General features: G+C 69.0%; 106 protein-coding genes, 1 tRNA gene and 1 pseudogene (1 of these 108 cut by a window edge). 45 read left to right on the forward strand and 63 right to left on the reverse strand.

The genetic code is table 11. From position 1 onward, the window contains the following. The 5 genes and pseudogenes from ACZ6DL_RS00005 to ACZ6DL_RS00025 all read right to left on the reverse strand — a co-directional run. A pseudogene (locus ACZ6DL_RS00005) lies at positions 1-401 on the reverse strand (DNA-directed RNA polymerase subunit beta); the annotation flags it as partial. A 331-nt stretch (positions 402-732) separates the two neighbouring features. Continuing rightward, the gene (locus tag ACZ6DL_RS00010) at positions 733-1,938 is read right to left on the reverse strand and encodes a Cmx/CmrA family chloramphenicol efflux MFS transporter (RefSeq protein ID WP_466047844.1); all 1,206 of its coding nucleotides are present in this window, start codon (positions 1,936-1,938) and stop codon (positions 733-735) included. A 296-nt stretch (positions 1,939-2,234) separates the two neighbouring features. Beyond that, the gene (locus ACZ6DL_RS00015; protein WP_466047846.1) at positions 2,235-2,777 is read right to left on the reverse strand and encodes a hypothetical protein; all 543 of its coding nucleotides are present in this window, start codon (positions 2,775-2,777) and stop codon (positions 2,235-2,237) included. Between the two features lie 134 nt (positions 2,778-2,911). Then, positions 2,912-3,253 carry a hypothetical protein gene (locus tag ACZ6DL_RS00020; RefSeq protein ID WP_466047848.1) on the reverse strand — a complete coding sequence of 114 codons (342 nt, stop codon included), beginning with the start codon at positions 3,251-3,253 and terminating at the stop codon, positions 2,912-2,914. Next, the gene (locus tag ACZ6DL_RS00025; protein ID WP_466047850.1) at positions 3,250-3,693 is read right to left on the reverse strand and encodes a hypothetical protein; all 444 of its coding nucleotides are present in this window, start codon (positions 3,691-3,693) and stop codon (positions 3,250-3,252) included. The genes ACZ6DL_RS00020 and ACZ6DL_RS00025 overlap by 4 nt, the downstream gene beginning before the upstream one ends. Before the next feature lie 161 nt (positions 3,694-3,854). Between ACZ6DL_RS00025 and ACZ6DL_RS00030 the strand changes: the two genes are divergently transcribed. Both ACZ6DL_RS00030 and ACZ6DL_RS00035 read left to right on the forward strand, forming a co-directional pair. Next, entirely contained in the window at positions 3,855-4,727 is an 873-nt protein-coding gene (locus ACZ6DL_RS00030; protein ID WP_466047852.1) for a helix-turn-helix domain-containing protein, read from the forward strand. Continuing rightward, positions 4,724-4,939: a DUF397 domain-containing protein gene (locus tag ACZ6DL_RS00035; RefSeq protein WP_466047854.1), complete on the forward strand. Its 216-nt coding sequence runs from the start codon at positions 4,724-4,726 to the stop codon at positions 4,937-4,939. Before ACZ6DL_RS00030 ends, ACZ6DL_RS00035 begins: the two co-directional genes overlap by 4 nt. Positions 4,940-5,043: 104 nt before the next feature. On the opposite strand, the gene ACZ6DL_RS00040 is transcribed toward ACZ6DL_RS00035, so the two are convergent. After that, complete coding sequence (locus tag ACZ6DL_RS00040) at positions 5,044-5,463, reverse strand: hypothetical protein (RefSeq protein WP_466047856.1); 420 nt, start codon at positions 5,461-5,463, stop codon at positions 5,044-5,046. Positions 5,464-5,599: 136 nt separating this feature from the next. Between ACZ6DL_RS00040 and ACZ6DL_RS00045 the strand changes: the two genes are divergently transcribed. The 5 genes from ACZ6DL_RS00045 to ACZ6DL_RS00065 all read left to right on the forward strand — a co-directional run bounded on the left by ACZ6DL_RS00045 (position 5,600) and on the right by ACZ6DL_RS00065 (position 9,631). Next, positions 5,600-6,262 (forward strand): DUF3558 domain-containing protein, encoded by a 663-nt coding sequence (locus ACZ6DL_RS00045; RefSeq protein ID WP_466047858.1) that lies wholly within the window; start codon positions 5,600-5,602, stop codon positions 6,260-6,262. Positions 6,263-6,279: 17 nt separating this feature from the next. Further along, positions 6,280-6,663 (forward strand): hypothetical protein, encoded by a 384-nt coding sequence (locus ACZ6DL_RS00050; RefSeq protein WP_466047859.1) that lies wholly within the window; start codon positions 6,280-6,282, stop codon positions 6,661-6,663. Next, the gene (locus ACZ6DL_RS00055) at positions 6,663-8,012 is read left to right on the forward strand and encodes a hypothetical protein (RefSeq protein ID WP_466047861.1); all 1,350 of its coding nucleotides are present in this window, start codon (positions 6,663-6,665) and stop codon (positions 8,010-8,012) included. The genes ACZ6DL_RS00050 and ACZ6DL_RS00055 overlap by 1 nt, the downstream gene beginning before the upstream one ends. 11 nt (positions 8,013-8,023) lie before the next feature. After that, positions 8,024-8,797 carry an ESX secretion-associated protein EspG gene (locus tag ACZ6DL_RS00060; RefSeq protein WP_466047863.1) on the forward strand — a complete coding sequence of 258 codons (774 nt, stop codon included), beginning with the start codon at positions 8,024-8,026 and terminating at the stop codon, positions 8,795-8,797. 396 nt (positions 8,798-9,193) lie between these two features. After that, positions 9,194-9,631, forward strand: coding sequence for a VOC family protein (locus ACZ6DL_RS00065; RefSeq protein ID WP_466047865.1), 438 nt, complete (start codon positions 9,194-9,196; stop codon positions 9,629-9,631). A 266-nt stretch (positions 9,632-9,897) separates the two neighbouring features. Here the strand turns inward: ACZ6DL_RS00065 and ACZ6DL_RS00070 are convergent, their stop codons facing one another. Further along, on the reverse strand, positions 9,898-11,379 hold the full coding sequence (locus tag ACZ6DL_RS00070; RefSeq protein ID WP_466047867.1) for an MFS transporter: 1,482 nt from the start codon (positions 11,377-11,379) through the stop codon (positions 9,898-9,900). 191 nt (positions 11,380-11,570) lie between these two features. Beyond that, a complete protein-coding gene (locus tag ACZ6DL_RS00075) occupies positions 11,571-12,242 on the reverse strand; it encodes a FadR/GntR family transcriptional regulator (RefSeq protein ID WP_466047869.1) in 672 nt (223 codons plus the stop codon). Positions 12,243-12,307: 65 nt separating this feature from the next. Here ACZ6DL_RS00075 and ACZ6DL_RS00080 point away from each other — a divergent pair, with 65 nt between their 5' ends. From ACZ6DL_RS00080 to ACZ6DL_RS00105, 6 genes are all read left to right on the forward strand, one after another. Then, the gene (locus ACZ6DL_RS00080; RefSeq protein WP_466047871.1) at positions 12,308-13,561 is read left to right on the forward strand and encodes an MFS transporter; all 1,254 of its coding nucleotides are present in this window, start codon (positions 12,308-12,310) and stop codon (positions 13,559-13,561) included. Positions 13,562-13,871: 310 nt separating this feature from the next. After that, complete coding sequence (locus tag ACZ6DL_RS00085) at positions 13,872-15,377, forward strand: nitrate/nitrite transporter (protein WP_466049491.1); 1,506 nt, start codon at positions 13,872-13,874, stop codon at positions 15,375-15,377. Positions 15,378-15,406: 29 nt separating this feature from the next. After that, positions 15,407-17,932: a nitrite reductase large subunit NirB gene (nirB, locus tag ACZ6DL_RS00090; protein WP_466047873.1), complete on the forward strand. Its 2,526-nt coding sequence runs from the start codon at positions 15,407-15,409 to the stop codon at positions 17,930-17,932. A 64-nt stretch (positions 17,933-17,996) separates the two neighbouring features. Next, on the forward strand, positions 17,997-18,398 hold the full coding sequence (gene nirD / locus ACZ6DL_RS00095; protein WP_466047875.1) for a nitrite reductase small subunit NirD: 402 nt from the start codon (positions 17,997-17,999) through the stop codon (positions 18,396-18,398). 7 nt (positions 18,399-18,405) lie between these two features. Next, positions 18,406-19,647: a uroporphyrinogen-III synthase gene (locus tag ACZ6DL_RS00100; protein ID WP_466047877.1), complete on the forward strand. Its 1,242-nt coding sequence runs from the start codon at positions 18,406-18,408 to the stop codon at positions 19,645-19,647. Next, the gene (locus ACZ6DL_RS00105) at positions 19,644-20,402 is read left to right on the forward strand and encodes a sirohydrochlorin chelatase (RefSeq protein WP_466047879.1); all 759 of its coding nucleotides are present in this window, start codon (positions 19,644-19,646) and stop codon (positions 20,400-20,402) included. Before ACZ6DL_RS00100 ends, ACZ6DL_RS00105 begins: the two co-directional genes overlap by 4 nt. A 16-nt stretch (positions 20,403-20,418) precedes the next feature. Here the strand turns inward: ACZ6DL_RS00105 and ACZ6DL_RS00110 are convergent, their stop codons facing one another. Then, complete coding sequence (locus ACZ6DL_RS00110; protein ID WP_466047881.1) at positions 20,419-21,192, reverse strand: SDR family oxidoreductase; 774 nt, start codon at positions 21,190-21,192, stop codon at positions 20,419-20,421. Positions 21,193-21,620: 428 nt separating this feature from the next. On the opposite strand from ACZ6DL_RS00110, the gene ACZ6DL_RS00115 reads away from it, so the two are divergent. After that, on the forward strand, positions 21,621-24,521 hold the full coding sequence (locus ACZ6DL_RS00115; RefSeq protein ID WP_466047882.1) for a hypothetical protein: 2,901 nt from the start codon (positions 21,621-21,623) through the stop codon (positions 24,519-24,521). On the opposite strand, the gene ACZ6DL_RS00120 is transcribed toward ACZ6DL_RS00115, so the two are convergent. Then, entirely contained in the window at positions 24,436-25,521 is a 1,086-nt protein-coding gene (locus ACZ6DL_RS00120; protein WP_466047883.1) for a GlxA family transcriptional regulator, read from the reverse strand. The two genes, ACZ6DL_RS00115 and ACZ6DL_RS00120, sit on opposite strands and share 86 nt — an antisense overlap. 140 nt (positions 25,522-25,661) lie before the next feature. On the opposite strand from ACZ6DL_RS00120, the gene ACZ6DL_RS00125 reads away from it, so the two are divergent. After that, on the forward strand, positions 25,662-26,573 hold the full coding sequence (locus tag ACZ6DL_RS00125; protein ID WP_466047885.1) for an NAD-dependent epimerase/dehydratase family protein: 912 nt from the start codon (positions 25,662-25,664) through the stop codon (positions 26,571-26,573). A 155-nt stretch (positions 26,574-26,728) separates the two neighbouring features. Further along, on the forward strand, positions 26,729-27,706 hold the full coding sequence (locus ACZ6DL_RS00130; protein ID WP_466047887.1) for an alpha/beta hydrolase: 978 nt from the start codon (positions 26,729-26,731) through the stop codon (positions 27,704-27,706). Positions 27,707-27,754: 48 nt separating this feature from the next. Here the strand turns inward: ACZ6DL_RS00130 and ACZ6DL_RS00135 are convergent, their stop codons facing one another. Continuing rightward, positions 27,755-30,076, reverse strand: a complete 2,322-nt coding sequence (locus tag ACZ6DL_RS00135) for a hypothetical protein (RefSeq protein ID WP_466047889.1) — start codon at positions 30,074-30,076, stop codon at positions 27,755-27,757. Between the two features lie 372 nt (positions 30,077-30,448). Between ACZ6DL_RS00135 and ACZ6DL_RS00140 the strand changes: the two genes are divergently transcribed. Then, positions 30,449-30,778, forward strand: a complete 330-nt coding sequence (locus ACZ6DL_RS00140; RefSeq protein WP_466047891.1) for a TfoX/Sxy family protein — start codon at positions 30,449-30,451, stop codon at positions 30,776-30,778. A gap of 12 nt (positions 30,779-30,790) precedes the next feature. Here ACZ6DL_RS00140 and ACZ6DL_RS00145 read toward each other — a convergent pair whose 3' ends face one another. Further along, positions 30,791-32,494 (reverse strand): metallophosphoesterase, encoded by a 1,704-nt coding sequence (locus ACZ6DL_RS00145; protein ID WP_466047893.1) that lies wholly within the window; start codon positions 32,492-32,494, stop codon positions 30,791-30,793. A gap of 154 nt (positions 32,495-32,648) precedes the next feature. After that, positions 32,649-33,347 (reverse strand): TetR/AcrR family transcriptional regulator, encoded by a 699-nt coding sequence (locus tag ACZ6DL_RS00150; RefSeq protein WP_466047895.1) that lies wholly within the window; start codon positions 33,345-33,347, stop codon positions 32,649-32,651. A 133-nt stretch (positions 33,348-33,480) separates the two neighbouring features. Here ACZ6DL_RS00150 and ACZ6DL_RS00155 point away from each other — a divergent pair, with 133 nt between their 5' ends. Then, entirely contained in the window at positions 33,481-33,927 is a 447-nt protein-coding gene (locus tag ACZ6DL_RS00155; RefSeq protein WP_040869003.1) for a cupin domain-containing protein, read from the forward strand. 53 nt (positions 33,928-33,980) lie between these two features. On the opposite strand, the gene ACZ6DL_RS00160 is transcribed toward ACZ6DL_RS00155, so the two are convergent. From ACZ6DL_RS00160 to ACZ6DL_RS00215, 12 genes are all read right to left on the reverse strand, one after another. Next, a complete protein-coding gene (locus ACZ6DL_RS00160; protein ID WP_466047898.1) occupies positions 33,981-35,261 on the reverse strand; it encodes an ATP-binding protein in 1,281 nt (426 codons plus the stop codon). Between the two features lie 155 nt (positions 35,262-35,416). After that, positions 35,417-36,151, reverse strand: coding sequence for a TVP38/TMEM64 family protein (locus tag ACZ6DL_RS00165; protein WP_466047900.1), 735 nt, complete (start codon positions 36,149-36,151; stop codon positions 35,417-35,419). Positions 36,152-36,303: 152 nt separating this feature from the next. Beyond that, a complete protein-coding gene (locus ACZ6DL_RS00170) occupies positions 36,304-36,603 on the reverse strand; it encodes a gas vesicle protein K (RefSeq protein ID WP_040869000.1) in 300 nt (99 codons plus the stop codon). Next, on the reverse strand, positions 36,596-36,826 hold the full coding sequence (locus ACZ6DL_RS00175) for a gas vesicle protein (RefSeq protein ID WP_466047902.1): 231 nt from the start codon (positions 36,824-36,826) through the stop codon (positions 36,596-36,598). The genes ACZ6DL_RS00170 and ACZ6DL_RS00175 overlap by 8 nt, the downstream gene beginning before the upstream one ends. Further along, positions 36,823-37,617 carry a GvpL/GvpF family gas vesicle protein gene (locus ACZ6DL_RS00180; RefSeq protein ID WP_466047905.1) on the reverse strand — a complete coding sequence of 265 codons (795 nt, stop codon included), beginning with the start codon at positions 37,615-37,617 and terminating at the stop codon, positions 36,823-36,825. Before ACZ6DL_RS00180 ends, ACZ6DL_RS00175 begins: the two co-directional genes overlap by 4 nt. Continuing rightward, positions 37,614-38,006 (reverse strand): gas vesicle protein GvpJ, encoded by a 393-nt coding sequence (gvpJ, locus tag ACZ6DL_RS00185; RefSeq protein WP_466047907.1) that lies wholly within the window; start codon positions 38,004-38,006, stop codon positions 37,614-37,616. Before gvpJ (ACZ6DL_RS00185) ends, ACZ6DL_RS00180 begins: the two co-directional genes overlap by 4 nt. Then, positions 38,003-38,335, reverse strand: coding sequence for a gas vesicle protein GvpO (gene gvpO / locus ACZ6DL_RS00190; protein ID WP_466047909.1), 333 nt, complete (start codon positions 38,333-38,335; stop codon positions 38,003-38,005). The genes gvpJ (ACZ6DL_RS00185) and gvpO overlap by 4 nt, the downstream gene beginning before the upstream one ends. 28 nt (positions 38,336-38,363) lie before the next feature. Then, a complete protein-coding gene (locus ACZ6DL_RS00195) occupies positions 38,364-38,594 on the reverse strand; it encodes a gas vesicle protein GvpG (protein WP_040868994.1) in 231 nt (76 codons plus the stop codon). A 3-nt stretch (positions 38,595-38,597) separates the two neighbouring features. Beyond that, entirely contained in the window at positions 38,598-39,359 is a 762-nt protein-coding gene (locus tag ACZ6DL_RS00200; protein WP_466047911.1) for a GvpL/GvpF family gas vesicle protein, read from the reverse strand. Continuing rightward, a complete protein-coding gene (gene gvpJ, locus ACZ6DL_RS00205) occupies positions 39,359-39,775 on the reverse strand; it encodes a gas vesicle protein GvpJ (protein ID WP_466047913.1) in 417 nt (138 codons plus the stop codon). The genes ACZ6DL_RS00200 and gvpJ (ACZ6DL_RS00205) overlap by 1 nt, the downstream gene beginning before the upstream one ends. Continuing rightward, a complete protein-coding gene (locus ACZ6DL_RS00210; protein ID WP_466047915.1) occupies positions 39,772-40,992 on the reverse strand; it encodes an SRPBCC family protein in 1,221 nt (406 codons plus the stop codon). Before ACZ6DL_RS00210 ends, gvpJ (ACZ6DL_RS00205) begins: the two co-directional genes overlap by 4 nt. A 5-nt stretch (positions 40,993-40,997) precedes the next feature. Continuing rightward, positions 40,998-41,666, reverse strand: a complete 669-nt coding sequence (locus ACZ6DL_RS00215; protein ID WP_466047917.1) for a hypothetical protein — start codon at positions 41,664-41,666, stop codon at positions 40,998-41,000. Between the two features lie 319 nt (positions 41,667-41,985). Here ACZ6DL_RS00215 and ACZ6DL_RS00220 point away from each other — a divergent pair, with 319 nt between their 5' ends. Next, on the forward strand, positions 41,986-42,441 hold the full coding sequence (locus ACZ6DL_RS00220; protein ID WP_040869100.1) for a VOC family protein: 456 nt from the start codon (positions 41,986-41,988) through the stop codon (positions 42,439-42,441). Between the two features lie 111 nt (positions 42,442-42,552). Here the strand turns inward: ACZ6DL_RS00220 and narI are convergent, their stop codons facing one another. From narI to ACZ6DL_RS00240, 4 genes are all read right to left on the reverse strand, one after another. Next, positions 42,553-43,311, reverse strand: coding sequence for a respiratory nitrate reductase subunit gamma (narI, locus tag ACZ6DL_RS00225; RefSeq protein ID WP_466047919.1), 759 nt, complete (start codon positions 43,309-43,311; stop codon positions 42,553-42,555). Next, entirely contained in the window at positions 43,308-43,988 is a 681-nt protein-coding gene (narJ, locus tag ACZ6DL_RS00230; RefSeq protein WP_040868986.1) for a nitrate reductase molybdenum cofactor assembly chaperone, read from the reverse strand. The genes narI and narJ overlap by 4 nt, the downstream gene beginning before the upstream one ends. Further along, complete coding sequence (gene narH, locus ACZ6DL_RS00235) at positions 43,985-45,703, reverse strand: nitrate reductase subunit beta (RefSeq protein ID WP_466047921.1); 1,719 nt, start codon at positions 45,701-45,703, stop codon at positions 43,985-43,987. Before narH ends, narJ begins: the two co-directional genes overlap by 4 nt. Before the next feature lie 131 nt (positions 45,704-45,834). Then, positions 45,835-49,545, reverse strand: coding sequence for a nitrate reductase subunit alpha (locus ACZ6DL_RS00240; RefSeq protein WP_466047923.1), 3,711 nt, complete (start codon positions 49,543-49,545; stop codon positions 45,835-45,837). Positions 49,546-50,026: 481 nt separating this feature from the next. On the opposite strand from ACZ6DL_RS00240, the gene ACZ6DL_RS00245 reads away from it, so the two are divergent. After that, positions 50,027-50,362, forward strand: a complete 336-nt coding sequence (locus tag ACZ6DL_RS00245; RefSeq protein ID WP_083863992.1) for an SDR family NAD(P)-dependent oxidoreductase — start codon at positions 50,027-50,029, stop codon at positions 50,360-50,362. A 137-nt stretch (positions 50,363-50,499) separates the two neighbouring features. Here ACZ6DL_RS00245 and mtnC read toward each other — a convergent pair whose 3' ends face one another. The 9 genes from mtnC to ACZ6DL_RS00290 form a co-directional block, all read right to left on the reverse strand. Then, on the reverse strand, positions 50,500-51,192 hold the full coding sequence (gene mtnC, locus ACZ6DL_RS00250) for an acireductone synthase (protein WP_466047925.1): 693 nt from the start codon (positions 51,190-51,192) through the stop codon (positions 50,500-50,502). Next, entirely contained in the window at positions 51,189-51,764 is a 576-nt protein-coding gene (locus ACZ6DL_RS00255; protein WP_466047927.1) for a 1,2-dihydroxy-3-keto-5-methylthiopentene dioxygenase, read from the reverse strand. The genes mtnC and ACZ6DL_RS00255 overlap by 4 nt, the downstream gene beginning before the upstream one ends. Further along, positions 51,761-53,458: an S-methyl-5-thioribose-1-phosphate isomerase gene (mtnA, locus tag ACZ6DL_RS00260; protein WP_466047929.1), complete on the reverse strand. Its 1,698-nt coding sequence runs from the start codon at positions 53,456-53,458 to the stop codon at positions 51,761-51,763. The genes ACZ6DL_RS00255 and mtnA overlap by 4 nt, the downstream gene beginning before the upstream one ends. 78 nt (positions 53,459-53,536) lie before the next feature. Further along, on the reverse strand, positions 53,537-53,878 hold the full coding sequence (locus tag ACZ6DL_RS00265) for a DUF1330 domain-containing protein (protein ID WP_466047931.1): 342 nt from the start codon (positions 53,876-53,878) through the stop codon (positions 53,537-53,539). A 170-nt stretch (positions 53,879-54,048) separates the two neighbouring features. Continuing rightward, positions 54,049-54,219 (reverse strand): hypothetical protein, encoded by a 171-nt coding sequence (locus tag ACZ6DL_RS00270; protein ID WP_157106832.1) that lies wholly within the window; start codon positions 54,217-54,219, stop codon positions 54,049-54,051. A gap of 492 nt (positions 54,220-54,711) precedes the next feature. Then, positions 54,712-56,454 carry an NTP transferase domain-containing protein gene (locus ACZ6DL_RS00275; protein WP_466047934.1) on the reverse strand — a complete coding sequence of 581 codons (1,743 nt, stop codon included), beginning with the start codon at positions 56,452-56,454 and terminating at the stop codon, positions 54,712-54,714. A gap of 82 nt (positions 56,455-56,536) precedes the next feature. Further along, a complete protein-coding gene (locus ACZ6DL_RS00280; RefSeq protein WP_357130302.1) occupies positions 56,537-57,292 on the reverse strand; it encodes a VOC family protein in 756 nt (251 codons plus the stop codon). A 54-nt stretch (positions 57,293-57,346) separates the two neighbouring features. After that, on the reverse strand, positions 57,347-57,670 hold the full coding sequence (locus ACZ6DL_RS00285) for an MGMT family protein (RefSeq protein WP_466047936.1): 324 nt from the start codon (positions 57,668-57,670) through the stop codon (positions 57,347-57,349). A gap of 4 nt (positions 57,671-57,674) precedes the next feature. Further along, a complete protein-coding gene (locus ACZ6DL_RS00290; protein WP_466047938.1) occupies positions 57,675-58,451 on the reverse strand; it encodes an alpha/beta fold hydrolase in 777 nt (258 codons plus the stop codon). A 72-nt stretch (positions 58,452-58,523) separates the two neighbouring features. Between ACZ6DL_RS00290 and ACZ6DL_RS00295 the strand changes: the two genes are divergently transcribed. After that, on the forward strand, positions 58,524-61,955 hold the full coding sequence (locus ACZ6DL_RS00295) for an ATP-dependent helicase (protein ID WP_466047940.1): 3,432 nt from the start codon (positions 58,524-58,526) through the stop codon (positions 61,953-61,955). A 43-nt stretch (positions 61,956-61,998) separates the two neighbouring features. Next, positions 61,999-66,465 carry an ATP-dependent helicase gene (locus ACZ6DL_RS00300; protein ID WP_466047942.1) on the forward strand — a complete coding sequence of 1,489 codons (4,467 nt, stop codon included), beginning with the start codon at positions 61,999-62,001 and terminating at the stop codon, positions 66,463-66,465. Here the strand turns inward: ACZ6DL_RS00300 and ACZ6DL_RS00305 are convergent. Next, the gene (locus tag ACZ6DL_RS00305) at positions 66,422-66,835 is read right to left on the reverse strand and encodes a DoxX family protein (RefSeq protein WP_466047944.1); all 414 of its coding nucleotides are present in this window, start codon (positions 66,833-66,835) and stop codon (positions 66,422-66,424) included. The two genes, ACZ6DL_RS00300 and ACZ6DL_RS00305, sit on opposite strands and share 44 nt — an antisense overlap. A 641-nt stretch (positions 66,836-67,476) precedes the next feature. Between ACZ6DL_RS00305 and ACZ6DL_RS00310 the strand changes: the two genes are divergently transcribed. Together ACZ6DL_RS00310 and nudC are read left to right on the forward strand one after the other, a co-directional pair. Next, positions 67,477-68,532: a potassium channel family protein gene (locus ACZ6DL_RS00310; RefSeq protein ID WP_466047946.1), complete on the forward strand. Its 1,056-nt coding sequence runs from the start codon at positions 67,477-67,479 to the stop codon at positions 68,530-68,532. A 46-nt stretch (positions 68,533-68,578) separates the two neighbouring features. After that, entirely contained in the window at positions 68,579-69,484 is a 906-nt protein-coding gene (nudC, locus tag ACZ6DL_RS00315; RefSeq protein WP_466047948.1) for an NAD(+) diphosphatase, read from the forward strand. Positions 69,485-69,527: 43 nt separating this feature from the next. Here nudC and ACZ6DL_RS00320 read toward each other — a convergent pair whose 3' ends face one another. Then, positions 69,528-69,758 (reverse strand): mycoredoxin, encoded by a 231-nt coding sequence (locus ACZ6DL_RS00320; protein ID WP_085994930.1) that lies wholly within the window; start codon positions 69,756-69,758, stop codon positions 69,528-69,530. Between the two features lie 117 nt (positions 69,759-69,875). On the opposite strand from ACZ6DL_RS00320, the gene ACZ6DL_RS00325 reads away from it, so the two are divergent. The 6 genes from ACZ6DL_RS00325 to ACZ6DL_RS00350 all read left to right on the forward strand — a co-directional run bounded on the left by ACZ6DL_RS00325 (position 69,876) and on the right by ACZ6DL_RS00350 (position 74,765). Next, entirely contained in the window at positions 69,876-70,298 is a 423-nt protein-coding gene (locus tag ACZ6DL_RS00325; protein ID WP_466047950.1) for an SRPBCC family protein, read from the forward strand. Between the two features lie 108 nt (positions 70,299-70,406). Continuing rightward, the gene (locus tag ACZ6DL_RS00330) at positions 70,407-70,886 is read left to right on the forward strand and encodes an EVE domain-containing protein (RefSeq protein WP_466047952.1); all 480 of its coding nucleotides are present in this window, start codon (positions 70,407-70,409) and stop codon (positions 70,884-70,886) included. Positions 70,887-70,895: 9 nt separating this feature from the next. Next, the gene (locus ACZ6DL_RS00335; RefSeq protein WP_466047954.1) at positions 70,896-71,360 is read left to right on the forward strand and encodes a MarR family winged helix-turn-helix transcriptional regulator; all 465 of its coding nucleotides are present in this window, start codon (positions 70,896-70,898) and stop codon (positions 71,358-71,360) included. Positions 71,361-71,709: 349 nt separating this feature from the next. Beyond that, positions 71,710-73,857, forward strand: coding sequence for an ATP-dependent DNA helicase UvrD2 (locus ACZ6DL_RS00340; RefSeq protein WP_466049493.1), 2,148 nt, complete (start codon positions 71,710-71,712; stop codon positions 73,855-73,857). A gap of 110 nt (positions 73,858-73,967) precedes the next feature. Then, a complete protein-coding gene (locus ACZ6DL_RS00345; protein ID WP_466047956.1) occupies positions 73,968-74,306 on the forward strand; it encodes a hypothetical protein in 339 nt (112 codons plus the stop codon). A gap of 135 nt (positions 74,307-74,441) precedes the next feature. Further along, positions 74,442-74,765, forward strand: coding sequence for a WhiB family transcriptional regulator (locus ACZ6DL_RS00350; RefSeq protein ID WP_157114250.1), 324 nt, complete (start codon positions 74,442-74,444; stop codon positions 74,763-74,765). A 163-nt stretch (positions 74,766-74,928) separates the two neighbouring features. Here ACZ6DL_RS00350 and ACZ6DL_RS00355 read toward each other — a convergent pair whose 3' ends face one another. The 3 genes from ACZ6DL_RS00355 to ACZ6DL_RS00365 form a co-directional block, all read right to left on the reverse strand. Further along, positions 74,929-76,272, reverse strand: coding sequence for an ABC1 kinase family protein (locus ACZ6DL_RS00355; protein WP_466047959.1), 1,344 nt, complete (start codon positions 76,270-76,272; stop codon positions 74,929-74,931). A 48-nt stretch (positions 76,273-76,320) separates the two neighbouring features. Then, positions 76,321-77,196 carry a hypothetical protein gene (locus ACZ6DL_RS00360; protein ID WP_466047961.1) on the reverse strand — a complete coding sequence of 292 codons (876 nt, stop codon included), beginning with the start codon at positions 77,194-77,196 and terminating at the stop codon, positions 76,321-76,323. Positions 77,197-77,281: 85 nt separating this feature from the next. After that, complete coding sequence (locus ACZ6DL_RS00365) at positions 77,282-78,694, reverse strand: zinc-dependent metalloprotease (RefSeq protein WP_466047963.1); 1,413 nt, start codon at positions 78,692-78,694, stop codon at positions 77,282-77,284. A gap of 127 nt (positions 78,695-78,821) precedes the next feature. Between ACZ6DL_RS00365 and ACZ6DL_RS00370 the strand changes: the two genes are divergently transcribed. Continuing rightward, a complete protein-coding gene (locus tag ACZ6DL_RS00370; RefSeq protein WP_393227835.1) occupies positions 78,822-79,847 on the forward strand; it encodes a YlbL family protein in 1,026 nt (341 codons plus the stop codon). A gap of 265 nt (positions 79,848-80,112) precedes the next feature. Here ACZ6DL_RS00370 and ACZ6DL_RS00375 read toward each other — a convergent pair whose 3' ends face one another. Then, positions 80,113-80,694, reverse strand: a complete 582-nt coding sequence (locus tag ACZ6DL_RS00375) for a PPA1309 family protein (protein ID WP_393227837.1) — start codon at positions 80,692-80,694, stop codon at positions 80,113-80,115. A 210-nt stretch (positions 80,695-80,904) separates the two neighbouring features. Here ACZ6DL_RS00375 and ACZ6DL_RS00380 point away from each other — a divergent pair, with 210 nt between their 5' ends. Next, entirely contained in the window at positions 80,905-83,907 is a 3,003-nt protein-coding gene (locus ACZ6DL_RS00380; RefSeq protein ID WP_466047966.1) for a UPF0182 family protein, read from the forward strand. Between the two features lie 89 nt (positions 83,908-83,996). Here ACZ6DL_RS00380 and ACZ6DL_RS00385 read toward each other — a convergent pair whose 3' ends face one another. Next, positions 83,997-84,542 (reverse strand): transglycosylase family protein, encoded by a 546-nt coding sequence (locus tag ACZ6DL_RS00385; RefSeq protein WP_466047968.1) that lies wholly within the window; start codon positions 84,540-84,542, stop codon positions 83,997-83,999. A gap of 523 nt (positions 84,543-85,065) precedes the next feature. Here ACZ6DL_RS00385 and ACZ6DL_RS00390 point away from each other — a divergent pair. Further along, a tRNA-Met gene (locus tag ACZ6DL_RS00390) sits at positions 85,066-85,139 on the forward strand. A 95-nt stretch (positions 85,140-85,234) separates the two neighbouring features. On the opposite strand, the gene ACZ6DL_RS00395 is transcribed toward ACZ6DL_RS00390, so the two are convergent. From ACZ6DL_RS00395 to ACZ6DL_RS00410, 4 genes are read right to left on the reverse strand one after another with little or no spacing between them, the layout of a single operon-like run. Further along, positions 85,235-85,564, reverse strand: coding sequence for a ScnB (locus ACZ6DL_RS00395; protein ID WP_466047970.1), 330 nt, complete (start codon positions 85,562-85,564; stop codon positions 85,235-85,237). Beyond that, positions 85,561-86,271: a thiocyanate hydrolase subunit gamma gene (gene scnC / locus ACZ6DL_RS00400; protein WP_466047972.1), complete on the reverse strand. Its 711-nt coding sequence runs from the start codon at positions 86,269-86,271 to the stop codon at positions 85,561-85,563. The genes ACZ6DL_RS00395 and scnC overlap by 4 nt, the downstream gene beginning before the upstream one ends. Beyond that, positions 86,268-86,567: an SH3-like domain-containing protein gene (locus ACZ6DL_RS00405; RefSeq protein WP_062975296.1), complete on the reverse strand. Its 300-nt coding sequence runs from the start codon at positions 86,565-86,567 to the stop codon at positions 86,268-86,270. Before ACZ6DL_RS00405 ends, scnC begins: the two co-directional genes overlap by 4 nt. Next, positions 86,564-86,989 (reverse strand): SH3-like domain-containing protein, encoded by a 426-nt coding sequence (locus tag ACZ6DL_RS00410; protein WP_040868945.1) that lies wholly within the window; start codon positions 86,987-86,989, stop codon positions 86,564-86,566. Before ACZ6DL_RS00410 ends, ACZ6DL_RS00405 begins: the two co-directional genes overlap by 4 nt. A gap of 643 nt (positions 86,990-87,632) precedes the next feature. On the opposite strand from ACZ6DL_RS00410, the gene ACZ6DL_RS00415 reads away from it, so the two are divergent. After that, positions 87,633-88,439: a VOC family protein gene (locus ACZ6DL_RS00415; protein ID WP_466047974.1), complete on the forward strand. Its 807-nt coding sequence runs from the start codon at positions 87,633-87,635 to the stop codon at positions 88,437-88,439. Positions 88,440-88,536: 97 nt separating this feature from the next. Here the strand turns inward: ACZ6DL_RS00415 and ACZ6DL_RS00420 are convergent, their stop codons facing one another. After that, the gene (locus tag ACZ6DL_RS00420; RefSeq protein WP_083863975.1) at positions 88,537-89,193 is read right to left on the reverse strand and encodes a response regulator; all 657 of its coding nucleotides are present in this window, start codon (positions 89,191-89,193) and stop codon (positions 88,537-88,539) included. Continuing rightward, positions 89,190-90,347 carry a sensor histidine kinase gene (locus ACZ6DL_RS00425; protein ID WP_466047976.1) on the reverse strand — a complete coding sequence of 386 codons (1,158 nt, stop codon included), beginning with the start codon at positions 90,345-90,347 and terminating at the stop codon, positions 89,190-89,192. Before ACZ6DL_RS00425 ends, ACZ6DL_RS00420 begins: the two co-directional genes overlap by 4 nt. 223 nt (positions 90,348-90,570) lie before the next feature. Here ACZ6DL_RS00425 and ACZ6DL_RS00430 point away from each other — a divergent pair, with 223 nt between their 5' ends. After that, on the forward strand, positions 90,571-91,491 hold the full coding sequence (locus ACZ6DL_RS00430) for a sterol desaturase family protein (RefSeq protein WP_466047978.1): 921 nt from the start codon (positions 90,571-90,573) through the stop codon (positions 91,489-91,491). Between the two features lie 41 nt (positions 91,492-91,532). Here ACZ6DL_RS00430 and ACZ6DL_RS00435 read toward each other — a convergent pair whose 3' ends face one another. Beyond that, complete coding sequence (locus tag ACZ6DL_RS00435) at positions 91,533-92,339, reverse strand: nuclear transport factor 2 family protein (protein ID WP_466047980.1); 807 nt, start codon at positions 92,337-92,339, stop codon at positions 91,533-91,535. Positions 92,340-92,454: 115 nt separating this feature from the next. Between ACZ6DL_RS00435 and ACZ6DL_RS00440 the strand changes: the two genes are divergently transcribed. Together ACZ6DL_RS00440 and ACZ6DL_RS00445 are read left to right on the forward strand one after the other, a co-directional pair. Then, a complete protein-coding gene (locus ACZ6DL_RS00440; protein ID WP_466047982.1) occupies positions 92,455-93,246 on the forward strand; it encodes a phosphatidylethanolamine N-methyltransferase family domain-containing protein in 792 nt (263 codons plus the stop codon). Positions 93,247-93,394: 148 nt separating this feature from the next. Next, on the forward strand, positions 93,395-94,744 hold the full coding sequence (locus tag ACZ6DL_RS00445) for a TIGR01777 family oxidoreductase (RefSeq protein WP_466047984.1): 1,350 nt from the start codon (positions 93,395-93,397) through the stop codon (positions 94,742-94,744). A gap of 320 nt (positions 94,745-95,064) precedes the next feature. Here ACZ6DL_RS00445 and ACZ6DL_RS00450 read toward each other — a convergent pair whose 3' ends face one another. Further along, on the reverse strand, positions 95,065-95,910 hold the full coding sequence (locus ACZ6DL_RS00450; RefSeq protein WP_466047986.1) for a MerR family transcriptional regulator: 846 nt from the start codon (positions 95,908-95,910) through the stop codon (positions 95,065-95,067). Positions 95,911-96,216: 306 nt separating this feature from the next. Between ACZ6DL_RS00450 and ACZ6DL_RS00455 the strand changes: the two genes are divergently transcribed. Together ACZ6DL_RS00455 and ACZ6DL_RS00460 are read left to right on the forward strand one after the other, a co-directional pair. Then, positions 96,217-96,840, forward strand: a complete 624-nt coding sequence (locus tag ACZ6DL_RS00455) for a lipocalin family protein (protein ID WP_466047988.1) — start codon at positions 96,217-96,219, stop codon at positions 96,838-96,840. Positions 96,841-96,995: 155 nt separating this feature from the next. Next, on the forward strand, positions 96,996-98,321 hold the full coding sequence (locus tag ACZ6DL_RS00460) for a cryptochrome/photolyase family protein (RefSeq protein ID WP_466047990.1): 1,326 nt from the start codon (positions 96,996-96,998) through the stop codon (positions 98,319-98,321). Positions 98,322-98,334: 13 nt separating this feature from the next. On the opposite strand, the gene ACZ6DL_RS00465 is transcribed toward ACZ6DL_RS00460, so the two are convergent. Together ACZ6DL_RS00465 and galE are read right to left on the reverse strand one after the other, a co-directional pair. After that, positions 98,335-98,931 (reverse strand): hypothetical protein, encoded by a 597-nt coding sequence (locus tag ACZ6DL_RS00465; RefSeq protein WP_466047992.1) that lies wholly within the window; start codon positions 98,929-98,931, stop codon positions 98,335-98,337. 378 nt (positions 98,932-99,309) lie between these two features. Continuing rightward, positions 99,310-100,287 carry a UDP-glucose 4-epimerase GalE gene (gene galE, locus ACZ6DL_RS00470; protein WP_466047994.1) on the reverse strand — a complete coding sequence of 326 codons (978 nt, stop codon included), beginning with the start codon at positions 100,285-100,287 and terminating at the stop codon, positions 99,310-99,312. Positions 100,288-100,521: 234 nt separating this feature from the next. Here galE and ACZ6DL_RS00475 point away from each other — a divergent pair, with 234 nt between their 5' ends. The 3 genes from ACZ6DL_RS00475 (at position 100,522) to ACZ6DL_RS00485 (ending at position 102,026) form a co-directional block, all read left to right on the forward strand. After that, positions 100,522-100,728 carry a hypothetical protein gene (locus tag ACZ6DL_RS00475; RefSeq protein ID WP_466049495.1) on the forward strand — a complete coding sequence of 69 codons (207 nt, stop codon included), beginning with the start codon at positions 100,522-100,524 and terminating at the stop codon, positions 100,726-100,728. A 79-nt stretch (positions 100,729-100,807) separates the two neighbouring features. Next, the gene (locus tag ACZ6DL_RS00480; protein WP_466047996.1) at positions 100,808-101,203 is read left to right on the forward strand and encodes a hypothetical protein; all 396 of its coding nucleotides are present in this window, start codon (positions 100,808-100,810) and stop codon (positions 101,201-101,203) included. 22 nt (positions 101,204-101,225) lie between these two features. Continuing rightward, positions 101,226-102,026: a PIG-L deacetylase family protein gene (locus tag ACZ6DL_RS00485; protein ID WP_466047998.1), complete on the forward strand. Its 801-nt coding sequence runs from the start codon at positions 101,226-101,228 to the stop codon at positions 102,024-102,026. Positions 102,027-102,165: 139 nt separating this feature from the next. Here the strand turns inward: ACZ6DL_RS00485 and ACZ6DL_RS00490 are convergent, their stop codons facing one another. The 5 genes from ACZ6DL_RS00490 to ACZ6DL_RS00510 form a co-directional block, all read right to left on the reverse strand. Then, the gene (locus ACZ6DL_RS00490; protein ID WP_466048000.1) at positions 102,166-103,707 is read right to left on the reverse strand and encodes a sensor histidine kinase; all 1,542 of its coding nucleotides are present in this window, start codon (positions 103,705-103,707) and stop codon (positions 102,166-102,168) included. Next, on the reverse strand, positions 103,704-104,420 hold the full coding sequence (locus ACZ6DL_RS00495) for a response regulator transcription factor (RefSeq protein ID WP_466048002.1): 717 nt from the start codon (positions 104,418-104,420) through the stop codon (positions 103,704-103,706). The genes ACZ6DL_RS00490 and ACZ6DL_RS00495 overlap by 4 nt, the downstream gene beginning before the upstream one ends. Positions 104,421-104,910: 490 nt before the next feature. Next, entirely contained in the window at positions 104,911-107,037 is a 2,127-nt protein-coding gene (locus tag ACZ6DL_RS00500; protein WP_466048004.1) for an ArnT family glycosyltransferase, read from the reverse strand. A 125-nt stretch (positions 107,038-107,162) separates the two neighbouring features. Next, complete coding sequence (locus ACZ6DL_RS00505) at positions 107,163-107,819, reverse strand: class I SAM-dependent methyltransferase (protein ID WP_466048006.1); 657 nt, start codon at positions 107,817-107,819, stop codon at positions 107,163-107,165. Between the two features lie 110 nt (positions 107,820-107,929). Next, the gene (locus tag ACZ6DL_RS00510; RefSeq protein WP_393227881.1) at positions 107,930-108,157 is read right to left on the reverse strand and encodes a hypothetical protein; all 228 of its coding nucleotides are present in this window, start codon (positions 108,155-108,157) and stop codon (positions 107,930-107,932) included. Between the two features lie 432 nt (positions 108,158-108,589). Between ACZ6DL_RS00510 and ACZ6DL_RS00515 the strand changes: the two genes are divergently transcribed. Together ACZ6DL_RS00515 and ACZ6DL_RS00520 are read left to right on the forward strand one after the other, a co-directional pair. Then, the gene (locus ACZ6DL_RS00515; RefSeq protein ID WP_466048008.1) at positions 108,590-109,420 is read left to right on the forward strand and encodes a mycofactocin-coupled SDR family oxidoreductase; all 831 of its coding nucleotides are present in this window, start codon (positions 108,590-108,592) and stop codon (positions 109,418-109,420) included. 136 nt (positions 109,421-109,556) lie between these two features. Further along, positions 109,557-109,946 carry an STAS domain-containing protein gene (locus ACZ6DL_RS00520; RefSeq protein WP_466048010.1) on the forward strand — a complete coding sequence of 130 codons (390 nt, stop codon included), beginning with the start codon at positions 109,557-109,559 and terminating at the stop codon, positions 109,944-109,946. A gap of 79 nt (positions 109,947-110,025) precedes the next feature. Here the strand turns inward: ACZ6DL_RS00520 and ACZ6DL_RS00525 are convergent, their stop codons facing one another. Then, entirely contained in the window at positions 110,026-111,090 is a 1,065-nt protein-coding gene (locus tag ACZ6DL_RS00525) for a DoxX family protein (protein ID WP_466048012.1), read from the reverse strand. 191 nt (positions 111,091-111,281) lie between these two features. On the opposite strand from ACZ6DL_RS00525, the gene ACZ6DL_RS00530 reads away from it, so the two are divergent. Beyond that, positions 111,282-111,566: a hypothetical protein gene (locus ACZ6DL_RS00530; RefSeq protein ID WP_157172852.1), complete on the forward strand. Its 285-nt coding sequence runs from the start codon at positions 111,282-111,284 to the stop codon at positions 111,564-111,566. A 7-nt stretch (positions 111,567-111,573) separates the two neighbouring features. On the opposite strand, the gene ACZ6DL_RS00535 is transcribed toward ACZ6DL_RS00530, so the two are convergent. Both ACZ6DL_RS00535 and ACZ6DL_RS00540 read right to left on the reverse strand, forming a co-directional pair. Next, entirely contained in the window at positions 111,574-112,422 is an 849-nt protein-coding gene (locus tag ACZ6DL_RS00535; RefSeq protein ID WP_466048015.1) for an alpha/beta fold hydrolase, read from the reverse strand. 84 nt (positions 112,423-112,506) lie between these two features. Next, positions 112,507-112,978: the 3' portion of an N-acyl-D-amino-acid deacylase family protein gene (locus ACZ6DL_RS00540; RefSeq protein WP_466048017.1), read on the reverse strand. It continues 1,280 nt past the right edge of the window; only the last 472 of its 1,752 coding nucleotides appear in the window; the start codon falls outside the window, past its right edge; the stop codon is at positions 112,507-112,509.

The following is a 112,978-nucleotide window of genomic DNA, read 5'->3' on the forward strand; positions in this document are numbered from 1 at the left end:
TTGTTGATGAACTCCGCCGTCACGAACAGCGGAGCCGCATACGTCATGTCCTTGTCTTTGCACTCATCGATCGAGGCCTTGACCTCTTCGAAGCGGGGATCGGACAGGGTCAGCGACATAGTTCCGGCGAAATCCTCGATCGGGGAGAGCTCCTCGAGCACCTCCGCCAATCCGCCCGCCCGTGCGCCGCCGCGCGCCGCCGCCCGTTCGTGGCGGGCGGGCGCACCGATCAACCAATCGAACGAATCGAGCTGGATATCCAGCAACCCCGGAACATCGAGGGGCTCACGAATTTTGGCGAACGAGACCCGCTTCGGCGCCCCGGAGACCCCGGTCTCGACGGGCATTCCTGCATCGACGTCGGCCTGACTCGAGATTGTCAAGATGCGTCCTTCCAGCACCGCGCGCCGCCCATGCGTTCGCGTGGTCGTCGCGGTATCTGCTTGTCCTGTGGGCGATAGTTCTCCTGTGCGCACCGTGCTGGACTGTGCCCGAACATGCCTCGACAACAACGGGTAGAAGGTGGCACGCCGACAGTGCCACTTTCCACAGTCATTTCGTATTTCGAGAGTTGGACAGCACGCGACCCGGCGCGAAGCCTTAAATTACACCCAAACTTGGCCGATGTCGAGGACATCAAGAAATAGACACATGATTTCTCGTGTCTTCCCAGATTTATAGTGACATCTCGATCTGCGGTTCGTCAAGTCTATTAGCGGTAATTCGCCAGCTTCACTCGATCGGGTCTCCCGCCGGGGCCGCGGCGGTCGCCACTCGGGGTGTGACCGGCCTTCGCGAGGGCAGGACGACAGCCGCCGCGGCGATCGTGAAGGCGACGCCGCACCACAACGCCTTCGCGGGCTGACCGGTGTGGTCGACGACCACGGCGGCGGTGGCGGGGCCGAGGACAGCGCCGACATTGAACGCGGTGGTGGCCAGCGCGCCCGCGATCCGTGGCGCGGTGGGCGCGGCGGTCTGCACGATCGTCGCGATCAGCGTCGATCCCACCCCGAACGCGATCGCCCCGGACACCGTCGCCATGATCGCCACCCCGGGCAGGGTGTGCGCGGTCCAAGCGGCCAGCAACCACACTCCGACGAGCCCGCTCGTACCGAGCGTGATGATTCGTTCTCGATGACGGTCGCTGTAGCGGCCGGTGAACGTCACACCGACGAACGATCCGATGCCGAACAAAGCCAGCACGATCGGCACCCAGCGGCAACCCGGCTCGGCGAGCCCGGCGGTGATCGAACCGAGGAATGTGAACCCCGCGAACGTCGCGGCGTTCACCAGTATCGCGACCAGGACCGCGACGAGAACCGGGCGTGTGCGCAGCACCGTCCACTCCTGCACCGAAGAGGGTCCCTGGGGCGTCCGCCGATCACCGGCGCGCACAGCGCGAGGCACCATCGCCCACACCGGCATCACCACAGCACCGCTGATAACGGCGACGGCCCAGAACGCGGCACGCCACCCCCACACTTGTCCCAGCAGAGTTCCGGCCGGTACACCCGCGATGCAGGCCACGGTCACCCCGGAAACCACCACCGAGGTCGCGCGGCCCACCATGGCGGGGTCGACCAAGCGCGGCAGAGCGGCCAGCACGATGGCCAGGAACCCCGCGTTGGCGACCGCCGCGACGACCCTGGTCGTCAGCAGCACCGCGAACTCGCTGGTCACCGCGCCGACGACATGAGTCGCGCAGAACACCGTCAAGAACGCCGCTACCGAATGCCGGACCGGCAACCGGCCCGCCGCCACCGCCATCGCCGGTGCGCCGAGCACCATGCCCGCCGCGAACAGCGAGGTCAGCAGACCGGCCGTGCCGAGTGAGACCCCGAGATCGTCGGCGATCCGCTCCAGCAACCCCGACACCATGAATTCGGACGTGCCCTGCGCGAACACCGCGACAGCCAGCACGAACACCACAATGGGCATAAAAGGACAACTCCCCGGATAGGGGCGCCGCGCAGCCGACGCGGCGCCCGAGATGGTCGCGGAATCGGGCGAACCCGTCGCCCGATCGCGGAGAAACGAACATCGTCCGGCGTCGCGAAAAACCTGCCGGTCGTGCGACGACCAGCAGTTTCTGCATTCACAACGCCGCCCAGCGCATATGCCGGGCGGCTATCGTCTGGACGCCTCCGGGGAATTCACGTCCACACCATAAACAACGCGCCCGGGCGGGGCCAAGACAATTACCGATCCGCTTTCAGACCGGAAGTGCCGGTGCTTCAGTGTGACCGTAGGCGCGTTATGGCGGCGTGGTTCGCCTGCGGATCCAGCGCTATGGCCGCCGCCCAGACGTGTGCCGCGACAGCGCGCTGATCGAACAGGGTGACCCAGGCGTCGGTGGACGCGCGGGTGTCCTTCACCCAGGTGGGCGTCGGTCCGAGTTCGGGAAGGTGCGTGTAGGTCAGCGCCGTGTAGGCGCGTGCGCGGGCATCGAAAATCGTTGCCGCGCACATGGGGTCGGCGGTGGCGCGTTCGCTCAGCAGGCCCGCCTCCGCGGCCTGTATCGCATCCGGCGGGACGCCGTCGGCTCCGGGGAATATCTCGCCCACGGTCAGGTAGGCCAGGCCGAAGCCCCACACGCGGCGCGTGAATCGCCGGATCAGCCATTCGGCCGAATCCAGGATGGGGGAGCGGTCGGCGTCGGGATCGAGCACGATCGCGGTGTGGGCCGCGTCCTGCGCCGTGGAGGTCTCCGCGTGGGCGAATCCCCAGAAGTGCACGGTGTCGGAGCCGGCGGAATCCGCGCTGCGTTCGGCCATCATCGTCGTGAGTATCGAGTCGATCGTGGTCCTCGGTGGATATCGGATGGTGGAATTCGTCGGCTTGGGGGTCGCGGGTCGCGGTCGATTTCGTCGCTTGGACATTCGGCTCTCGGTTACCTGTGTGAAGTAGTGGATCAGGCCAACTCATCCGCTCGGGGCGGGACAGGAAGGTCTGCGGTGCGCGCCCCGTGCGCGGGCAGCAGAACATCCCAGAACTCGGCGCGGACCGCGTCCCACAGCCGGAAGTGGCGCGGGAACCATTCGCGGACCTGCGCCAGATCTGGCAGTGCGCGCTCGTCGAAGGCGACGAGACCGCTCTGCCCCAAGGGAATCGGCACGGTGTCGCCGTTGTCGCGCAGCCGGTAGGCCGGTGTGGGGTCGGACTCGTCGCGGAAGAACACGATCTCGATCCGACTTCCCACCACCCGCCAGGAAGCCTGCACGGCTCCGGTCGTGGTGCGATGCAACCGGCTCACCCCCGCAGAGCATCGGGTGGGGCCGCCAAGGCCGACAATCGCTCCAGCACCGCTTGGATCGTCTGCACGTCGAGGGCGCGGTCGATGTTGCCGCTTTCGTCATGTGACGGGAATTTGATTCCTCGTGCGGCGGCACGTTCCCGGTGGCTCACCGCCTGCGGTGTCAGCCGTCCCGCTATCACCAGAGTGCGGTACGCAGCCGCCTTCCACGCACATCGCTCGATCCGGCAAGTCAGGTGCGCCCGCATCTGCTCGTGCGCCAGCCGCACGTCGGCGCGCGCGCAGACTCCGGGCGGAACGAGTAGTCCATCCACTACCTCGCGACGCCGGTGCCGGTGGGTCCCGATGCCATGCCCCGTCGGCTGTTGATCGTCCGTAATCCGCTCCGACGCGCGGGAATTCGTGACGAAATCGAGTTCTGTTCCGTGTTGATCGGCCATGTGCATATGCTGCGAACGTGCTCGCGACGGGGAGCTCGAATCGGCCGGTGCCCAGCAATCGGCGCGTACGCGCTGAGCGCTTCCCGAGTGGGCGGACATCGATTCCCGCCGTGGGAAAAAGCAGGTCACACCGTGGGATAGCAGGGGAGGACGCAACGGAAATGGTCGGTACCAAGTCGGACATCGGCCGGACGACGCTGCCGCGTCGCCAGTTGGGCCGCGCACTGCGCGACGCGCGTCAGGCCGGCGGTTACACCCTCGAGCAGGTAGCCGAAGTCCTGGAGATCAGCCGATCCTCGCTCGGACGGCTGGAACTAGGGCAGAACGAGAAGATCAAAGTTCGGGACATCGAGTACATCTGCCAGTACTACGGGATGCCGGACGAGCGGATCGAGTACCTGAAATCGCTTGTGGATCAAGCCAACACAAAGGTTTGGTGGCAAGACTATCGCAGTCTGATCCGGCCGGGGTTCAATACTTATCTCCATCTCGAGGTAGCGGCGGCTGAACTCCACTTTTTCCAGTCGCTTATCGTTCCCGGCCTGTTGCAGACCGCCGATTATGCGAGAAATGTGGAATCGCATCCACTGAGGGTCACCTTGGAGGAAGTGGAGAGACGTGTAGCTCTGCGAATGAGACGAGCCGCAATACTGACGCGCCGCCATATGCCGACACGAGCGGAGTTCTTGCTGCATGAGGCGGTGTTACATACTGTGGTCGGCTCCGATCGGACCATGGCTGGCCAGCACCGACATATTGCCGATTTGAGTGTGAGAGACAACATATCGATCCGAATCGTGCCCTTCGCCGCAGGGTTGCCTTCAGGAGCGGCTATACCGCCCTACATAATCCTGGACTTCCTTCATGAGCCGTCGGTTGTCTACACCGAAGGAGCTGTAGGAACGATGATATTCGAGCAGCGCGACGATGTAACGAGATTTCAGACGATCTTCGACGACCTTCGTGGCGCTGCTCTGCAAGAGCAGCCTTCGAGAGACCTGCTGAGAACCATGGCAAGGAGATACGATCGGTGACTAGTGAGCTATCGAGCGCACGATGGTTTAAGTCGAGCCATAGCGATGGTGGTGAAGCATGTGTGGAGATTGCTTGGATCGGCGCAGGCCGGGTTGGCGTCCGTGATTCGAAGAATCCGACCGGCTCGGTGTTGATCTTCGTGCCGGGTCAATGGGACGCCTTCATCGCCCGCGTCAAGGGGAGCGGGTTGGGCCTACATTCGGATCTGTGAATCTGGCGGTAGCCGATAGACGGCCCGGACGTCGGCTTCCCAGCTGATGTCCAGGCCGTATCCCCTGGGCGCGACCGAAGTCGCGCACTACCGGTCTATCCAGTTCAGCGGCGGCTGAGCCAGACTGCCGCCAGTGGGTAGGGAGCGATAATCGGAGTCCCGGCGATATTCACCGTTCCGCTCCAGAGCCCTTGGCGGGGGTCGATGTCATGCAGGTCGAGGCCGAGCGGCACGAAGTCGAACGAAACATAGGTCTCGTCCGGGCCGACCGGCGTCTGATGCCCGCCCCGGCTCGAGCCGCCGCAGACCAGCGCCACTGTCCTGCCATCGACAAAGACTTGCAGGTCGCAGTTCTCGATCGGTGACCCGATCACATTGGAGGGGCCTCTCCCGATGTGGTAGGTCCCCGGCGGGATAACACCGTTGCGCGGAAACTCCGGATCATCAGCGGAGGCAACGGCTGGAGCGACAGAGACTGCGGCAGCGGCCAGCGCGAACCCGGCTGCGATCTTGCCAAACTTCATCGATTAGCTCCTTCGAAAATCAGTCGAACTCAGTCGTATGTCCTAGCTTTCGTTCAGCTCGTTACTGCACTGCCACCCTAGATCCGGAACCAAACCCGCTACCCCCGAACGCGGAGAGCCCTTCAGTCAGCGCGCGGTGCCCGAGCCACAGGCCGCGTCGCATCCGGCGCGCTCCGGACACCCGCAGGACCAGCGCAGGCAGGGGAACACCATGTGGTTGTCTGCTAATGTTGCCGAACCTGAGTCGTCGCGGGTCGAGAGGGTGGGGATGAGTCGTCGAATCACGTTGGCACTGCTTATCGGTGCGCTGGCGACCGGGGTTGTCGGCTGTGAGGACACCACGAGCGGATCGCCGACGGTGGGTTCCAGTACGACAGCGGCCCAGGCTCTGTTCAACCCGTGCACGGGGATTCCTGATGAGGCTTTGCGGGCGGCTGGTGTCGATCCGGCGACCGAGGAGCCCGGTATCGCCGGGGTGCCTCAGTCCGGCTGGGAGATCTGCAATTGGGAAGGTTCCCGATACTTCGTCTCAGTGTTTACCACTGCCCGCTCAGTTTCGGAGTTCGAGAAGAAGCCTGGTAACGTCGACTTCCGGGACGTGACAGTCGCCGGTCGTGCAGGACGGCAATTCAAGGTCGAGGGCGCATCGAAAGACCTGCTCTGTGACGCACTGTTTCCAGTGCGGCAGGGCGTGATTCAGTTGCGCGTCTCCAACAAGGCCTCGATCAGCAACCTCGAGGAGCCTTGTGCAACCCTATATAGGGTGGGCGATGCTATCGTGCCGGTATTGCCGCAATAACTGGGGAGGGATTTCCGATGAGCGAGGCCAACGCGGCGACTTGGAAGAACTTGGCCGGTCAGGCCCGTGCGGGGGAGCTGTATCTCGATGATGAGAACGCCGCATACCTATGCGCCAAGGCGTGCGATGAGCGTCTCGCTGAGTTGAACAGAATTCTCTCCTCGACGCAAGGCGTTCAGAACATCTCCGGTTTCGGTGATTTCACTATGGCTGCTGCCTTGACCAAGAAATTCTTGAAACAGGCCACGGGGGAGTCTAATTCAATCGATCAGGTCATTCGAGAGCATATCGAGACGGTGCAGAACATGCGAGAAGTCATGGCGATCTCGTTCAAGCGGATCACCGGGCAGGACGTCGAGAACGCGGCGCAGATCGCGGGTACCACTGAGCAGGTGCGCTGATGGGTAATCCGTACGGTGGTATGCCGCAATTTCAGGTCGATCAAGGGCTGGGCTCGGCTATGTGGCGCAGTCTCAGCGATTGGATCGCGGGTGAGGAGTTGCAGCCGAAGGTCGATGCGGCCGAGGTGCAGGGTAGGTACAACCAGCAGCGGGACGGCGTGCGCGGCCGAGCTGCCGGTGTCGGGTTCGAGGGCGCATTCCGGCCGAGGGAGGTTCTGGATGCGGACGAGTTCGAGCGCCACGATGTCGCCACGCTGCGTCAGAAGGTCGATCACATCGATCTGAACGCGGTGAACGATCTGATCGCCGCGTGGAACACGATCGCGGATCGGCACCAGACCTCGCTGGAAACCTTCAAGACGGCGATGGAGCGGGCCACCGATGACAGTGTGTGGCGTGGTGGGGCGCGCAATGCCGCGGCCAGTGCGGTCAGTGACTATGCCGCCCAAGGTGCGCAGGTGTCGAACGCGGCCCGGCTGACCGGAAACAAGCTGTCGGAATTGCTGACCGGACTGGAGCCGACCAAGCAACTGGTTCCGCACGCGCCGGAACATCGCAGCGGATGGGACAATCTGCGTGGATTCGTGGTCGGGCGAGATTGGCGCAATGACGACGTCGCCGAGCACAACGCGAAAACAGAGGCGTTGCGGGTGCTTCGCACCGTGTACTCCCCGGTCGTCATGGAGTCCGATACCAACGTCCCAGTGATTCCCCGTCCGGTGTCGGCTGCGAACCCGAACGGCAACGGCGACGGTAGCAATCCACGGAGCACGAACAGTGGCAGCGGGAGCCCCTCGGGGACATCGTCGCCCAGTTCGAATCCTGCCGATACGAACTCCACCGACGATCCGTCGACTCCGTCGAGCACCGAGCCCTCGGACACCACCTCCGAAACGCCGGAGTCGACCAGTACCGACCCGGCGTCCACCACGGAGGATTCGACCACACCCGCTTCCACCACACCGGCGACCACACCTGCTTCGACGACGCCTACGCCGAGCACATCGCCGAACAGTCCTGGCACCCCGCACACGAGCACGCCGGGGAGTCCGGGCAGCCCTGGAAGTCCGACCAACCCGGGTGCGCCTGGTGTCTCGGTTCCGTCCAAAGGCGCACCGACCAACCCCAACGCGGTTGCGGCGGCCGCGCGTACCAATGCCTCGCCTGGCCGCGCCGGTACGGGCGGCATGGGTGGCATGGCCCCCGGTGCGCGCGGCGGCCAATCCGACGAGGAATCCACCAAGGGGATCCCGGACTACCTGATCACTCAGGAACACGGCAATGAGCTCATGGGGCTCGATGAGCTGCCCAGGACGGTGCCGCCGGTCATCGGTGACAACCCACGGTAAGGACGTCATCGATGCCCGAGGTGCAGAGCTGGCGGTTCACCGCGCTCGAATTCCGGACGCTGTGGGAGTCCACCGGCCGGGACGTGCTGCCGTATCCCTTGCAGCACCAGTACACGACGGAATTCCGGTCGGAGAGCTTGCGGTTGCGGCAGGCGGCTGCGCAGTCGCTGCGCCCGCGCATAGATGATGATCTGCTGCGTGCGGTCGAAGTGCTGCTGGCGCCGGAGGCCCGGGTGGAAGTGGCCGGATTCGCCGGCAAGCGCAGGGACCGCAAGCTGCGGGCGCATGCGGGAGTGCACTACGAGCACGGCGCGATCGCGGTGCAGGAACCGGGGCCGGACGTCGAGCACGGCGGCGATGTGGTGTTGACGTTGCTGTCCGCCGGTGCGGTGGCGCGGGCCGTGGTCGACGTGTTCCCCGCCTGTGGGCCGGGGCAGGGTAAGCAGTTGCAGGCTTCCGCGGAGGAATTGGCGCGGCCGCGTCCGCCGGTGCGCGACGCGTGGCGGCCGACGCCGCGGGAGGAGTTCGAGCGGTTCTTCACCCGGGCGATGACCTTGATCGGTCACGTGGGCGTCTACGCGATGGGAAGCGTGGACAATCGGCACGTCGACGGGCGCAAGGATTTCCAGCTCAACGATGTCGAGAAGGACGGCAGGTACGTCACTTTCGGCGACGACCTGGTGACGATCAAACCCACCACTTCCGAACGCATCGCCGCCACCCTGCAACAGATGATCGGCAGAACCGTCAAGGACGTGCGCGACGGGGTGCACTTACCGTACTGACCTCGCGAGCGGCGAGGCGTTTCGCCGCCGTCGGCAGTGCCGCCACCACGTTCGCCCCTAACCGCCGCGCGTCACCGCAGGCCGGCTCAGGGCGTGCCGCCGCTCCCTGGGCCTGAGGCGAAGCGGTGGGAGTGCGCCGCCGCAGCCCTGCCTCCGGCAGGTCACGACACGCGCGATACACGCCACCGCCCCCGACTCAGCAGAAGCCGTGCGGCCGACATGTAGAGAACGCCACGGCGGCTCCGTCCCAGGAGTAGACGGCCGAACCCGTCCGCATGGGCACGCACCGCCAGGCCCACGCCCAACGACAATGAGACCTCCGGAGCGCACGTGCCTACCTGTCGAGATCGGCGCGACAGCTCCGTTCCACAGCGCGAAACATAAGGAGTAGAAGTCATGCCCATCAAGTTGGAGAACGTCGCCATCGCGGTCCGCGACCTCGAAGCGACGATCGCCTTTTTCACCGACCTCGGTCTGACCGTCATCGGCCGGGACACGGTCAGCGGCGAGTGGACCGACACCGCCGTCGGCCTCGACGGCAATCACGCCAAGATCGCTATGCTCCAGACCCCGGACGGCAACGGTCGGCTCGAGCTCTTCGAGTACATCCACCCCACCGCGATCGAGACGAGCCCGACCCTGCCCAACGAGATCGGGATGCACCGCGTCGCGTTCTCGGTGGACGACATCGACGAGGCCCTCGAGATCGCGGCGAGGCACGGCTGCCACCCTCTGCGCGGCGTGGCGACCTACAGGGACGTCTACAAGCTCACCTATGTCCGCGGCCCCAGTGGCATCATCGTGATGCTTGCCGAGGAGCTGAACAAGAACTGACCCGCGCGCCCCCGGCGCACACCTCGCGATACCGGCACGCATCAGCGCCGCGGGCTGGAGCGAGCAAAGCGCCGATCAGGCACATTCTCTCGGAACGCCAAAGCCGAACGCCCGCCCATCGTCCCGGTGCAAGCCGGAACCCGTTGCGGACCCGGGCTTCACCCGGGCGATGAGCGGACGTTCGGTTGGGCGGCTCCGCCGGAGGGGGACGGCGGTGGTGACGCCCGTGTCCCGCGGTGTCCGAGCCGCGGGACCGGCTGGGGCGGTCAGACGTTCGCGTAGGCCAGCGAGGGAACGCGCTGGATGGCGAACGAGGACCGCAGGTAGAACCACCAGGTGACGGTGGCCATCACCAGGAAGGCCCCGGCGTAGGCCCAGAACGCGGGAGCCATGCTGTGCAGGTGGGTGTTGGACAGCCGCAGGGCCTGCTGCAACAGCCAGCCGCCGGAGGCGCCGACCGCGCCGATGACGCCGATCGCCGCGCCCGCCTGGCGTTTGGCCGAAGCGGCGGCCTCGGCCGCGTCGAGGCCGTGCTCGGAGGCGTACTTCTTGGACTCGGCGCTGAAGATGGTCGGGATCATCCGGTAGGTCGAGCCGTTGCCGATGCCGGTGAGCACGAACAGCAGCAGGAACGCCAGCAGGTAGAGCGGGAAGCTCTTCAGTTCCAGCCCCACCATGATCAGCGCGACCGCGATCGCCATGCCGCCGAAGACGTAGAAGGTGATCTTCGCGCCGCCGACCTTGTCGGACACCCAGCCGCCGAACGGCCTGCTGAACGACCCGACCAGCGCGCCGAGGAACGCGAGGTTACCGAGCGTGGTGATCCAGCCGATCTTGGCCAGGTCCGGGAAGTTGGCCTTGATCAGCGTCGGGAAGGCGAAGGAGAAGCCGATGAACGAGCCGAAGGTGCCGATGTAGAGGATCGCCATCACCCAGGTGTGCCGGTTGGTGAGCGCGAGCCGGTAGGACTTGCCGTCGGACTTGGCGGTGCTGATGCTGTCCATGTAGCGCAGCGCGCCGAACGCGGCGGCCAGGATGAACGGCACCCAGACCAGCACCGACAGCGTGATGCCGAAGCGGTAGCCGCCCGGGTCCTTGGCCATGAGGTGCGTGCCGAAGGTGATCAGCAGCGGCAGCACCAGCTGCGTCTGGGCGACGCCCAGGTTGCCGCCCGCGGCGTTGATGCCCAGCGCCGCACCCTTCTTGCCCTCGGGGAAGAAGAAGTTGATGTTGGCCATCGAGGAGGAGAAGTTGCCGCCGCCGACGCCCGCGAGCGCCGCCAGCAGCAGGAACACCCACATCGGCGTGCCGGGCTGGTTGACGAACCAGGCCAGGCCGAGCGTCGGAATCAGCAGCATCCCCGCGCTGAACACGGTGAACGCCCGACCGCCGAACCGGGGGATGGCGAAGGTGTACGGAATGCGCAGCGCGGCGCCGACCAGGGTGGGGGTGGAGGTGAGCAGCAGGGCGTTGCTCACCGCGATGGGGTTGCCCTTGCCCAGACCGGCGAGGAAGTCGAATCCGGCGGCGCCCATGCTGGTCACGACGGTGCCCCAGATGACCCAGATGCTGAAGCCGAGATTCTCGGCGAATACGGAGAACATCAAATTCTTGCGCGCGGTTTTCGCGCCACCGGATTCCCAGAACTCCGCGTTGTCCGGATCCCAGTGATCGAGCCAGCGTCCACGTTTCTGGTATTCGAAAGTCGTTGGGTGCGACTGCTGGCCGGTGGCTGCTACGACGGTCATCGGCTTCCTCTCGATTCGGCTCGACCGGCCCTCATCGCGGCTGTGCCGCCGGCGGCTGTCGAGTGCCTGGCTACGGTCGAGATAAAGGTAGGAGCCGCGTGTTGCGTCCCCGTGGCCTTCGATGACGTTCCCGGCAAATCCGACTCACATCGCGCGGCCCCGAATGGTGACCACTCGGTTACCTACGCCGTTTATCGCGCGTCCGGATATTCCGCGATGAGCGAGTTGAGGAAGCACCGCGTCTCGGAGGCGGCGCGTTCGGGATCGCCGTCGATCACCGCGTGCACCAAGGCGGCGTGCTCCTCGGGATAGGAGTCGTCGGACTTCGATGTCCGTGCGCGGATGACCTGTTCGATGATGGGCAGCAGCGAATCGTAGAACTCGAGGTACACCGCGTTGTGGCTCGCGACGACGATCGCGCGGTGCAACTGGACGTCCGCCTCGATCGCGGCGGCGGAGTTCTCGTCCCACTTCTTGTCGCGTTCGGCCAGCAGGCGCAGCAGATTCGCGATATCGGTGTCGTCGCGGCGGCGCGCGGCCAGGCCCGCGGCGGTGACGTCCAGCGCGAGGCGCAGTTCCAGGACGTCGCGTTCCTCGGCGTCGGCGAAATACTTGCCCAGGGTTCCGCCGAGGTCCGACGCCGCGATCACGTAGGTGCCGGAACCTTGGCGACGCTCCAGCATGCCGGCGTGCACGAGGGCCTGGACGGCCTCGCGCACCGTGTTGCGGCCGGTGCCGGTGAGCTCGGTGAGCTCCGGCTCGGTCGGGATGCGGGAGCCGATCGGCCAACGGCCGGAACGAATTTCGGCACGCAGCTGATCGGTCACCTGGGCGATGAGGCTGGTGCGCCGGACGGGTTGCACCTCGACAGAGTACCGCCCATCACAAATCGTTGCCGGTCATCATCCGGTCATCCTATGATTTCTCGGTGACTGTGACCCTTCCCGGAACCGAGGCTCGCCAGGAATCCGTCCTGGTCGAGCGCCGTCGACGTGCGCTGACCGAGGGCCGCCTGCTGGTGCTCACCGCCATCGTGATGTCGGCGCTCACGCTGCGGGTCGCCGTCACCGCGTACAGCCCGCTGGCCGAGCGGATCGGTGCCGAGATCGGTTACGGGGCCGCGGTTGTCGGCGTCTTCGGCATGATCCCCACCGCCATGTTCGCGCTGTCCGGGCTGCTCACCCCGGTCCTGGCGGTCCGCCTCGGGCTGGAGCGCACCGCGCTGACGGCCATGCTGATGGCGGGCGCGGGCATGGTGCTGCGGGTGCTGATGTCGGGCACCGCCGAACTGCTCGTCTTCTCGGCCCTCGCCCTCGCGGGCATGGGCATCGGCAACGTGGTGATCCCGCCGCTGGTGAAGCGGTACTTCCCGGATCGACTCGCCGTGATCAGCTCGCTGTACATCGTGATGGTGCAACTCGGCACGGTCGTGCCCGCCTTCACCGCGGTCCCGGTCGCGGACGCGCACGGCTGGCGCGTGTCGCTCGGGGTGTGGGGTGTTCTGGGCTTCGCCGCGGCGGTGCCGTGGCTGGCGGTGCTGCGCGGCAGGCGCGGACACGACGGCGCGGACCGGACGGCCGTGCCGGAGCAGCCGCCCACCGGGCGCGTGTGGCGCTCGCCCATCGCCTGGGGAATGGCGGGCATGTTCGGCATGACCTCGCTCACCACCTACGCGATGTTCACCTGGTTGCCGAAGATCCTGAGCGAGGCGGGCGCGAGCGCCGCGTACGGCGGGGCCATGGTCGGTCTGTTCGCCGTGGTCGGCCTGGTGGCCGCGCTCACCGCACCGACCGTGGTCGCCCGGTTCCGCAATCCGTTCCCGGTGGTGGTTGGCTGCGCGGTGCTGTTCTTCATCGCGTTCACCGGACTGCTCATCGCGCCGATGGCCGCGCCGATTCTCTGGGTCGTCGTGCTCGGTCTCGGCCCGAGCACCTTCCCGATGGCGCTGACGCTGATCAACCTGCGCACCCGCACCCCTGCCGGGTCGGCCGCGCTGTCCGGCTTCACCCAGGGCGTCGGGTACGCCGTGGCCTGCGTGGGCCCGCTGCTGTTCGGCGTGCTGCACACCGCGACGGGTGGGTGGCTGGTTCCGTTCGCGCTGCTCGGCGTGGCGGTGCTGGTGCTGCTGGCGGGCGCCTGGCACGCGTGCAAGCCACGGCTGCTCGAAGACACCTGGAATTGAGGCGCGGCGCCGTCGGCGCCGAATCTCACAGCTCCGGTTGCGCGACTGTGCGAACAGGGTGAGGATGTGCGCATCCGAATTGTGCGACGTAGCGCGCATCACACCTCACCGCCCCCGGAATTCGAATTCTGTTCTTTTGTGACGCATGGAAACCGTTGTGTCACATGCCTGAAACATTCCCGCGAAACTCACCCCCGATCGACGGTAATCGTGAGCAACCGTTGATTTGACGGTCATTTCGCGCAGCATTTCGGCAATACCCCTTTCCTACCGTGGAGCCAACCGACATTGGGAGGCCCCGTTGAGCACGCTGACGCGTAACCGTCTGGAAGCGCTGGGACGGACGAAGATCCGCAGGCCGCGCATCGAGCACTGGGATGCGGAGGATGTCGCCGCCTGGGAAGCGGGCGGCAAGGACGTCGCCCGGCGCAACTTGATCTGGTCGGTCTTCGCCGAGCACGTCGGGTTCTCGGTGTGGTCGATCTGGTCGGTGATGGTGCTGTTCATGCCGACCGACAAGTTCGGCATCGACCCGGCGGGCAAGTTCTTCCTGGTCGCCATGCCGACGCTGGTGGGCGCGTTCCTGCGGATTCCCTACACCGTGGCGACCGCGCGCTTCGGCGGGCGCAACTGGACGGTGTTCAGCGCGGTGATGCTGCTGATCCCGACGCTGCTGGCGCTGTACTTCATCAACCAGCCCGGCACCTCGTACACCACCTTCCTGGTGGTCGCGGGCTTCGCGGGCTTCGGCGGCGGCAACTTCGCCTCCTCGATGACCAACATCAACGCGTTCTACCCCCAGCGGCTCAAGGGCTGGGCGCTCGGCCTGAACGCGGGCGGCGGCAACATCGGCGTTCCGGTGATCCAGCTGATCGGCCTGCTGGTCATCGCGACCATCGGCAACGGGTACGCCTCGCTGATCTGCGCGGTCTACCTGGTCTTCATCGCGATCGCCGGACTGGGCGCGGCGCTGTTCATGGACAACCTGCCCAACCAGAAGGCCGATCTGTCCTACATGCTCACGGCCCTGAAGGTGCCGCAGTCCTGGGCGATCGCGTTCCTCTACATCGGCACCTTCGGCTCGTTCATCGGCTACAGCTTCGCCTTCGGCCAGATCCTGCAGATCAGCTTCCGGGCAGGCGGCGACAGCGTCGCGCAGGCCACACTGCACGCCGCGCAGATCGCCTTCATCGGTCCGCTGCTCGGCTCGCTGGCCCGGCCCTACGGCGGCAAGTGGGCCGACCGCATCGGCGGCAGCCGCGTCACCCTCTACGTCTTCGGCGCCATGATGGCGGCGGCCGTGGTGGTCACCGTGGCCAGCACGATGGCCGACAGCAACAACGGCGTGGCAGGCGGGGCCGTGATGACCGCGCTCGTGATCGGCTTCATCGCCCTGTTCGTGCTCTCCGGCATCGGCAACGGGTCGGTCACCAAGATCATCCCCTCGGTGTTCGAGGCCAAGTCGAGGAGCCTGGACGCCACGCCCGCCGAACGGTCGGCCTGGTCGCAGAACACCTCCGGCGCGCTGATCGGTTTCGTCGGTGCCATCGGCGCCCTCGGCGGCGTGGGCATCAACCTGGTGCTGCGCTCCTCCTACGCGTCCACCAAGTCGGCCACCACCGCGTTCTGGGTGTTCATGGCCTTCTACGTGCTGTGCGCCCTGGTGGTCTGGGCGGTGTTCCTGCGCCGTCCCAGCCTGCGGGGCCTGCCCGCCGACTCCGATGTCGTGGCCGAGGCGGAGACCTTCGTCCTCGAAGCCGAAGCAGGCCAGTCCCCGTCCCAGACCCCGTCCGCCGGCTCGTCGGCCCGCGCTTGACACCCGATCCAGTCCAGGAGGACACACAGATGAACCCCACAGTCGCTCGTAAGACCGCGGTGGTCGTCGGCCACGGAATGGTCGGGCACCGGTTCGTCGAGGCGCTGCGCTCGCGCGACACCGAAGGCCGCTGGCAGGTGATCATCCTCAGCGAGGAGAAGCTGCCCGCCTACGACCGCGTCGGCCTCTCCTCCTACGTCGGCGCCTGGGACGCGAGCGCGCTCGCGCTGCCCGGCAACGAGTACGCCGGTGACGAGCTGGTCGAGCTGCGCCTGGGCCAGAGCGCCGAGTCCATCGACCGGGCGGCCCGCAAGGTGACCACCTCGTCGGGCGACATCCTCGCCTACGACGCGCTCGTGCTGGCCACCGGTTCCTACCCGTTCGTGCCGCCGGTGCCCGGCCACGACGACCCCGCCTGCTTCGTCTACCGCACCCTCGACGACCTCGACGGCATCCGCGCGGCCGCCGAAGCCGCCGGTCCCGGCGCGGTGGGCGTGGTGGTCGGCGGCGGCCTGCTCGGCCTGGAGGCCGCGAACGCGCTGCGCCTGCTCGGGCTCACCCCGCACGTGGTCGAGTACAACACCCGGCTGATGCCCGCCCAAGTCGACGAGGGCGGCGGCGCCATCCTGGAGCGCCTGGTCACCGACCTCGGCCTGCACGTGCACACCGGCGTGGGAACCTCCTCGATCGAGGCGGCCGACCAGGGAGTGAAGGTCACCCTGTCCGACGAGACGGTGATCGAAGCCGGGCTCGTGGTGTTCTCCGCCGGTGTCCGCCCGCGCGACCAGATCGCCCGCGACGCGGGAATCGAGGTCGGCCCCCGCGGCGGCATCATCACCGATCTCGGCTTGCAGACCTCCGACCCGAACATCTGGGCCATCGGCGAATGCGCCGCCGTCGAGGGCGTGTGCTACGGCCTGGTCGCGCCGGGCTACAGCACCGCCGAGATCGTGGCCGACCGCCTCTTGGGCGGCTCGGGCGAGTTCCCGGGCGCGGACATGTCGACCAAGCTCAAGCTGCTGGGTGTGGACGTGGCCAGCTTCGGTGACGCGCACGGCGTCACCGAGGGCGCGCTGTCGGTCGTGCTGCACGACGCAGCCAAGGGCACCTACGCCAAGCTGGTCGTCTCCGACGACGCGAAGACCCTGCTCGGCGGCATCCTGGTCGGCGACGCCACCGCCTACTCGGCGCTGCGCCCGCTGGTCGGCCGCCCGCTGCCCGCCGAACCGGCCGCGCTGATCTCGCCCGCCGGAGCCGAACTGGGCGCCGACGCGCTGCCCGACGACGCGCAGATCTGCTCGTGCAACAACGTGTCGAAGGGCGCGATCTGCGGGGCGATCGCCGACGGCGCCTGCGACGTCCCGGCGATCAAGAGCTGCACCACCGCCGGAACCTCCTGCGGTGGTTGCGTTCCCATGCTCAAGAAGCTGCTCGAGCAGTCCGGCGTGGAGATGTCCAAGGCGCTGTGTGAGCACTTCGAGCAGTCGCGCGCCGAGCTGTTCCAGATCGTCCAGGTCACCGGCATCCGCACCTTCTCCGGCCTGATCACCAAGTACGGCAAGGGCGCGGGCTGCGACATCTGCAAGCCGACCGTGGCGTCCATCCTCGCCTCCACCTCGAGCGACCACATCCTCGACGGCGAGCAGGCCGCGCTGCAGGACACCAACGACCACTTCCTGGCCAACCTCCAGAAGAACGGCACCTACTCGGTGGTGCCGCGGATGCCCGGCGGCGAGGTCACCGCCGAGCAGCTGATCACCATCGGCGAGGTGGCCAAGGAATTCGGCCTTTACGTGAAGGTCACCGGCGGCCAGCGCATCGACCTGTTCGGCGCGCGCGTCGAGCAGTTGCCGCTGATCTGGAAGCGACTGGTCGACGCGGGCATGGAATCCGGTCACGCCTACGGCAAGTCGCTGCGCACCGTGAAGAGCTGCGTCGGCTCCACTTGGTGCCGCTACGGCCAGCAGGACTCGGTCGGCATGGCCGTGCTGCTGGAGAAGCGCTACCGCGGCCTGCGGTCGCCGCACAAGCTGAAGCTGGCGGTCTCCGGCTGCGCCCGTGAATGCGCCGAGGCGCGCGGCAAGGACGTCGGCGTGATCGCCACCGAGAACGGCTGGAACCTCTACGTCGGCGGCAACGGCGGCCTCACCCCGAAGCACGCGGTGCTGCTGGCCGGTGAACTCGACGACGAGACGCTGATCAAGTACATCGACCGGTACCTGATGTTCTACATCCGCACCGCTGATCGTTTGCAGCGCACCGCTCCTTGGCAGGAGGCGCTGGAAGGCGGCATGGATTACCTCAAGCAGGTGATCTGCGAGGACAGCCTCGGCATCGCCGACGATCTGGAGGCGGCGATGGCCCAGCACGTCGCCGGCTACCGCGACGAGTGGGCCGCGGTGCTGGATGACGAGGAGAAGCTTTCTCGCTTCGTGTCGTTCGTCAACGCCCCCGAGGAAGCCGATCCGACGATTTCGTTCGACGATTCGGGCGAACGGAAGGTTCCCGTCCTGCTGGGACTGCCCAAAATTCCGGTCGCCACGCAGGGGAAATGACCGCTTAACCCCTTGGAAACAGAACGTCGGTACCAATGAGTAAGGCGTTTGGAGGATGACACCGATGACCGTGATCGATACCCCCGGCATTGCCCCAGCTACCACCACCGGGTGGACACAGGCTTGCCGTCTCGACTACCTGATTCCCGGCCGCGGCGTTGCGGTGTTGCTGAAAGGCGGCCAGCAGGCCGCCCTGTTCCTGCTGGATAACGGCATGCTGTACGCCGTCGGCAATATCGATCCGATCGGCCGGGCGGCGGTCATGTCGCGCGGGATCGTCGGCGATCGCGGTGGGGCGCCCGTCGTGGCCTCGCCGCTGCTGAAGCAGGCCTTCTCTCTGGTCGACGGGCGGTGCCTGGACGACGAATCGGCGGTGCTGCCGGTGTACGCGGTGCGCGTGGACGACGGCATCGTTTCGATTTCCAACGAGCCGGTGGCCGCCGCGCTCGCGTCCTCGGATGGATGAAACGCCAATGACAACAGTTGACGTGGGCGAGAGCCTGGCCGGATTCACGGTGGGCATCACGGCGGCCCGGCGGGCGGTGGAATTCGCCACGCTGCTCGAACGCCGGGGCGCGACCATCGTTTCGGCGCCTGCCATCCGGATCATCCCGCTGTCCGACGACAACGAGCTGGAACGGGTGACCCGGCAGTTGGTCGCCGATCCACCGCAGATCACCGTGGCCACCACGGGCATCGGCTTCCGCGGGTGGATGGAGGCGGCCGAAGGCTGGGGCTTGGCCGAGGAACTGCGCGCGACGCTGGGGACCACCCGGATGCTCGCGCGCGGCCCGAAGGCCAAGGGCGCCATCCGCGCCGCGGAATTGCGCGAGGAATGGTCGCCCGCCTCCGAGTCGTCCGCCGAAGTGCTCGATCACCTGCTCGCCGAAGGCGTGGAGGGCGTCCGGATCGCCGTGCAGTTGCACGGTGCCACCACCGAGTGGGAACCGGTGCCCGACTTCTGCGAGGTCCTGCGGTGCGCGGGTGCGGATGTCGTGCCGGTGCCGGTGTACCGCTGGGTGCCGCCGGACGATCAAGGGCCGATGGATCACCTCATCGAGTCGATCGTCACCTCGGGCATGGACTGCGTCACCTTCACCAGCGCCCCCGCCGTGGCGTCGATGTTGATGCGCGCCAAGGAAACCGGACTGCTGGAGGGGTTGCTGTACGCGCTGCGCGGCCGGGTGCTGCCCGCCTGCGTCGGCCCGATCACGGCCGCGCCGCTGGAGGAACTCGGGGTGCCCACCTCGATGCCGGGCCGGGCCCGCCTCGGTGCGCTGGCCCGCCACGTCGCCGAGGAACTGCCCCGGCGCGCCAACCGGATTCACGCCGCGGGCCACATCATCAGCGTGCGCGGCGCGTGCGTGGTGGTGGACGGTCAGGTGCGTCAGCTGGCGCCCGCGCCGATGGCCCTGATGCGCTCGCTGGCCCGTCAGCCCGGCCGGGTCGTCTCCCGCGAGGATTTGCTCGCCGCGCTGCCCGGCGGCGGGGACGACACGCACGCGGTGGAGACCGCCATCGCCCGGCTGCGCGCCGGACTCGGCACGCCGAAGGCGATTCAGACCGTGGTCAAACGCGGGTACCGGCTCGCGCTGGACCCGGCGGAATGTATCGACAACAATCCACGGCCCACCGCGACAGGAGGCCCGCAGGTGCCCGGCGTCGGAATTCCGACCCGGGCACCTCGGCACATCCAGGCTGCGGGGAGCTGGTGACCGCGCCAGCCCTCGTGCTGGTGGCCCACGGGACCCGCAGCACCAAGGGCGTGCAGATGATCGCGGCGCTCGCCGAGGCCGTGACGAAGGAACTCGGTGCCGGGATTTCGGGGCCCGGCACCGAGCCCGGCGACAGTCCGTGGGTGCGCACGGCATTCGTGGACGTGCTCGGCCCTTCGCCGTCGGAGGTGCTGCGCGATCTGGTCACCCCCACCGGCGAATCCGTACCGGCCGTCGTGGTTCCGGCGTTCCTGGCCTCGGGATACCACGTCTACCAGGACGTGCCGCGTGAGGTCGCCGAGAGCGCCCATCCCGTGGTGACGGTCACGCCCGCCATGGGCCCGGACCCGGCGCTGGCGCGGATCATGGCGATGCGCCTGCGCGCGGCGGGCTGGTCCCCGGGCGACGCGGTCGTCTTCGCCGCTGCGGGCTCCTCGGATGCCCGTGCTCGCCAGGACGTGCGGCGCGCGGCCGCGCTGCTGGCCGAACACCTCGGTGTCGCGGTCCGCATCGGCTACGTCGCGACCGGTGCGCCGCGTGTGCCGGACGTCGTCGCGGAATTGCGCGCGGCAGGGGCGGGCCGGGTATTCGTCGCCTCGTACCTGCTCGCGCACGGCCTGTTCCAGCAGCGCCTGCACGAGGCGGGAGCCGACGGCGTCGCCGAGCCCATCGGTGTGCACCCGGCGGTCGTCCGGTTGATCGCCGACCGCTACCGGGTGGCGGCGGGGGAGCTGGTCCGGACGCGGGCTCGCTGAGCGATCGGTCCACGAGTCACCGCTTTCGTTCGGCGGCATAGGGATTCGCCGGGCCCGCGGCGACGAACTGCGACCAGGTCTGCGTGCCGTCGGGATGATCCGGGCAAGTGTTCAGGCCCGCCCGGAAGGCGCTCCCGATCCGTCCGGGCGCCGGGAGCGGGACGATCCGCCGCGGCCGCTGCCGGGCGGCTTGCCAGACCTGCGCCAACTGCGCCGACGTCAGCACTTCCGGACCACCGAAATCCGGTGCCCGGCCCAGCGGCTCGCCCTCGGCCAATGCGGCGAGCCGCCGCGCAACGTCGGCGGCGGCGACCGGCTGGAAACGGAAGTCCGGCGGCAGCGGCGCCACCGGCCATCGCTCGACGGTTTGCAACACTGCCGCGATCAGCTCGTGGAACTGCGTCGCCCGCAGGATCGTGTGCGGCATCCCGCTGTCGATGACGGCTCGCTCGCAGGCCAGCTTGTTCCGGTAGTACCGGAACGGGATGCGGTCGATCCCGACGATCGACACGTACAGCAGGTGCCGGGCCCCTCGTGCCTGCCGCAGCAGGTTCTCCGTCTGGGCGAGGTCCGAGCCGCCCATCCGACGAAAATCCGATGCCGCGTGCACGATTACGTCGGTGTCCGCCGCGGCCTCCGCTACGCCGGTACCGGTGCGCAGATCGCCCATATGAGTGCCCGCCCCCGAGCGACGGGAGAGCACCCGCACATCATGGCCCGCTTCGCGCAGCCGATCGACCACAAGCCTGCCCAGCGCGCCGGTTCCGCCCGTGACGAGAGTCTTGGTCATGGTCAACTTCTACCGCTGAAGCCCGTCAGCGCGCACGAGGCCCTCGTCGCACGGTGAGTCGCCCATCGCCCGAGCCGGTGAGCCGTTTCCGCTCGGCGAGGCTGTGATTCGCGCGGGTGAGTGGGAACTCATCCGAACGATCCGCGGGACAGAACAGATGCCCCTGAATCTGGTGTGGGCCCTGGTGCGATGGTTGAATCGTTGCGGACCAGTGCCGGCGCCTCGGCAATCGGGAGGAGGGGCTTGATGTCGGCTGGAGGGGTCGAAGTCGGTTCGAAAGGGCAGTCGGCGAGGATCTCTGGGGCGTCGGTGCCGGACGCTCGGGAACGTATTGCAGGGATACGTGAGCAGGCCGTCAGTAGGTCCAGCTCTCCCGTTGACGGGCGCGTTCGGCGAGGCGTGAACACGGCAGAACGTGAGGCGCGGTTGTGCGGGTGAACCTTCGGCGGCGTGCCACGCGTGCGGAGATCGGGTATGGCGCATTCCTGTCCTACAGCGGGGACCGGGATCGTGCGGTGCTTCCGTTGATCCAGAACGCGATCGAGAAGCTGCCACGACCGTGGTACCGCTTCCCGCGAACACGCATCTTTCTCGACTACAGCGGTATCTCGATCGGTCCCGAACTGGAGGGCAAGATCGTCGCGGGCCTGTCGCGTTCCAAGTGGCTCGTCGTGGTGGCTTCGCCCGAGGCCGCCGCATCCATGTGGGTGGATCGCGAGATCGAGTGGTGGCTGGCGAATCGGTCTCCCGAGACGATATTGCTGGTCCTGAGTGCCGGGACCTTGGCATGGGACGAGGTGGCGGGGGATTGGGACCGAGTTCGCTCGACCGCGCTCCCGCCACGCCTGTTCGGCGTATTCGCCTCCGAACCCGTATACAAGACGATCAAGTGGCGCGAGGGTGCGGACGGAGCCCCGCATCCGGACATCGACGCCATCGCGGTCAGCATCGCCGCGGTGATTCACGGCGTCTCCGAGACCGATATCAAATCCGAGGGCTATCAGCAGACCAAGCGAAACTTGCGCTGGGCGAATACCGCCATCGGCGCATTGGTGACCTTGCTCGTCCTGGCGTCGATCGCGGCGCTCGTAGCCGGGGTGCAGAGCGATCGCGCCGAGGAGCAGGCCAGAATCGCCACGGCGCGACTCCTGGCGTCGGTCGCCGACACCAAGACGACGACCGATGCTCGCGCGGCACTCCTTCTGGCCGTCGCGGCGTACCGTCTCGATCCGAGCCCACGCCATCACGCCGCCCTACTCCGCGCGAATCTGGCCAGTCCCGCGGTCGCTCGTTACGTTGCCACACCCGCGGACGTCACCGCCTTGGAGAGCAGCGCCGACGGCAAGACCGTCGTCGCAGGGCTCGCCGACGGACGAGTCGTCACGTGGGCGCCGGGTGAGCCGGCGCCGACATCGGTCGCGCAATTGCCCGGCGCGATCCGATCCCTGGCTGTCGCCGCGGACGGCCGGACCGTCCTGGCCACAGATGGCGCCTCGACGACTCTGTGGCGCGACGGCGCCGGCCGACGGGACTTCGGCGCGACCGACGAGCGCAGCGCCGAGGTCGTCGCGATCTCCGAATCCGGGAAGGTCGGTGCTGTCCACCGCATCCGTACCGACGCGGCCGGGATCTCGAACGGGGTGGTCGACATCATCGACGTTCTTTCCGGACAGGTCCGTATGTCACATCCGACCGGCCGGTCGATGAAGAGCATGGTGTTCACCGAGGACGCGGTCCTGCGTCTCCTCGACACCGGTAGCAGCGTGCGCCAGGTTTCTCTTCGAGACGGCGCCACCGTAGACCTTTCTCCCTCGGACACCGACTCGGTCTGCGGGAAAGGTCAAGCCCTCGGAGAACTGTCGGCCGACGGGTCCTCGTTCGCGTGTGCGGTCTTGCCCGGGCTCCCGGTACCGGTCTTCCGGCTGCGGCGAACTCCGGAAGCTCCTCGTCCGGAGACCGGTTACGTGGGCGTCCCCAAGCCACGCCGGTCGGCGGCCGCGGCGCTCAGCCGGACGGGCCAGGTGGCAGCGGTACCCAGTGAGGACGGCGGTCTGTATGTGGCGCCGGTGGCCGGGGAGATCACGCCTCGCCAACCGCCACCGCTGATCACCGGTTCCGCTGTCGACTTCGACCGAGCGTTACTGCGGTTCCGAGGAACCTCCGAAACACAACTGGTTTCAGCTTCCGGGTCACTGATCACCCTATGGGACATCGAGCAACGCGACCGGTTGGCGAAATCCATCCCGGTGCCGATCGTCAAGGGATGCAATGATTGTCCCCCCAGCTTGTCCCTGTCGCCCGACGGGCGCACCGCCGTGATCACGGGCGAGTACAAGGACCAGGACGAGTTCACGTTGAACAGTGACGTCGTGATCATCCAACAGCTGGGACCGGACTCGTCCCGGCGACATGTCATACCGGGCTTGGACGGTATACCCGTGTGGCGTCCCGACGGCACCCTACTGGCGATCGCCGCGCATCCCGACTCCGGCTACGACCGCCGCGTACCCTCCGACCGGCCGCAGACGGGAATGCCGTTCGAAGTGGCGGTCTTGTCCTCTCCGCCACCGCAGGTGCGGGTCCGGGCGGCGGCACTGTCGGAATCCTCCGACACCGCGGTCTCTTTGGACAGTAGGGGGAGGGCCTACCTGCACAATCTGGCGACGGGCGGCATCGACTCGGAATTCATTCCCCTGGGCGGCGCGATCGACTCCGGCAAGTTGCGGGAAGCGGTGATCGAGGCGAACGGGGGGACACTGGTCATGCGCGATGACGACCACATCTCGGTGTACGACCTGTCCGGGCAGCGAAACACGCACGATATCGACGGCAAGGACGTGCGGGTGATGACGTTCGCCGGGCAACACCTGCTGATCGGCCGGGAAGAGAACATCGAAATATGGGATCGCACCGGCTCCAGCCGTGAGCGGACGATTCCCTTCCGCGCCACTCGGGGTACGACGGCGCAAGTGGCCGCCGCCGGGGACGCGACAGTGGTCGTCGCGAGAGATGGGGCGAACTATATGACTCTCTTCGCGGCCGACGGTACGAATCTCGGAGAACTGGAGCCGGATTCCGTGTGGCACGTGACGCCCGCTGTCGCCCTGTCCGCTGATGGACGGTACCTCGTGACGATGAACCCCGGTCCCGCGTTCTCCGGCGGCGTCGATGGAACGCTGGTCGAACGCGACATCTCACCGGAGGGCTTGGTTCAGGCCGCTTGTGCTCACGCCGGCGCCGATCTCACCGACTCCGAATGGGACGCTCTGATCGGGATCGGGCGTCCCGCACAAGCCCGTTGCCCTCGGGAGGGGCAGGAATTTCGGTAGCCGTACGCCGGGTTCGTGGGCTCTGCGGACCGTCCCCGCCCGAGTTCGGGTGGGCGGGCGCACGGGTGAACGACGCGCGGTAGCTGCTCGGTGGCACACCGACATGCCGGACCATGTGCTGGCGCAACGACTCCGCTGAGCCGAGGCCGCTGTGCCTGGCCACCTGGTCCATCGGCAGCATGGTGGATTCCAGCAGTTCCCTGGCTCGTTGTAAGCGCTGGTGCAGCAGCCATTTCTGCGGACTGAGCCCCGTCTCCTCGTGGAAGCGGCGAGTCAGTGTGCGGACGCTGGTGCGCGCGTGGGCGGCGAGCTCGTCCAGCGACAGCGGCGTGTCCAGTCGTCGCAGCGCCCAGGCACGGGTGTCCGCGAGCGTGACGCCGTGCTCCGCGGGTAGGGGCGCGTCCACGAACTGAGCTTGTCCGCCGGGGCGCACCGGCGTGACGACGGCGGTTCGGGCGGCGGCGTTCGCTACCGTCGCGCCGTAGTCGATGCGAATCAGATGCAGGCACAGATCTATTCCGGCCGCCGCGCCCGCGGCAGTGGTGATCGGGCCGTCCTCGATGAACAGTGCGTCGCTGCGGACCGCCACGTCCGGGTGGTTCGCAGCCAGTTCGCCGGCCAGAGCCCAGTGCGTGGTCGCGGTGCGGCCGGACAGGAGACCCGCCTGCGCCAGGACGAAGGCGCCGCTGCAGATCGAGGTGACGCGTTTGCCCGCGGCCACCGCGCCGCGCAGGGCGGTGAGCGTGGCTGCGTCGGCGTCCGCGCGGCTGCCGGTGCTCGGCACGATGACGATGTCCGCTTCCTCGATCGCCTCCAAGCCTCGGGAGACGACCACGTCGAAGCCGCCCAGTCCCGCGGGCAGGACACCGGGCACGGCGGTGCACACGAGGACGCGGTAGCCGGGTTCGCCGTTCGCCATCGCCGCGCCGAGCACCGTTTCCGGCATGGCCAGGTCGAAAGCTTTCACCGGAGGAACCGCGACAACGGCGACAGTCTGCATGGCCTGATCCTTGGGATAGTTGGCAATCCGGCCGGTAGTCTACCCGTCCGCGCCACGGCAGGCTGAGTAGCACGCGATCGGCAAACGGCACGACAGCCCTGGAGGTCGCGTGAAACCTGTTGTTGCAGAGAGGAATCAGCATGCCTACGCAGGTCATTGTCGGACGCGGCGCCACCGCTTCGGCCACCGCGGCGCTACTCGCCGGGTCCGGCGACCGGGTGCGCATGGTCAGCCGCAGCGGCGCCGGGCCCGAGCATCCGGACATCGAACGAATCGCCCTGGACGCGCTGGATACGGCCGCGCTGGCCGCCGTCGCGGAGGGGGCGGAGACCTTGTTCAACATGGCCATGCCCGCGTATCACACCTGGCCGCAGACCATTCCGCCGCTGTTCGGGTCGATTCTGTCCGTCGCAGAGCGGACCGGTGCGAACTACGTGATGCTCGGCAATCTGTACGGCTACGGTCCTGTCGACGGCCCGATCACCGAGCGGTCACCGCTGGCGGCCGCGGGGCCGAAAGGGCAGGTGCGCGCGCGGATGTGGCGGGAAGCGGAAGAGGCGCACCGGGCGGGGCGGGTGCGCGTCACCGAGGTCAGGGCAGGGCAATTCGTCGGCCCCGGCGCGATCTCGCTGTTCTCGCTGCTCGCCCAGCCGAAGATCCGGGCCGGACAGTTGGCGCTGCTCCCGCAGGAACTCGACCTGCCGCACCCCTACACCGCGGTCGGTGACGCGGCCGCGGCCGCGGTCGCCATCGCTCGCGACGAGCGCGCGTGGGGTCGCCCCTGGCACGCGCCGAGTATCACAGCGACCGTGCGGGAACTGGCCGGGCGGTTCGCCGCGGCCGTCGGAGCGCCCGAGCCGCGGCTGGCGGTGATGAGCGATCGGGAGCTGACGCTGCTCGGTCTGACCGATCCGTTCTACAACGAGCTGTTCGAGACCTACCACATGTCACACGAGGCCTTCACAGTCGACGATTCGGCCATTCGTGAGACGTTCGGACTGAAGGCGTCCGATCCGGACGAGGTGTTCGCGCAGGTGGTGCGCGCGGGCTGATCGGTACGCGTGAGACTCGCTGAAAGATTGCTTTTCTGGTCGAATTATCGACGAATGCGGTGTTGATAGCTTTTGAGCAGCGATTTCATGTGCGATTGAGAACATGCCCGACGAATGCCAGACGCGCCTAGGTGAGGGTGATAGACACTCGTTTCATGTACCGGCTCCTGCGATGCCTGGTTCCACTTCTCGCGGTGTGCGCCGCCTTCGTCCCGGCCACGACCGCCGCCGCCGACCCCGGCGCGAGCATTCTCGACGTGCGCCCGCTGGGTGGGCGGGAGTTCGAAGTCGTCGTCCACTCCGCGGCGATGGATCGCCCCATCACGCTGTGGATGTCGCATCCGGGTTCCGGCGCTCCCGCGCTGTACCTGCTGAACGCCGTGGACGGTGGCGAGGACGGTGGTCCGTGGACCCGGCGCACCGACATCGCGTCGTTCTTCGCGGACAAACCGGTCAACGTGATCGTGCCGTTGAGCGGGCGCGCCAGCTACTACACCGATTGGCTGCGCGATGACCCTGTGCTCGGCCGCAACATGTGGACGACATTCCTGACCAGGGAACTGCCGCCGCTGCTCGGGGCCAGGTTCGGGATGAACGGCCGCAACGCCGTCGCGGGACTTTCCATGTCGGCGACTTCCGCGTTGGATCTCGCGATCGGTGCGCCCGGCCTGTATCAGGCGGTCGGCGCCTACAGCGGGTGCCCGCGCACCAGCGATCCGATGGGCCAGGCGATCGTCCGATCGCAACTCGGAGTGTTCGGCGCAGACCCGGCCAATATGTGGGGACCGCCCGGCGATCCGGCCTGGGCCGAACACGACCCCATGGTGCAGGCCGAGCGGTTGCGCGGTGTGGCGCTCTACATCTCGGCGAGCACCGGCGCACCGGGATCGCACGAGACGCTCAGCGATCCCGGCGTCGACGGCAACCCCTTCCGGCTGGTGGATCGGTTGCTGGTGGGTGGAGGCATGGAGACGGTGATCAACGGCTGCACCCTGGCGTTCGTGGACCGGCTGAGCGCTCTCGGCATTCCCTTCACGGCGAATCTCCGCGCCGCGGGCACGCATGCCTGGACATATTGGCAGGACGACCTGCACGAGTCCTGGTCGCTGTTCGCGGGTGCGCTGGGCGTCTGATCGGGACGACCCAGCGGTTGGGCGGGGTGCGACCGGGACGCCCGCTCGCTACGGATTCCAGGGGTCGAGTCCGCCCTCGGGATCCAGGTGGTCGAGGTTGGCGACGCGTCTGGCCGATCGCATCAGGGCTTCCCGGTTGATGTCGTTCGGATTCTCGTAGTAAGTCCGGGCCGCCTGCTGGTGCAGAGTCGCGACTCGGTGCCCGATCGCCCACCGTGTATCACGCCCCGCGCCGTCCCACTCGTCCGGCGTGATCGCCGCCCGCAGTGCCCGGTCCGAATGCCAATTCTGCTCGACCCGCTGCACGAACCCGTGATCGATGGTGGCGCCGGGGGCCGGTGCGTTGCTGTGCCGGACGAAACTGTCCGCCGCGATGACCGCCTGAGCGGCGAAGGCGTCGCGCGCTTCGTGGTCGACATGGTTGTCCACCGCCCAGGCCGCCGCGATCGCCTTCTGCAACGGTGCGAAGCTGTACGGATTCTGCGATGCCGTCGATTCCTGGACGGAGTACGCCGTGAACGCGTGGGTCACCCGCTCGTGGGTGGCGCCGGAGGAGAGCAGAACGGCATGGATCCGGGAATCGGGAACCTTGTTGTCCCGAAGCACTTTCAAGGCTCGGGAGACACCCAGCTGGGTGCGCATGCCCCCCATCGGCGCGGCCGCGTCGACCGCGACAGCGCGCCAGTTCGTGCGGGCCAGTTGGTGCTCGATGTATCCCTCTTCGCGGCTGGTCAGGATTCTCCTGGTGGAGCGTTCGATCCTCCTTCGTGTGCTCGACAGCGGGTTCAACGGATTGACCCGTCCTCCGGCGAGCCATGCCGTCACCGGCGAGGAGTTGATGGCATTGAGCGTGGTGAGGGTGCTCACCAAACCCATTCCGGGCGCCGACTTTCCAGCGCCGCCACCACCCATGCCGAGGGCGGTGCCGCTGCCGCCGCTCGCGGACTTGCCCTGACCCTGGATCGCGAGACCGAACCGGTTGGCGATCCAGTCGTTGCCCCGGCTGAGGCCGCTGCTGAGGCGTCTGAGCTGGAACACGGCGACGATCTCGACGGTGCCCGCGATGATGATCACCGCCATGACCTGGCCGCGGGCCTGCGCGAACAGGTTGCCCATGAAGAGGATGTAGACCCCGAGAAAGATGGTGTACGCCGTCATGCGCGCCGCCGCGACGAAGCTGTCCACGATATTGCGAACCAGGAACGTCTGCGTCGGGCCGTACACGAATCCGCCTGCGGCGAAACCGAATATCGACATGAACCCGTGATAGATCGTGTCCAGCGCGGCCTTGATCACCTTGAGTCCGAGGTACATCGCGAAGACCAGCAGGATGCCGCCGCAGGTCAGCAGCATGAGCCCGGTGGCGACCTGCCCCATGGAGGGGTTCTCGGCCTTCGCGTGCGCGGCGGCGTCGCCGCACGACTTCAAGCCGCTGATCACCCGTGCGTCGTCGCCTGCCGCCACCCCGGCCGACCACGCCGACCGGCAGGCGGGCCGCTGGTCGACCGTATGGCCGAAATTCCACACCTGCAAGGGCTGCCGGGCGAAATTGTCGGCGAGATCGCTCTGCATCGTCGCCACCAGCTGGGTCGGATTCGGATCGGCGTCGCCGTTCAGGCCCGCCGCCACCGAGATGCCGAGATCGCGGCCCTGCGCGAGCAACCCGTGCGAGGACAGCACGTCGGCCAAGGGCTCGGCCAGGAACAACGGACCGAGCAGCGCCACGCCCACCATCGTCACCACCTGCATGGTGGCCTTCGCGTGGTAGCCGCGCGCGATGAACCACCCGACGCAGACCGCGCCGATGCTCGCCGCCGTGACCAGCATGATCGGTGTCGCGATCTGTGCCGTCATGGCATCGGCCACGCCGTGCAGGGCCGCACTGAACATGTCCAGCCACCGGAAGCTCAGCGCGTAGCCGATCAGCCAGATCGCCGTCGTCACGATGGCTATGTAACCGATGAACTCGAAACCCAGTACAGCCCACAGGATGGTGGCGCGCGGCTTGAAAAGGCTTTCGTCGCCGGTGGCGAACCGGTAGTCCGACAGCGCGATGCCCGACGAGTCGTGGATGTTCATCCAGCTGAGGCCGTCGATCTGAGAGGTCCCGGCCGTGCCGCCCGCCGCGTCCTGCGCGGTGGCCAGCGCGCCGACGAAGCCGGGGAAGACGAAGAGCGCGAAGATGATCAGGGCGATCCAGACGGCCCGGCGCCGCCAAGGACCTGTTCCGAAACGCGGCCACCGGCTCGGCGCGCCGCCGCGCGGTGCGCGCCCTGCCGTGCGGGATGTGCCCGGGACCGGAACCGAATGCCGCCTGGATGACCTACGGCGGACAGCGCGTGATCGCACCGCTGGGGGGCAGATGTGCACGGAAGAGTCCTTCGTCCCGTCTGTGGGGGCGCAGCCGGCTGCGAAAAGTGAAACGGATCGCGCGCTAGAGCCAATGACAATGCGTGGCACCGTCTCACGCCCTGTATTACAGACAGGTACGGAAACATCCGCTTGAACGTCCAATGACATCCAGGCGGCTCGGGAGTGTACGTACGTATGTCGGCCTTATACCTAGTAGTCCGATCAAAAAGACTGTGGTGCAGTAATTTTCAGTATCGACCACCGGCGCCGGATGCGTGCCGCGTCATCGAGGTGTGCGGTGCTCGGCCGCCGAGGACCCGGGAGACGACACGCGGGCGTTCTCGACCGGCGGAACGCCGACTTGTCGGACACCGGGTGAACAATGCCGCTATGGCATACGACGAGGAGCTGGCCGAGCGGATCCGGGAACTGATCGTGCCCGGCCCCGAACTCACCGAGCGGAAGATGTTCGGCGGACTCGCCTTCTTGATCGGCGGCAATATGGCGGTCGCCGCCAGCGGGCAGGGCGGTCTGCTCGTGCGGGTGGATCGCGAGGAGGGCGAGCGGCTCCTGAGTGACGCCGTGCAGCCCATGGTCATGGGCGGTCGCGAGATGGTCGGCTGGTTGCGGGTCACCGCCACCGACGACGACGAAGTCCTGCGGGAGTGGGTCGAGCGCGGCGTCGCCTACGCCCGGACCCTCCCGCCGAAGAAGAAATAGAACCGGCCCGGCTCAGGCCCGGACCTGCCGCCGGAACAGCACACGGTCGAACTCGCGGCCGTACTCGTCGACCGCGACCACATCCATCTCGCTGGCGAATACGCCCGGCCGGACGTCGACGCGCAGGAAGGAGTAATTCCGGAAGCGGACCCGTGACCATGGCGCGGCTTCGTCCTGCTTTCCGCCGCCCGGGGTCCAGACGTAGCTGTTCGGCACCCCCGTATCGGGCAATTCGTTGCCGCGGAAGGTCTCTCGTGAGCCCGGCTGGAACTCGTAGCGCGGGCGTCCACCGCCGCCCACGGTGTAGTAGACGGTCCCGTCGGTCTCCGGGTAGACGATCGAGTTGTCGCCCGCGACCTTCGTCGCCTGTCCGCCGCGGATCGGATCGGTGCGCTCGTAGACGTGGTTGTGGCCTTGCAACACCAGATCCACCTGGAATCGGTCGAACAGGCCCACCCATGCGTCCCGCACGCCGCCGTCGCTGGCGTGCGATTCGGTGGTCGAGTACGCGCAGTGGTGGAAGAAGCAGACGATGAAGTCGATGTCGGGGTCGGCGCGGTAGGCGGCCAGGGTGCGCTCCACCCAGCTCGTCTGCGCGCCACCGGAGTAGCCGCTGTTCGCGCGGATCTCGTAGGAGACGTCGTTGGCGTCCAGCGAGAGCACCGCGACGTTGCCGTAGGTGAACGAGTACGCCGACGGGCATCCCGCCGGACCGTTGCCGGGGAAGTCCAGGCGCGCCAGGTGCCCGCCGTAGCCGTGCTCGCCGTAGGTGCCTTCCATATCGTGATTGCCGGTGGCGAACATCCACGGCGTCTGGGCGGCGCTGGACTCGATGGCGTTGAAGTAGACGTCCCAGACGTAGGGGTTGTACTTGTCGAACCCGCTCGCCGGTCGCGCTCCGTGCGCGGCGAACTGTCCTGGCTTGCCCGCGCCGGAAGGATCGGCGTACGCGATGTCGCCGGCGAGGATGTGGAAATCGGGCCGCGCGGCGGCGATCTGGCGCAGCACGTTGCTCGCGTGCGGCGCGGCCGGATCGTTGTCGGCCTTGTAGTACTTGTCGTCGTAGTCGCCGGGAGCGACGCCTTCGGGCAGCGCCGGGGTCTCGTCGGTGCCCTGATCGCCCATCATGGTGAAGCGGAACGGAAGGACCGCGGGGCGTGCGCTGGGCATCGCGGGCGCGGCGCTGCGGATGTCGCCGACGAATCCGTCGGAGGTCCGCCAGCGGTAGAAGTGTGGCACCCGGCCGGGCAGGCCGTCCACCGGGGCGTGGACGTAGAACTGTTCGGCCGCGAGCACGCCGCCGTCATCGGTTGGCAGTTGGGTGAGCAGGTTGCGCACTTCGGCTTCGACCGTGGCGCCCAACGCAGGCGTCGGTCCGTGGTCGAGGTACACCGTGGCGCCCGCCGGACGCCGGGACAGCTGCGCCGAGAAACGCAACTGGCCGGCCGCCTCCGGGCCGAAAGCGACGCGTCGTCCACCCACCGCCAGCTGGGCATCCTCGGCGTAGGCGCGCCTGCCGAACGGCGCCGTGCCGATCGTGGCCACGGCGGCGGCCGCCGCGGCGCCGCGCAGGATATTGCGCCGCGACACCGGATGACGGCGCAGGTAGGCGCGGTGCCATTCGTGCTGCTCGGTCATGGTCATGTGAGCGGCGAGATGGCCGGGGATTCCGGTGTCGGGAACGTCGCCTGCTGGATTCAGCGGTGTGGACGGCATACCGCAGATGCTGTACCGGCCGGGCGCGCGGAGCAACTCGACACCGCACCGCGGGCGGGAATACTCCGCGAACGGGCTTCGGCGTGTGCGAAATAGGCGCATGCCGGAGCCGAACTGCGCAGGCCGTGCTGGCGCGGACGCGGGTCGGCTCGGTCTACGCCGGTGGCTGGTCCGGCGGGTTCGGCGACTGATCTGGCTCGGCGGGGAGATCGGGGGTGAACGGGGAGACGAGCGAATCGCTCCACGCGAAGCTCCGCGCACCCGGTCGCGCGCGCCCGGCGGCGGCTGCCGATGGTTCGTTGTTCCCGGTCAGCCTCAGGACGGTCCGCTCCAGGGCGGGCAGGATCTCGGTGATGTCGAGATCGGCGTTCGCGAAGCGGCCGATCAGCGCGTAGGTCATATGGGTCAGCACGAGCGCGATGTCCGCGGTGTAGTCGGGGTCGGCGTCGGCGAAAAGGCCTGCGATAGCGGGCAGCACGGCGTCGAAACCTTGGGCGTCCAGTCGCCGGCCGCCGGGACCGAATCGTGCGCGATAGTAGGCTTCGAGCATCCGGGGATTTCGTTCCCAGGGTTCGAACACGTACCGCAACAACCGGATCAGGCCATCGCGAAGCGTCTCGCCTTCGATCTGCGGTGCCGGGGTGGCGTAGGTATTGGTCGCCATCCACCGCTCGACCGCGGCGAGCATCAGATCGTCACGGGTGGCGTACCGCTTGTAGACCGTGGCGAGGGAAACGTGCGCGTTCCGCGCGACCGCCCTCAACTGGACCGCGTCGTAGCCGTCCGACTCGAGCATCGACAACACGGCGTCGATGATCTTCGCCGCCGAATCCTCTTCGTCTGTCCGGACCACGTACCTACGGTAATCCAGTGATCTTGTCGTGGATACTCGCCACGACAGCGGTGTCGCTCGGCAGGATTCCGATTATCCCGCATCGTCACCGAACGAGGTTCCGGCGCGACACCCCCGTGACTAGGCTGCGGGGATGACGCTCTTTCTCCGCGTCGCCGTGGTGCCGGTGGTAGTCGCCGCCGCCCTGGCGAGTGCGGCGCAGGCCGACGCGACGCCCGGTAGCGACATCACCGCCGTCACCCTCGGTGAGGCCCGGATTCCCGCCGGGCTCCTACCGTTCGTCGCGGGCACGGATCTGGTCGTCCGCGAGATCACGATCGGCCCCGGCGGCTCCACCGGCTGGCATTACCATGTCGGCCCGGTCTTCGGCTTCGTCCGATCCGGAACGCTCACCCACCCCGGTCCCGAGTGTGACGCACCGGTCTATCGCACCGGCGAATTCATCTACGAGCCCGCGGGCGAATGGAACGTCCACGTCGGTCTGAACCGCGGCAGCGAACCGCTCGTCCTCGACGTCGTCTACGCCCCACCGGCAGGCGAGCCGCTGTTCATCGACGCACCCGCCCCATCCTGCGCGTAAGAAGCAGGCGCTGCGGGTGGGTTCGGCCTCCACCGGATGCTGTGCGCATTCCCTCACAGTCGGGTGTAGTCCTTTTGGTCCTGTTCGAACGCGGTCAGGATTCCGGGGGTCAGGGTCGGGCGGGTGCGGGCTACGGCGGTGAGGAAGTCCTCGGTGGTCGCGGGTTCGCGCGTGTCGTCGAGCATTGCGCGTTCGAACGCGGACTGCGCGCCGGCGCGGGCCGCGTACTCGATGTCGGCGGGGGTGAATTTCGCTGTGGCGCACACCAACCGCTCGAGGTCGACAGTCTCGGCGGCGGGGCCGAGATAGCGTCGCCAGATCGCCTTCCGCGCGGGTGCGTCGGGCGGGCCGATCGGGATCACGTAGTCGAATCGACCGGGTCGCAGGAATGCCGGGTCCAGCGCGCGCACCGAGTTCGTCGCGCAGATCAGCAGGCGACTGTAGTTCTCCCGGAACGTCGGAATGAGCTTGAGCAGCTCGTTGGTGACCCCGTGCGCCGGGCTCGTCGCCGTACCCGAACGTGTGCCCGCGATCTCCTCCACCTCATCGATGAACAGCAACAGCTCGTCGAGCTCGGCCAGGTCGGCGAAAACCTCACGCAGCGAGGCCGCGAGCCCTCCGGTCGCCGCCGCGGCCAACCGGGAGGGGAACAGTTCGACGAACGGCCAACAGAGGCGGGAAGCGACCGCTTTCGCGAAGCTGGTCTTGCCGGTCCCCGGTGGCCCGAAGAGGATGACACTCTTGGGCGGCAGAACCCGATACCGCTCGGCCACATCGGGATTCGCCAAGGGCAACACGACCCTGCGTTCGATGATCTCCTTTTCCCGGTCCATCCCGGCCATCGACTGCCACAGTCCCCGCGGGAGCAGCCGCCCGCCCAGTTCGGTCAGCAGGGTGGACTGGGCGGGGGCCAACGGCTCCAGCAGCTCGTAGTAGACGAGGCCCGCCCGGCGCGCGTATCCGGAATTCTCGAACGCCACCGACCCCGTGGCGCCCTCGGGAACGAGGGTGCAGATCCGTCGCACGCCATTCGAGCGCAGCCGCCGTTCCAGTTCGGCCAGCAGCGCGCTGCCGATCCCGCGACCCCGCCACCGCGCCGCCAGCGCCACGAGCAGGACCCAGGCCCGCTCGCCATGGATCTGGGCGACCGCCATCCCGACCATCTCGCCACCGACCTCGGCCACCACCGCCGGCTGCCCCGCTCGCGCGGCCGCCGTCACCTCCGCCAGCGCGAAGACCGGCTCGTCCGTCGTAGGCACACGGCTCTGCTCCCAGATCCGGATCGCCTGATCCAGATCATCGTCACGGAACTCGCGTAGTCGCCATACCGGCATACATACCTCGAAGAGCCGTCGGCCGGCCTCTGCGAACTCGGCCGTTCCTCTCAGTAAATACCCCTGGGCGAGCACCCGCCAGGATGCGGGAACCGAGCCGTGGTGATTGCTGATCGAAGACGGCGCAATCGCCTGGTCTCCCACCTACACGTAGTTCAGCTGCCCGGCTCCTGGTCGCGGTCGAGCACCGGTTCGGCCTCGTGACGCGCACCCCGGCCGCGCCAGCTCCGATATCCGCGATGGGCGGCGAAAGCGCCGATGATCGCGGTGGCACACCACACCGCGATCGCGGTGTAGGCCAGGGGGGCCGACAGGTCACCGATCGAGGCGCCGAGCGCGGTGTAGACGAAGGCTCGCGGCGCCGATCCGATGAACGCGCCGACCGCCATCTGCCACAACGGGATGCCGAACGCGCCGAAGACGTACGACGCCAGCGCGTCGGAGATCCCCGGAAGGAAGCGCTGGCCGACCACGGCCCACAAGCCGCGCCGCGCGATCCGGGCGTCGATGCGCTCGGCGCGCTCGGCGCCGAGCAGCCCGCGGGCACTCCCGCGCCCTGCCCGCCGCCCGAGGAAGCTGGTGATGAGCGCCGTGCCCACCGCCGAGCCCAGCGTCACGAACGTCCCCACCAGCGGCCCGAACAGTAGGCCGCTCCCGGCGGCCAGCAGCGGCCCGGGAACGAAGACGGCACCGAGGACAGCCGAGACCATCACGTACGCGAACGGTGCCGCAGGCCCCGTCTCCGCGACCACGCCGCGCACACCCTCGACATCGATCACCCGCGCGACGGCAACGAGATAGAACATCACGAGCAGGACCGCGCCGAACAGCGCGAGGCGGGCGATGTGCGACCGGCGGCCGCCGGGAGAGAGATCATCGTTGCCGGTCATGGTGACCACAATCCTGCCGCAGGCGGACCGCGCCCTCGACTCGAGGCGGAGGCGAGCCCGTCACCGGGGCCGGAGGTCGCCGAGTGGCCCGGCGCGGCTGTGATCTCGAGACGCTGTCGCCGTGCTGTCGAAACGATGACACGCACCAGCAGTCAGGGTGTGTCGCGCGGAAGGAGGGTGCCGAGGGGGCCCAGGTCGATGTTGAGGTCTTCGGGGGTGAGGCCGAAGTGGTCGCGGAGTTCTTCCATGCGTTGTTCGAGCAGCATGAGGGTGGTGCCGATGCGCTCGATCTGGGTATCGGTGAGGTCGCCCGCGTCGACGCGGCGGATGGCTTGGCGCTCCATGAGCTGCCGGAGCAGCTCCACCAAGGTGAGGACGAGGCTCACCAACCCGCGCTCGACGGATTCGGGTTCGGTGTCGATACGCGGTGGGATGCCGCCGAATTCAGTCATCGCCGGGTGGTTCCAGGGCGTCGCGCGTCGCGGGCCCGAGTGGCGCGGACAGGGTGCTGATCGAGGAGATGAGAGCCCGCAGCGAGATCTGGACCAAGTCGACGTCCGCGATGGCGAGCTTGATGTCGCCGGTGATCACCACGCCGCCGGCGAGTACCCGATCCAGCAGGTCGACCAGTGCGACACGGCGCTCGTCGTCGACCTGCCGGGCGACCCGGCTCATGCCGGCTCTCGTTCCACGCCCGCGAACGAATACGGCGGCCAAGGGCCGGTGATCTCGAGGCGTATGCCGGGGAACTCGGCGCTCAGCGCGGTGACTGTCGCGGCGAAGTCGTCGGTGCGATCGTCGTCCACGAGGTAGGTCCCGTTGAGCACCATCCAGTCCCGGCGGCCGCTCAGTGCCGGATCGGTCAGCGCTTGACGTCGTCCCGCCGCGGCCCGGTGCACCAGGCGGGTGTGGATCTCCTCGGCGCGCTCCGCCGCGTCGCGCTCCACGGTTTCCTGTGCGGACAGTTGCGCACGGCGTCGGGCCAGGTATGCCGCGCCCGCGCCTCGCGCGCCGCCTTCGCCTCCGGCGCGGGCCTCGGCCACGGCGGCGGTGAGTGCCGCGCGATCGCCGTAGGCTTTCACGCCCCACTCGGTGCGGCCGCTCACCAGCGCCAGCGCCGCGGCGAAGTCCGCCCGCCGCTCAGCGAGCAGGTCGCGCACCCGGTCGTCGTCGTGGAAGACGGTGGCCAGTCGGAGCGGGACCGTGGGACCGCGGCGCACCAAGGCCGTCACGACGGCATCGTGCGCCCTGGCCGTCCCCTCCAGCCAGTCGAGATCCTCCAGATTCCTCCGCAGCGGCTGTTCCCCGAACACTTTCAGCGGCACCGAGCCGACGACCGCGGACAGATCGTCCGAGACCACCGAGCGCACCGGCTCTCCCGCGACGCCGGTCAGCTCGACCGCTTCCCCCGCGTCGCCGAGGCTGGACGTCACCGCGTACAGCCAGACGCAGAGCCCCTCGGTCACGACCGGTCTTCCCTCGGCTCGCGGCGGCGCTCGATCGGTTGACGTTGTCGGTTCGCGGCCTCCAGCTCGGCGATCCGGTCGCGCAGCTCCCGATTCTCGAGTTCGAGATCGTGATCCTGCCGTTCCAGCGTGTGGGCCTTGCTGTTGAGCCAGGGATCGGTCTCCCACCAGTCGATGCCCACCGACTTGGCCGTCTCCAAGGACGCGATCACCAATCGCAGCTTGATCGTGAGCAGTTCGATGTCGAGCAGGTTCACCTGGATGTCGCCCGCGATCACCAGGCCCTTGTCGAGCACCCGCTCGAGGATGTCGGCGAGGTTCGTCGACGAATGGCCGCCGCCGCCTCCGTACGGCTGCGGTGCGGACGATCCGCCGCCGACCACCGTCATTGCCGAGCCCTTCCGATATCGGTGCTGCCGCGGGCGTAGCGTCTGGTCCGCCGGTAGGCCAGCAGGTTCCCGTCGAGATCGATCTCGACCTCGTAGAGCGCGAGAATGTCCGCCGACGAGGGGATGCGGCGGTCCTCGAGCACTTCGATCTCCACCTGCCAGCCGTCCTCGGTCGGTTCCATCGAGGTGACGCCCTGCACCTGTTTCGAGGTCAGTTCCACGAAGAGTTCCACCGCCACCGCGACCGCTTGCGCCGTGGTGAGGGGAGGTGGTTCGTCGGAAGCCGAGCGCACGTCATCGGAGTCTTCGGAAGTGGTCTTGCGTGCCACGCGAGTCACTCCTTCCGGTCGATCGCGATCACGCTTGCCGACCGGTCATGCGATCCAGGACCGCCTGCTGCGCTTGTTTCCGCTCTTCTTCGGACAGCTGACCGGCTGCCGCGGCCGCATCGATCTCCTCGAGTTCCCGCCGCATGGTGGCGGGGTCGTGCATCTTCTGGTCCACCTGGTCCTGGATCACTTCGCCCAACCAGATGACGCCGCGGACCGGCGCGACGGGCAATGACAAGATCGTCGACAGCAGACCCATGTCTCACCCCTCGGGTGTGCGCTTGGTGACGAAGTCGTAGGCCGCCATCGGACCGAGCAGGTTCAGCTCCACGCGGCCGTCCCACTCCTCGCCGAGCCGGCGCAGCGTTTCCTCCAGCTCTTCTTGGCGGGCCAGCTCCACCAGCACCGCGATGTGGACGGCCTCTTCCTCATGGGTGGGATCCCGCTGGTTGACGAGTGGCTCGAACTGCTCGAGTTCGGCGACCACCTTGCGGGTGTCCTCGGCTCGCTTGGCCTCGATGGACTGATTGATCAGCTCGCCCAGCGCGATCCGGGCATTGCGGGTGGCATCCTCCGGTTTGTCGCGGATCTCCTCGCGCAGCCGGGCGGCATCGGCGTTCTCGTCGAGGAGTTCACGCAGGATGGTGTTCTCGACGTAGCGCCCTCTGACCACGAACTGCGCACGGCCCTCGAGTTGCTCCAGCGCGGAGCGGAATTCTTCCTCGTTCGCCTCGAGCAATTCGTTCTCCACCGCCTCGGTGTCGGTCATGACCGCGCCGAACCGCAGCGGCAGCACCGGGGCCACGGCCGCGGAGCCGTCCAGCAGCTCGGCGTGCGTGGTGAGGTCGTCGGGTGTGCCCAGCGGCCGATCGGATTCGAGCGTGCTGATCAGCGCGGCGATCTCGCCGTGGCGCACCACCCCGACCTCGCCAGGAGGATCGCCGACGCCGGTGGCATGCGGCTCGGGCTCCACATCGGCGGGCACGATGCCGTAGACATACACGGCGGCTCGAGCGGTAGTCATCAATCCTCCCTGCGCCTGGGCCGACTCGCCGTCTGACGCTTGTCCTGCACGTCGCCGAGAAAGTCCATGACCTTCTCGCCGGCCGCCTCGAGCGCGCCGCTCGTCTTGTGCTTCGCCGCGCCCTGGGTGACGTCGCCGACGATGTCGGTGATCCCCTTCGGTTCGCTGGTGGAGATCTCCAGCCGGTTGACGGCCTCGGCGAAACGCAGATAGGTGTCGACACTGGCCACCACGACGCGAGCGTCGATGGTCACCAATTCGATGCCGACCAGCGACACGCGTGCGAACGCGTCGATGACCAGGCCTTTGTCGAGAATCGTGTCGATCACGTCGGCCAGGCTGGAGGAGTTGGGGCGCGCCATCGTGCCTGCTCCGCCTCCGCCTCCGCCGCCTCCGCCTGCGGGTTCGATGGTCATGTGTGTGCTCCTCGCCTCTCGCGCGACCGGCGGGTCACGGTGGTGCGGCGAGCGGCCGGGCGACGGCGGGGCGGCTCGGATTCGTCCTCCTCCTCGTCCTCGCTCTCGTCTCGCTCGTCGGATTCTTGCTCGTCGGTCTCGTCTTCTTCGTCGGGCTCCTCGTCGGGCTCTTCGTCGGGCTCTTCGTCCGGTTCTTCGTCCGGTTCTTCGTCAGCGGACGCCTCGTCGTCCGCTCGGTCTTCCTCGGTGTTCTCTTCCTCCTCGCGTCGTGCGGTCTCGTCGTCCTTGACGACCTCGCTGTCGCGGATCTCGCCGTGCCAGCCGACGATGTCGTCGGGATGCAACACGGCCTCGGTCATGACGTGCCGCTGGAAGTGCTTGAGTTCCAAGCGGCATCGGCGACCGGCCGCGCGCCACATGTTGGCGGTCTTCTCGAAAAACCCTTTCGGGTGGTATTCCAGCACCACGAGGATGCGGGTATAGCCCGGCGTGATCTCGTGGAAGGTGACCGCGCCATCGATGTAGCCCTTGGGGCCCTTGGAACGCCAGACGATCCGCTCGAACGGCACCTGCTCGAGAATCGTGGATTCCCAGGTGCGCCTGGACCAGAACACTTTGCCGGTCCAGCTGAGCTTCTCGTCGGCCATCTGCTCGACTTGCTCGAGCTTCTTGGTGAACTTCGGGAAGTCCGCGAACTGGGTCCACTGGTCGTAGGCCAGGTCGAGGGGAACGCCGACGTCGATGTGCTCGACGATATTGGTCAGCTTGATCTTCTTGCCGCCACCTTTGCCCTTGCCGCCGGTCAGCGACTCCTTCGCCGACTCGAACCCTTGGCGCAGCGTGTGACCGATCTTGCTCTTGCCCATGCTCATGGCCGCCTGCAACGGCGAGGCGCCGCCGGCGAGCTTCTCCACGCCGGTCACCGCCGACAGCAGATTGCCGCTACCGCCTTCGGCGTACTCGGTCAACCGGCCCGCGGTCTGCGACACCTTGTTCGTCAGCCCGGACACCGCCCGGTCGGCCAGGGTCCCGGCGAGGTTCTGCATCGACTCCTGCAGAAGGCCGGTCGGCTTGGCCGGTGGGGCCTTCTTCCCTGCGCTCGATCCCGCTTTCTTGGCGGTCGAACCCGCTCGGGTCGCGGTTTTGGTGGCCCGGCCCGCGGTGTCGGTGGCCAGTTTGCCGACTCCGGCTGTCGCGTCGCGCAACGTCTTCGCCATCGGGCTCATCTCCTCGTGCGACGCACGGGCGGCGCGTCGTCGGCATCGGAGCGACTACGGCGTCCACGGGTTCCGGTCGGCTTGCGGTCCGCGGAGCCGGACGAACGGTCCGCGGTCCGGGAGCCCGCTCCGCGCTTGGCGGAGGCGCCCGACCGGCGAGCGCGCGGCCGCGCGGCGGGCCGCTCGGCGTCGTCCTCGTCCTCGTCCGCGGGCCGCTCGGTGTCGTCCTCGTCTTCCTCGTACTCGTCCTCGAGATCCTGATCCTGATCCTCATCGGAGGACGTCTGCTCCTCGTCCTCGGCGGACGCTTGTTCGTCGTCGTACTCGTCCTCGCCGGAATCCGTCTCCCGGGAGCCGCCTCGATCCTCGTCCGCGAGCAGCGTCGAACCCTGCTGCAACCGGGTGTTCAGCGCATCGAGCCGGTTGCTCGCCGCGGTGACCGCGGCGGACCGCGCCGCGCCGAGCAACTCGCCGCGCACGGTGTCGGTGATCTTGGACAGCTCGGGCGACGATTTGAGCAGCGACGTCCCGCGCTCGAGCAGGTCGCCGGTCGTTCCTCCGGATCGCTTGGCCATCGCGGCGCCCGCCAGCGACAACGCGAAGCGCATCTTGCGCGTGCGGCCCAGGAAGTACCCGATGCCCACCCCTAACGCGATTCTTCCTCCACCCTTCATTGCTCACTCCTTGCTCGCCTCGACGGCCACTGCACCGCCGGAGCCGGGGCGCTGAGACTCGAGTCCCCGAAAGTGGGATAGACCACACCGCAGCGGCCAAACTTCAGCGTATGCCTGGTTACCCCGATGGGTCGATGGTTCTGCCTGCGAAAAGCTGCGAAGTAGAGGGCTATCGAAGCTCTCCCAGCGATCACCTGGCCCAGAGTGCGCGACGCTCCCGGAAAAATATTTCGAGAAACTTCGCGAACTATGTCGAAGGCGGACGGGTGGCTCCGACCGGTAGGTGACAGCCAGTCACACCACAGCGCAGGAGCACATCATGTCCGTCAACACCTTCTTCTGGTTCGACAACGCCGCCGAGGAAGCCGCCGCCTTGTACGTCTCGGTGATTCCGAACTCGCGGGTGGTCGAGGCATCCCGCAACTCCGATGGGTCGGCGTTCATCGTCTCGCTGGATCTCGACGGTCACCCGGTCACGCTGATGAACGGCGGGCCGGACCACCCGCTCACCGATGCCGCGTCACTGCAGGTGGTCGTGGACACTCAGGACGAGATCGATCGCCTGTGGGACGCCCTCACCGCCGACGGCGGCGAGCCCGGGCCGTGCGGCTGGTTGACCGACCGCTACGGCCTGTCCTGGCAGGTCGTGCCCGCCGCGCTGCCGAAGCTGATGGGCGGCGAGGATCCCGCCAAGACCATCGCCGTCGGCACCGCCCTGCGGTCGATGTCCAAGCTCGACGTCGAGGTGCTGCAAGACGCCTACGACAACGCCTGACCCTTCGGGATACCGCACCGCCGACCGGTCGAGTGCCGCCGCGACGCCCGCCGACGCGGAAGACCCCGCCCGGACGCCATTGTCCGGACGGGGTCTTCATGCGCGGCGTCTCTAACGCCAGCGTTCGGGAGTGACGGGCGCGTCCCACGCCCGGGCGTAACGCCGCTTGTCGGGAGCGTCGTATTCCTTGCTGCGGTAGATCACGTACGGCCGCATCAAGTAGCCGACGGGCGCACTGAACATGTGCACCAACCGGGTGTAGGGCCACAGCCCGATCAGCGCGAGCACGACCAAACCGTGCAGCTGGAAGGTCCACGGCGTGTCCACCATGAGTTCGGGCTCAGGGGCGAGTGTGAACAGGCTGCGGAACCAGGGCGAGACGGTCTCGCGGTAGTTGTAGGTGCCCCACAGCAGATTGCTGCCCCACGTGTTGAGCAGTCCGGTCACCAGCGCGGCGGCCAGCAGCGCGTACATCAGCTTGTCGTTGCCGGTCGTCGCCTTGCGGACGGCGGGCACTGTGAAACGCCGGTAGAGCAGGATGCCCACGCCCGCCAGCACGGCGAGACCGGCCACCGAGCCCGCCGCGACGGCGATCACGTGGTAGAGGTGCTCGGAGATCCCCACGGCCGAGGTCCACGATTCCGGGATCAGCACGCCGAGCACGTGACCGCCGAACACCCCGAGCATGCCGAAGTGGAACAGCGGGCTGCCCAGGCGCAGCAGGCGGCTCTCGTAGATCTGTGAAGAGCGCGTGGTCCAGCCGAACTGGTCGTTGCGGTAGCGCCACAGGTGCCCGAGCACGAACGAGGTGAACGCGATGTACGGCAGGATCAGCCACAGCGCGATCGGCAGGTGCGGCGTTGCGTTCATCGTCGGCCTTCCGATCCGTCGAACAGGGAGGGGTCCATCGCGAAGGGTTCCAATCCGACTTCCTCTTCGGGCGGCCCCTGGGCGGCGAGTTCGGCGATGCGCCTGCGATCCGCGGTGGTCGGCGGCGGCAGCGTGGCCCCGATCGCCGCGAGCACTCCGGCATAAGGGGAGCCGTTGTCCGACAGCGAAAGCCGCAGCAGCTCCAGCACCGGAACGTGCTCGCCGAGCAGCCGTTCGCCGCCGATCGGATCGACGGTGGCGGCGAACTCCAGCAGCACGGGCAGGTGGTCGGGCAGCTCTTCGTCACCGAGTTCGACACCGGCGTGCCGGTAGGCGTGCTTGAACCGCAGCAGCGCCATCCCGCGCTTTCGGGTGTCGCCGTAGGCGTAGAAGGTCAGATGCAGGCTGGCGCGGCGGCGCATGTCGAAGGTCGCGACGTAGTCCGCGGCGAGTTCCAGCGGCGGAGTCGTCCGCAGGTAGTCGAGGCATTCGTCCAGGTGGGCGCGCACTTCGTCCGGTAGGGCGGTCGCGGCCGTCGCCAACTGGTCGACCATGGCCAGCGTCTGCTCGCCCGGGTAGTCCAGCAGCAGCGCGGCGATCCGCCAGACCAACTGACGGTCGCGCTGGGCCAGTTCGACCGCCGGTTCCGGGCGGCGCCGCAGCTTCAGCAGGCTCATCGCCCCGCTCCGGTCGGAGTCGAGGCCGGATCACCGGCGGCGTTGCTCGCGCCGTCGGCGTGCCCGTTGCCGGAGCCGTTGCCGCTGCCGTTGGTGTGGCCGTTCGCGTGCCCGTTGCCGTTGGCAGCGCCGTTGCTCGGCAGCAAACCGTCGGTGCTCTTCCCGTCCCAGTTCAGCAGATTGATCCGGGACGACTTCTCCTGCGGCGCGGCGCCGTTGGAGTCGGTGAGGTGGAACTTCTCCACCATCTGGTCGAACGCCGTCATGCCCGGCCCGCCGTCGGTGTCCAGGCTGCATCCGGTGGCGAGCGAATCCAATTCGTGCGCGCGGGCTCCAGCGCCGGTCGGGATGACGTAGCGATGCTCGTACTTGGCGATGGCCAGCAGCCGGTACATCGCCTCGATCTCCTCCGGCTCCAGCCGCACCGACGGCGCGATCGAGGGATCGGGCTCCTCCCCGAGGTTCACCGACCGCATGAACGAACGCATCGCCGCCAGGCGCTGCAACGACGCGCGCACCGGGCCCACGTCACCCGCGGTGAACAGCTCGGCCAGGTACTCCACCGGAATGCGCAGCGCGTCGATGGCGCCGAACAGGTTCGACGCGTTCTCGCCGTCGTGCCCGGTCTCGGTGAGCACGTCCACCACCGGCGACAGCGGCGGCACGTACCAGACCATCGGCATGGTGCGGTACTCCGGATGCAGCGGCAGCGCGATCTGGTAGTCCACGATCAGCTTGTAGACCGGCGAATCCTGGGCGGCCTGAATCCATTCCGGCGAGATCCCGGCGCGCTCGGCCTCGGCGATCACGCGCGGATCATGGGGATTGAGGAACACACCGAGCTGGGACGGGTAGAGATCGGCGTCCTCGGTGACCGACGCGGCCTCCAGCACGGCGTCGGCGTCGTAGAGCATCACGCCGATGTAGCGCAATCGCCCGACGCAGGTCTCCGAGCACACCGTCGGGATGCCGACTTCCACACGCGGGTAGCAGAAGGTGCACTTCTCCGCCTTGCCCGTCTTGTGGTTGAAGTAGATCTTCTTGTACGGGCAGCCGGACACGCACTGCCGCCAGCCGCGGCACTTGTCCTGGTCCACCAGCACGATGCCGTCCTCGGCGCGCTTGTAGATCGCGCCGGAGGGGCACGACGCCGCGCACGACGGATTGAGGCAGTGCTCGCAGATCCGCGGCAGGTAGAACATGAAGGTCTCTTCGAACTCCAGTTTCACCTGATCGGACAGCTTCGCCAGCAGCGGGTCCTTGCCGACCTGCTCGGGACCCGAGCCGAGGTCGTCGTCCCAGTTGGCGCCCCAGGTGACCTTCGTGTCCTCGCCGGTGATCAGCGATTTGGGCCGCGCCACCGGCGTGGTGTCGATCGGCGGCGAGGACAGCAGGTTGTCGTAGTCGTAGCTCCACGGCTCGTAGTAGTCCTCGACCGTGGGCAGATCCGGGTTGGCGAAGATGTTCAGCAGCCGCTTCAGCCGGGAGCCGGACTTCAGGGTGAGCTTGCCGCGCTTGTTCAGCGTCCAGCCGCCCTTCCACTTCTCCTGATCCTGGTATTGCCGCGGATAGCCCTGTCCGGGCCGGGTCTCCACGTTGTTGAACCAGACGTACTCGGTGCCGCCGCGATTGGTCCAGGCCTGCTTGCAGGTGACCGAGCAGGTGTGGCAGCCGATGCACTTGTCCAGGTTCATCACCATGGCCAGCTGTGCCATGACTCGCATGTCAGTACCGCTTTCCTGCGTCGGTAGGTGCGTGGTGGGTCCGCGTGCCGCCCTCGCCCATGTCAGTACCGCCTACTTGCGCCGGTAAGTGCGTGTAGGCTCGCGTGCCGCCCTCGCCCATGTCAGTACTCCACTTCCTGCGACCGTTTGCGGATCGTCGTGACCTCGTCGCGCTGATTTCCGGTGGGGCCGTGGTAGTTCAGCGCGAAGGACTGCTGCGCGTAGCCGCCGATGAGATGGCTGGGCTTGATCATGATGCGGGTGAGCGCGTTGTGGATGCCGCCGCGCTTGCCCCGGCCCTTGGTGTCCTCGCCGATGCCCTCGATGCGCGGCACGTCCACCGCGCGGTCCTGCGCGTGGTACATGAACACGGTGCCCTCGGGCATCCGGTGGCTGACGATGGCGCGGGCCACCACGATGCCGTTGCGGTTGATCGCCTCGATCCAGTCGTTGTCGGCCACACCGATCTTCGCCGCGTCGCGATCGGACATCCAGATCGTCTGCCCGCCGCGCGAGAGCGTCAGCATGTGCAGGTTGTCCTGGTAGGCGGAGTGGATCGACCACTTCGAGTGCGGGGTGAGGTAGCGCACGGTGACACCCTTGTCGCCCACGTCACCGATCGAGGGCTCGTGGAACAGGGCGGTCATGTCCAGCGGCGGGCGGAAGATCGGCAGCTGCTCGCCGAGCTCGATCATCCAGTCGTGATCGAGGTAGAAGTGCTGGCGCCCACTGAGCGTGTGCCAGGGCTTGAGCCGCTCGGTGTTGATGGTGAACGGCGAGTAGCGGCGTCCGCCGGTCTCACTGCCCGACCACTCCGGCGAGGTGATCACCGGAACCGGGCGGGCCTGGGTGTCGGCGAAGGTGATCCGCTTGCCCTCGTGCTCCGCGGCCAGGTCGGCCAGCTTCGTGCCGGTGCGGCGTTCCAGCGCGTGGAAACCCTCCACGGCCAGACGGCCGTTCGTGGTGCCCGACAACGCGAGGATCGCCTCGGCCGCGTGGGTGTCCTTGGCCAGCGACGGGCGGCCCTGCGCCACACCGGACACGACCGTGCCGTTCACCCCGGCGAGGTACTCGACCTCCTGGTCGGGATAGGTGGTGACGCCCTTGGTGGTGACGCCCAGCGTGTCGATCAGCGGCCCGAGCGCGGCCATCTTCTCCGCCAGCTTCGGATAGTCGCGTTCGACCACGACCAGTTTCGGCATGGTCTTGCCCGGAATCGGTTCGCACTCACCGGCTTTCCAGTCCAGCACGCGACCGCCCGCCTGCGCCGTCGCGTCCGGCGAGTCGTGCTGCAACGGCACCGCGACGATGTCCTTGCGCTTGCCGAGATGCTTCTCGGCCATCCAGGAGAACCCGCGGGCGATCCGGTGGAAGGCGTCGAAGTCGGTCTTGGCCTCCCAGGGCGGCGAGATGGCCGGGGAGAAGGCGTGCACGAACGGGTGCATGTCGGTGGAGGACAGGTCGTGCTTCTCGTACCAGGTGGCGGCGGGCAGCACGATGTCGGAGAACAGCGTGGTGCTGGTCATCCGGAAGTCCAGCGACAACAGCAGATCCAGCTTGCCGGTGGCCGCGGTCTCCCGCCAGGTCAGCTCCTGCGGCCGCACGCCGGTGGCGTCGGTGGTCTGCAGATTGGAGTCGGCGCCCAGCAGATGACGCTGGAAGTACTCGTTGCCCTTGCCCGAGGAGCCGAGCAGGTTCGCCCGCCACACGGTCAGGCACCGTGGGAAGTTCTCCGGCGCGTCCGGGTCCTCGCAGGCGAACCGCAGGTCGCCGGACTTCAGCCCGTCCACCACGTGCTCTGGAGCGGTCTTGCCCGCGGCCTCGGCCTCGTCCACCAGGTCGAGCGGGTTGCGGTCGAAGGTCGGATAGCTGGGCATCCAGCCCAGCCGGGTGGCGAGGGCGATGTTGTCGGCGGCGGTGCGGCCGGCGAACTTGCCGGTGCCCAGGGGTGAAGCGAATGGCTCGGCGGTGAACGGGTCGTAGCGCCATTGGTCGTTGGTCAGATACCAGAACACCGTGCCCTGCATCTGCCGTGGCGGGCGCTGCCAGTCCAGGCCGAAGGCCAGGGTGGACCAGCCGGTCACCGGGCGGCACTTCTCCTGCCCGACGTAATGCGCCCAGCCGCCGCCGTTCACGCCCTGGCAGCCGGTCAGCAGGGTCAGGGTGAAGAACGCGCGGTAGATCTGGTCGGAGTGGAACCAGTGGTTGGTGCCCGCGCCCATCAGGATCATCGAGCGGCCGCCGGAACGCTCGGCGTTGTCGGCGAACTCGCGCGCGATGCGCTGGGCCTGCACGGCGGGCACTCCGGTGATGGCTTCCTGCCAGGCCGGGGTGTAGGGCTCGTCCGCGTCGTCGTAGCCGCGGGGCCACGTGCCGGGCAGACCGTCGCGGCCGACGCCGTATTGCGCGAGCAGCAGGTCGAAGACCGTGGTGACGCGCCTGCCCGCGACGGTCGTGGTCGGCACGCCGCGGGTGAGCACGCCGGGAGTGTCGCTGTCGAAGCGGGGAATCCGTACAGCCGCAACGTCGTCGGTGCGGCCGTACAGACTCAGGAGGGGATCGACGTCCCCGAGATCGAGGTTCCAGCGCCCGGCCCCCTCGTCGCCGAAACGATGGCCGAGCGAGCCGTTCGGCACCACCGGCTGCGCCTGCGCGTCCAGCAGCACCGTCTGGAACTGCACGCCCTCGCCGGTGCGGCCCAGGTCGGCGGCGGTGAGGAACTTGCCGGGGACGTAGGCCCCGTCCCGCTCGTCGAGGGTGATGAGGAACGGCAGGTCGGTGAAGCGCTTGATGTAGTCGAGGAAGCGCGGCGTGGTCTTCTCGACGAAGAACTCCTTCAGCACCACGTGCCCCATCGCCATGGCGAGGGCCGCGTCGGTGCCGGGGCGCGCGGGCACCCACTCGTCGGCGAACTTGGTGTTGTCGGCGTAGTCGGGGGAGACCACGACCACCTTCTGGCCCCGGTAGCGGGCCTCGGTCATGTAGTGCGCGTCCGGTGTCCGGGTGACCGGCACGTTCGAGCCCCACATGATGAGGTAACCGGCGTCGAACCAGTCCGCCGACTCGGGCACGTCGGTCTGGTCGCCGAACACCTGCGGCGAGGCCACCGGCAGGTCGGCGTACCAGTCGTAGAACGACAGCATGGAGCCGCCGAGCAGCGAGATGAACCGGGCGCCGACGGCGTGGCTGACCATGGACATGGCCGGAATCGGCGAGAACCCGGCCACCCGGTCCGGGCCGTACCGCTTGATCGTGTAGACGTGTGCGGCGGCGGCGATCTCGGCCGCCTCCCACCACTCGGCGCGCACGAATCCGCCCTTGCCGCGCGCGGCCTTGTAGCTGCGCGCCTTCTCCGGGTCTTCGACGACGTCGGCCCAGGCCAGCACCGGATCCTTGAGCCGGGACTTGGCTTCCCGGTACAGCTCGAGCAATGTGCCGCGCACGTAGGGGTAGCGCACCCGGGCGGGCGAGTAGGTGTACCAGGAGAACGACGCACCGCGGGGACAGCCGCGCGGCTCGTACTCCGGCTTGTCGGCGCCCACCGACGGGTAGTCGGTCTGCTGCGACTCCCAGGTGATCACACCGTCTTTCACGTAGATCTTCCACGAGCACGAGCCGGTGCAGTTCACGCCGTGCGTGGAGCGCACCACCTTGTCGTGGGACCAGCGATCGCGGTAGAACTCGTCGGCACTGCGCCCGCCGACCTTGTGCAGCGTCCGCTGATCGGACGACACCTCGCCCCGGTGGAAGTACTTCCCCAGCCGCAAGAGCGCGTCCCCGGCGTCGGCGGCCGGGGCGGAGGGTGCGTGACCCTGGGTGCGGGAATTAACCACGACGTCCCCTTCGAGCTGTGCGATCGGGTGGATGTTCCGACTGTAAAGAGGCGCGCACGGCTGGCCAAACCTCTTTCTCACAGCCCATTCGAGAGCGTGGTGAGTTGTGAGATCGGCGCAACCTCCCGGTCACGGTAGTGCGCGGCTTCCCAGGGTGGTCCGGTGGGTCGACCAGGGCGAACCCGCTCTGAACTGGAGGGAATCGGAGCGGAGGGGTTCACGCGGGCCCGCGTCGGTGATGCTTTGGAAACGGCCGGTTCTCCAGTGCTTTACATTTGTTAACACAAAGGAGCGGCTGTCCGGGGCGCCCCGCTTATCCGTTTCGGAGTGTTTCGGCCTGTGTTTCCTGACAGCGTATTGTAAGCACAATCACAATTCGCTGAGAATTCGCTCGACGCTGCGAGAAATTGCCGTTCCCCGCGTGGTTCTAGGAATCGCCGTCCACGAATTCGTCTGGCGCCGAGCGGTCCACGCCGTCCCGATGGCTCGTCTGTCTACCATCGACCGGACGACACTGTTCTACGTGGTGACCGGTGGCGGACGCGGAATCGGCCGCGCGATCGTGGCTCGATTGCTGGCTCGCGGCCACGCGGTGGTGGTGGTCGAGCGCGACGCGGAGTCGCTGTCCTGGGCGGTCGGACGGGTCACCGTCGTGGCGGGCGACGCGGGCGCCGAGGAGACCGCCGAACGGGCCACCGATCGCGCGCAGGAGCTGGGCGCGTGCCGTCGAATTCCTGCTCTCCACCGACGGCGGCTGCGTCAACGGAGCCACCCTGGCCGTGGACGGCGGCCGCTCGGTCCTGGCCGTCGATCCTGAATCTCGCTGAGACGCAGCCGATCACGCTTCGCCTCGACGGCCTGCGCGGGTAGCCGGTGCCGCGTCACCTAAAGCCCCGGCGAGGCAGGGAACGAAAGTGGTTGCGGGATGGGCGGATTAACGCGTCGGCCAGCGTCTCAGCCCTGGTCGGCGGGATCGATATCGGCGAACGTGTCGACCCAGCGGTGCGGCGGCCGAGGCGGATTGGGCTCGCCGGGCCGGGCGAGGCCGACCACGCGCCACCCCGCGGCGACAGCGGCATCGAGTTCGTCCGGATGATCGGACAGGAACAGGATGCGTTCGGCGGGCGCGCCGATCGAGCCCGCGATCTTGTCGTAGGAGGACGACTCGCGCTTGCCGCCCGCCGTCGACAGATCGAAGTACCCGCTGATCAGCTCGGACAGGCTGCCGCCGCGCGCGAAGGCGAACCAATCCCGCTGATTGCGTACCGATCCCGAGGAGTAGACGTACAGCGCGAGCCCGGCGGCGTGCCACGTGGCGAGCGCCGGTGGCACGTCCGGGAAGAACTCGCCGTGCAGTGCGCCGCCACGGAAGCCCTCCGCGCAGATCAGGCCCTGCGCGGTCTTGAGCGGCTCGGCCTTGACGTCGGTGTCGAGCCACTCGCGCAGGATCCCGGCGACTTCCTCCGGGCCCGCGTCCGGGCGTCCGGCCAGCTCCCTGGTCGCGGCCAGCACGGGAGCAGCGTTCGTGGAGCCGTTCTCGGCCAGCCACTCCGGGAGCCGTTGCCGGGTATAGCCGTACAGGTCTTCGCGGACCGCGGCGGTGGGGCTGGTGGTGCCCTCGATATCGACGACGACGGCGTCGATCACGGCGCGGTCAGCAGCTCGTCGAGGGTGGGAAAGCCCGCGCTGATCTTGTCGCCGGTGAAGTCGCCGACCCAGCCGTCCGCTTCCTCGAAGAAGCGGACGGCGATGAAATCGGGGCGCTCGCCCATGTCGAACCAGTGCAGCGTGCCCGCGGGTACCGAGAGCAGGTCGCCGCCCTCGCACACCACCGCGAAGACCTCCTCGCCCAGGTGCAGATAGAAGCAGCCGCGTCCGGCGGCGAAGAAGCGCACCTCGTCCTCGGCGTGCCGGTGCTCGTCGAGGAACTTCCCGCGCGCACCCGCGGCGATCTGCGGCCACTGCGGGTCGGCGTCGTCGGGGTGGATGCGGGCGATGTCGATGTGCTTGTAGCGCCCGGAGCCGTTCAGTTCCGCGACGTTCGTCGCGTAGTGCGCGAGCAACTCCTCGGAAGACGCCGACGCGGCGTTCTCGACCACCGGCCAGCGGCCGAAGGTTACGCCGTGCTTCGCCAGTTCGGTGCCGATCACCTCGTCGTCGCTGGTGCGTACGCGCACGTCGGCCGCGTCACCCGCGGCCATCACCTGCAGGAGGGTCATGTCAGTCCAATCTCGAGAAAGTCGTCGCGCGGAGCGAACGCCGCCGGACTGCCGGTGCGGGACACCAGCTCACATAATGCTTCCAGGCATTCGGCGCGATCGCGCGCCTGGGCGAGATCATCGCCCCAGGCAGTGATGCCGTGACCGGCGATGACCAGGACGGGCAGCGCGCCGGGATGGTCGAGCAGGTAGCGTTCGATGTCCGCGCCGATGCGCGGCACCTCGGGCCAGTTCGGGAAAACCGGGATCTCCGCGACGGCCGGATCGCCGCCGCCGAGCCCCTTGATCAGTTCGTAGTCGGTGATCCGCAGCGTCGCGAGCGTGCCGGGGGACGCCGAGCGGGTGGCCAGTGCGGTGGCGAACGGCGGATGAATGTGCACGACCGCCTGGGCCGGACGGGTCCGGTAGACGGCGGTGTGGATCGTCGTCTCGGCGGAGGGTTTGCGTCCGTGGCCTGCCACCGGCGCGGAGTCCGCTACCCGCACGGTGACCATGTCGCGCTCGGTGAGTTCGCCTTTGGACAACCCGCTTCCGGTGACCAGGGCGGTGGCGCCGGTGCGCACCGAGATGTTGCCCGCCGTGCCCGGCATCCAGCCACGCCGGTAGAGCTCGCGAGCGATGTTCGCGATGGCCGCGCCGTGCGACGGGTCGGAGCCGAGTTCGGTGGCGCTGCTCGCGGTCGCGGCGCCGTGTGACGAATCGCCGCGGTGCACCACGCCGTTCTCCGTGACCACCGCGGTCACCAGCTCACCCGGCGTGACGTCGAACGCCGGGTTGAAGACCTCGGTCCGAGCGGGAGCCGTTGGCGTGCCACCGAATCCGGTCACTTCGGCTGCCGCGCGTTCCTCCACGACGATCTCACGGCCGGTGGCCATCGACAGGTCGCGGGTCGACTCCGGGGCGACCACGACGAACGGGATGCCGTGGTGGCGGGCGGCGAGCGCGAGACCGTAGGTGCCGATCTTGTTGGCGACGTCGCCGTTGGCGGTGACCCGGTCGGCGCCGACGAGCACGCAGTCGACCTGTCCGGTCGCCATCGCCCAGGCCGCTGCGGAATCGATGGTGAGCCGGTGCGGGATGCCCGCTTCGGCGAGTTCCCAGGTGGTCAGCCGCGCGCCCTGCAACAGCGGCCGGGTCTCGTCCACCAGCACCTGTTCGATCGCGCCGCGTTCGGCCAGCACCCGCAGCGTGCCGATAGCGGTGCCGAACGCGCTGGTCGCCAGCCGCCCGGTGTTGCAGTGGGTGAGCACACGCAGCGGCCGGTCCGCACACAGGCGCTGCACCAGGTCGGCGGCGTGGGTGGCGGCGGCCCGGTTGACCCGGCCGTCCTCGGCGAGCATGTCGAGCGTCTCGGCGAGGACCGCGCCCGCGCCGTGGCCCACCTTCGTCCGAACCCGCCGCACCGCCCAGGCCAGATTCACCGCGGTCGGCCGCGCGGCGGCGATCCGGTCCGCCTCGGCCTGCGCCGCCGCCTCGTCCACCACGCCGTCCACGGTGTGCGCGGAGGTGGCGATGACGACGCCGAAAGCTCCCGCGATGCCGATGGCGGGCGCGCCGCGGATGGCCAGCGCCTTGATCGCGTCGATCACTTGGTCGACGGTGCTCAGCCGCAGTTCACGCACCTTGTGCGGCAGGCCGCGCTGGTCGATGGTGACGAGCGCGCCGTCGTCCCAGACCAGAGAGCTGTCGTCCATCAGGCGCATCCTTCTCGCGTCGAACCGTGTCGTGCCTGGTCAACGGTATCGGACGGGGGATGGCGGGCCGAAATCGCGTCAGGCGGCCGGGGTGCGCAGTTTCGCGGCGCGTTCGCGAGGGTCGTAGTCCGGGCCGACGCCCTCGATCAGCAGCAGGTCGCCGTCGATGTGCTCGGCGCGCAGCGGCAGGATCTCCTGGTAGGCGGGCGAGCGGTACCACTCCCGCGCCTCGGTCATCCCGGGGAACTCGATCAGCACCATGCTGCCGGGCCAGTTGCCTTCCACGACCTCGGCCGGGGGCCCGTGGATGACGAAGCGGCCGCCGAACGGGTCCAAGGTGGCCTGGATGCGCTCCAGGTATTCGAGGATGTCGGGATGGGCCCTGCGACTGCGGAGGTGGGCGAAGCCATAGGCGGACATGGCGTTTGGCCTTCCTTCGTTCGATCACGCCGGGGATGGCGTCGCATCGACGGTAGGTCCGCCGCGCGCGGTGCGGCAATTACCTGCGGGGTAAGCGCACGGGTCTCGAACGACCGCGGCCGCCGGTCCCGGGAGGAGTTGGGGCCGGCGGCGCGGGTGGCGCAGATCAACTAGCGGCGGCGCTCCTGCTCGCCGCGCCGGTCGGGCATCTCGCTCCTGGTGCCCCGACGGCCTTCCATGTCCGCGCCCTCGCGCATGTCCTGCTCTTGGCGCTGTTGCTGCTGCTGCCTCGGCATCTGCTTCGGCATTTTCTTAGGCGTTTTCTTCGACTTTTCAGTCATCTCCACACGGTCCTTTCCGGGGGATTGATATTCGCCTAACGAACTCACGATAGCGAGCGGGTATGGCGTCTGGAAGGGGAAATGAAAAATATGCCCCTTAGCGGCAGATCTGCCATGTTTACGCAGGTAGGAGCAATATTCGCATTGATTTAGATAACGAATTCGGTTGCGGTGTGCCTCTGGTTGACATTTTCCTGACCAGCGGGCAGGAGTTGGGGCAAAGGGTGAACCGGGGCAAGTGGTGACGCTTGCGCGGGTGCGTCGGTGTTTATCGCGGTGAATTCGATTCCGCTGTCGTGAAGAAGCGTGCGGATCATTCGAGTGGTCGCCGCCGCTACCGCTGATCCCACTGTGAGACAACGACTTCGGTTCGACGCCGGGACCGGGTCTCGGCGCGCCTTCGGGTTCCTGTGCCCACTCGTTCTCCTGGAAGGACTGCGCTGCAGGCACTTCGTGCCCAAAAGCGACGAACCCGGAACGCGACGCGTTGCCTCAGCGGCGCAGCGGCAGGAATTCGACGATCGCTCCGTCGTCGGCGTCGGGCGGGACGACGACCAAGCCGTCGCGGTCGACGAGGCCACCGAGATGTGCCGTGCGGATGGTCGGGTCGCCGATCCAGCCACCGTCGTCGGCGGCGCGGGCCGGGACGATGCGGGGCACCGGTCCGGTGATCTCGGCGGCGTTGTGCAGCGGTCCGCGCAGTGGGCGCGCGGGAGCGGCGCCGGTGCGGCCCTCGACGATCGCCGGCGCGAGCGCCATGAGCGTCGCGACGGCGGCGAACGGGTTGCCGGGCAGGCCGAGCACCGTGGTGCCGGAGGCGAGCTGGGCCACGACGGTGGAACCGCCCGGTCGCAGCCGCAGCCGCGGCACCAGGATCTCGGCTCCGGCGCGGGCGAGGGCACCGCGGAGCTGGTCGGCGGCGCCGCCGCCGGTCGCCCCGACAATCACCAGCAGGTCGCACTCCGGCGCGACGGTCATGACCTCGTCGAAGCCGTGCGGAGTGTCGCGCAGATGCACCCGATCGGCGGCGCGAATGCCGTTCCAGGACAATAGATCCGGCAGGACAGGACCGATCGAGTCGCGGGTCTGCCCCGCTTGCAGCGGCCCCTCGCTGCGGATCTCGTCCCCGGTCATCACGATGCGCGCGCGGACCGGGCCGCACACCGGCGCCACGGTGACCTCGACGCTCGCGGCCGCGGAGACCAACGCCGCGGTGACCGGCGTGCCCTCCGGTGCGACCGGATCACCGGCCGCGCGGTCCTCGCCGCGGCGGCGGATGTCGTCGCGAAGCGGGGTGTCCGGCAGGCGGTACAGCGTCTCGTCGGCGATGTGCGCGAATTCGTCGCGCAGCACACCCGTGGTGCCGTCCGGGACGTGCGCCCCCGTGGCGATCCGCACCGCCTCGCCCGGCAGCAGTCCCACCGGTCGCCGCCCGCCCGCGAAGCCGATATCGCGGCGCAGGCGCCACGGGCCGTCGCCCGCCACCGCGTAGCCGTCCATCGCCGAGACGTCGAAGCGGGGCAGCGGCCCGGCCGCCGTCAGCGGGCCCGCGAGCGCCGCCCCGAGCACCGAATGCAGATCGGCCTCGTACGTGGTGAGCCGGAACAGGTTACGGCGCAGAACGGTTCGTGCTTCGTCGAGGTCGAGCGGCGGTTGCTGCCGTGGCGCGTCGACCGCCGCCCTGGCCTGCCGTACCTGCTCGTCGGTGTCGCAGTCGCCGACGCCGGAGAGCGGGATGATCGCGGCGGCGGCGGGCACCAGGGCTTTCATCGGCTGGTTGATCAGCGCGTCGAGCCCGTCCAGCGCGGCGGTCAGCGCGGAGCGCCGCCACACCCCGATCAGATACTGCGGACGCCCCGACTCGTCGGCGGCGAACACCGCGTCCGCGCCGGATTCGGTGGCGTGCCGGATCAGCTCGGTGATCGCCCACGGCGACAGGAACGGCAGGTCGGCGGCCAGCACCACCACCAGCGGGGCGGCGGAGCCGAGGGCGCGCAGCCCCGTCTCGATCGCAGGCACCGGACCCGACCCGGGCGGCACCTCGCGCACCTGGATGATCTCCGGGGCCAGCTCGGGCCGATGCGGTCCGACGACCACCGTGTGCGCGCACGAGGCGACCGCGGCGAGTGCCACCTCGAGCATGGAACGGCCGCCGATGACGATGGCCGGTTTGTCCACGCCGCCCATCCGGCTGGCCCGGCCGCCCGCGAGCACGATCGCGTCGGCGGCGATCACACGCCACGACCTCGAGCTAGGTACACCATGGCGGCCATGCTAATTCGTCATCGCCGGGAAGCCCGGGAGCGGACGGCCCGGATCAGGCGTTCGACCAGAAGCGAGCCGGGGGCAGCAGCCGGAACTCGTTGAGTTCCGGGTCGGCGAGCACGAGGTCGGTGTCCCGGGCGGCCACCGGGGCGCCCCGGTCGATCGTCGTGGCGCCCGCCGCGTGCAGCCGGGCGACCTCCGCGGCCCGGTCGTCGGCCGGAAACGAGGTGAGATCCAGGCGCAGCCTGGTCCGGCCGGACCCCGCGTCGGGGGTGCGCACGAACTCCAGCCAGGAGCCGAGCCCGGTCGGTGAACGCAGCCCGGTCAGCCGCTCGCCGCGATGCGTGGACGGCCAGCCCGTGGCGGCCGACCAGAACTCGGCGAGGCGCCGCGGGTCGCGCGTGTCGACCACGATCGCCGCGACGGATCCGGTGTCCACGTACTCCTCCCTGGGTTCGAGCACGCAGAACTCGTTGCCCTCCGGGTCGGCGAGCACGGCCCAGGGCACCGCGCCTTGGCCGATGTCGACCGATCGCGCACCCAATGCCAGCGCCCGGTCCACCTGGGTGCGCTGGTGGTCCAGCGAGCGGGTGGCCAGATCTAGATGCAGGCGATTCTTGCCGACCTTGGCCCGCATCGCGGGCAGGAAGGTGAGCGCAAGCTCGCCACCGTCGGCGTCGGGGGCCGCGACGTTCACTTCATCGGGGCGGTCGAGGGTCACGCTCCAGCCGAGTAGTTCGGCCCAGAAATCCGCGACCGGACGCGGCCGGTCGGCATCGAAGGCGACGCATGCCAGGCGGGTGGGCATGGATCAACGGTACTGTCCGCCATTCGGGCACGGAGGCATTTCGGAAAGCGGTGCTCAGTCGCGCGGGAGATCGGGCGGGAGATCGGGCAGCGGGAAACGCGCGGCGCGCAGGTCGACGCGCCCGTCGTGGATCGGCACGCCCTCCGCGGCGAGCAGGCGCAGCTGACGGTGGGCCAGGTGCGCGGCGGGCTTGCCGCTCGCCCCGAGCACGCGGTGCCAGGGCAGGTCGGCCGAGTCGGTGCGCATGATCCAGCCCACCGTGCGCGGCGTGGACAGACCGGCGGCCGCCGCGATGTCGCCGTAGGTGGCGACCCGTCCGGGCGGTATCGCCGCCACCAGCGCGCGCACCTGCTCGACCTGGGCGTCGGTGGTCGGCATCGGCTCAGAGCACCGAGCGCACGAGTTCACCGGTCTGGGCGGGATACGCCTGGGCGACCATGTGATCGCAGTTCCATTCGAGCACGGTCAGGTGGGCGCCCATGTGCTCGGTGAGCGCCGCGCGGAACTCCGGCGTGACGAACGGCGGGTGCACCTTCATCGCCTGCACCAGCACGGTGGGCAGGTCGGCGGGCGGCAGCACCCAGTGGCGGGCCAACTGGCCCCAGTAGGAGTTGACGGCGGGCAGGCTCATCCGCCAGCCGAAGCGCCCGTCCGCGGTGGGCATCAGGTGTTCGTCGAGTTCGGCTTCCAGCAACCGCGGCTCGACGTCACCCCAGCCGGTGTCCAATTTGTCCTGGCGCGCGTGCTCGACGCTGTCGTAGTCGGCCGAGACGAGGGTGGACAGCGCGATCTCGTTGAGCCATTCCGGTTCCAGTGCGATGGCCGGATCGAGCAGCACCAGCTTGCGCACCAGTTCGGGATGCCGATGCGCCAGGTGCAGCGCGCACGCGCCGCCGAAGGAGTGCGCGACCACCACCACCGGGCCGTCCGCCTCGGCGGTGACCAATCCGACCAGATCCTCGACGATGGTCTCGAAGTTCCACGGCGGCAGCGAGGTCGAGCGACCGTGTCCGCGCAGGTCGGGCGCGAGCACGCGGACATCGGGCAGATGCCGGGTGGCCAGGTCTTCCCAGCGTTTGCCGTGGCCGGTCACGCCGTGCAGGGCCAGCACCACCGGTCCCGTCGTCGGACCGAACCGATGGACATTCAAAACAGACACCGGTCCATTTTGACCTGCGCCGCAGTCGCGCGCACCGGCGGTCGGGCGGAGGCGTGTACCGGCGTGTCGGTCGTGTCTGTTGCAATAGCCCGCGTGGTGCGATCGGATGGCGCGGTGCGACTGGTTCGCCGGACTGTGGTGGCGCCCCGGCCGCGAGACTGGGGCGCCGACGTTCGCGCGCTGCTGGACGCCGCCGCCGCGGCCGGTCCGGCGCGCCCGGGGTGGCGGCCCTGGCAGGTACTCGGCGGCCCGGGCACGGGCAAGACCGCCCTGCTGGTCGATCTCGCCACCGAGCGCATCGCCGCCGGAGCCGATCCCGGATCGGTCCTGGTGCTGACCCATTCGAAACAAGCGGCAGGCGCCGTGCGCGACGCCATCACCACGCGGTTGAGCGGACCCGAACCAGGCGCGGAGGGCGGTGTGCCCGGCGCCACACGAGAACCCTTGGTGCGCACGCTGCACTCGTATGCCTTCTCCGTACTGCGCAGGCATGCGCTGGCGCATGGCAACCCGCCGCCGCGGCTGCTCACCGGCGCCGAACAGGACGCCGTGGTACGCGAGATGCTGCGCGGCGATCTGGCCGACATGGCCGACGGCGCGAGCGGATTATGGCCGGAGCGACTGCGGCCCGCGCTCGCGCTCGGCGGGTTCGCCGAGCAATTGCGCGATCTCATGCTCCGGGCCACCGAACGCGGCCTCGGACCGGAAGACCTGGTGCGGCTCGGCCGCGAGCACGCCAAGCCCGAATGGGTGGCGGCGGGCAGGTTCGCCATCCGCTACGAGCAGACGATGCTGCTGCGCTGGTCGGTCGGCGTCGAGGCGCCGGAGGCGACCGCGCCCGCGCTGGACGCCGCCGAACTGGTCGGCGCGGCGCTCGACGCGCTGGCGGCCGACCCGAATCTGCTTGCCGCCGAACGCGCCAGGATCGGATACCTGCTGGTCGACGACGCGCAGCACCTGGACCCCCAGGCGGCCGTCCTGGTCAGGGCGATCGGACACAGCGCGCGGACCACGGTGATCGCAGGCGATCCCGATCAGGCCGTCTTCACCTTCCGCGGCGCGGACGCGCGGTTCGTCGCCGAGCTCGACGTGCCGCCCGAGCGGCGCATCGTGCTGCGCGACAGCCATCGCTGCGGCGGTCAGGTGGAGCTGGCGGTCGCGCGGATCGCCGCACGCCTGCCGGGCAGTGCGCCGCAGCGTATTCCGGTGCCCGAAGGCACCCGGCCGCGGGAGGACGGCACCGAGGTGCGAGTCCGGGTGCTGGCCACCCCCGCGAAGGAGGCCGCGCTCATCGCCGACCACTTGCGCCGGGCGCATCTCACCGGCGGAGTGCCGTGGTCGCGGATGGCGGTGATCGTGCGTTCGGTACCGCTGTCGCTGGCGCCGCTGCGCCGCGCCCTGCTCGCCGCGGGCGTGCCCGTGCAGCAACCCGCGCTGGACACACCGCTGGCGCGCAGGCGCGGCGCGGCCTGGATGCTGCTGTCGCTGCGCGCGATCCTGGCGGGCGAGGCGGCCGAGCGGGGCGCGGAACCGGCATTCGAACCGGAGGACGCCCTCGATTTGCTGTCCGGCCCGCTGGGCGGCGCCGACCAGATCGCCTTGCGCAGGCTGCGGCGGGGCATCCGGCGCGCTGCGCTGGAATCCGTGCGCGCCGGGGTGAAAACCCCGGACACGGCCGACGATCCGCCGCCGGACCGCGACACGGACGGCGACCGCCCCTCCGCGCAGGTGCTGCGCGACCTGTTGATCGGGACCGGCGATCCGGCGATCCTGAACCGGCTCACCGAGGTCGAGGCCGCGCCGCTGCGCCGGGTCCTGGACGCGCTGCGCCGGGCACGGAAGGCGCGCGGACGCGGCGCGAGCCTGGAGGACGTGCTGTGGGCGCTGTGGACCGGTTCCCGGCTGGAACGGCGCTGGGTGGCCCAGTCGGAGCGCGGCGGCGCGGTCGGCATGCAAGCCGATCGCGATCTGGACGCCGCGGTCGGGTTGTTCGACGCGGCCGCCGCCTACGTCGACCGGTTGCCGCGCGCGAGCATCGAAGGGTTCGTCGAATACCTCTCCCAACAGGAGATTCCGCAGGACGCGGCGCCGCGAACGGCACCGGGCGAGGCGGTGGCGCTGCTGAGCGCGCACGCCGCCGCCGGACGGGAATGGGATGTGGTCGCCGTCGCCGCGGTCCAGGAGGGGATCTGGCCCAACCCGCGCGCCCGCGGCACCCTGTTGCACACCGAGGACCTGGTCGATCTCACCGCCGGGGTGTCCGACGCGGGCGAACGGGTGAGCCGCGCGGCGCCGATCCTCGCCGAGGAGCGCAGGCTGCTGCTCGTCGCGTGCAGCCGGGCCCGGCGCTCGCTGCTGGTCACCGCCGTGGAATCGGTCGCGGGCGAACGCGATCTGGTGCCCTCGCGCTTCCTCGCCGAACTGCTCGGACACGACGACGACGGCGAGCCCGGTGCGCTGCCGGTGGTCGATCCCGGACGCGCCCTGGTGATGCACTCCCTGGTCGCCGAATTGCGCGGCGTGGTCTGCGATCCCGAGGCCGATCCGGAGCGCAGGCGCCGCGCCGCGCATCAGCTCGCGCGGCTGGCGGACGCGGGCGTGCGGGGCACCCACCCCGAGGACTGGTACGGCACCGCCGAGCTCAGCTCGCGGCGACCGCTGTGGACCGAGGACGACGGCGCGGTGGCGCTGTCGCCCTCGACCGTCGAATTGCTGCGCACCTGCCCGCTGCGCTGGGCGCTGGAACGTAACGGCGGCACCGACGGCGACAACCCGCACGCCGTCAAGGGCAACCTGGTGCACACGCTGGTGCAGGCGCTCGCGGGCAAGGTACCCCCGGACCAGGTGCGCGAGGCGCTGGATCGCGCTTGGCAGGCGGTGGATCCCGGGACCGGCTGGCATTCCCGGCAAGAGCTGCGCCGCACCGAGGCGATGCTGGATACCTTCTCGGCCTGGGTCCGCAACACCCGCGGCGAACTCACCCAGGCCGGCGTCGAGGTGCCGGTGGATTGCGTGTTGCCGGCGCGCACGGAAGAAGAACGCGCCGTGCGGATCCGGGGCCGCGTCGACCGGCTGGAGCGCGACGCGCAGGGACGATTCGTGATCGTCGACGTGAAGACCGGCAAGTCGCCCGTCACCAAGCAGGCCGCCGTCGATCACGCGCAGCTGGCGACCTATCAGGTGGCGGCCGCCATGGGCGCTCTCGACGCACCGGCGGAACCCGGCTCCGCCGATACGGACACCGGGGCCGGTCCGTCCGGCGAACCCGGTGGGGCCCGGCTGGTCTACGTCGCGAAGCCGAGCAAGGCGGAGGGCGCTACCCAGCGCATGCAGCCCCCGTTGGACGCCGAGGCGCTCGAGCACTGGCGAGACACCATTCACCAGGCCGCCGCGTCCACGCAGGGCCCCGGCTACCTCGCCATGCGCAACGACGGATGCCGCCACTGCGCGGTGGCGGGCAGCTGCCCCGTGCAGGACAGCGGGAGGCAGGTGACCGACGAGTGAGCGCGCCCTCGGCCTCGCCGCGGCCGGTCGCCGGGGCGCTGCCGTGACCGGCCGGGTGACGCCGCATCAGCTGGCGCAGGCGCTGGGCCTACCGCCGCCGACCGACGAACAGGCCGCCGTGATCGCCGCGCCGCCGGGCCCGACCCTGGTGGTCGCGGGCGCGGGCGCGGGCAAGACCGAGACCATGGCCGCCCGCGTGGTGTGGATGGTCGCGAACGGGCTCGTCCTGCCCGACGAAGTGCTCGGGCTGACGTTCACCCGCAAAGCTGCCCAGCAGCTGACCGCCCGCATCCGGACCCGGTTGGCCCGGCTGGCCGGCGCGCCGCTGCTGCGCGAACTCGACCCGAGCGGCCGGCTGCGCGCCCAGCTGACCGGCGCGGAACCGGAGATCAGCACCTACCACTCGTACGCGGGCAGGTTGCTCACCGAACACGGCCTGCTGCTTCCGGTGGAACCCTCGGCGGCCCTGCTCACCGAGACCCAGCTCTGGCAGCTCGCCCACCAGGTGGTCCGCACCTGGGACGGCGACCTGGAGACCGAACGCACCCCCGTGTCGGTCACCGAGGCGGTGCTCGCGCTGTCCGGACAGCTCGCCGAGCATCTGGTCGAGCCGGAGGAACTGGCCGAGGCGCACACCGAACTGGCCAAGCTGGTGCACACGCTGCCCGCCGGTCCGCGCCAACGGGGCGGGCCGAGCCAAACGCTGCTCAACATCGTGCAGGTACAGCGGGAACGGGTCGCGCTGCTTCCGCTGGTGCAACAGCTGAGCGAGGCGTTGCGCCGCCGCGGCGCACTCGATTTCGGCGCGCAGATGTCCCTGGCGGCGCGCTTGGCCGCCGAGCACCCCGAGGTCGCCGCCGCCGAACGCGCCCGGTTCCGGTTGGTGCTGCTCGACGAATACCAGGACACGGGCCACGCCCAGCGCGTCCTGCTCGCCGCCCTGTTCGGCGGTGCGCCGGAGGGCGCGTCGGACCGGACATCGAATGTGTCGGGTGGAAGCGCTTCCCAGGGCGAGCCGGACGGTTCCGGCGGAGGATTGGACGCGCTGGGCGGAGGCGCTTGCGCGCGGGAGCCGCACGGCTTCGGCGGAAGCCCCGATGTGTCGGGCGGAGGCGCTTCCGCAGGGGAGCCGGACGGCTTGGGTGAAGAGCCGGATCTTATGAGTGGAGGCGCTTTCGAGGGTCAGCCGCACGGCAGCGGTCGAGGCCCGGGTAGGTCGACCGGAAGCGCCTCCGCGCGCGACGGTACGCACGAGATGCGTCTCGAGCCATCGACGGGGCAACCGGGGGCGTCGGTGGACGATGCTCGCGATGCGGCCGCCGACCGGCTCGCACAGGGTAGCCCTGCCCCGCAGTCCCGCACGGGGGAGCGCGATCTGGACCAGATGCTGGACAACGGGTCTTCGCAGGCCGTCGACGCCCATCCCGGTGATTCAGTACGAGGCATGCGGCGCGTCGACGCAGGGGGAGAAGGGCAACCGCGGTTCGCCGGAGCGCACGACCCGCACGTCCCAGCGGAGCGGCGCGATCAGCGCTCGCAACCGCACGACGCACAACGTCTTGCCGTGACCGCTGTGGGCGACCCGATGCAGTCGATCTACGGCTGGCGTGGCGCCTCGGCGGCGAATCTACCCCGGTTCGCCACCGACTTCCCCACTGCGCCGGGCGTTCCCGCCCCCACGCTGGCGTTGCTCACCAGCTGGCGCAACCCGCCGGAGGCACTCGCGCTGGCGAACCTGGTCGCGGAACCGTTGCGGCGCAAGGCGATCGATGGTGGCGGAGTGACGGTCGACGCGTTGCGTGCCAAGCCCGATGCCGGGCCGGGGGTGGTGGCGCTCGCGTCGACCGACACCGTCGCCGCCGAACGTGACTGGGTGGCCGAGCGGATCGCGGCGGAGTGGGCCGCCCGGCGCGCCGCGCAGCTGCCCCCGCCCACGTCGGCGGTACTGGTGCGACGCAATGCCGATGCCGCGCCGCTCGCGGAAGCACTTCGCGCGCAAGGACTCCCGGTGGAGATCGTCGGACTCGGCGGATTGCTCGCCACGCCGGAGGTCGCCGACATCGTCGCCACCCTGCGGTTGATCGCCGAACCCGGCTCGGGCAGTGCCGCCATGCGCGTGCTGACCGGTGCGCGCTGGCGCATCGGCGTCGCCGACATCGCCGCGCTCCACCGCCGCGCCAGGGACCTGTCCATCCGGCGTCCCGGTTCGCAGGGCCCGGCCGAGATCGCCGACGGCGCCGCGCTGGACGAGGCGTTGCGCGAAGTGGCGCCCGAACCCGCCGAACAGGCCGGGCTGGCCGACGCGATCGCCGACCCAGGCCCGCCGGATCAGTACTCCTCCGCCGGGTTCGCCCGCATCGAGGCACTGGGCCGGGAGCTGGCCGCGTTACGCGAACGCAGCGGTCAGCCCCTGGCGGAATTGGTCGCCGACGTCGAGCGCACCATCGGTGTCGGGGTGGAGACCCAGACCCGACGAGCCATGGCGGGTACCGGGGCCGGACGCGAGCATCTGGACGCGTTCGCCGAGGTGGTGGCCGGGTACGCCGCGGACACCGGCGCCTCGCTCGGCGGACTGCTCGCGTTCCTCGCCGCCGCGGAGGAGGTCGAGAACGGTCTGGAGCCGGGCGAGGTCGAGGTCGCCAAGGACCGCGTGCAGGTACTGACCGTGCATGCGGCCAAGGGCCTGGAATGGGAGATCGTCGCGGTCCCGCACGTGGTGGAGGGCGTGTTCCCGTCCAAAGTCGGTTCCGGTACGTGGCTGGGCGCGCTGGCGGAACTGCCGACGTCGCTGCGGGGTGACCGTCAGCAGGACGACGCGGCAGAGGGCGTGCCCGTACTCGATCTCACCGACCTGTACGACCGCGCGGATCTCGACCGCGCGATCAAAGCGCACAAGGAGGCGCTGGAACGCCGCCGGATCGATGAGGAACGCCGCCTGTTCTACGTCGCGCTCACCAGAACCGAACGCGTCCTGCTGGTTTCGGCCCATCACTGGGCGGAGACCGGCAGCTCCCCTAAGGGCCCCTCGGACTTCCTGCTGGAACTGAAACGCGCGCACGAGGACCCGCGAAGCCCGGCCCACGACGTCTTGACGATCGACCGCTGGGACGACCCGCCCGCCGCCGACGCCGTCAACCCCTTCACCGACAACCCGGCGACCGCCGAGTGGCCACGAGACCCGCTCAGCACCCGCCGCGACCCCATCGAACAGGGCGCCGCGCTGGTCCGCGCCGCGCTGGCCGAGCTGCGTGCCCGCCCCGCCGATGCCGGGCAGGGTGACCCCGATTCGTCTGGGACCACTTCGAACGGTGGCGCCGGCTCCGACCGTGCCGACGTGCGTGTCGGTCCCGTCGATGCTGCACAAGGTGCACCGGATTCGTCCGAGACCTCGCCGGGCGGTGGCGTAGCTTCCGGTCGTGCCCATGCCGGGCACAGCGACCCGGACGCACCGGGCATCGTCTCGGACCGCAGCGCCGGACCCGACCGTGTCGAGATGGCGCCCCCGCCGCCGGACGAGCCGGATCTCACGTTCGAACCGGACTACTACCCGCCCGACGACGAGTACCCGCCGGACGAGTTCGCGGATGACTTCGAAGTCGTCGCAACCGAATACGCCGACCCCTACGCGGACATCGAACCCTATTTCGGCACGGCGCCGGACCCGGTGGAGGAGTACCTGTCCGCAGGCGAACCGGCATTCGCCGCGACCGGTTTCGCTCCGCCGCCGCCGGAGGACCGGTTCCGGCCCGAGCACACCCAGCCCGCGCCGGACCCCGGCGATCCCGAAGGCTGGGCCGCCGACGTCGACGCCCTGCTGGCCGAACACCGGGCCGCCGCGGTTGCCGCCGAGGAGGTCGAGCTACCCGGTCAGATCGCGGCGACCGCTCTGGTCGAGCTGCGCGCCGACCCGGCGAGACTCGCCGCCCGCCTGCGTCGCCCGTTGCCCTACCCGCCGAATCCGCTGGCCCGCCGCGGTACCGCCTTCCACGCCTGGGTGCAGCGGTGGTTCGGCTCCACTCGCCTGCTCGGTCTGGACGAACTGCCCGGTGCGGCCGACAGCGGCGCGGCCGACGCGGGCCTGGACGCGGAGCTGACCGCGATGCAGGAGGCGTTCCTGAACTCGCGGTGGGCCGATCGCAGCCCGATCGAGGTGGAGATTCCGTTCGAGACGTCGATCGCGGGCACCGTGATCCGCGGCCGGATGGACGCGGTGTTCGCCGAACCGGGCGGCCGCTGGACCGTGGTCGACTGGAAGACCGGCGCCGAGCCCAGCGCCGCCGAGGAACCGGCGGTCGCCATGCAGCTGGCCGTCTATCGCCTGGCGTGGGCGCGGCTGATGGCCGCGCGGGAGGGACGGCCCGAGCATGAGATGCTGGACCGGATCGGCGCCGCGTTCCACTACGTGCGTACCGGTCGCACCATCGCGCCGGTGAACCTGGCCGGTCCGGAGGAACTGGCCGAGTTGATCAGGAACGCCGCGCCCGCCGGCTCACCGCCAGCGCCTGAGTGATGAGCGGAACCTGCAACGGCAGCCGCAGCGCCGAGCCGATCTTGATCAGCCGCGGAGCCTTCTCGCTGGCCAGCATGTCCGCGGTGAACTGCACGTTGGCCGGAAGCACCGCGATGAACAGCAGCGCGGCGAGCCGTCCGCCGAAGCTGCGGGTACGCGGGATCGCGAGCGCGGCCGCGACGCCGATCTCGGCCACGCCGGAAGCGTAGGTGTAGTCGCGGGCGCGCCCGGGCAGAAAGCGCGGCACGATCGAATCGAAAGGCTTCGGCCGGACGAAATGCAACACCCCCGCGCCGAACAGCAGGGCGGCCAGCGCCAGCGCGGGCCGCCGCCCGCCGTCGGGCACGGATGTCAGCGTGTTTTCAGCCATGGGGAACCTTTACATCCATGCTGCTTCGCGTCGAGCCCGGGCCGCCCCGCTGCGGACTCGAGGTTTCCCCAGGCCGCCGTGGGTGAGGTGGCGCTGCGGCGCGAATATTCGAACACCTACCCCGCCGAGACCCCCAACAGCCGGCTGGGCGGCTTCCGCGCACCTTGCCGAGAGCCGCGGCGGCTTCGGCGCGGGCGGAGACGAGAAGCACACCGCACCTCCGCCGGGCAAGTCTTCGCGAGTCCAGGCGAGACCGCGAAAGCGGACGCGAGCCGAAGGGTCGATGAACCACAGCGCTACGCCCGGCCGAATCAACGCAACTCCACTCGCGCTCCGATGGGCATCGCTCCCGCGGTGAACCACGAGTGCCGGTGGACCCGACGGCATCACCGCCGACAAGCCACCCTGGATCGCCGAGCCCCGGATCACAACCGTTGTCCCCAGCGCGCCCAGCGCACCTCCACTCCCGGTTTCGAGCGAAGCGAGACCGAGCATGCGCCGTTCGCGAGCCACAAAGGGGCCGCGAACACCCAGCGCCGCAGGCGCTGGAAAAACAAACACAGTAGGCTCCCGTGCTGTGCCGGAGGGACGAGGAATACCGGGGATGACCGACGCTGGCGACGAGATGACGGGTGTGCCCGGTGTTCGGTGAGCGAGCGCGCGGACTGGAATTGGCCAGCCGCCCGGACTTCGCCTTGGTCGGCGTGTTGCGCATCCCGGAAGTGCAGACCAGTCCGTGGATTTCGCTGACCAGGCGGGTGCTGTTCGCGACCGCGCTGCTGTTCCTGGCCGCGCTGGTGGTGTACATCGGACGCGACGGTTACCACGACAACTCGGCCGACGAACTGTCGTTCCTGGACGCGTTCTACTACGCGACGGTGTCGCTGTCGACCACCGGATACGGCGACATCCACCCGGTTACGCCCGAGGCGCGGCTGGCGAACATCATCATCATCACGCCGCTGCGCATCCTGTTCCTGATCGTCCTGGTCGGAACCACACTCAGCGTGCTGACCGAACGTTCCCGGCAGGCTTTCAAGATTCAGCGATGGAGGCACACCGTGCGCAATCACACCGTGGTCGTCGGATACGGCACCAAGGGGAGGACCGCGATCGACGCCATGCTCGGTGACGGGGTGCAACCCGCCGACATCGTCGTGGTCGACACCGACGTGATCGCTTTGGAGGCGGCCGCGAACGCCGGGCTGGTCACGGTGCACGGCTCGGCCACCCAATCCGACGTGCTGCGGCTGGCCGGTGCGCAGAACGCCGAGTCGGTGGTCGTCGCCACCAATCGGGACGACACCGCCGTGCTGGTCACCCTGACCGCCCGAGAGCTGAACAAGGCAGCCAAGATCGTGGTGTCGATCCGGGAGGCGGAGAACACCCATTTGGTGCGGCAGTCCGGCGCGAACTCGGTGGTGGTGTCCTCGGAGACCGCGGGCCGGTTGCTCGGCATCGCGACGACCACCCCGACGGTCGTGGAGATGATGGAAGATCTGCTCACTCCGGAGGAGGGTTTCGCCGTCGCCGAGCGTGAGGTGGAGTCGTCCGAGATCGGCGGTTCGCCACGGCATTTCAGCGATATCGTCCTCGGTGTGGTGCGCAACGGGGTGCTGTACCGGGTCGGTGAGCCGGAAGTGGACGCGGTCGAGGCGGGCGACAAACTCCTGTACATCCGCCGGGCGGCCAAGTGACCCCGGCGCGGGCCGGGTGGTAGCTCGGGCGCGATAGTCTCGAACCGTGCCGGCATTTCAACTCAATGGTGTTCCCTTGCTCTCCCGTACCGTCATCGATCGGGCCGAGCAGATCCGAGGTGATGCCCAGGCTCTGAAGGAGGGCTGGGCCACCGCCAAGCTGCTGCGGGTCAACCGTCGCGGACAGGTGCGTTTCGAGGGGAACGTTCTGGTTCTCGACGCGGCCCTGGAGTTGTCCGCCGAACCCAGTCCGGCCGCGGTGTTCCTCGGCGTCGAAGACGGCATCCATCTGTGGGCCGTGCGCGATCCGGAACTGGAGGGCACGCTGACCGATCTGCGCGCGCTGGCCGGGGGCACCGTCGACGACCGCACCGCCGGGCTGCTGTCCACCGCGATCGCGCTGCTGAACTGGCACGACAAAGCCGGGTTCCACGGCGCGGACGGCACGGTGACCATTTCGTCGAAGGCCGGATGGTCGCGCGTCACAGAGAGCGGTTACGAGGAGTTCCCGCGGATCGATCCGGCGGTGATCTGCCTGATTCACGACGGCGGCGACCGGGTGCTGCTGGCGCGCCAGAGCAGCTGGCCGAAATCGCTGTTCTCGCTGCTGGCGGGGTTCGTCGAGGCGGGTGAGTCGCTGGAACGCTGCGTGGAGCGCGAGATGCGGGAGGAAGTCGGTCTCGACGTGCGCGAGATCAGCTACCTGGGCAGCCAGCCGTGGCCGTTTCCGCGCTCGCTCATGCTCGGCTTCGCCGCGGTCGCCGATCCCGCGCAGCCGCTGGTCTTCTCCGATGGCGAGATCGCCGAAGCCAACTGGTTCACCCGCGCGCAGGTGCGGGAAGCTCTGGCGGTGGGCGACTGGTCGAAGCGGGACGAGAGCGCCCAGCTCCTGCTGCCCGGCTCGATCTCGATCGCGCGCACCATCGTCGAATCCTGGGCCGCGATCGACTGACGCACCCGCGCGCGGGCCGATGCGACCCGCGCGCGGCGGCGGATCAGGACAGACCGGCGAGGACTTGCTTGACGGCGGCCAGCGACGGGTTCGTCGCGGTGGAGCCGTCGGCGAACTTCACGGTGGGCACCACGTGGTTGCCCCCGTTCACGCTGCCGACGAACTCGGCCGACGCCGGATCTTGCTCGATGTCGATCTCGACGTAGGTGATGCCCGCCTCCTCCAGCTGCTTCTTGAGCCTGCGGCAGTAGCCGCACCAGGTGGTCGAGTACATCGTCAGAGTGGGGTTCGCGTCAGTCACGGACACTGCAACGCCGGACGGCTGCCCGCTGTTCCAACTCGAACTTCTTCTCGCCTTGCGCCACATTTAGTATGCGCGCATATTAAATGGATGACGCTCATCGCCACCGCTCACGCCCGCTCGAGTGCCCCGCCCACCGCCTTCTTCGCCCGCTGGGCCGACATGGCGACCTGGCCGGAATGGAACACCGACACCGAGTGGGCTCGGCTGGACGGACCGTTCGCCGAGGGCTCGACCGGGACGTTGCGACCGAAAGGCGGTCCGAAGGTCCGGTTCGTGATCGAGCGCCTGACCGACCGCGAGTTCGTCGATGTGTCGAAGTTGCCCGGTGCGCGGCTCACCTTCGCCCATGAAGTCGCCGCCGTCGACGGCCGCACCACGATCACGGTGACGGTCTCGATCGACGGACCGCTGCGGCTGCTGTGGACGAAGATCCTCGGCGCGGGGCTGGCGAGATCCGTGCAGCCCGACTTGGACGCGCTGGTCGCCGTCGCGGAGGGGATCGCGGCGTGAGCGGCCGCACCCCCCGGCGGACGCCCGCGGCACCGGCGGATCTGTCGTGGTGAGCGAGCGTCGGCCGAAGCGCCCACCGAGATCCACACGCACGGAAGGAGCGCCGATATGAGTGCCCAGTCATCAAGGAGTGGCGTCGACTGCGGAATGGTCACCGGGTCGCCTACCAGATATTGGCTGGCGGTCGTGTCCCGGGAACACGTCCGGCGCGGTGTCGACATCGGCATAGCGCAGGCCGACCACGGTAAGCGCACGGCGGTGGAACGCATGCGGCCGGGCGACGGGCTGATCTACTACTCGCCGCGCGAGGGCATGCGCACCGGAGCGCCGGTGCGTTCGTTCACCGCGATCGGCACCATCGACGACCGTCCGGCCTGGCAGGCCGACCCCCAGGACGGCGGCTGCTTCCGGCCCTGGCGCCGTTCGATCAGCTACCGAGCCGGGGCGCGGGAAACCCCGATCGAGCAGGTGCGTGCCGATCTGGAATTCACCAGCGTGCCGAACTGGGGGATGGTCCTGCGCCGCGGCCTGATAGAACTCAGCCCGCACGACTACGCGCTGATCGCGCGGGCGATGACCGAGGAGTGAGGGAGGCCGATGCACGAGGCGGAGGACGGGAGGCTGCGCTCCAGATTCCACACGGCCGAGGAAAGCCCCGGTCTGCTGCTGTGGCAGGTGACCAATCGCTGGCAGGCGGCGCAGCGGGCGGCGCTCGCTCCGTTCGATCTGACCCATGTGCAGTTCGTGCTGCTCGCCTCGCTGACCTACCTCGCCGCCGGTCGTCAGGACCCGGTGCGACAGCGTGACCTGGCCGAATACGCCGCCACCGACCCGATGATGACCTCCCAGGTGGTGCGCACGCTGGCGCAGAAGGGCCTGCTGGAACGCCGCGACCACCCGAGCGACCGCCGGGCGAAGGCCCTGGTCGCCACCGAAGCCGGGGTGGCACTGGTCAACCGGGCCATCGTCGCGGTCGAGGCGTGCGACGAGGAGTACTTCGCCCCGCTCGGCGCATCGGGCGGCGCTTTTCTCCGGTCCTTACAGCTACTGCGCGACCGCTGATCGGTTGGAGGCTGTCCACTGCTCGGCGCCCGCCTGCGAGCCGGAGCGAGGGCGGTGGCGTTACCACGCGTGTGGGCAAGCGGCGGCCCCTGGACCTTCCGCGCAAGGGCGCGGAACACGGCGCGGCACTCGCCTCGAAACCCAGTACGTCGGCAGCGATGCGGAGGGCCGAGTTCGATGTGTTGGTGACGTCGTCGCGGTTGTCAGCTGCGTCGCCGACATCAGAATGTGTCGGATGACGTCGACAGCGGTCGGTCGGGCCGCACTGTCCGTCGCTGCGGTTGTCCGTTGACGACGTCGGTGCGGGCTCGGGTCGACGCCCGCACGGTGGGTGTCGGTGGGCGCTGTCATGATGGACCGCGTGCCCGCTCTCGACCTCGCAGACCTCGATCCCGAGCAGGCCGCCGCCGTGCGCGCGCCGCGCGGCCCGGTGTGCGTGCTCGCGGGCGCGGGGACCGGCAAGACCAGGACCATCACCTATCGCATCGCGCATCTGATCGCGCAGGGCCATGTCAAGGCCGATCAGGTGCTCGCGGTCACGTTCACCGCGCGGGCGGCGGGGGAGTTGCGCACCCGGCTGCGCGCGCTCGGCCTCGGCGGCGAAGCGAGCCAGGTGCAGGCGCGGACGTTCCACGCGGCGGCGTTGCGGCAGCTGAAGTACTTCTGGCCGCAGATCGTCGGTGACGTGCCGTGGCGGCTGATCGATGCCAAGTTCCCGATCGTCGCGCAGGCGGCGCAGCGGGCCGGGCTGTCCACGGCCACCGACAGCGTCCGCGACCTGTTGAGCGAAATCGAGTGGGCGAAGGGCTCGCTCATCGCGCCGGAGGATTACGTGGCGGCGGTCGCGAAACAGCGGCGCGAGACGCCCTACGATGCGCTGCGGGTCGCCGATGTCTACGCGGGTTACGAGAAGCTCAAGGCGACGCCGGACGGGCTGCTGCTGGACTTCGACGACCTGCTGCTGCACACGGCGGCGGCGCTGGAGGACTATCCGGCGGTGGCCGACGAATTCCGCGGCCGCTACCGCAGCTTCGTGGTGGACGAGTACCAGGACGTCACGCCGTTGCAACAGCGCGTGCTCGACGCGTGGCTCGGCGACCGCGACGACCTGACCGTCGTCGGGGACGCGAACCAGACGATCTATTCGTTCACCGGCGCCACGCCGAGCTTCTTACTGGACTTCTCCCGTCGCTTTCCCGAAGCCACCGTGGTCCGCCTGGAACGCGACTATCGCTCGACTCCGCAGGTGGTGTCGCTGGCCAATCGGGTGATCGGCGCGGCGCGCGGGCGCATCGCGGGCACCAGGCTGCAATTGATCGGCCAGCGCGCCGACGGACCCGAGCCGGTGTTCGCCGAATACGACGACGCGCCCGCGGAGGCCGCGGCGGTGGCGGCGGCGATCGGCAGGCTGATCGAGGCGGGCACACCGGCCGCCGAGATCGCGGTGCTCTACCGGATCAACGCCCAGTCCGAGAGCTACGAGCAGGCGCTCACCGAGCGCGGAATTCCCTACCAGGTGCGCGGCGGCGAGGGGTTCTTCGCGCGGGCGGAGGTCAGGCAGGCCGTGCAGGCGCTGCGGCAGGCCGCGTCGCGCGAGGATCTGCCCGACCAGGCGCGCAGTGGCAATGCCCTGGTCTCGCTGGTGCGCGCGGTGCTCGCCCCGCTCGGGCTCACCGCCACCGAGCCCGCGGGCGCGCAGGCGCGGGAACGCTGGTCCTCGCTGATCGCCTTGGTGCGCCTGACCGAGGAGCTGATCGGCCACGACGACCGGCTCGACCTGACCGGCCTGCTGCGCGAACTCGCGACCCGCGCCGAGGCCAGGCACCCACCCACGGTGCAGGGGGTCACGCTGGCCTCCCTGCATGCCGCCAAGGGCCTGGAGTGGGATGCCGTGTTCCTCGTCGGCTTGTCCGACGGCACCATGCCGATCGCGCACGTCCTCGCCGACGACGGCTCGGTCGCCGACGAGGCGGCGCTCGAGGAGGAGCGTCGGCTGCTCTACGTCGGCGTCACCAGGGCGCGCGAACATCTGCGGCTGTCCTGGGCGCTGGCCAGGAACGAGGGCGGTAGGCGCTCCAGGCGGCGTTCGCGATTCCTCAACGGCCTCGTCCCCGACGATTCGCCCGCCTCCCGTATCGCGGCCCCGCCGTCGGCGTCGAGCGGTGTCCGCCCGACCTGCCGGGTCTGCGCGAAACCGCTGATCGGCACCTACGCCACCATGCTCGGCCGCTGCCGTCGCTGCCCGGCCGAACTGGACGCGGAATTGCTTGCGGCACTGCGGGACTGGCGTGCGGAGAAGGCGGAGGCGCTGCGGGTCCGCGAATTCGTCGTGTTCACCGACACCACACTCACCGCGATCGCCGAACAACTGCCCGCCGACGACGCCGCGCTGGCCGCGATCGCGGGCATCGGTGCGAAGAAGATCGACCAGTTCGGGGCCGACGTACTCGCGATCGTCGCGTCCCGGCTTCGATCCATATCACAAAACCGCAGGTAGAAAATAGGTTGTCGCGCTCGAAGATCTTGCCTATGGTGTTTTTACGCACCGGGAGGGCATCTCGGCGCGCACAGTTAGCGACACAACGAGTACAGGAGGGAGGCAGAGCAGTGGACAACATCATGAACCTCGGCGCCAGTGGCGTTGCGGTCTATGCGCCCATGGCGGCCTCCCGGGGGATCCTCGCCTTGCAGGGGATCGGTGTGTCCGGAATCGGTGCGTTCGGCACGTTGTGCAAGCAAGTGAATTCCGTTGCGATGCACACGTCTATCCGTACCGAGATCCAGGGCAAGCCCAGCGCGGGCTGGCACCCGGCGGCTGCCGAGGCAGCAGTCGGTGTCTTCGCGGCTGAAGCCGGCTTCGAGCCGGCGGATCCGCGGGCAGCACGCCTCCGCACCGCACACCCAGCGATCGTGTTCAGGTCTCGACACAGATGTCGACCTAGGTAGGGAACTCCTCCCCGACCTCCTGGCCACGGATCGCACGACAGCGAAACCGTGGCCAGTATTCTCCGGCCCTTCAGCCGACCGGCACCGGTTTCGCCACAACAAACGAACCGCTGCAACGAGCTGAAGGAGAACGACGTGTTCACCGCACAGGGTTGGCCGCAAGCCACTACTGACGTGACATGCCGAACCGTGGCGTCGACTACCCGGACCAAGGAGATCACCAAGGTCCTGCCCTGCCGTGCTGGAGACCCGGACCTCTGGTTCGCCGAGAGCCCGGTCCAGTTGGAGCAGGCCAAGGCGCTGTGCGCGACCTGCCCGATCCGCAAGGGCTGCCTGAGCGCCGCCATGGATCGTCGTGAGCCGTGGGGTGTTTGGGGCGGCGAGATCTTCGACCAGGGTGTCGTGATCGCCCGCAAGCGTCCCCGCGGTCGTCCGCGCAAGGTCGCGGTCCCGGCATGAGCCGGGGAGTGATTTCCCTCCCTCCGGTCGATGTGCTCGATTCCGTCGGTCCCGACACGGACCGAGCCAACGAACGAGAAAGCAGACCAGCCGCCCACCGTCGTCCGGTGGGCGGCTGGCCTGCGTCGATATTCGGTATGCGGCTCCTGAACGGCTCTGGGGATCAGGAGGCCGTGCGCTCCTCGCTGAAGCCGGGCATCCAGGTTCGGACGAGTTCCATGAACGGCAGCTCGGCGTCGAGTTGCGCAAGGATGCCGACGGAGCCGCCGAGCACGCGGAAGATCATCACGTATTCCGCCGGAAGTTGCAGTGCCCGAGCTGTTTTCATTTCCGGACTGGCGAACTCCGACGCCTTGCCCGCCACCCGCTGCATCCACCTGCGGGTGAAGTGGAACGAGTCGGTCTGGATCGGGTCGGTGAACGGCCGCAGATAGTCGGCGATCTCCTGGTGGGTGACCACCCGGCCGGGGATCACCCAGCCGTGGTCGTACAGCAGTTCGGTGAGTTCGGCGAAGCGCTCCTCGACCGCGAGGGCCAGCATGCGGCCCAGCACCGCGGGGAAGCCGTCCGGCATCGGTGCGCACGCGCCGAAATCGATGACCGCGAGCTTGCCATCGGGCAGCATCATGAAATTGCCGGGGTGCGGGTCGGCGTGCAGGAGTCCGACAACCTCCGGGGAGGAGAAGTGGAACCGGCCCATCAGCCCCGCCACTCGATTGCGCAGCGCGCGGGTACCCGCCGGATCCTCGGCGCCCTGCTTGATGATCGTCGAGACGGCGACGCCGTCCAGCCACTCGGTGACGATCACCTTCGGCGCGCTGGCCACGACCTTGGGCACCACGATCTCGGCGTGCCCGTCGAAGCCCTTGGCGAAGGCGCGCTGGTTGGCGGCCTCGTTGCGGTAGTCCAGCTCTTCCTCGGTGCGTTCGGTGATCTCGGCGAGGATCGGCTTGACGTCCGCACCGGGGATCACGGACGCGACCAGACCGGACATGCGGGACAGGGTTTTGAGATCCGCGCGCAGCGCCTCGTCGGCGCCGGGGTACTGCACCTTCACCGCCACGGTCCGCCCGTCCGACCACACCGCCCGGTGCACCTGCCCGATGCTGGCCGACGCGGCCGGGGTGTCGTCGAACTCACGGAAGCGAGTGCGCCACTGGGTGCCGAGCTGCTGGTCGAGCACCCGGTGAACGGTGGCGGCGGGCATCGGCGGCGCGGCGGCCTGCAGCTTGGTGAGCGCCTCCCGATAGTGCTCGCCGAACTCCTCCGGGACCGCGGCCTCCATCACGCTGAGCGCCTGTCCGAACTTCATCGCGCCGCCCTTGAGCTCGCCCAGCACCGTGAACAGCTGCTCGGCGGCACGTTGGTTGAGCTGCGCGTTGATCTCGGACTTGTCGCCTCCGGCGAGCTTCTTACCGAACCCCACGGCCGCCCGTCCGGCGATGCCGAGCGGAATCTTGGCCAACTTGGCGTTGCGGGACGAGCGACGGCGCACGATCTCAGACACGTACCCATCATGGCGGACGCACCGGCCGATCTGCCACGGCAATCTTGATCACGTCGGGGTTCCGGCCGTGAGACCTGCGGAAACGCGCGCACACGCGCATGCGGGATGGCGGTTCCATTGGCGCCGATCGAGGACATGTGAATCGAGATCCAGTTCCAGAGTCGCGTCCAGGGTGGCCGGCGTGCGTCGCGCCGAGCAGGCGATGATCGCCTCCAACTCGCCGAGGGCGACCGCCGTCGTCGCCGCGATGCCTGCGGGGGAGGCGTGTCCGACACGACCGAGCAGCTGGGCCGCCAGGTGCGGCCAATCGGCGTCGTTCTGCGAGCGGATCAGGTCCGCGCAACGCAGGCAGCTGGTCACGCCGGGCAGCACCAAAGGCCCTATGACGCCCTTGTTGTCCCGGATGCGCATTTGCAGATGGGGAATGCGGTGCAGTACCAATTCGCTCACCAGCCGCGGATCGGGCATCAGCGTGTCGGCGAGTACGACGAGGTCCGCTCCCCAGGACCGCACCGTCGCCGTACCGGACGGATAGTCCCGCGACCGGCTCGGCCGCACGCCCAGCGCGCCCAGCCCGGCCGATACCGCGTCCGAGAGCGGACCGAGCCCGTGCACCCGCACCGCCCGCACCTGGCCGGCTCGGTCCTGCGGATGGTCCAGCAGCCCGGCCTCGTCCACCAGCGTGAGCAATGCCACAGCCCGTTCGGCGTCTATGCCGCACTCTCCGGCTCGCCAGATGATCTGCGGCTTGGTGCGCAAACCGTCGAGCAGGCGGAGGAAAGTGAGGACCGTCTCGGCGTCCATGCCTTCCGGGCCGAGCACCACCGCGGTTTCCGGATCGCACCCGAGTTGGACGAGACCGGTCGGGCGGACCAGCACGGTCACCCTCGGGCGCAATCGAGGACCACGACATATCGCTGTCATGTCATCAGTATGCGGATCGGGGGGTGCGCGGCTCGCTCCGAAATCCTCAGTTATCCACAGGATTTCGCTTCATCCACAAGGCGGCTCAGGCGGATTCGCCGCCCTCTTTGCCCAGGTCGGGCCCGGTGTCATCATCCTTGTGCTCGCGCGCGGCCTGTTCGCGCGCCTCGGTTTCGGCCAGTTGCGCGAGCGGATCGTCGAACACGGCCGCGCCGCCGCCGATCACCGAGTCGATGAAGCCGGCGGGGGAGTCCAGATCGTCGGAGTCCGGCAGCAGGTCAGGGTGTGCCCAGACCTGGTCGCGCGCGGTCATGCCCGCATCGTTGGTGAGCCTGCGCCACAGCGCCGCTGCCTCGCGCAGCTTGCGCGGACGCAATTCCAGACCGACCAGCGTCGCGAAGGTCTGCTCGGCGGGCCCGCCGGTGGCGCGCCGCCTGCGCAGCGTCTCGGCCAGCGCGCCCGCGCCGGGCAACCGGTCGCCGACGGCTTCGGCGACCACTACCTGCACCCAGCCCTCGATGAGCGCCAGCAGTGTTTCCAGCCGTTCCAGCGCCTGCTTCTGCTCAGGGGTGGTCTGCGGCTCGAAGGTGCCCTGCGCGAGGATCTCCTCGAGCTTCGCGGGATCGGCCAGCGACATCGGGTCGATGTCCTGCGCGGCCTGCTCCAGCGCGGAAAAGTCCATCCGGATGCCGCGCGCGTAGTCCTCGACCGCGCCGAGCACCTGCTGGCGCAGCCACGGCACATGGGCGAACAGTCGCTGGTGGGCGGCTTCCCTGGCGGCGAGGAACACCAGGATCTCGCTCTCCGGCTGCTCCAGCCCCGCACTGAACTCCGAGATCGCCGCGGGCAGCAGCGCCGCGGTGCCGGTGGGTCCCAGCGGGAGTCCGATGTCGGTGGACGTCAACACCTCTTTGGCGAGCTGGCCGAGCGCCTGGCCGAGCTGTGAGCCGAAGGCCAAGCCGCCCATCTGGCCCAGCATGCCGACCATCGGCGCGGCGAACTGCTTGGCCTCCTCGGGCAGCGCCGAAGTCCACATTCCCGAGATCTGCTGGGCCACCGGGTCGCACAGGCGTTGCCAGGTGGGCAGGGTCTGCTCGATCCAGTCGTTGGCGGTCCACGCGACCGTCCTGGTGGCGCCCGCGGGCAGGGTGGTCGCGCTGTCGAGCCAGAGTTCGGCCAGATGCGCGGCGTCGGCCACCGCGCTCGCGGCGCCCGCGGAGACGGGGGCGATGGTCGAGCCGAGCTGCTGGCGGGCCAGCCGCTTGGCGACGTCGTAATTCACCGGCCCGGCCTGCGCCGAGCCGGGTTGCCCCATGCCGCTGAGCATCTGGCCGAGCGAGGTCAGCATCTGCCCGAGTTGCGCCGGATCGAATCCGCCCGCGCCGGACCCGCCGATACCGAAACCGAGCGGGTCGTTCGGACCGGGACCGCCCGGCTCGTCACCGCGCTTACGATCGTCGTCGTCGCGGTTCGAGAATCCGAAGGGGAGGTCGTTCATGCCCTTCACGTTACGCGCGTAGCACAGCGTCCCGATGTTCGCGCGGCGCGAAACCGGCGGCGGCGCGCCCGGGGAAAAAGACCGCCTCCGGCGCCTCGCGTCGCCTGCTGTCATTACTGTGGTCCGGGTGAATCGTCGGATCCTCACCCTGGTGGCCGCTCTGATCCCGGTGCTCGTGCTCGGTGTCGTCGGCAGTGTGCTGACTGTGCCGTTCGTCGCACTCGGGCCCGGCCCCACCTTCGACACCCTCGGCGAGGTGGACGGCAAGGACGTCGTCGACGTGCGCGGCACCGAAGTCGATCCGACCACGGGCCATCTCAACATGACCACGGTGTCGGTGCGGGACGGGCTGAGCATCTTCGAGGCGTTCGGCTTCTGGGCCAGCGGCAAGCACGGCCTGGTGCCGCGTTCGGAGGTCTACCCGCCGGGCGTCTCGCGCGAGGAGATCGACAAGTCCAACCAGGAGGACTTCAAGGATTCCGAGGGCAACGCCGAGGTCGCCGCGCTGCATTACCTGCGGCTGCCCACGGTGGTGCTGCTGCGCAAGGTGACCGACGACGGGCCCGCCCACGATGTGCTGCGCGCGGGCGACGAGCTGATCAGCATCAACGGCACGCCCGTGACGGCGCCCAAGGACGTCGTCACCGCGGTCTCGTCCCAGGCGCCCGGCAGCACGCTGACCGTGGTGTACCGGCGCGACAGCGCCGAGCAGACCGCGACGATCGTCCTCGGCGCGCGCCCCGACGACCCGGCCAAGGGCTACCTCGGCGTGACGCCGGGAGAGGGCGCCCGCCCGCCGGTGCAGGTCGCCTTCAACCTCGCCGACATCGGGGGGCCCTCCGCGGGACTGATGTTCAGCCTGGCCCTGATCGACAAGCTCTCCCCTGGCGAGCTGGACGGCGGCAAGTTCGTGGCGGGCACCGGGACCATCGACCAGGATGGCAAGGTCGGTCCGATCGGTGGCATCCAGTACAAGATGATGGCCGCGCGCGATGCGGGCGCGGAGACCTTCCTGGTCCCGGCCGCCAACTGCAACGAGGCCAAGCAGCGGACCCCGGACGGCCTGCGGCTGGTGCGCGTCGAGAACCTCACCGGCGCGGTGCAGTCGCTCAACGAGATCAACACCGGCAAGGAACCGGTCAGCTGCGGCTGAGGCCGCGACGCGAGGCAGGTGACGCCGGCCGGAAACCGCGCGACTCGGTCCGGGTTTTCACCGCGAGCACTTAGCAGGGCACGTGGGCGGCTTCCCGTGCGGCGAGGAGCAGCAGGCTATCGCTGTCCGGCTGCTCCGATCCCCGCATCCGAGATCGCGGCGGGCAGCAGCGCCGCTTGTGGCGGTGGGTCCCAGCGGGCGTCCGATGTCCGCGGAGGTCGGCGCGCCTCGCCGGCGAGCCGGCCGAGCGCCTGGCCGGGTTCGTTCACTCGAACGTATGGTGCAGGGCCTCGACCAGGTTGGGCGCCAGGTTCGGATAGGTACGCAGGTCGAGGTCACCGAAATCGTCGGCGTCGTCCTCGGGGCGCAGCTGCAGCAGGCACAGCGACGCGCCGTCGCGCAGCACCGCGGCGAACAACCGGGCCTCTCGGCGCTCCGGGTGCGCTTCGGCGGCGGCGCGCGCGGCCGCGTCGGCGGCGTCGTGATCGGCCAGCAGCGGCGCGAGCGCGTCGTCGAGCGTCGACTCGGCGTCCGGCGGGAGCACCACGATCTCCTGCACCAGCACGCAACCGCGGACGGCGGGAGGCCAGCTGGTGGTGGCCAGGAATTCGTCCAAGGCGATCGAGCCGCCGGTGATGTCGTCCGGGAAAGCCTCCTGCGCGACCGGCGTCAGCTCGTCGCCCTCGTCGAGCTGCTCCTCCAGTTCCGGCTGCGCCGCGACCAGGTCCGCGGTCGGCACCAAGGCGAACATCTGTGGGGGACGCCCCCACCCCTCGGCGTCGACGAATTCCGCCACCTCCCGGACGGATCGGGCAAGGACGAGTTCGGCGTGCAGGTCTGGGGTCACGCGACCATCCAACCAAACCGCCGACGGGGGCAGCCCGAAACCCGGACGTTCGTTTCTCCGGCGCGGCACGGGCAACCCTGCCAGCTGCATGGTGTCCGATTTCCGTAGAGTGGGCCGGGACGGTCCGGAAGGACCACCCGCAACATCGGACTGCGGCGCATCGGCCGGGCCTCTCGGTGCGAGCGTCGCCGGACCTTGGAGAGTGGCATCGTGGGCATGCGGCCCCCCACCGGCTTACCTTCGCTGTCCCGACGCAGCCGTGTGCTGCTGGTGGCAGCCATCGTCCTGGCGGCATTGCTGCTGCTCGGGCCGCGGCTGACGGACACCTACACGAATTGGCTGTGGTTCGGCGAGGTCGGCTTCCGCAACGTGTATCTCACGGTGTTGCGAACCCGGGTCCTGCTATTCCTCGTCGTGGCGGCTTTCGTCGGACTTGTGGTCTGGCTGGCGCTGCTGCTGGCCTACCGGTCCAGGCCGGTGTTCGTGCCGGTGGCCGGCCCGAACGATCCGATCGCGCGCTACCGCACCACCGTGATGAGCAGGCTGCGGCTGTTCGGCATCGGCATCCCGGTGCTGCTCGGCCTGCTGTCGGGCCTGGTGGCGCAGTCGAACTGGGTGACGGTGCAGTTGTTCCTCCACGGCGGTTCGTTCGGCGAGAAGGACCCGGAGTTCGGCCTCGACGTCGGCTTCTACGCCTTCGACCTGCCCTTCTACCGCATGGTGCTGAACTGGCTTTTCGTCGCGGTGGTCATCGCGTTCTTCGCCAGCCTGGTCACCCACTACGTCTTCGGCGGACTGCGCCTGACCGGTCGCGAGGGCACGCTCACCCGCGCCGCGCGGATCCAGCTCGCGCTGCTGGCCGGAACCTTCGTGCTGCTCAAGGCGATCGCGTACTGGTTCGACCGGTACGAACTGCTCTCCAGCAGCCGCAAGGAGCCCACCTTCACCGGCGGTTCGTTCACCGACATCAACGCGGTTCTGCCCGCGAAGCTCATCCTGCTGTCCATCGCGGTGATCTGCGCGCTGGCCTTCTTCGCCGGCATCGTGCTGCGCGACCTGCGGGTGCCCGCGATGGCCGCCGCGCTGCTGGTGCTGTCCTCGATCCTGGTCGGCGCGGTGTGGCCGTTGGTGGTCGAGCAGTTCTCCGTGCGTCCCAACGCCGCGGACAAGGAGAGCGAGTACATCGAACGCAACATCGCCGCGACCAGGCAGGCGTTCGGCATCACCGATGACAGGATCGATTACAAGGACTACAAGGGCGAGAGCAACAAGAACCCGATCGAGGTGCCGGTAGACGCCGCCACCATCGGCAACGCCAGGTTGCTCGATCCGAACATCCTCTCGCCCACGTTCACTCAGCTGCGCCAGCTGAAGAACTTCTACGGTTTCCCGGAGTCGCTGGACATCGACCGCTACAACCTCGACGGCGACGTGCAGGACTACATCGTCGCCGCCAGGGAGCTCTCGCCCGCGGCGCTGAGCGGCAACCAGACCGACTGGATCAACCGGCACACCGTCTACACCCACGGCAACGGCTTCGTCGCCGCCCCCGCCAACCGGGTGAACAAGCCGCCGTCGGACGATCCCAACGCCGCCGGGGGCAGCGGCGACGGCGGTTACCCGATCTTCATGGTGAGCGACCTGTTCACGCCCGCGGACAAGCAGCGGATCAGGGTGGACCAGCCGCGGGTGTATTTCGGCGAGCTGATCTCACAGGCGAACCCGGACTACGCGATCGTCGGCGCGATGGACGGCCAGCGTCCGCGCGAGTACGACTCCGACACAGCGCAATTCACCTACACCGGCAAGGGCGGCGTGCCGATCGGCAACTGGTTCAACCGGTTGGCCTTCGCGGCCAAGTACGCCGAGCGCAACATCCTGTTCTCCTCGGCCATCGGTGACGACTCGAAGATCATCTTCAACCGCAGCCCGCGCGAGCGGGTGCAGAAGGTCGCGCCCTGGCTGACTACCGACGGGAACGCCTACCCCACGGTGGTGGACGGACGGATCGTCTGGCTCGTGGACGCCTACACCACGCTGGACAACTACCCGTACGCGCAGAACACCGAGCTGGAGGGCGCGGTCGAGGACAGCATCGACAAGAAGACCGGGCGTCTGCTGCCGCGCAAGTCGGTCAGCTACATCCGCAACTCGGTGAAGGCCACGGTCGACGCGTACGACGGCAGCGTCACCCTGTACGAGGTGGACTCGTCGGATCCGGTGCTGCAGGCATGGCGCGGGGTGTTCCCCGGCGCGGTGAAGCCGGAGAGCGAGATCTCGCCGGAACTGCGGGCGCACTTCCGCTATCCGGAGGATCTGTTCAAGGTCCAGCGCGAAATGCTGTCGAAGTACCACGTGGACGATCCCCGGGAGTTCTTCACCAACAACGCCTTCTGGTCGGTGCCCGCCGATCCCACGACCGAGGGCGGGACCACCGCCAATCAGCCGCCGTATTACGTGCTGCTGGGCGACTCGAAGACGAACAAGCCCACGTTCAATTTGACCAGCGCGATGACCGGCTACAACCGGCCGTACCTCGCGGCGTATATCTCGGTGCGCTCCGACCCGGACGGGTACGGGAAATTCACGATTCTTCGATTGCCCACGGATACACAGACATTGGGTCCGCAGCAGACGCAGAACCGGATGACGACCTCGCCGGACGTATCGCGCGAGAAAACGCTGCTGTCGAATTCGAACAAGATCAAATATGGCAATCTGCTGACCTTGCCGGTCGCGGACGGCGGCATTCTCTATGTGGAGCCGTTCTACAACGAACGCAACACCGGGCCGAACACGGCGACCTTCCCGCAGCTGCTGCGCGTGCTGGTGAGCTATCGGGACGAGGCGGGCAACGTCAAGGTGGGCTACGCCTCGACATTGGCGGACGCGCTGAACCAGGTCCTCCCCGGTGCGGGCGCGCTGGCGACGCCGTTCGGCGGTGACTCGGGCACCAGGCCCAAGCCGGGCACCGTTCCGCCGCCCGCCGATCAGGGCAACAACGGGACCGGCACCGCCGCGACGCCGCCGCCCGCATCGGTCTCGCCGCCTGCGGCCGGATCGTCCCCCGCCAAGGACGCCGCGGCGGCCGAGCTCAACCGGAAGATCGAGAATGTGCGAAATGCCATGCGCAGCGGAAACTTCCAAGATTTCGGCCGGGCACTGGACGAACTGGAAGCCGCCGTCAAGGCGTACCAGGACGCCGGTCGCTGAATAGCGACGCCGTTCGAACAGCCCCGAACACCGAAGACGCCGCCATCGTTCACGATGGCGGCGTCTTCGGTGTTCGTGACGCGGGAGGGTCAGCGACCGAGAGCGTCGATCAGCGCGCTGTTCTGGCTGAGGATCTGCTGGAACTGGTCCTTCACGCCGTACTGCTCGGCGAGCTCGTCCGCGGCGGACCGGGCCTGCTCGGCCGCCGACTGCGCGGCGCTGACGGCCGGCTGGGCGGGTTCGGGCACGGAGGGCAGTTCCTCGGCCTCGACGAGGGGCTCGGGCTCGGAGGTGCCCGGGCGCAGGTACTGGCCGCACACCGGCCACGCTCCGGCGCCCTGGGTGGCGAGCACGTTCTCCGCCACCCGGATCTGCTCTTCCTTGCTCGCGTTGTGCGCCGAGCCCCTGCCGCCGTTGGCGGCCCAGGTGCTCTGCGAGAACTGCAGGCCGCCGTAGTAGCCGTTTCCGGTGTTGATCCCCCAGTTGCCCCCGCTCTCGCACTGTGCGACGCCGTCCCAGTTGTGGGACGCCGCGGAGGCGGAAGCGGTGGAGAATGCGAACGGGACGGCAACAAGAGCGCCGGTGATGGCGGCGAAGCCGAGGGCGCGGGTGCTGATCTTCCGGTTCTCAGTCATGGTCGTTTCCCTCCCTGCGCCCGCCGACACGGCGGTGGAACCTTGCCGCGTCCCTGTCCCCAGGTCGTCGGGGATCCTCGAACCGCGGGACAGGGTTGCCGGTGTTCGGCGGTTCGAGTTCGAGCCCGTCTCGGATGATCCGGGCCCTGGATTGACGGTAACGAAGAAATCTCAGCAGATCACATCTGGATAACGCTGGATTGCATGAAGCGAATAACAGGAATATCCCCGTTTTTCCAGGTGGGAAACGGCATCAACACGCCGGGGCAGTGGTAAGTTATCGCATCGTTATGTGAGTGAGATCACGTCGAAATAGTGAAGTGCGTCACGTTTGAAGTGGCCAACGTGTGGCAAATCTTGTGCGCGCGGTGTCGAATGCGCTTCTCGCCGAGATCGCATCGCGCGTTTCGGGGTTGCCATAGGTCCCGCCGACGGTTTCGGTGGTCCGTCATCGCATCGAAACCGCTGCTGAGCTGGTGATTTGCAGACTGCGTGAACCCGTGTGTAATGTTGTGTTCACCGACGCGGGGTGGAGCAGCTCGGTAGCTCGCTGGGCTCATAACCCAGAGGTCGCAGGTTCAAATCCTGTCCCCGCTACTAGCGAAAAGGCCCGGAACCTCAAGGTTCCGGGCCTTTCGTTTGCGATGTTTCGGTTCGGCGGTCTCCGCGGCTCCCCGCTGGTTCTGGTGAGCCTACTGCCGGTGGAATCGCTCCCGGACCGCTTCCATGCGGGCGTGCAGTTCCTCCGGGCTGATCACGCCCAGGTCCATCAGCGCGTGCGCGGTGACCACCGCCGATCGGGTGCGTACCGGGAAGTCCTGGTAGATGGTCTCGCCGAGCTCGTCCTCGGCATGGCGGCGCTCCAGATTGTCCAGGGCGCCGCGCCAGGAGAGGCATTCGCACGTGGCTTGCATGCTGGACTCCCACGGGTCCGGCTTGCGATCGAGTTCGGGCAGGGTGCTCTCCCGGCGCGCCGCGCGACCCAGGGTGTTCAGCAGGACTTCGTACGGACCGCTCGTCACCGGCGTCCCTCCTGCCCTGTCGCGGCCTCGACTCGGTTCGGCGGCTGCTGCGCGGTCCAGTCGACCTGGGGCAGAGCCACTCCGATCATGGTGTCTCGGGTGACGATGGCGGCCAGCTGCTCCTCGGTCCAGCCCTCGGTGCCCTCGGGGCGCATCGGCAGCACCATGAACCGGGATTTCTGGTTCGAGTCGTGAACCCGGATCTCGACGTCGGGCGGGAAGTGCAAACCGAACTCGGCGAGCACCTCGCGGGGCCAGCGCACCAGGCGGCGACGGTAATTGGGTGTGCGATACCAGTCGGGGGACATCCCGAGAACCGGTCGCGGATAGCACGAACACAGCGTGCACACGATGACGTTGTGCACCTGCGGGGTGTTCTCCAGTACGTAGAAGTAGGTGTAGTCGCTCGGCGTCCCGGAGCCGGTGGGATCGTGCCAGTCGATGCCGACTTCTTTGCACGTCTCGGTCCCGTCGGCGAGCAGGCGCGCCTTGAAGTCGGGATCGGTCCACGCCTTGGCGACCAATCGCGATCCGCCGTGCGGACCGACCGATTCGGCCCACTCGGCGAACCTGCGGTGGTCTTCCTGGGAGAAGAGCCCCTTCTCGATCGCCAGTTCGCGGATCGCCGTCTCGAGCACTTCGAATTCGCTGATCTCGTCGCTCGTCCGGATCGGCGCGTGCGCGTCGTGATCGTGGGTCCGGTTCACTGGGCGTCCTCCTCTGCGGGCTCGAGCCAGCGCTCGGAGACCTCCGTCTCCAAGGTGTCGGCGTCGAAGCCGGTGTATTTGGGCCACAAATCCTTCTGACGGAATCGCACGACGTAGAACGGCTCGACGCGACCGTCCTCGCGTCCCCACGCCTCGTCCTCGGGGATGATCCACTCCGGCCGATGCTCGACGACGACGCCGGTGTGCCCGCGCGTGTAGGCCTGGGTACGGGTGTGGAACATCGACGTGGCGTCGCGCACCCGCACGCGATCGCCGATCCGATACTTCCTGCTCATGGCCGCGCCTCCCTACGGGCGCGCACTTCGTCCAACTTGGCCGAGAGTTCGTCGGGGGTGATCAATCCCTTGGCGACCAGAGTCTTCGCCGCGACGGTCGCCCAGCGCGCGTAGTAGGGGAGACCGAAATACAGCGTCGCGCCGAGATCGTTCTCCGCTCGCCTGCGTTCCTCGGAGTTCCACACCCCGCGCCACCCGAGGCATTCGCACGTGACGTAGGTGCTCATCTCCCAGGGCTCTTCCTCCTTCTCCCGGTACTCGACCGGGATGTCCGGTTGGCCGCCCACGTCGTGCAGAACGTGCCGAAGTGCGGCGAACAACTCGTTGGAGATCTCGTAGGGCGAGTCCAGCGGCTCGCGGAAGACCGGCGCGAGGTCCGCGACGCGATGCTGCAACTCGTCGAATCGGTTCGGTGCGCTCATGATGACTCCGTAGCGACGGATCCGGTGTCCCCGGCGGGGCGGTTGCAGTGGATGTGCGCGCGCACGCCCGCACTCGTCGAGGCGGGACCGAGGACGAGCGCCATGGGGACTCCAACGGGACGGTCCGCCCGGCCATCGGGCAGACGGGAGCAGTCGGGCGGGGCTGTGACCCCAGTCACAATCGCATGGTTCGGATGCCAAGAGTACACGTCAAGATCGATTTGCTGAAGGATGTCTGCGGTGCGCGGCGCGGCCCCGCGCCGGCTCGGAGAATCGGCGGTTCGACCTCTTGACTAGCGGAAAATGTGGAGGAGACTAGTCATTACACCGGAGCACCGGTAGGTGAGCGCATTGTCAGCCGAGACGTCGGCAGGCAGTGAAGACACCGACCCAGGATCCGGCTAGGCCCCCGGCAAGCCAGTCGAAACACCGGAGTCGTCAGCGACGACCGACGCTCACGGTTTCGATAAGACTACCGGGGACTGATCTGTATAAGGGGTCTTTCCCCTGAGTCCCACACGCTTGTGAACCCGATCGAGCGGTCGGCCGAATCGGCTCACTTCCACGGAGTGCTGGTGGTTGACTAGCCGGGTGCCGGCCGTCTCGGCCGCACATCGGCAACCCGTGTCAGGAGGCACTCGCAATGCCCACTCATGACGGAAGCTGGCCGCAGGGAACGCCGTGCTGGGTCGACTGCCAGGTCGACGATCCGGCGCGCGCCCGCGAATTCTACGGCGCCCTCTTCGGCTGGGAGATCCAGGACAGCCCGCCGGAGGCGGGTGGATATCTGATGGCGATGCGCAACGGCCGCGCGGCCGCGGGCATCGGACCCAAGCCGGAAGGCATGCCGATGCCGTCGGTGTGGACCACCTATCTCGCCGCCGACAGCGCCGACGCGATCGGGGAGAAGGTCGGCGCGGCGGGCGGTGCGCTGATGATGAAACCGTTCGACGTGCTCGATGTCGGCCGCATGTTCGTCGGCGCCGACCCCACCGGCGCGGTGTTCGGGGTCTGGGAGGCCAAGGCCCACGCGGGCGCGGGCATCTACAACGAGCACGGCGCCTACTGCTGGAACGAACTGCACACCAGCGACTACAAGCAGGCGCAGGAGTTCTACGCCGACGTGTTCGGCTGGCACTACGCCGAGATCGGTGACGGCGAGCACTTCGTCTACTCCACCTTCAGCCTGACGCCCGACGGCGACGCCGTCGGCGGCGTCAACGACTCGACGAAGATGCCGGGCGACAACCCGTCGTATTGGCTGGCCTGGTTCCAGGTCGACAACACCGACCAGGCGTTGTCCCAGGCGGGCGACCTCGGTGCCACCGTGATGTCCGGACCCGACGACAGCCCCTTCGGGCGTATGGGCATCGTCCAGGGCCCGCAGGGCGAGGTCTTCGGCATCATCGATCCCACGACCACCGTCGGCGAAGCGCCGGGCGGCGCCTGAGCCGTGTCGACGGAGCGGCGCGGTGAGCGCCGCTCCGTCGGTCGGCGTCGAGAAGTAGTCGGCTGGTCCCGCGTCTCGGCGGCACGGGCGAGCGCGCCTATTCCGGCGTGACCAGCCCGTGCTGATGGGCGTAGACGACGGCGTGGATGCGATCGCGCACACCGAGTTTGGCGAGGATACGGGAGACGTGGGTCTTCACCGTCTCCTCGCCGACGCCCAGTTGCGCGGCGATCTCGGCATTGCTGCGCGCGTCGGCCAGCAGGAGCAGTACCTCGAGTTCACGAGCGGTGAGCTGGTGGACTTCCTGCGGGGTGCGCGGCGGTGCGAGCGTGCTCGCGAAGCGGGAGACCAGGCGGCGGGTCATCGAGGGATCGATCAGCGCGTCGCCGCGTGCCGCGATCCGGATGGCCGTGACCAACTCCTCGGGCGGCAGGCTTTTCAGCAGGAACCCGCTCGCACCCGCCTGCAAGGCGCGATACAGGTTGGCGTCGCTGTCGTAGGTGGTGAGCACCAGGACGTGCGTTCCGCCCGCGGCGACGATCGCGCCGGTGGCGGCCAGCCCGTCCAGCTTCGGCATCCGGACATCGAGGATCGCGACATCCGGTCGCAGCCGGGCGGTCTCGGTGATGGCGGCGCGGCCGTCGCTCACTTCGGCGACGCAATCGAGGTCCGCCTGGCTGTCGACGACGGCGCGCAGGCCGGAGCGGAACATGCTGTGGTCGTCGGCGATCAGGACGCGGATGGGTGGGTTCACGATCCTCCGATCGGCACGGACACCGTGGTGTGCCACTGCGCGGCGTCGCTGCCGTAGTCCAGTTCGCCGCCGAACAGCTCGGCGCGGCGGCGGATCCCGTTGAGGCCACGCGGGACCGAGGTGTCGGCGGCGGCCGGTTCGCGGGCGAGGGGATTGGTCGTGCGCAGCACCACCCGCTTCGGCAGGTACTCCACGTCCAGTCGCGCGTACGTGCCGTCCCCGTGCCGCAGCGCGTTGGTCAGCATCTCCTGCACGATGCGGTACAAGGTGATGTTCAGCGAGTCGGGCAGTTCGACCGCGTCCCCGCGCACGGTCGTCTCGACCTCGAGCCCGGCCGCGCGGACGTGCTCGATCAGCCCGTCGATGTCGGCGAGTCCCGGCTGGCGCTGCCCGTCGTCGTCGCGTCCGTGCAACAGATCGAGCTGGCGGCGCAGATCGACCATCGCGGCCCGGCTGCTGGATTCCACCGCGGACAGCGATCGGGCGGCGGCGGGGGGCGCCGTACCGCCCAGCGCCAGCCTGGCGGCGCCGGCGTGGATGCCGATCGCGCTGACGTGATGCGAGATCACGTCGTGCAGGTCGCGGGCGATGGCCGCCCGCTCTTCGGTGACCGCTCGCTCCAGAGCCGCCCGGTGCTCCTGCTGTCGCAACCGGGCACGCTGCTCGAGGTCGGCGATGTAGGCGCCGCGCGCGGCTGTGTAACGGCCGACCAGCCAAGGCACACATCCCGCGGCCACCGTGGAGGCGAGCAGCAGCCGCCAGTCCTGGGCGGCATTGCTGCCGGTGAGCACGTGGGCCGTGGCCACGCCGCCGCACAGCAGCAGCATGGTCAGCACGGATTTCGGCCCGGCGAGCCATGCTCCCGCGCGATATCCGGCAACCAGGAAACCCACGTCGGCGAACCGCACCGGGAACCCGTGGCGGTGCAGCAGCAGTGCGGCCAGCAATCGCACGAGCACCTGCGCCACCGCCACCACCCCGGCGGTCCTGGGCGGCGCGGCCAAGGCCAGATCGGCGGCGACGATCACGGTGATCGCGGCGGCCGTCTGCCACGGTGCGACGGCGAATACGCCGCACAGCCCGAGCACCACCGAATCGATCAGGGCCGCCGCGACGGCGACCACCACCGACTGCCGGGCCAGCGACCTGCTCACATCCAACAGTTCGCCACCGCCTCCGTCCGGTTCAGCGCCGAGTCACGCGGCGATCCTAGCGAGTGCGCCCGGCCGCGCCGGGGATGCCGACCACACACTGTGCCCGCCGACCGAGCCGCCCGCGTCCCCCGCGCGGGGGACGCGCGATCCCTCGTCGGCGCGATGTTCTCGCGGCCGCGCAGCCGTAGCGTCGAAGCCGACGGTGGACGATGAAGGAGAACTCATGGGCCGTGTGGAGTTGTTGAGCTATGCCATTCCCGCGTTCGCGGTGCTCATGTTGGTGGAATGGATCGCCTACCGGCGAGATCCCGACCGATCCGGCAACAGCGGGTCGGCCCGCGACACCGCGTCCAACATCGCGACGTTCACCCTGGGCCGGCTGGTGAAACCGCTGATGGAGTATCTGTTGCCGTTCTCGGCGGTGGTCGGCGCCGCCGCGATCACTCCACTGCACCTTTCGCCGCGCTCGTGGTGGGTCTGGGTACTCGGACTGATCGTCACGGATCTCTGCTACTACTGGGCGCATCGCGCCGACCATCGGGTGCGGCTGATGTGGACCGCGCACAACGTGCACCACTCGAGCGAGTACTTCAACCTCTCCACCGCGATCCGCCTCTCCTGGCTGCATCCGGTCCCCAACATCCTGCGCGGGCTGGCGTGGGTGCCCGCTGCGCTGCTGGGGTTCCCGGCCTGGATGATCTTCTTGTTGCAGGGCATCGGGCTGCTGTACCAGTTCCCGATCCACACCCAGCGCGTCCGGACGCTGCCACGCCCGATCGAGTTCCTGTTCAACACACCGTCGCACCATCGTGTCCACCACGGTTCGAACAAGCCCTACATCGACAAGAACTACGGCGGCATCCTCATCATCTGGGATCGCATGTTCGGCAGCTTCGCCGCCGAATCGGAACCGGTCCGATACGGCCTCACCAAGAACATCGGCACCGACAACCCGCTGAAGGTCAACTATCACGAATTGGCCGCGCTGATCCGCGACGTGCGCGCGGCGAGCACCTGGCGCGGGCGGCTCGGATACGTTTTCGGTCCGCCCGGCTGGACCGAGCATGCGGCACCGGTGTCCGAGGTGGTCGAAGTTCCGGCAACCGGCCGGACGGTGGAACCCGCGGGACAGCTCACGTCCTGAACGCGGTGCGGTAGCCGGGTGCGGCGGCGGATGATCCGGGGTCAGTCACCGTCGAGATAGAACGTCACACTCGCGATGCTGTCGCCGCCGGTCGCGAACTCCACGACCGCGACTCCGGCTACCGCGCCGAGCCGCACACTCGCCGTGACGGTGCGGCCCGCGGCGATCACCTTGCTCCAGCGCATGTTGCGCACCCGATTCGTGAATTCCTCCACCGATACCGGCGTGCCCGCGGGCAACTCGAGATCGGCCCGATCGCCGAGCAACTCGCGCACGCGGCTCAGGTCGGTGCTCGCCGCGGCGGCGAAAAGCCCTGTCGTGGCGCGTTTTCCGCGACGACCCACGCCGCCGAGCGCCTGTAGCATGCCCAGCGCCCCGCCGAAGCCCTGGTTGACGATCAGTTGCGGCCCGAGCTTCAGCGCGGCGGCGAATCCGGGCAGCCCGGTGCGCAGCAGTTGCCAGATCATGCCCGCCAGCTCCCAGTGCGCGGCCAGGTAGACGATCCGCCACGCGCCGTCCCGCTCGACCAGCCGGTAGCGCAGATGCATCGGGACGGAGACGGTGGCGCCGGTGGACATCGTGGTGACGATGGTCAGATCGCGCACCACCATCGGCGGATGGACCAGGTCGCGGTCGACCCGGAACGTGATGGTGTTCGGCCCGATGAAGGTGTCGTAGAACCGTTCGATGGCGGCGCGGCCGACGTGCGGGCGGGATCCCACCGGGTCGTTGACCTCCGCGCCGGGGGCGAACAGGTCGACCCACGCGGACCTGTCGTGCGCGGCGACCGCGCGCGGCGACGCCTCGACGGCCGCGAGCAGCGCCGCGGCCGAGGGATCCAGCGGCATGGGCAGTACCTCCGTTGACAACGAGCCGGGACTGGACACATGGTAGAACAAGTTCTAGTTTTGGCGTCGCGTTCCGGTTTTCACGCCGGTCGCCTCCGCACGGCAAGGGAACTCTATGGACTGGTATACCGGGAACACCGCCTACGACACCGTACTGACTATCGGCTTGGCGTTCGCGGCGTTTGTCGTCGTCGGCGGCTTCTTCGCGCAGAGTCCCTACGGGCGGTTCGCCTCGACCGAGATCGGTTTCAATCTCGATCCCAAGCTGGGCTGGTGGTTGATGGAGATTCCGGCGACGGTGATCTTCGCGATCTGTTACCTTGCGGGCCCGAACCGCTTCGAACCCACCTCCTTGGCGCTCGCCGCGATCTGGGTGTTGCACTACGGCAACCGCGGCTGGTTCTTCCCGCTGTCCATCCGGCAGATGCCCGGTAAGCGGAGCAGCTTCAACATCTCGGTGCTCGCCGCGGGCATGTTCGTCACGGCGCTGCACGGCTATCTCAACGGCACCTTGTTCGGTCACGATTATCTCGATCAATACGGACCGGAGTGGTTGACCGATCCGCGGTTCCTGCTCGGGCTCGTGGTCTATCTGGGCGGGTTCGTGTTGCTGGTGCGCTCGGAATCGATCGTGCGCAACCTGCGGGACAAGAACGATCCGGGCGGCGCCGAATACCGGATTCCGCACGGCGCGGGGTTCCGATTCGTCAGCAGCCCGGCCTACCTGGGTGAGTTGATCGCCTGGGCGGGCTTCGCGCTGGCGACGTGGTCGTTGGCCGGCGTGGTGATCTTCCTGATCACGGCGGGCAATCTGGTACCGCGCGCCTTCGCCACGCACAAGTGGTACCGGGAGAAGTTCGCCGACTATCCGGCGGACCGGAAAGCGTTGATCCCCTTCGTGGTCTGACCCCCGGCCCTGCTGGTCGAGGGGTTTCGAGCCAGCGAATTGCATCGGACGACCTGTTCATCGACCGTTTCCTGTGGTTTATGAGATTGTGAGTCGAGGAACGATGCAGAAACGCTGCATCGGGTCGGTTTCGGGCTACAGTCGGGTCATGGGTATCGAGTACGCGAGCGTCATCGATCTACCCCGGTCCGAGGTGTTCGCCTGGCACGCCCGCCCCGGCGCGCTGACCCGCCTGGCGCCGCCGTGGCAGCCGGTGTCACCGCGCGCCGAGTCGGACTCGCTGTCCGACGGGCAGGCGGTGCTCGGATTGCCCGGTGGCCTGCGCTGGGTGGCCCGGCACGATCCCGGCGAGTACGACCCGCCGCGCCGGTTCGTCGACGCGGTCACCGTCGACGGCGTCGGCTCGCTGCCTGCCGGATTGCTGCCGTGGCGGCACACCCACGATTTCGAGGTCGTCGACCGGACGCATACCCGGGTGGTCGACCGGGTGGACGCACCGGTGCCCGCCACGGTCCTTCGGCCCATGTTCGCCTACCGCCACCGGCAGCTCGCCGACGACCTCGCGGCGCACGCGCGGGCGGCGGGGGAGGGTTTCGTGTCCAGAACCGTCGCGGTGACCGGAGCGTCCGGCCTGGTCGGTTCGGCGCTGACCGCGTTCCTGTCCACCGGCGGGCATCGTGTGGTGCGGCTGGTCCGGCACGCGCCGCGCGCCGCGGACGAAAGACGATGGGACCCCGCGAATCCCGCGCCGGACCTGCTGGACGGCGTGGATGCGGTGGTGCATCTGGCCGGGGCCTCCATCGCGGGCCGATTCACCGCCGGGCACAAACGTGCGATCGCGGACAGCCGGATCGGGCCGACCCGGAGACTCGCCGAAGTGGCGGCGCGGGCGGCGGTGCCGGTCTTCGCCAGCGCCTCCGCGATCGGCTACTACGGCGCCGATCGCGGCGACGAGACGCTGACCGAGCAGTCGATGCGCGGTGACGGCTTCCTTGCCGATGTGGTCGAGGAGTGGGAGGCCGCGACGGTTCCCGCCGCCGAAGCGGGTGTGCGGGTGGTGCGCGTGCGTACCGGGATCGTGCAGTCCCCGCGCGGCGGCACGCTGCGGCTGTTGCGCCCGCTGTTCACGGCGGGGCTGGGCGGGCGCATCGGCGGCGGGCGGCAGTGGCTGTCGTGGATCGGGATCGATGACCTGATCGACGTCTACCATCGGGCGCTCTGGGACACCGGCCTGTCCGGAGCGGTCAATGCCGTTGCTCCGCAACCGGTTCGCAACGCCGAGTACACCAAGGTCCTTGCGGGGGTGCTGCACCGGCCCGCGCTGTTCCCGGTACCCGGGTTCGGTCCCGCGTTCCTGTTGGGCCGCGAAGGGAACCGGGAAGTGGCGTCCGCGAGTCAGCGCGTCGTTCCCACCCGGCTGACCGAAGCCGGTCACCGATTTCGCACCCCGGCCCTGGAACCGGCGCTGCGTCATCTGCTCGGCAGGCCCGCGGGGTGACTCGGGAGGACCTGGTCCCAGCCGGGCCCTAGGTGCTCCCGTTGCGGTAGCGGCGGTGGGACCCGGCTTCGGCGTAGGCGAGACAGCGCCACCGGCAGATCGGATCGGTGCCGAGTGCGGCGACATGTGCTCGAACATTGCGCTCACTCAGCCGCAACGGTCTCCAGGCGGTAGATGCATTGATTTCGCATCGAATGCAGAGCGTGAAGCAAGCTAGTGGCCCGGTGGGCTATGAGCCCGAAGCGTGTCGGGATGGGATTCGTCCGTGATCCGGCGATGGATTGGCCTACGGCCGTTCACGTCGAAGCCGAGTTGTGCGTTCAGGCGAGCCGGTCGGCGGCGTCGAGCAGGCTTTCGACTCGTTCCACGCCCTCGGGGAGGAATACCGCCTCCCATCCGGGGCCGCCGACGAGCACACGTGCGCCCGCGCCGAGGCAGGCGCGGACGGCGGAGGTCAACGCCGTGGACTCCTGCTGCGACCACAGCAGTACGGCGGCGGAACGGTCGAACCGGGCCAGGGTGTCGGTGAGCGCGGCGGCGGGCACGTCGGCGCCGAGCATCCGCGCTCCGGTGCCGCGTTCGGCGAGGGCCGCGCGCAGCACCTCCAGTGGAAGCGAATGCGTCTCTCCACTGGTGCAGGCGAGCACCACCGGCGTCGTGCCGTCTGCCACCGACGGCGGGTTCGTCCGGTGCAGCACCGAGATGACGCACCAGGACAGCAGGTGCTCGACGTCGATGCATCCTTCGCCACCGAGCTGGCGGTCGACGATATCGGCGAAAGCGGGGCGGCACAGCAGGTCCCAGGTGTCCACCACGCCGAACGCGCGCACGTGCGCTTCGAGCTGGCCGGACACCGCCGTGGTGTCCAGCGCGAAAGCCGCGGCCAGCAGCGATTCCCGGCGGCCGAGCGTGGGCGCGGGTCCGCGCACCGCCGCCGCCGCGCCCGCCGGGCTCGCACCCGCGCGGATCAGGGTCAGCATCCGCTCCAGCATGGCGATGTCGGCCTCGGTATAGAGGCGGTGCTTACCCGGGCGGTGTTGCGGTGGACCGATGTCGTAGCGGCGATTCCAGCTGCGCAACGTCGCGGTCGGGATACCGAGACGTTCGGCGACCGCGCGCACCGTGTATCCGGCCGCGTCGGACACGGGGACGGGACCGGCGGGCATCGCCCTATTCTGCCCGTCGCCGGCGATGGGATCCGTCCCGCCCGCGTTGTCGGTGGTTCCGCGCGATGGCGTCACGTCGAACTCGATTTCGCGCCGGGCCGTTCAGCGCGGGCCGCCGGGCGGTCCTGGCGCGGGCGCGCGAGTGCCGGTCGCCGGCATTCAGGGTGGTGAGCAGCTGCGCTCACGCGGACCCCGGTACGGTGCGCTGTCCTCCGCGTCATCGATCCTCCGGGAAAAGAATAGTTGCATCAATTATGCATCGTTCTGTGCTAGCGTGGACAGTGTCGCCGATTTCTAGGAGTTAGCGTGCATCGTCGCAATCTGCTGCGTAGGTCGACCCGGCTGCTCGCCGGGGTGGTATCGGCACTGTGCGCGACGGCGCTGGCGGCGGGCGGTTCCGCCGCAGCGCCCAGCCCGGCCGACGGGCCCGCCCCGGTGCCGCGGCTGGAGCTGGAGCGGTACTTGGGCACCTGGCGGCAGCTCGCCGCCGTCCCGCAATACTTCAATCTGAACTGCGCGCGCGACACGCAGGCGAATTACGCACTCGATCCGCAGGGCGACATCGCGGTGCGCAACACCTGCACCACGTGGGCGAACACGCGCAACGAGATCAACGGCACCGCGACGGTCAACGACCGGGAGACCGGGGCGCAGCTGCACGTCAGCTTCCCCGGCGTGCCTACCCAGGATCGCCGGGAAGGGCCGACCAACTACATCGTCACCGCGCTCGGCCCGGAGTATTCGTGGGCGGTGGTCACCGACCCGAGCCGGATTTCCGGGTTCGTCCTGGCTCGCGCGGCTTCGCTGGACGCCGATGCCTGGCAGCAGGTGCGCACGGCGATCACCGCGGCCGGTCAGAACCCGTGCCTGTACCTGACCTCGCCGACGACGGGCGGTGAGTCGCGCATCGTCCCACTCTGCGCGGCGTGATCCGGGATGCTCGGCGCCCGCGAGGGTCGCGTCGTCGGCGGTATGGCTGAGCCGCCCGATGCCGCGCCGGCGCGGCCCTCGCGGGTGCCGAGCGCTCCTTTCCGGCGAGGAGGCCCGAGGATGAGAATTCGCGCCGTACGACGGGTGGGTGCGCGATGACCGTCACGATCGCTCTGTTCACCCGCGACCTGCGGGTGCGGGACAACCCGGTGCTGACCGCCGCGCACCGGGAGGGGGCCGCGGTGGTGCCTTTGTTCGTGCTGGACGACGCCATCCTCTCCGGCCGCTTCGCCGCACCGAACCGTGCCCGGTTCCTCGCCGCGGCTTTGGCCGAGCTGGACGACGAACTGCGCGCCCTCGGCGGCAACCTGGTCCTGCGTCGCGGGGACGTGGCCGCGGAGGTCGATCGCGTGGTAGCCCAGGTGCACGCCGAGAGCGTGCACGTCGCCGCCGACGTCAGCGGCTACAGCCGCCGCCGGGAGCGCGCTCTGCGCGAACGACTCGCGCGCCGCGACTGTCCGCTGCACACGCATCCCGCCACCATCACCGCCGCCGATCGGGAAGCGCTGCTGCCCGCCACCGGGCGCGACCACTTCGCCGTCTTCGGCCCGTACTTCCGGCGCTGGTCCGAAGCGCCGCGGCGCACACCGCTCGGCACGCCGCGTGGGCTCACGGTGCCGGGGGTGTCGAGCCTGCCGCTGCCGGACGCGGGGGAGCTGTGCGCGGGCCGGACATCGCCGCGACTGGCGGTGGGCGGCGCGACGACGGGACGAAAGATGATGCGCGACTGGCTGTCCGGGCCGGTCGAGCACTACGCGCGGGACAACGACGACCTCGCCGCCGACGCCACCTCGCGGCTGTCGCCGTATCTGCATTTCGGCTGCGTGTCCCCGGTGGAGCTGGTGCACCGGGTCGACATGTCCACCGAGGGCGGGCGCGCGTTCGCCCGGCAGCTGGCCTGGCGGGACTTCCACCACCAGTTGCTGGCTGCCCGCCCGTCCGCGGCCTGGTCGGACTATCGTGCCCGCGACATCCGCTGGCGCGAGGATCCGCAAGCCGTCGACGCCTGGCGGGAGGGGCGCACGGGGCATCCGATCGTGGACGCGGGCATGCGGCAACTGCGCGCGGAGGGCTGGATGCACAACCGGGCGCGGCTGATCACGGCCAGTTTCCTGACCAAGTCGCTGCGCGTCGACTGGCGGGTGGGGGCGGAGCACTTCTTGCGCTGGCTGGTGGACGGCGACCTGGCCAACAACCAGCTCAACTGGCAGTGGGTCGCGGGGACGGGGACCGACACCAGGCCGAATCGGGTGCTCAATCCGCTGCGCCAAGCCGAGCGTTACGACCCGGACGGCGCGTACGTCCGGCGTTGGGTCCCCGAGTTGGCGCACCTGCCCGGTGCGCGCATCCACCGGCCGTGGCGGGAGCGGGTCGATCCGGCGGACTACCCGCCGCCGATCATCGATTTCGTCGGAATGTAGTGGCCTCGAACGGTCACCTGGGTGGCTCACCCGGGCGGTCCGCGGCCACCGCGGCATCGGCGACCGACTCGAAGGCTCGCACCACGTTCTCCAGTTCGTCGCCGACCTCCCGCATACCGGCCACTGTCGTCAGGTCGTCGGTGTCGAAGTACCACCGCGCGAACAGGCGGCGGAAGGCGTCGTCGGCGTCGTCGGCCAGTCGCAGGATCTCAGCGCGGTAGTGCGCCGCCCACACGCAATCCAGCGGCGCCGCGAAGGACCGGGCCGTGTTCTGCCCGCACTCCTGCACTATGCCGATGACCTCGACGAGTTCGTCGGCGAGCACTGTCACGCGGTGCCGGTCGGCGAGCTCGGCCGCCGTCCGGAGGTGGATGACGACGCTGTGCAGCGCCCGGCCGATAGCGCACCGGCCTGCCGCCTCGCCGAGCAATTCGCACGCGATGTCGGCACTGCGATCGGCGAGCAGCGTCAGGCGCGCGGAGACCTCCGCGTGGTCGGCGGGGATTCGATGGAGCATGCCGAGTACCGCCGCGGCTTGCCCGACCGTGTCGGCCGCATGCCGGGAACAGTCGTGCGAGTTCTCCCGGACCAACCGTTGCGACGACGTCACCTGTGCTCCTGTCGATGGATCGAAATGCCTGTGCGGTGCGCTGATCCGCCCCGCTGTCGCGACCGGTCGCGCGACACAGATGATTCGACGAGCGGGGCGCCGTGGATGAACCTCGCCGATCCGCCCGAACGAGACCCGCCGCGAGCTTGGCGAATCGCGTTCGCGCGCGCTTGAATTGATATGTCGAGGATTTGCCATGTCCGAGGAAAGGGGCCTGTCGTGGGCACCGTCGAAATCGCGATCACCATCGGCCGCATCATGGACACCCTGCAGAAGGCGCTTATTCTGCTCATTCTCTGATCGACTCGCGATGCCCGGGCGCGCGAATGGAGGTTGCCCGGGACTACGCGAAAATATGCCGAAACATTGCTCGGTCGATCAGTCGCCGCACACCGACCGGTGGAAGTGCCATGCGTCGGAAATGATGTCGGCCAGGTCCGGTCGCTGTGGTTTCCAGCCGAGCCGGGCGCCCGCCTTGCCGCTCGCCGCCACGCAGACGGCAGGATCGCCCGGCCTGCGTGGGCCGTAGTGGACCGGGAAGTCGCGTCCGGTGACCTCCCGCACCGTGTCGAGCACCTGCCGGTTGGAGTAGCCGCTGCCGTTGCCGAGGTTGTACACCTCGTGTTCGCCGGGGCGGATGGCCTCCAGCGCCAGCAGATGAGCGGCGGCGAGGTCGGCCACGTGCACGTAGTCGCGGACGCAGGTGCCGTCCGGCGTCGGGTGGTCGGTGCCGTAGAGCGTGAACGAATCACGTTGTCCCGCCGCGGCTTGCAGCAGGATCGGGATCAAGTGCGACTCCGGGTCGTGCCGCTCGCCCAGCCGCGCGTCGTGCGTGACAACGGCGCCGGAGGCGTTGAAGTAACGCAGCGACGCGGCGCCGAGTTCGCTCGCGCCGCACTCGCCCGCGATCATCATGTCCACGGTCGCCTTGGTCGCCGCGTACGGATTGGCCGGACGCACTTCGGCGTTCTCGTCGAAAGGTGTGCTCCCGTCGCCGGTGTACATCGAGCCGGTGCTGGAGAAGATGAGTCGCGGAGTGCCTGCGCCGCGTATGGCGCGCAGCAAGGCGAGCGAGCCTTCGATGTTGTTCCACCAGTACTTTTCGGGGTTCGCGACCGATTCGGCGACTTCGATCTTTGCCGCGAAGTGCAGCACGCCGTCGAAGCCGGACGCGGGGGTGAGCACCTCGGCGACACGGTGGATCGACATCTGGTGGAATGCCGCGCGCGCCGGAAGGTTCTCCGGGAAGCCGGTGGACAGATCGTCGAGAATCTCCACTTCGTGACCCGCGTCGACGAGCTGGTGCGCGACGACGCTGCCGATGTAACCGGCGCCGCCGGTGACGAGAAGCTTCACGGCTGACCTCTCTGGTGGGTGGATGGCGGAGGACCTCAGGGTAGGCCGTGGCGAACGCCCGGCGCCGGAGCCGTTCTCGAAGCTGCGAGTTCGCTGGAGGAGTGGATTCGGGTTGCCAGGACGTTCCCAGCGCAATCTCGGTGGGCCTCGAGATCGCGCACCGAGGATTGTCTGCGCGGTCGAAGTTCGGCCGGGAGCCCGACGGGCCGGATCGAGGAGACAAGTATGAAGGTGTTGAAGTCCAAGGTGGCGAAGGCGGCGGTGGCAGGGGGTATCGCGTTGGCCGCGGTCGGCGCGGGCGCGGGTATCGCGAGCGCGGATCCGGGTCACAACGATCGCGACCAGGGCCGCGACCATGCTCCCGAGCAGCAGCACCACGGCGTCCCGCAGCCCAGCCCGCACGGCTTCTGGTTCTTCAACCAGTGGGTTCCGTTGCCCTGAGTCCTTCGCCCATACCGTCGTCAGGTCGATTACCTCGCAGGTAATCGACCTGGTCGGCGTTATGGGCGAGGCTCGGGACATGGTGACGAACAGCATGCGGAAAACCCGCTCCCCCCTGGCCGGTGCGCTGCGCGGCCTGGCGCTCGGACGGGTCGCGCTGGGGTCGGCCGCTCTCGTGGCGCCACGGACGTTGACCAAGGCGCTCGGCGTACGCCCTACGCCCGAGCTCGACTACATGACCCAAATCTTCGGCGCACGGGCGATCGCGCTGGGCCTGGGGTATCTGACCGCCCCCGCCGAGGAACTGCCACGCTGGCAGCGTCTGGCGTTGCTGGTGGACATCCTGGACACCACGCACGGCGGGGTGCGCCTCCTACGCAGCGACGCCCCGCGCCCGGCCGCGGTCGCCATGGTCGCCCTGACCGGCGGCTACATGCTCGTCGGCGCGACCCGGCTGGCCAAGGATCTATCGTGAATGCCTTTGGCACACTGGTGCGATGGCGACCGTTGTGGCATTCCACGCGCACCCGGACGACGAGACCCTGCTGACCGGCGGAACCCTGGCCAAGCTGTCCGCCTCCGGGCACCGGACGGTGATCGTGGTTGCCACCGATGGCCACATGGCGGATCTGGACGGCCATGAGCCGTTGCGCCTGGGCGAGTTGGCGGCCAGCGCCGCCGCCCTCGGCGTGCACCGGGTGGTGCACCTCGGCTACGCCGACAGCGGACACGGCGCGGTGCTGTACGCCGACCCGCCGGACCGGATGCGATTCGCCCGCGCGGATCCGGAGGAGGCATCGCGGCGGTTGGCCGCGATCCTGCGCGAGGAGCACGCCGAAATTCTGCTCAGCTACGACCGCAACGGCGGATACGGGCATCGCGACCACGTCCGCGTGCACCAGGTGGGCAAGCGCGCGGCAGAACTCGCCGGTGTGTCGCGAGTCCTGGACGCCACCTTGCCGCGCGAGGGCTACACGCGACTCGTTCGTTCGATGGAGCGATTGCGGGTCCCCTTTCGGTATGACCCGTCGGTTCTGGCCTCGCTGTTCACTCCGCGCTCGGCGATCACCCATCGCATCGACGTCGCCGCCCATGCCGCGCAACGCAAAACCGCCCTGGCCGCCCACCGCTCGATCGTCGAGGGCTCCAGCCGCTTCGCCACCATCGCGAAAGTGCTCCTGCGCCTGCCCACCCCGATCCTCGCCCGCGTGATGCACTGGGAATGGTTCGCCGAAGAAGGCGCCGCCCCCGGCTCCAGGGCCCCGCTCGACGACATCTTCCTACCCGCACCGCGCTGAGCGGCCGCCTTCTTCGCCAGCGATCCGGTGCGCACCGCCGAACCAGGCCATCCACCGGTTCGGCGCGATCGGCGACTCGGTGGCGCCGCGCATCGGCACGGCGCAGGTTCCGGCTGGGATCGCGCCGAGCGGACCCGTGCTACCCGGATCGAGCCCACTCTCCTGTGGGCCGCGTATCGGCGGGTTCACGGGGCAACACCACGGTGAAGGTCGCCCCGCGGCCCGGTTCGCTGTCGACCGAGACGCGTCCGCCGTGGGCGGTTACCAGCGCTTGGACGATGGACAGGCCGAGGCCGGTGCCGCCGCTGGTGCGGGCGCGTGAGGCGTCCGCGCGGTAGAAACGTTCGAAGACCCGCGCGGCGGCGTCGGGCGACAGGCCGGGGCCCGTGTCGATCACGTCGATGCGGACGCGATCGGGCGCGGCCGTGAGCCGCACCGTGATCGCCGCTTCGCGCGGGGTGTGGGTGAGGGCGTTGCCGAGCAGGTTGCCCAGGACCTGGCGCAGGCGCGCCTCGTCGCCGACGACGTCCATGGTTCCTTCGCCCTCGCCGATCACCAGGGTGATCGGGCGGTCCGGCGCGTCGGGCGACGGCTTCTGGCGGGCGGCGATGGCCCGCGCGTTGTGCACGGCGTCGCCGGCGAGCGCGAGCAGGTCGACGGGTCTGCGCTCCAGCGGGCGCTTCTCGTCCAGCCGCGCCAGCAGCAGCAGATCTTCGACGAGCACACCCATGCGCTCGGCCTCGGCCTCGATCCGGCCGACCACCATCACCGCATCGGTGCTGGCGCCCTGCCGGTACAGCTCGGCGAAACCACGAATCGTGGTCAGTGGCGTGCGCAGTTCGTGGCTGGCGTCGGCGACGAAGCGGCGCATCCGCGCCTCCGAGCGGCGGGCGGCTTCCTCGGAGGCCTCGGTTGCGGCAACGCCGTGCTGGATCTGCGCGAGCATCTCGTTCAACGACCGCGCCAGATGGTCGACTTCGGTGTCGACGCCACGCACCGGCACCCGCCGGTGCAGGTCGCCGCTCGCGATCGCCGCCGCGGTCTGCTCCACCTCGCGCAGCGGCCGCAGGCTGCGCCGGATCACCAGGTAGCCGACGGCGCCCAAGGCCAGCAGAGCCGCTGCCCCCGTGCCGACCTCGAAGAAGATCAGCCGCGAGACCGTCTCCTGGTTGTCGGTCAGCGGCAGGCCGATGGTGGTGGAACCGAATTCGTTGGTCGTGGTCAGCACCCGCCAGCGCACGGACGAATCGTTCGAGGAATCCACCGTTCTCGGCGTTTGGGCGCTCGAGCCGCCCAGATCCGGGGCCCCCGCGGCGCTGTTGCCGCCGGGCGGGTCCGGATACACCTGGCCGTCGGCTCCCGTGCGCAGTTCGAAGAATCGGCGCGGCTGCTCGCCCACCGATCTCGGCTGCACCGGCGCGGCCGGGAGATCCGCCGGAATCCATTGCGTGCGACCGTCACTGGTGATCACCTGCCGCATCGGACGCGGCTGCGCCCAGGACCGCGCGGCGTCGTAGAGCTGTTCGTCGGTGCGCTGGGTGAGCGATCGGCTCAGCGCCGAGGTCACCGCCGCGCCCGACGCGAACAGCGCCGCCGCGGTCAGCAGCAGCAGCACGATCACCAGTCCCACCCGCAGCGGGACCGCCGATATCCGCCGCGCGAGTTCCGTTCGTACGCTCACCTCCGGCTCACCTGGGGTTCGCGCAGCACGTAACCGACGCCGCGCAGCGTGTGCAGCAGTTTCGGTTCGGTGGTGTCGACCTTGCGCCGCAGGTACGACACATACGACTCGACCACGCCCGCGTCGCCGCCGAAGTCGTAGCGCCAGACGTGGTCCAGGATCTTCGGCTTGCTCAGCACTTTGCCCGCGTTGACCATGAAGTAGCGCAGCAGGGTGAACTCGGTCGGCGACAGCGACACCGGCGCACCCGCCTTCCACACCTCGTGACTGTCGTCGTCGAGCACCAGATCGCCCACCGCCATCCGGTTGACGCCCTCGTCGGCGGACGGTATTCCGCTGCGGCGCAGAATGACTCGCAGTCGCGCGATGACCTCCTCCAGGCTGAACGGCTTGGTCACATAGTCGTCCGCACCGAGGGTGAGTCCGGTGAGCTTGTCGTCTACGTCGTCGCGGGCGGTCAGGAACAGCACGGGCGCGGTCACCCCGTCGGCGCGCAGCCGCCGCAGCATTCCGAACCCGTCCATGCCGGGCATCATCACGTCCACGATCAACGCGTCCGGCCGGAATCCGCGCACCCGATCCAGCGCCTCGGTGCCGCTGAGCGCGGTGGCCACCTCGAACCCTTGGAACCGCAAGCTCACGGCGAGCAGTTCGATGATCATCGGTTCGTCGTCCACGATGAGGACGCGGGCGTCGGGTTCGGTGCCGGTCATGAGTCCATGATTGCGTCGCAGGCACGGAGCAACCTGCGAGCAAGCTGGGTGTTTCCTGGGAGCGTGGCCCCCGGCCCGGCGCGCTGTGCCCGCGTCCATCAAGCCTGGTGCGGCTGGTGTCCGATCCGGGTGACCGCGCTCGTCGGCGGCAAGCGAGGCGGTGGGGCGTCAGCGAGGGGTCTTCGCCGATCGGCACGCTGTGCGCCGCAAACCGCAGATCATCCCTGTCTGCGATGGCTGGGGGTGCGGCTGCGGCCCCATGGTTCGTGTCGATCGTCGGACCGGCGAGCTGATCAGGTGGCGGGCTCGCTATACGCCTCGGCGCGCCCTCGCCGGGGTGATCTGCGGCGTCCGTCTCCGGCGGTTTCCGATGCCGGGCGAACTCGAAGGGCCGTCGGCGGCGGTCTAGAGGCCCTGCCGCCGGACATGCGGCAGGAGTATCGCCGCACCCTGCGGTGGGGCGATACTCCTGCGGTCGGGATCCGGGCGATCAGCTGCCGGTGGGTGCGGTCAGGTCGTAGACGGTGATGTTGCCGACCGTCTTCGCGGTGAAGTGCGCTTTCACCCACTCGGTGATCTGGTCCGCCGCCGACTTCTCCGCGCTCGAGCCGGGGCGCATGCCCTGGCCCTGCGCGACGAAGTAGTGCACCTCGCCATCGGCCACGTACTGCTGGAACTGCGCCAACGTCGGCGCGTCGTCGCCACCGCCGAAGCCGCCGATCGCGATCACCGACGTGCCGGTGCGCAATTCCAGGCTCGACGCGGTACCGGAGCCGATGCTGGCCGCCGACCACCGGCTGTCGGTGTTCTCCAGCAGGGCGTCCAGCTCCGCGTTGCCCGCGTTTCCGCCCGGCCCGTCCGCGCCGCTCGCGGGAGTCGCGCCGCCGGTCGACCGTCCGCCGTCGGCGGCGGGCATGTCTCCGGTCGGCAGCTCGCTGCCGCTGGGAGCCGCGTCTCCGGTCGGCAGATCGGTGCCGCCCGTCGCGCCGGTGCGGCCGTCGGCAGGCGGACCATCCGCTCCCGCGTCTCCGCCGGGCCCGCCCATCGAACCCGCCTGCGCGGGCCCGGAGGTGGGGATGCCGCCGCTGTGCGCGTGCGTGACCGTCTCGACCGCGTAGGCCGTGGATCCGGCGAACCCGCCGAGCAACGCGGCCGCCGCGATCGTCACGGCGATCCCGCGCGACCGGTGCGCGGCTACCAGCAGGCCCATCGCCGCGAGCGCGGTCGAGACCAGCACCGTCCAGCGCAGCCAGGGCAACCAGTCCGGCGTGCGGTCCAGCAGGACGAAGGCCCAGACGCCGGTGACCGCCGACAGCAGCGCCAACGTCATCCTGGCCGCCACGTGCCCGCGCCGCCGCCACAATTGCGTCACAGCGATTCCGGCGACACCGGCGATGCCCGGGGCCAAGGCCACCGTGTAATACGGGTGGATGATGCCGCTCATGTAGCTGAATACCAGGCCGGTGCCGAGCAGCCACCCGCCCCAGAGGATCATCGCCGCCCGCAACCGATCGGTGCGCGGTGCGCGGCGGCTCAGCCACAGTCCGGCGACCAGGCCGATCAGCGCCGCGGGGAGCAGCCAGGACACCTCGGTGCCCATGCTGCCGCTGAACAGCCGGGCCAATCCGGTGTCGCCGCCGAACGCGCCGCCCATGCCGCCGCCTCCGGGGCCACCCGAGCCCCCGCTCGGATTGCCGCTGCCGCCCAGCAGTCGGCCCATCCCGTTGTAGCCGAGCGCCAGCTCCCACAGGCTGTTGTCGGTCGACCCGCCGATGTAGGGGCGCGAATCCGCGGGCCACAGCTCGACCAGCAGCACATACCATCCGCCCGCGACCACCATGGCCGCGCACGCGGTGATCAATTTGACGATCCGGGACCAGAAGCCTCCCGCCGCGGCGACCAGGAACACCGATCCCAGCGCCGGCAGGACCAGGAACGCCTGCATCATCTTGGTCAGGAACGCGAAACCGATGACCGCACCGGCCAGGGCGAGCCAGCCGGTACTCGCCGAACGCCAGCGCAGTCCGTGCGAGTCGATCGCCCGCACCGTGCAGTAGGCCGCCGCGACCAGCAGCAACGTCAGCAGGGCGTCCGGGTTGTCGAAGCGGAACATCAACGCGGCCACCGGAGTGGCCGTCAACACCGCACCGGCCAGCAGGCCCGCGCCGGGGCCGCTCCACCGTCGCACCGCGCCGTACAGCAGAGCCACCGAGCCGACGCCCATCAAGGCCTGGGGCGCCAGCAGCGACCACGAGCCGAATCCGAACAACCGCCCCGACAGCCCCATCACCCACAGCGACGCGGGCGGCTTGTCCACCGTGATCGCGTTTCCCGCGTCGTGCGCGCCGAACAGCAGCGCCTTCCAGCTCTGCGTCCCCGCCTGAGCCGCGGCGGCGTAATACTCGTTCGCCCATCCGGAGACCGTCAGATTCCAGAAATACAGCACCGCGGTCGCGATCAGCAGCGCGAACAATGCCGGGCGCGCCCACCGCGGTTGGGTCGCGGGCCCGAAGAACGCGCGATCCGTCCATGATCGCTCGTGGGTGGAGGCGCGATGGGCGCCGACGGGTCTCGCGACGGCCTCCACGCCCGGCGGGACGCTCGTAATCGACGCCATGATCTTCGCCTTCCTTCCGTGTGAACCTCACTTCGAAGGCTAGGAAGGCTGCCTGCCCGCAACCTGGGGCAAACCTGGGAGTGCGCTGTGCGGGCCCACGGCGCCGAGCGGGTTTCCGGCTCGGGTCAGCGGCGGCGAATTCGCAGGATGTTGTCCTTTCGCGTGCCCGGCTGCCCCTCCGGGCCCGCGTGCTCGCGCTCGACCACGTCCTCCACTTCCACCTGCCATTCGGCCGGGTCGAGCGCGAGGTCGGCGCGTACCTCGGCGGTGGTCGGGAAGTGCACGTCGGCGGGCGGTTCCAGCACCCAGCTGGGCCACTGCGCGTGCCCGACGATCAGCAGCAGCCCGCCGGGCGTCACCGCCTCCGCGGCCCGGCGCAGGATTCGCGTCCGTTCACCGTCCTGGGCCGCCGGTGAGTGCAGATACTGCGCCGTGACGAGGTCGTAGCGCCCGGACGGGAAGGTGTGGTCGAGATCGTGCCGCTGCCAATCGATTTCGCCGGACAGCTGCTGTCGCGTCGCTTGTGCCCTGGCGCGGGCCAGCGCGGTCTCCGAGACATCCACCGCCGTCACCCGCCAGCCGCGCTCGGCCAGCCAGATCGCGTCGGCGCCCTCGGCGCAGCCCAGGTCCAGGGCCGTACCCGGGGCGACCGCTTCGATCTCCCGCACCAGCAGGAAGTTCGGCCGTCCCGACCAGATCTGGTCGCGTTCCTGGTAGAAGGACTCCCAGAACTCGACCGTCGTCGGCGTGGTCCCGTCCCGGTGGTGGTGTGTCGCACTCATGCGTCCCACCATCCACCGGACCGACCGTATCGGCAAATATAGTTGCCGGCTCGGCAACGACCTCGGGCGGCCGCGGCGGGGCGCCGGGCCCCGTCACGCCCGCCCGAGTGTCAGCAGTCGTCGAGCGGGTCGCGCAGGATCATGCCCTCGGCAGCACGCAGGCGCGTGGTCATGGTTGTCAGCAGATCGACGGAATCCTCGGAGAGGCCGATGGCCGTGTGCAGCAGCCTGCGCAGCCGCGGGCTGGTCAGCCGGGCGGCCAGGGTGCTGTCGTGCTCGGTCGGTTCGGTGTCGAGCTGTCGGTCGAGATTCACGGGAAGGTACTCACAATCGGTCATCGGGCCCCCTGGAACCACTGTGGATGCGCCGACCGTGCCAGGAACGATGGGTAGGCACGGGCGAAATCGTTCCGGGGCGCAGCGTACATCGCACCCAGTTGGTCGCTGGACCGGGTCGGAAAGGTTGCATGTGGTCTCCGTGCCGCAGTCGGGTCGGTTCGTGCGCGCCGTGGCCGTGCCCGCTCCGGCGCCGAGACCACACCCATTGTTCCACTGTCCCTGGCGATTTCGGCAAAACGGCCCGTCGGCGCAGGTCGCGGACGTGGCGCTGCGCGCACCGGTGGCCACGCGCGGGCGCGCCCGCCGCTCGTTCCCATCGGGGGGAAATCGCTCGACGGTGGCCCTGCCTGCCGGAAAATCGGGAGCCCGCGCCGTCCACACGTGACACGATGGGGGCGGCCGAAGCAGGTACCGACCGATGAAGGGCCAGTGATGGGGCATCTCGACGATCGGGTGGCTGTGATCACCGGCGGCGCTCGCGGACAGGGGCGCGCGCACGCTCTCGCGCTGGCGGACGCGGGCGCGGACATCGTGGTGTGTGACATCGCCGCACCCTTGTCCGGCCTTCCCTACGAGCTGAGTACTCCCGACGATCTGGCCGAGACCGCCGCGCTGGTCGAGCGCACCGGCCGCCGCTGCGTCGCGGTGCGGGCCGACGTGCGCAGCCTGGAACAGATGCGGACGGTCGCCGAGCGCGCGCTGGAGGAATTCGACCGCATCGACATCCTGATCGCCAACGCGGGCATCGCCTCCAACTCGCCCGTCGCGGAGATGGACGAGCAGTTGTGGCAGGACATGATCGACACCAACCTGACCGGTGTGTTCCACAGCTTCCGCGCGGTCGTGCCGCACATGATCGAGCGTCGCTGGGGTCGCGTGGTGGCCACCTCGTCCATCGTGGCGAAGATGGGCGTGCGCAACGCGGCGCACTACGCCGCGAGCAAATGGGGTGTGCTGGGCTTGGTGAAGTCGCTGTCCCTGGAGGTGGCGGAGTACGGCATCACGGTGAACGCCCTGCTGCCGTCCGGGGTGGACACCGACATGATCCAGAACCCCGCCACCTGGCGGCTCATGATGCCGGACAAGGAGAATCCCACCAAGGAGGACTGGATGGCGATCATCGAATCCGGCCCGCCCAACGGCGATCTGATTCAGCCCGCCGAGGTGGCCGAGGCGGTGCTGCTGCTGGTCTCCGAGCACGGCCGCCACTTCAACGGCGAGGCCGTCACCATCTCCTGCGGCGGAAGCGCGAGTACGTCCTAGGGTCCGAGCGCCTGACCGGAAAGCGTAGTCCGCGAACACAGTTCGCGCCGTGGCGCTCCTGTACAGACCTCGCGCACCATGCTTCACTGGAAGCGCAAAGTCTGTGCAGTGCCAGCTTCCGGCCAGGAGTCAGCGCATGTCCCGACACGCCGAATGGACTGATCCGCTTCGTTTTTCGGTGTGCCGCCCGCGCCGCGACGTCATCCTGCTGATGGTCGAGGGCGAGATCGATGCCGCGACCGTGCCCCGGTTTCGCGCGGAGCTGGCGGGCGCCTGCCTGCACCCCGCGGCCACGCTCGTGCTCGACCTCTCACCGGTCACCTTCCTGGCGGCGGCGGGGCTGAGCGTCTTGGTCGAAGCGCAGGCCGAAGCCACGCGGTCCCGCCGCAGGCTGGTGCTGATCACCATGGTGCGACCGGTGGATCGCGCGATCGAGGTCACCGGCCTGGCCGGCCGATTCCATCGGGTGTCCTCCCTCGATGCCGCCCTCGTCGGCCTCGCGCCCGGTTACGACGAGACGGCCTGACCGCCACGGCCGGAGAAGGGTCGCCGACGCGCAGGCGGTGCGCCCCGAGGCGAGGCACCCGCCCTGCTCGTCCGGAGCCTCAGTGGCGCCGCGACTCGATCGCCTCGCGGGCCGCCTGCGCTTTCCGGGCGCCCCGCTCGCGAGCCAGCTGCGCCGTGTGTGCGCTGCGTTCCCGGGCGGCGTCGGCGATCTCCGGTCCGCGCTCCTTGGCGACCTCCGCCCATTCGGCCCCGCGCTGCTTGGCCAGATCCGCGAGATGCGCGCTCCGTTCCTTGGCGATCTCCGCGAACTCGGCGCCCCGCTCCTTGGCGATCTCCGCCCACTCCGCGCCGCGCTCCTTGGCGACCTCCGCCCAGTCGGTGCCCCGTTCTTTGGCGACCTCCGCCCAGTCGGTGCCCCGTTCTTTGGCGACCTCCGCCCAGTCGGCGCCCCGCTCTTTAGCGATCTCGGCCCACTCCGACCCGTGTTCCTTGGCGGTACCGGCCAGCTCACTGCCGTGTTCCTTGGCCGCCTCCGCCCATCCCGGGCCGTGACGCTGAGCCGTCTCGGCGAGTTCCGCGCCCTTGCTCGCCGCCACCGCTCCGAGCGCACGCGCCCGTTCCGCGGCCTCTTGCGCGTGCTTGCGCAATGCCGCGCCGGTGGCGGTCTCGGAGGTAGCGCCGAACGGCAGTGCGGCGGTGACCGCGGCGGCGGCGTCGCGGGCGGCCCGGCGGCCGCGCCAGCCCAGCGACGGCTTGCCCTCGGTGTCGGCCGCGGTGATCATCAGCCCGCCGAGGAGGCCGAGGTCCTTGAGGAACGCGGTCCGCTTCGCCGATTTACGAGCCGGATCCTGCTCGTTCCAGAAATCCTGCTCGGTGACGGCCGCGGGCACGACGGTCGCCGCGAGCACCAGGGCGGCCAGTCGTGGCGCCTTGCCCAGCGCCAGCAGCACGCCGCCACTCACTTGGGCGAGGGCGTTGACCTGGACGACCGTCGTCGGATTGGACGGCAATTTTGTGGCAATCTCTTCGGGCAGCTGCCGGTGCCCCCGTTCGAGCAGTGCGTTCGCGGCCTTGACCCGCTCATCCGGGCGCCGCAGCGTATCGACCCCGTCTACTACGAACGCGGTGGCCAGTAGCGGCCGGGCGAGTCGGCGCAACAACATGACAGAACCCCTTCCCTTGATGTAGTCACGAATCGGATTCCCGCCCGCCCCGTCACCAAACAAGCCGGTGCGCCGCCGTGTGAAGGCCGCCTCATCCGGGTAACAGCTAATCGAGAGAGATCGATTCAGGGGGAAAGGCGTCGCGGCTCACGCTCCCGCCTCCCGCCCTGCTCCGCTGGAAGGTATCCGCTGTGAACACCTACACGGCCACAACGGCTTTCGAAGCCGTCGTCGCCGAGTTGCCCGCTGCACCGAGGTGCACGTTCCGCTTCGACTCCGTCCCGTGTCGTCATCGCGCCGAGTGGTTCATCCGTAAACGGTCCTGCTGCCACCCGGCGGGTGTGGATTTCCTCTGCGAGACCTGCCATACCCGCATCCATTGGATGCTGGATATCGGCATGGTGTTCGAATGCGCCGGATGCGGCGTGCACTCGGACAGTTTCGCCGAACTCTGCCCGACCGCGGCTCCGCTCTGAGCGCGGCTCAGCGCTCGCCCGCCCGCTCCCGCGCGACGATATCGGCGAGGAAGCCGGTGATGATCGCAGTCACCTGCTCCGGGGCCTCCACCATCGGGAGATGACCACAGTCGGGTAGCTCCACCGCCGTGTGCGGGCGCAGCCTGTGGTTGAGCCGCCCGCCCGCCTTCGCCGACAGAATGCGATTGCGCCGCCCCCAGATCGTGCAGATCGGCGGGAAGCCGGCAGGCGGATCGAACGTGTCCAGCGCGCGGTAGGACGGGAAATCCTGGACCAAGCCGTGCAGGGCCAGCAGCCTGCCCCGATCCGTCCAATGCGCCCGCACGCGCGGCTCGTGCCGGATATTGCGGCCTCGGCCGCGGGGGCCGAGCTGATTTCCGACGATCAGCGAGACCACCGGGTCCGGCAGCCTGATCCGGCGGGCCAGCGGCGCCAGCGGCAGCCGCGCGTCGAGACGAGCCAGGCCGGCCGATTGTCCCGAACTGACGGTGTCCAGGGTGAGCGGATTCATCAGCACGAGCGCGCGCACCCGCTCAGGATGACCCATGGTGTAGCGCAGCGAGGTGGCGCTGCCGAGGCAGTTGCCGATCAGCACCACGTCGGTGCGCCGGTGGGCGTCCAGGAACGCCGCGAGCATGTCGACGTAATCGGTGAGGCGGTAGCCCGTGGCGGGCTGGTCGGATTGCCCGTAGCCGGGCAGATCGAGCGCGAAGACCTCGTGCTCGTCGCGCAGGGCGGCGACCTGGTCGTCCCAGATCCGGCGTTGCGTTCCCGCGTTGTGCAGGAACACGATCGGAGACCCGCTGCCCACGCGGTCGTAGACGACGGCCCTGCCCCGATGCTCGAAAACGTCCACGCCGACTCCCTACGAACGACCGGCGACCGAGCCGCCGGTCCTCGCGATTTTACCGGCGGGCACGGCCGCGCAGGGGCGTTCCGATCACCGGACGGCGGTCGTCGCGCGCAGGAACCGGCCGGTCCGGCGGGTGCCGAGGACCTCAGCGGGAGCGCCGTCACCGAAGACCCGCACGCCTCCGACGAACACCGCGGTGACCGTGTCGTCGTTGCGGTTCACCATGCGCGGCAGGTTGTCGAACGGGGCGATCGGCGATTCCTGGTAAGCGTCGAGCGAATCGTCCAGGTGGGCCGGATCGAGGACGACGACGTCGGCTCGGTCGCCCGCCCTCAGGTGCCCGGCGTCCAAGCCGTACCAGTCCGCGAGTTCGCCGGTGAGCCGGTGCACCGCCTGTTCCACCGACAGGAACGGGCGACCGGCGTCCGCGGCGTCACGCACGCGGCGCAGGAAGCGGAGCCCGAAGTTGTAGAACGCCATGTTGCGCAGATGCGCCCCCGCATCGGAGAAGCCCAGTTGCACGCCCGGGTCGGCGGCGAGCCGATCGAGCACCTCCGGT

This window comes from Nocardia sp. NPDC041819 (genome assembly GCF_055590505.1).

What these genes read in the sequence shown, in the direction of transcription:
- ACZ6DL_RS00010 (WP_466047844.1), bottom strand. Translation starts at nt 1,938, where the DNA reads ATGCCCATTGTGGTGTTCGTGCTGGCTGTCGCGGTGTTCGCGCAGGGC.
- ACZ6DL_RS00015 (WP_466047846.1), bottom strand. Translation starts at nt 2,777, where the DNA reads ATGATGGCCGAACGCAGCGCGGATTCCGCCGGCTCCGACACCGTGCAC.
- ACZ6DL_RS00025 (WP_466047850.1), bottom strand. Translation starts at nt 3,693, where the DNA reads ATGGCCGATCAACACGGAACAGAACTCGATTTCGTCACGAATTCCCGC.
- ACZ6DL_RS00030 (WP_466047852.1), top strand. Translation starts at nt 3,855, where the DNA reads ATGGTCGGTACCAAGTCGGACATCGGCCGGACGACGCTGCCGCGTCGC.
- ACZ6DL_RS00040 (WP_466047856.1), bottom strand. Translation starts at nt 5,463, where the DNA reads ATGAAGTTTGGCAAGATCGCAGCCGGGTTCGCGCTGGCCGCTGCCGCA.
- ACZ6DL_RS00050 (WP_466047859.1), top strand. Translation starts at nt 6,280, where the DNA reads ATGAGCGAGGCCAACGCGGCGACTTGGAAGAACTTGGCCGGTCAGGCC.
- ACZ6DL_RS00055 (WP_466047861.1), top strand. Translation starts at nt 6,663, where the DNA reads ATGGGTAATCCGTACGGTGGTATGCCGCAATTTCAGGTCGATCAAGGG.
- ACZ6DL_RS00060 (WP_466047863.1), top strand. Translation starts at nt 8,024, where the DNA reads ATGCCCGAGGTGCAGAGCTGGCGGTTCACCGCGCTCGAATTCCGGACG.
- ACZ6DL_RS00065 (WP_466047865.1), top strand. Translation starts at nt 9,194, where the DNA reads ATGCCCATCAAGTTGGAGAACGTCGCCATCGCGGTCCGCGACCTCGAA.
- ACZ6DL_RS00070 (WP_466047867.1), bottom strand. Translation starts at nt 11,379, where the DNA reads ATGACCGTCGTAGCAGCCACCGGCCAGCAGTCGCACCCAACGACTTTC.
- nirB (WP_466047873.1), top strand. Translation starts at nt 15,407, where the DNA reads ATGAACCCCACAGTCGCTCGTAAGACCGCGGTGGTCGTCGGCCACGGA.
- nirD (WP_466047875.1), top strand. Translation starts at nt 17,997, where the DNA reads ATGACCGTGATCGATACCCCCGGCATTGCCCCAGCTACCACCACCGGG.
- ACZ6DL_RS00100 (WP_466047877.1), top strand. Translation starts at nt 18,406, where the DNA reads ATGACAACAGTTGACGTGGGCGAGAGCCTGGCCGGATTCACGGTGGGC.
- ACZ6DL_RS00110 (WP_466047881.1), bottom strand. Translation starts at nt 21,192, where the DNA reads ATGACCAAGACTCTCGTCACGGGCGGAACCGGCGCGCTGGGCAGGCTT.
- ACZ6DL_RS00120 (WP_466047883.1), bottom strand. Translation starts at nt 25,521, where the DNA reads ATGCAGACTGTCGCCGTTGTCGCGGTTCCTCCGGTGAAAGCTTTCGAC.
- ACZ6DL_RS00125 (WP_466047885.1), top strand. Translation starts at nt 25,662, where the DNA reads ATGCCTACGCAGGTCATTGTCGGACGCGGCGCCACCGCTTCGGCCACC.
- ACZ6DL_RS00130 (WP_466047887.1), top strand. Translation starts at nt 26,729, where the DNA reads ATGTACCGGCTCCTGCGATGCCTGGTTCCACTTCTCGCGGTGTGCGCC.
- ACZ6DL_RS00140 (WP_466047891.1), top strand. Translation starts at nt 30,449, where the DNA reads ATGGCATACGACGAGGAGCTGGCCGAGCGGATCCGGGAACTGATCGTG.
- ACZ6DL_RS00145 (WP_466047893.1), bottom strand. Translation starts at nt 32,494, where the DNA reads ATGCCGTCCACACCGCTGAATCCAGCAGGCGACGTTCCCGACACCGGA.
- ACZ6DL_RS00155 (WP_040869003.1), top strand. Translation starts at nt 33,481, where the DNA reads ATGACGCTCTTTCTCCGCGTCGCCGTGGTGCCGGTGGTAGTCGCCGCC.
- ACZ6DL_RS00160 (WP_466047898.1), bottom strand. Translation starts at nt 35,261, where the DNA reads ATGCCGGTATGGCGACTACGCGAGTTCCGTGACGATGATCTGGATCAG.
- ACZ6DL_RS00165 (WP_466047900.1), bottom strand. Translation starts at nt 36,151, where the DNA reads ATGACCGGCAACGATGATCTCTCTCCCGGCGGCCGCCGGTCGCACATC.
- ACZ6DL_RS00170 (WP_040869000.1), bottom strand. Translation starts at nt 36,603, where the DNA reads ATGACTGAATTCGGCGGCATCCCACCGCGTATCGACACCGAACCCGAA.
- ACZ6DL_RS00175 (WP_466047902.1), bottom strand. Translation starts at nt 36,826, where the DNA reads ATGAGCCGGGTCGCCCGGCAGGTCGACGACGAGCGCCGTGTCGCACTG.
- gvpJ (WP_466047907.1), bottom strand. Translation starts at nt 38,006, where the DNA reads ATGACGGTGGTCGGCGGCGGATCGTCCGCACCGCAGCCGTACGGAGGC.
- ACZ6DL_RS00195 (WP_040868994.1), bottom strand. Translation starts at nt 38,594, where the DNA reads ATGGGTCTGCTGTCGACGATCTTGTCATTGCCCGTCGCGCCGGTCCGC.
- ACZ6DL_RS00200 (WP_466047911.1), bottom strand. Translation starts at nt 39,359, where the DNA reads ATGACTACCGCTCGAGCCGCCGTGTATGTCTACGGCATCGTGCCCGCC.
- gvpJ (WP_466047913.1), bottom strand. Translation starts at nt 39,775, where the DNA reads ATGACCATCGAACCCGCAGGCGGAGGCGGCGGAGGCGGAGGCGGAGCA.
- ACZ6DL_RS00210 (WP_466047915.1), bottom strand. Translation starts at nt 40,992, where the DNA reads ATGGCGAAGACGTTGCGCGACGCGACAGCCGGAGTCGGCAAACTGGCC.
- ACZ6DL_RS00215 (WP_466047917.1), bottom strand. Translation starts at nt 41,666, where the DNA reads ATGAAGGGTGGAGGAAGAATCGCGTTAGGGGTGGGCATCGGGTACTTC.
- ACZ6DL_RS00220 (WP_040869100.1), top strand. Translation starts at nt 41,986, where the DNA reads ATGTCCGTCAACACCTTCTTCTGGTTCGACAACGCCGCCGAGGAAGCC.
- narI (WP_466047919.1), bottom strand. Translation starts at nt 43,311, where the DNA reads ATGAACGCAACGCCGCACCTGCCGATCGCGCTGTGGCTGATCCTGCCG.
- narJ (WP_040868986.1), bottom strand. Translation starts at nt 43,988, where the DNA reads ATGAGCCTGCTGAAGCTGCGGCGCCGCCCGGAACCGGCGGTCGAACTG.
- narH (WP_466047921.1), bottom strand. Translation starts at nt 45,703, where the DNA reads ATGGCACAGCTGGCCATGGTGATGAACCTGGACAAGTGCATCGGCTGC.
- ACZ6DL_RS00245 (WP_083863992.1), top strand. Translation starts at nt 50,027, where the DNA reads ATGGCTCGTCTGTCTACCATCGACCGGACGACACTGTTCTACGTGGTG.
- ACZ6DL_RS00255 (WP_466047927.1), bottom strand. Translation starts at nt 51,764, where the DNA reads ATGACCCTCCTGCAGGTGATGGCCGCGGGTGACGCGGCCGACGTGCGC.
- mtnA (WP_466047929.1), bottom strand. Translation starts at nt 53,458, where the DNA reads ATGGACGACAGCTCTCTGGTCTGGGACGACGGCGCGCTCGTCACCATC.
- ACZ6DL_RS00265 (WP_466047931.1), bottom strand. Translation starts at nt 53,878, where the DNA reads ATGTCCGCCTATGGCTTCGCCCACCTCCGCAGTCGCAGGGCCCATCCC.
- ACZ6DL_RS00270 (WP_157106832.1), bottom strand. Translation starts at nt 54,219, where the DNA reads ATGACTGAAAAGTCGAAGAAAACGCCTAAGAAAATGCCGAAGCAGATG.
- ACZ6DL_RS00280 (WP_357130302.1), bottom strand. Translation starts at nt 57,292, where the DNA reads ATGCCCACCCGCCTGGCATGCGTCGCCTTCGATGCCGACCGGCCGCGT.
- ACZ6DL_RS00285 (WP_466047936.1), bottom strand. Translation starts at nt 57,670, where the DNA reads ATGCCGACCACCGACGCCCAGGTCGAGCAGGTGCGCGCGCTGGTGGCG.
- ACZ6DL_RS00305 (WP_466047944.1), bottom strand. Translation starts at nt 66,835, where the DNA reads ATGGCTGAAAACACGCTGACATCCGTGCCCGACGGCGGGCGGCGGCCC.
- ACZ6DL_RS00320 (WP_085994930.1), bottom strand. Translation starts at nt 69,758, where the DNA reads ATGTACTCGACCACCTGGTGCGGCTACTGCCGCAGGCTCAAGAAGCAG.
- ACZ6DL_RS00325 (WP_466047950.1), top strand. Translation starts at nt 69,876, where the DNA reads ATGACGCTCATCGCCACCGCTCACGCCCGCTCGAGTGCCCCGCCCACC.
- ACZ6DL_RS00330 (WP_466047952.1), top strand. Translation starts at nt 70,407, where the DNA reads ATGAGTGCCCAGTCATCAAGGAGTGGCGTCGACTGCGGAATGGTCACC.
- ACZ6DL_RS00335 (WP_466047954.1), top strand. Translation starts at nt 70,896, where the DNA reads ATGCACGAGGCGGAGGACGGGAGGCTGCGCTCCAGATTCCACACGGCC.
- ACZ6DL_RS00340 (WP_466049493.1), top strand. Translation starts at nt 71,710, where the DNA reads ATGATGGACCGCGTGCCCGCTCTCGACCTCGCAGACCTCGATCCCGAG.
- ACZ6DL_RS00360 (WP_466047961.1), bottom strand. Translation starts at nt 77,196, where the DNA reads ATGACAGCGATATGTCGTGGTCCTCGATTGCGCCCGAGGGTGACCGTG.
- ACZ6DL_RS00365 (WP_466047963.1), bottom strand. Translation starts at nt 78,694, where the DNA reads ATGAACGACCTCCCCTTCGGATTCTCGAACCGCGACGACGACGATCGT.
- ACZ6DL_RS00385 (WP_466047968.1), bottom strand. Translation starts at nt 84,542, where the DNA reads ATGACTGAGAACCGGAAGATCAGCACCCGCGCCCTCGGCTTCGCCGCC.
- ACZ6DL_RS00405 (WP_062975296.1), bottom strand. Translation starts at nt 86,567, where the DNA reads ATGAGCAGGAAGTATCGGATCGGCGATCGCGTGCGGGTGCGCGACGCC.
- ACZ6DL_RS00410 (WP_040868945.1), bottom strand. Translation starts at nt 86,989, where the DNA reads ATGAGCGCACCGAACCGATTCGACGAGTTGCAGCATCGCGTCGCGGAC.
- ACZ6DL_RS00415 (WP_466047974.1), top strand. Translation starts at nt 87,633, where the DNA reads ATGCCCACTCATGACGGAAGCTGGCCGCAGGGAACGCCGTGCTGGGTC.
- ACZ6DL_RS00430 (WP_466047978.1), top strand. Translation starts at nt 90,571, where the DNA reads ATGGGCCGTGTGGAGTTGTTGAGCTATGCCATTCCCGCGTTCGCGGTG.
- ACZ6DL_RS00435 (WP_466047980.1), bottom strand. Translation starts at nt 92,339, where the DNA reads ATGCCGCTGGATCCCTCGGCCGCGGCGCTGCTCGCGGCCGTCGAGGCG.
- ACZ6DL_RS00440 (WP_466047982.1), top strand. Translation starts at nt 92,455, where the DNA reads ATGGACTGGTATACCGGGAACACCGCCTACGACACCGTACTGACTATC.
- ACZ6DL_RS00445 (WP_466047984.1), top strand. Translation starts at nt 93,395, where the DNA reads ATGGGTATCGAGTACGCGAGCGTCATCGATCTACCCCGGTCCGAGGTG.
- ACZ6DL_RS00450 (WP_466047986.1), bottom strand. Translation starts at nt 95,910, where the DNA reads ATGCCCGCCGGTCCCGTCCCCGTGTCCGACGCGGCCGGATACACGGTG.
- ACZ6DL_RS00460 (WP_466047990.1), top strand. Translation starts at nt 96,996, where the DNA reads ATGACCGTCACGATCGCTCTGTTCACCCGCGACCTGCGGGTGCGGGAC.
- ACZ6DL_RS00480 (WP_466047996.1), top strand. Translation starts at nt 100,808, where the DNA reads ATGGTGACGAACAGCATGCGGAAAACCCGCTCCCCCCTGGCCGGTGCG.
- ACZ6DL_RS00485 (WP_466047998.1), top strand. Translation starts at nt 101,226, where the DNA reads ATGGCGACCGTTGTGGCATTCCACGCGCACCCGGACGACGAGACCCTG.
- ACZ6DL_RS00495 (WP_466048002.1), bottom strand. Translation starts at nt 104,420, where the DNA reads ATGACCGGCACCGAACCCGACGCCCGCGTCCTCATCGTGGACGACGAA.
- ACZ6DL_RS00500 (WP_466048004.1), bottom strand. Translation starts at nt 107,037, where the DNA reads ATGGCGTCGATTACGAGCGTCCCGCCGGGCGTGGAGGCCGTCGCGAGA.
- ACZ6DL_RS00505 (WP_466048006.1), bottom strand. Translation starts at nt 107,819, where the DNA reads ATGAGTGCGACACACCACCACCGGGACGGGACCACGCCGACGACGGTC.
- ACZ6DL_RS00510 (WP_393227881.1), bottom strand. Translation starts at nt 108,157, where the DNA reads ATGACCGATTGTGAGTACCTTCCCGTGAATCTCGACCGACAGCTCGAC.
- ACZ6DL_RS00515 (WP_466048008.1), top strand. Translation starts at nt 108,590, where the DNA reads ATGGGGCATCTCGACGATCGGGTGGCTGTGATCACCGGCGGCGCTCGC.
- ACZ6DL_RS00520 (WP_466048010.1), top strand. Translation starts at nt 109,557, where the DNA reads ATGTCCCGACACGCCGAATGGACTGATCCGCTTCGTTTTTCGGTGTGC.
- ACZ6DL_RS00525 (WP_466048012.1), bottom strand. Translation starts at nt 111,090, where the DNA reads ATGTTGTTGCGCCGACTCGCCCGGCCGCTACTGGCCACCGCGTTCGTA.